Source organism: Halorhodospira sp. M38 (assembly GCF_022227985.1).
Lineage (GTDB): Bacteria > Pseudomonadota > Gammaproteobacteria > Nitrococcales > Halorhodospiraceae > Halorhodospira > Halorhodospira halophila_A.
This window is the reverse complement of sequence record NZ_JAJNQP010000008.1, coordinates 1-108,753: the sequence shown is the minus strand read 5'-3', so window position 1 is coordinate 108,753 and position 108,753 is coordinate 1. Positions and strand designations below refer to the sequence as shown.

Sequence of the window (108,753 nt, the reverse complement as noted above, 5' to 3'; positions counted from 1 at the left end):
TATCCTCAGGCGGGCTCTTGGCGGGGTTCGCGGGAGGCGGCGTCGATGGCCTGCAGCAGATAGATGCCCAGTTCCACCTCGAGCCGGTCCAGCGACGTGGTGATGCCCAGGTCACGCAGCCGCGTCGTGGGCAGACCGGCATGGCCGCAGGGGTTGATGCGCTGGAAGGGGTTTAGGTCGTTGCTGACGTTCAGCGACAGCCCGTGATAGCTGCAGCCCCGGCGGACCCGGATCCCCAGCGCGGCTACCTTAGCCCCCTCCACGTAGACCCCCGGGGCGTCCTCACGGCGGCCTGAGGGGACCCCGTAGGCGGCGAGCAGCGAGATGACCGCCTGCTCCAGGGCGTGGACCAGGGTGCGTACCCCCAGGTTCCAGCGCCGCAGGTCGAGTAGGGGGTAGGCAACCAGTTGCCCCGGACCGTGCCAGGTGACCTGGCCGCCGCGGTCGGTGCGCACCACCGGCGTCTCGCCGGCATCGAGGATGTGCTCCGCGCGGCCCGCCTGGCCCAGGGTGTAGACCGGCGGGTGCTGGAGCAGCCAGAGCTCATCGGCCGTCGCGGCGCTGCGCTCGTCGGTGAAGGTGCGCATGGCGGACCAGGTGGCCTCGTAAGGCTGCTCACCCAGGTAGCGGGTATGGATGTGTTCGAGGGCGCAGGGCAAAAGGGCGGCCTCCTAGAGGGTCACCATGATGGCGTCATCGGCATTGAGCTCGCGGTAGAGCCCCTCGAGCTGGTCGCGGCTGTGGGCCTCGATGGTCACCGTTACCGACACATAGCGGCCGGTGCGGCTGCCGGTGGTGCGCACCTCGAGGATCGTAGCGTGGCCGGCGGCGATGCGCTCGACGCGCGTGGCCAGGTCGGCGCCCGCGTGTCCCATGGCCTTGACCCCGATCCGGCAGGGGAACTCCAGGGGCGTATTGTCGGCGTTGAATTCGCTCATGGCTGCCTCCCGCGGGCGGTTGCCTCACGCAGTCGGGTGAACCAGCCCCGCATGGCCGCGAACACCGGCCCGGGGCTGCCGTTGCCCACCGGGTCTCCGTCGATGCGCAGCACCGGGGCGACCTCCTTGGTGGCGCTCGACAGCCAGACTTCGTCCGCCGACCGCAGTTCGTCCAGGCCGATCGGGCGACACCGAAAGGGTAGCCCGTGCTGCTCGGCCAGCTCGAGGATTACTTCCCGCGTGATCCCGGGGAGCAGGCCGGGGTGAAGCGCCGGTGTCGCCAGCTCGCCGTCGCGGACGAGGAAGACCGTGCTCGCCGCACCCTCGGTGATCTGTCCATCGCGGTGCAGGATGGCCTCGTCGGCGCCGGCGGCGATGGCCTCCTGGCGCAGCAGCACATTGGGCAGTAGGGCTACCGCCTTGATGTCGCAGCGGGCCCAGCGCAGGTCCTCGCGCAGGGTGGCGTGCAGCCCGTCGGCAAAGGCACCGGCCGCCGGCAGCGGTGAGCTCATGACAAAGACGGTCGGCTCGCTGCGCCCGGGGAACTCGTGGGTGCGCCGCTCGGGGCAGCCCCGGGTGACCTGGAGGTAGAGCGACTGATCGCCGCCGCCGTTAGCCCGGCAGACGTGCTCGAAGACCTCCGTCCAGCCCCTTGGGGAGAGCGGATCGGCCAAGTCGATGGCCGCCAGTGAGTTGGCCAGCCGCCGCAGGTGCGCATCGAGCCGGAAGGGCACGCCACCGTAGCAGGGGATCACCTCGTAGACCCCGTCGCCGAAAAGAAAGCCGCGATCCAGGGGCGAGATCCGCGCCGAGGCGAGCGCCATCAGCTCGCCGTTGAGGTAGCAGGTCGCCGGATTGCCCATCGGCTACTCGAACTGCAGCCAGACCTGGTCGATCATGCGGCGCCAGAGGCCCCCCTCTTCGACGTCCTCCATGGCGATCAGCGGCTCCTCGTGGATCACGCTGCCGGCAAGCTCGATCTTCAGCGTGCCAATCTCCGTGCCAGCCGCCACCGGGGCGCGGATCTGGCCGTCGACGCTTACCGAGGCGGTGAGGTTGTCGTACTCTTGGCGGGGGATGGTCACGTAGAGATCGTCCGGGATGCCCAGGGCCACGGAGTCGACCTCGCCCATCCAGGCGCGCGCCTCGGTCAGCTGCTCGCCGGCGCTGTAGAGGCGGTGGGTCTCGAAGAAGCGGAAGCCGTAGTTGAGTAGCTGCAGGCTCTGCTGGGCCCGCGCATCCTCGCTTTCGGTACCGAGGACCACGGAGATCAGGCGCATGCCCCCGCGCTCGGCGGAGGTGACCAGGTTGTAGCCGGCGGAGCTGGTGTAGCCGGTCTTCAGCCCGTCGACGGTCTCGTCGCGCCAGAGCAGGCGGTTGCGGTTGTGCTGGTTGATCCCCGCGTACTCGAAGGAGCGCTGCGAGTACCAGTCGTAGAACTCGGGGAAGTCGTCGATCATGGCCCGGGCCAGGCGCGCCGTGTCCCTGGCCGTGGTGCGCATCTGCTCATGGGGCATGCCCGTGGCGTTGGTGTAACGGGTGTTCTCCATGCCCAGGCGGCTGGCGTACTGGTTCATGACCTGGGCGAAGGTGTCCTCGTCCCCGGCCACGTGCTCGGCCAGCGCCACGGCGGCGTCGTTGCCGGATTGCACGATCAGCCCCTGCAGCAGCTCGGCCACGGTGACTTCGTTGCCGACCTCCAGGAACATCCGCGATCCGCTGGAGCGCCAGGCGTTCTCGCTGACGGTAACCTTGTCCTCGAGTCCGATGTGCCCGTCAGCGAGCTCCTCGAAGACCACGTAGGCGGTCATGATCTTGGCCAGACTGGCCGGCTCCCAGCTCTCCTCGGGGTCGCGGTGGGCGAGGATGTAGCCGCTGTGCATGTCGACGAGCAGGTGGCTCGGTGCGCCGATGCTCGGCGGCGATGGCGTGGGGACCGATTCGACGATGGGCGTACCCCAGCGGTCGTCGGCGGTGGCAATGGGAAGGAGCCCGGCGGTCAGCAGGGCGGGGACGAGCAGTCGTAGGAGGGTTCGTCTCATCATCGGAATGGCGGCGGTCTCGACGGATGGCACAACGAGCTCTCATTGTAACGCGTTTGCGGGTGGGGGCGGGGGGGTTACGGGGTGATGCGGTAGTGATCGATCCCCGCCTCCTCCAGGGTCCGTTCTAGGCGGTCCACGTCGGCGAGGTTCTCCAGCGGCCCCAGGCGAACGCGGTGCAGCGGCCCCTCGGCCCCATCGATCTCCTCGACGGCCACTTCGGCTTCCGGGTCCAGTTCGCGAATCCGGGTCCGCATTCGCTCGGCGTTCTCGCGCTGGCCGAACACGCCGGTCTGCAGATGGATGGCGATCGGCTGGATCGCCCCGGCCTCGTCCAGCAGGCGGTCGGCGGTGCGCACCTGGACCGTTGCCGGGATGCCGGCGGAGGCGGGCGTGTCGCCGGAGTCGTTTTCGTCCTCGCGCTCCTCCCGTGCAGTGATCAGCTCCTCGATGGGATCGGGCTCGCGTTCATCGTCGACGCCGAAGGTCTCCACCGCCGGCGCATCGCCGACCTCGGCATCCGTGTTGTCGGCCTTGTCCCGCGGCGGATCGTCCGGGGTCACCACGCGGATCTTCACCGGGGCCGTGCCTTGATCGGCCACGTCCAGGCGCACCGCGGCGGCATAAGACAGATCCAGGATGCGCTCGTCGGGGTCGACGAAGGGGCCCCGGTCGTTGACCTTGACCACCGCCCGGCGGTCGTTTTCCAGGTTGGTGACCTCCACCCAAGTGGGCAGCGGAAGCTCGCGGTGGGCGGCGGTCATGGCGTACATGTCGTAGGGGGTGCCGCTGGAGGTGCGCCGGCCGTGGAACTTGGTCCCGTACCAGGAGGCGCGCCCGCGCTGGGTGAAGCCCTCGGCCTCTTCCCGGCTCATGGTGTGGTAGGTCTCGCCGAAGACCTCGTACTGGTCGGGATTGCCGTAGCGGCTCGGCGGCACGTCCTGCGGTACGGCGTCGGGCAGGCGGGCGAGTTCCTCGGGGTCGCGATCCGAGGGCCCGTCGGTGGCAACCCGTTCGGCCGGGTCCTCATCCGGACGGGGCGGTGGCAGGTCGCGCTCCGGGGCGGCGCAGCCGGCGATCAGTGCTACGCCGCTGGCCGTAGTGAGCAGCACCGTGGCAAGCGGCCTCACTCGGGTTGCCCCCCGGCAATGGCCTCGGCCAGCTGGTAGACGGCCATGGCGTAGAGGGCGCTGTGGTTGTAACGGGTCAGGACGTAGAAGTTCTGCAGCGTCAGCCACAGCTGCGGGCCGCTTTCGCCCTCGAGTTCGATGAGCGCCGCCGGGGTGTCGCCGTCGAGCGACTCCGGCACCTCGACCCCCAGCGCCTCCAGCTCGGCGACGGTCTTTCGGGCGGGCACGGGGCGGTTGGTGTCGGCCAGCGCCTGCTGCCAGTCTGCGCCCTCGGCCTCCACCCGGCGGGCTACCGGCGCGCCGGGCTCCCAGCCGTGCCGGGCCAGGTAGTGGGCGGCGCTGCCGGCGGCATCCGCCGGGTTGTCGATCAGGTCGCGGCGCCCGTCGCCGTCCTGATCCACGGCGTAGGCGCGGTAGCTCGACGGGATGAACTGCGCCTTACCCAGGGCGCCGGCGTAGGAGCCGGTGGGCTCCGTGGGGTCCCACTCGTTCTCGTGGCTGAGCAGTAGGTAGGCCTCCAGCTCGTCCCGGAAGAAGCCGGCACGCGGGTGGTCGGAGAAGCCCAGCGTGCTCAGGGCGTCGAGGACCCGGTGGTCGCCGCGGCGTTGGCCGTAGTAGCTCTCCACGCCGAGGATGGCCAGGATCACCGGCTCGGGCACGCCGTGCTCGTCGCTGACCTCGGCAAGCATTCGGCGGTGCTCGGATCCGTAGTCGCGGCCGGCAGCAATGCGCTCTTCGGTGAGGAAGATCCCGCGGTACTCGTGCCAGGGGAGTCCTTCGGCCGGGGCGGCGATGCGCTCGAGCACCCGCTCATCGTGCTCGGCGGCGGCGAGCACCGCGCGCAGGTGCTCGGCGTCCAGGTCGTGGCGCTCGGCCACTTGATCGGCGAAACGCTCGCGCTCGGTGGTGGTGGCGGTGGCAGTGCCGAGCAGCGCACTGGCGCACAGCAGTGCCACGGTGGCGTGACGGAGGCGTTGGTTCATGACCGGCTGCAGGCCCTCACGACCAGAGACGACGGTGGGTGTGAATGGCCATGAGAATACCGAAAGCCGCCATGATGGTCACCAGTGACGAGCCGCCGTAGCTGACCAGCGGCAACGGCAGACCGACCACAGGCAGCAGCCCCGAGACCATCCCGGCGTTGACCAGTACGTAGATAAAGAACGTCAGCGAGATGCTGCCGGCGAGCAGGCGGCTGAAGTTGTCCTGAGCGCGGGCGGCGATGTAGAGGCCGCGGCCGACGATGATCAGATAGACGGCGAGCAGCTGCGCCACGCCCATCAGGCCGAACTCCTCGGCCACCACCGCCAGCACGAAGTCGGTGTGGCGTTCAGGAATGAACTCCAGGTGCGCCTGGGAGCCGTTGAGCCAGCCCTTGCCGAACAGCCCGCCGGAGCCGATGGCGATCTTCGACTGGATGATGTGGTAGCCCGCGCCGAGGGGGTCGTTCTCGGGGTTGAGGAAGGTCAGTACCCGGGCGCGCTGGTAGTCGTGCATGACGAAGAACCACAGCAGCGGTGCCGCGGCGCCGGCTCCGGCGACGCCGCCCAGGATCCACCGCCACCCCAGGCCGGCCAGGAAGAGGATGAAGAAGCCTGAGGCCGCCACCAGCACGGCGGTGCCCAGGTCCGGCTGGACGGCGATCATCCCGACCGGCGCGGCGATCAGCACCAGCGCCAGCATCACGCGCCGCGGGCGGGGCGGGATGTCGTGATCGGCCAGCAGCCAGGCGAGCATCAGCGGCAGGGCCAGTTTCATCAGCTCGGCCGGCTGGAAGCGCATGAAGCCGAGGTCGATCCAGCGCTGCGCCCCCTGACCGATGACGCCCATGACCATCACCGCGGCCAGCAGCGCCATGCCCACGCCGAAGACCCAAGGTGCCCAGCGGCGCAGGGTGCGCGGCGGAATCTGCGCGCAGGCGAATAGCGCCAGGAAGCCGAAGGAGACGCGGATGACCTGGTTCCGGGTCTGGTCCCAGTCCTCGCCGAAGGCGCTGTATAGGACTGCCACGCCGAAGGCGGCGACAGCGGCCAACGCGGTCAGCAGCACCCCGTCGAGGTGTAGTCGCGACTGCAGGAACGAGAGCCGGACACCGACCCCCTGGCTGCCGGGCAGGGCGCTTGTGCTCATGGCATCAGCTCCATCGGGGCCTCTTCCTCGTCCTCGACCTCGCTCTCGTCGATGCGGCCGGCCTCCAGGTCCTCGAGGAAGGCGTAATCTTCGGTCAGCCAGACATCGGTAACGGCGCGGGCCACCGGGGCCGCTGCGGCACCGCCGCCGCCCTCGGCGTTCTCGACCACCACGACCACGGCGATCTCCGGATCCTCCGCTGGCGCGAAACCGATGAACAGGGCGTGACTGCGCAGATGCTCGGGGATCTCCTCCTCGTCGTCGTCCTCGCGGCTCTCGGTGACCTGCGCGGTACCGGTCTTGCCGGCCAGGCTGTAGTCCAGATCGTCGCCGATCAGCCGCGCCGTGCCGCGGGGGTGCTCGACGGCGGCTCGCATGGCCTCGGTAGTGAGCTCCCAGTGCTCCGGGTCGTTCAGCTCGATGCGTTCCTGGGGGGTGCTGGCGGCGGTTCGCGACTCGTGTCCCGCTTCGCCATCGCGGATCGTCTGGACCAGGCGCGGTTCGACGATGCGTCCCTGGTTCGCCAGGATGGCGGTGGCCCGGGCCAGCTGCATGGGCGTGGTGCTGAAGTAGCCCAGGCCGATGCCGGTAATCACGGTCTCGCCGTGGTACCAGCCGCCGCCCAGGGCACGGCGCTTCCAGTCGCGGTTGGGGAGGATCCCGCTGCGTTCGCCGGAGGTGTCCACCCGGGTCGGCGTGCCGAAGCCGAACGGCTCGAGGAACGCGGACATCCGATCGATCCCGAGGCGGAAGGCGGTGTCGTAGAAGAAGACGTTGCACGACTCGGCCACCGCCCGGACAAAGTCGGTATCCCCGTGCCCCCAGTCCCGCCAGCAGCGGAACGGTTCGTCGCGGCCCTCCACGTGATAGCTGCCGTCGCAGTGGATCTCGGTATCCGGGCGGATGACGTCATGTTCCAGGGCGGCCAGGCCGACGAAGGGCTTGATGGTGGAGGCCGGCGGATAGAGCCCGCGGATCGGGCGGTTGATCAGCGGTTGCCAGCCAGTGTCCTCCAGCTCCTGGAAGCGCTCCCGGCTCATGCCGCGGACGAACTTGTTGGGGTCGTAGTGCGGACGGCTGGCCATGGCCAGGATGTCGCCGCTGTCCGGGTCCAGGGCCACCACCGCCCCGCGCTGATCGCCCAGGGCGCGCTCTGCGGCGTCCTGCAGATCGATGTCTAGGGTCAGGATGAGGTCGTCGCCGGATCGCGGCGGGTGGCGGTCGAGGGTGCGTAGCACGCGGCCGGCGGCGTTGGTCTCCACACGCTCGACGCCCACCTCACCGTGGAGGACCTGTTCGTAGGCGTGCTCGATCCCGCTCTTACCGATGTGATTGGTCCCGCGGTAGGCAGTGCGGTCGATGCGGCGCAGGTCCCGGGCGGTGATGCGCCCGACGTAGCCCACGGCGTGACTCCCGGTCTGGCCCTGCGGGTAGTGGCGTACCAGCCGGGCATCCACCTCCAGGCCGGGGAAGCGGTGGCGGTGGACGGCGAGCTTGGCCACTTCCTCCTCGTCCAGTCGGGTGCGCAGCGGCAGGGCCTCGAAGTGACGGGAGTTGTTCAGGCGGTTGAGGAAGCGCTCGCGCTGGGCCTCAGTGATCTCGATGATCTCGCCGACCTCGTCGAGCATGGTGTCGATGTCCGGGACGCGCTCCGGGGTCGCCACCAGCTGGTAAGAGGGGCGGTTTTCCGCAAGGATGGCGCCATTGCGATCGAGGATCTGGCCGCGACTCGGCGGGATCGCGTTGACCTTGATGCGGTTCTCCTGGGAGAGGGTGGCGTAGTGATGGTGATCGACCACCTGCAGGCGCACCATCTGGGTCATCAGCCCGGCGACCACGAGGATGCACAACACGCCGGCCACCACGATCCGTCGCCGGATCCTGGAGGCGTCCTGTTGCTGATCGCGAATGGAAAGGCTCACCAGCTACCTCATTGCCCGCCGTTCCCGCCGGTGTCACTGCACCTGGAAGCGGCGCCGCACCCCCCTCATGATGTGAAAGACCATCGGCCAGATGGCAGCGCCAACCAGGATCGCAGCCCACGCCTGCCAGTCCGGTGCCGGCCGTCCGATGATGCCGTTGATCCAGAGGATCACCAACTGCGCCACCAGCAGCAGCCCGAGCACGACCAGCGCCTGCTGCCAGACCGGCACCAGGCGCAGGTGCTGGTGCAGCCGCAGCGCCAGGAAGGCGATCAGGGCGAAGGCCAGGGCGTGCTGCCCGAGCAGGGTCCCGAGCAGGGCGTCCTGGAACAGCCCGGCCAGCCACCCGACGCCGACGCCCACGCGCTCGGGCAACGCCAGGCTCCAGTAGAGCAGGATCAGCGCCGTCCACTCCGGGCGGAACTCCTGCGCCCAGCCCGGCATGGGTACGATGGTCAGCATCAGGGCGATGATGAAGCTGAGCAGGATCACCCCGCCCCCATTGCGTGGCCGATGACCCGTCAAGACTCGTCCTCGCTCTTGTCGTCGGCGGCCCCGGCGTCGTCCTCGGCGCCGGGCGTATCCGGGTCGTCGGCCACGGAGACCAGCAGCAGCTTGCGGCTGCGGTCGAGTTCCGCGGCCGGCCGGGCGGTCACCCGCGCGAAGGGCTCGCCGGCCTCCACCTCCACCGAGGTGACCTCGGCGACCGGGTAGCCGCGTGGGAAGGCGCCGCCAAGCCCGGAGGCGGTGAGCAGATCACCCTCGCGGATGTCGGCGTTGCCCGGCACGTTGGCCAGCTCCAGTCGCTGCGGGTCGCCGCTGCCCAGAGCCACGGTGCGCAGCCCGTTGCGATGGTTCTCCACCGGGATGGCGTGGCTTGGGTCGGAGATCAGCCGCACGCTGGCCGAGCGGGGTCCGACCCGGTCCACCTGGCCCATGACCCCGTTGGCATCCAGGACCGGCTGGCCGACGAACACCCCCTGACTGGCACCGCGGTCGATCTCGACCAGGTGGGTGTGGGGGTCGAGCTCGACGCGCATCAGCTCGGCGATGGCCACCTCGGTCTCGAGCCGTTCCGAGGAGCCGAGCAGCTCGCGCAGGCGCTCGTTCTCCCGCTCCAGGGCCTGCATGCGCTGGAGCCGCTCCTGGTACGCCAGGTGCCGGTCGCGCAGCTGGCGGTTTTCCTCCATGATCTGATGGCGTGTGGCCAGCCGCTCGGAGACCCGTTCCGCGATGGAGAAGGGGGCGTCGACGACGAACCGCAGCGGATACACCACCCCGGAGACGGTCTCGCGGACCGGCTCGACGAGGTGCTCGCGGTGGTCCAGGCTCATGAGCAGGATCGAGACCGTGGCCAGCAGCACCAGGCGCACGGTGGCCGACGGACCCTGTGTGAATAACGGCTTAATGGTTCACCGAGCCTCGCAGCGTCAGCTTGCGGAGCCTGCCAGTCTAACGCAGGCCCCACCCGGGTTTGCAGCTGCGGTGGTTCGTCTATTCGCTGACGAACAGATCGGCGCCCCGTTCGTCCATGAGCTCCAGGGCCCGGCCACCGCCACGGGCGACACAGGTCAGCGGCTCGTCGGCGACGACCACCGGCAGCCCGGTCTCCTCCATGATCAGCCGGTCGAGGTTGCGCAGCAGCGCACCGCCGCCAGTGATCACGATACCGCGCTCGGCCACGTCGGCGCCGAGTTCCGGCGGCGTCTGTTCCAGAGCGGTCTTGAGCGCCGAGACGATCCCGGACAGCGGCTCCTGGAGCGCCTCGAGGATCTCATTGGAGTTCAGGGTGAAGCTGCGCGGCACGCCCTGCGCCAGGTTGCGGCCGCGGACCTCGATCTCGTTGACCTCGGTATCGGGGAAAGCGGTACCGATCTCCTGTTTGATGCGCTCGGCGGTGGCTTCTCCGATGAGGATCCCGTAGTTGCGACGGACGTAGTTGACGATGGCTTCGTCGAAGCGATCGCCGCCGAGGCGGACCGAGGCGGAGTAGACGATGCCGTTGAGCGAGAGCACCGCGACCTCCGAGGTGCCTCCGCCGACATCGAGCACCATCGAGCCGCTGGCCTCGTCGACGGGCATATTGGCGCCGATGGCCGCCGCCATCGGTTCCTCGATCAGGTGCACCTCGCGGGCCCCGGCGCCGGCCGCCGACTCGCGGATGGCGCGCCGCTCGACCTGGGTCGAGCCGCACGGCACGCAGACGAGCACCCGCGGGCTGGGCTTGAAGAAGCGGGCCTCATGCACTTTCTTGATAAAGTGCTGGAGCATCTTCTCGGTCACCGTGAAGTCGGCGATGACGCCGTCCTTCAGGGGGCGGATGGCGCGGATCGTCCCCGGGGTGCGGCCGAGCATGCGCTTGGCCTCGGCGCCCACTGCGGCGATGCGCTTGCTGCCGCCGTCGCGATCCTGCTGGATGGCGACCACCGACGGCTCGCTCAGGACGATGCCCTGACCGCGCAGGTAGATCAGCGTGTTGGCCGTGCCAAGATCGATGGATAGATCGTTGGAGAAGAGTCCGCGGATACCCTTAAACATGCCCAGCGTTCCTAAGGTCGAAGGTGGCTCAATCTAGCAGTGCCCCGGGGTTTGGGCAAGCTCGGGGCTATGGTAGGTTTTACGGTTGCTATCGCGCCAGTTATGGGGAGAAAGGCTCTATGGCCATCGAGGCAGATGAGGTGCAGCAGATCGCGCACCTGGCCCGCATCCGGATCGACGACGGGGCGGTTTCCGGGTACGCCCGCGACCTGACGGGGATCCTGGAGTTCGTCGAGCAGATGGCAAGCGTCGATACCGAGGGCGTCGAGCCTATGGCCCACCCTTGGGATGCCACGCAGCGCCTGCGCCCGGACGAGGTCACCGAGCCCAACCTGCGCGATCACTATCAGTCCGGGGCGCCAGCCGTCGAGGCCGGCCTGTACCTCGTCCCCCGCGTCGTCGAGTAACGGAAGCCGAACACCCATGCACCAGAAGACCGTTGCCGAGATCTCCGCGGCGTTGCACGCCGGAGAAGTCTCCAGCCGTGAACTCACCGATGCCCTGCTCAAGCGCATCGAGACGTACGACCCCGGGCTCAACAGCCTGATCACCGTCACCGCCGAGCAGGCCCGAGCTGCCGCGGACGCCGCCGACGCCCGGCTGCGCGCCGGCGAGGCCGGGCCACTGACCGGCGTGCCGCTGGTCCACAAGGACATCTTCTGTACCGACGGGGTGGCGACCACCTGCGGCTCGCGCATGCTTGAGCCGTTTCGTGCGCCGTACGACGCCACCGTGGTGCGGCGTCTGGCCGAGGCCGGCGTGGTCATGCTCGGCAAAGCCAACATGGACGAGTTCGCCATGGGGTCGTCCAACGAGACCAGCTACTTCGGTCCGGTGCGCAACCCCTGGGACCTGGACGCGGTCCCCGGCGGCTCCTCCGGCGGCTCGGCCGCCGCTGTGGCGGCGCGCCTGGCCCCGGCTGCCACGGGGACCGACACCGGCGGCTCGATCCGGCAGCCGGCGGCACTCTCCGGGATCTGCGGACTCAAGCCCACCTACGGCCGCGTTTCGCGCTACGGCATGGTGGCCTTCGCCTCCAGCCTCGATCAGGCCGGGCCGTTCGCACGCACTGCCGAGGACCTGGCGCTGCTGCTTGGTCCGATGGCCGGCCTGGACGAGCGCGACTCGACCAGCGTCGACCATGTGGTGCCCGACTACAGCGAGTCGCTCAACCGCTCAATCAAGGGGCTGCGCATCGGCGTACCGCGGGAGTTCTTCGGCGAGGGGCTCGATCCCGACGTCCGCTCCCGGGTCGAGGCCTCCCTGCAGGTGCTTGAGGGCGAGGGCGCCGAACTCGTCGAGGTGCAGCTGCCCAACATGGAGCTGGCCCTGCCGGCCTACTACGTCATCGCGCCGGCCGAGGCCTCGTCCAACCTGGCGCGCTTTGACGGCGTGCGTTTCGGCCACCGTTGCGCTGACCCGCAGGATCTGGAGGATCTCTACAAGCGCAGCCGTGCCGAGGGCTTCGGCGATGAGGTCCAGCGCCGCATTCTGGTTGGCACCTACGCGCTGTCCGCCGGCTATTACGACGCCTATTACCGCAAGGCGCAGCAGATCCGCCGCCTGGTGGCGGACGACTTCCGCCAGGCGCTGGAGCAGGTCGACGTGCTGGCCGGCCCCACCTCGCCGACCCCGGCCTTCGATCTGGGCGAGCGCGCCGATGACCCGGTGCAGATGTATCTCTCCGACATCTACACCCTCGGGGTGAACCTCGCCGGCCTGCCCGGCCTGTCGGTCCCCGCCGGCTTCTCGCGCGGCCGGCCCGTGGGGCTGCAGCTGATCGGCGGCTACTTCGACGAAGCCCGGCTGCTGAACGTCGGGCACAAGTACCAACAGGTTACGGACTGGCACAAGCAGGTCCCTGAAGGGTTCGAGTAGATGCGGGGCGACCCCGGATACCCTGGAACCAACGCCCGCGTCCGCTCGACGCGCCCAAAGCCTACGGAGCGACCGCACCCATGAAGTGGGAAACCGTCATCGGTCTCGAGATCCACGCGCAGCTCGCGACCCGCACCAAGATCTTCTCCGGCGCGCCGACCGCCTACGGCGCCGAGCCGAACACCCAGGCCTGTCCGGTGGACCTCGGCATGCCCGGGGTGCTGCCAGTGCTCAACCGCGAGGTGGTGCGCATGGCCATCAAGTTCGGCCTGGCCGTCGGGGCGCGCATCGCGCCGCGGTCGGTCTTTGCGCGCAAGAACTACTTCTACCCCGATCTGCCCAAGGGTTATCAGATCTCGCAGTACGACCTGCCCATCGTCGAGGGTGGTCAGCTGGACATCGAACTCGAGGACGGCGTCGGCAAGCGCATCGGCATCACCCGTGCCCACCTCGAGGAGGATGCCGGCAAGTCCCTGCATGAGGATTTCCACGGCATGACCGGGGTGGATCTCAACCGCGCGGGGACGCCGCTGATGGAGATCGTCTCGGAACCGGATCTGCGCTCGCCGGCCGAGGCCGCCGCCTACATGAAGAAGCTCCACGCCCTGGTGCGCTACCTGGAGATCTGCGACGGCAACATGCAGGAAGGTTCCTTCCGCTGCGACGCCAACGTCTCGGTGCGTCCGGCCGGGCAGCAAGCCTTCGGCACCCGCGCCGAACTCAAGAACCTCAACTCCTTCCGCTTCGTCGAGCGGGCCCTCGAGTACGAAGTCGAGCGGCAGATCGATCTGCTCGAGTCCGGCGGTGAAGTCGTCCAGGAAACCCGCCTCTACGACGTCGACAAGGGCGTCACCCGCTCCATGCGCACCAAGGAGGAGGCCAACGACTACCGCTACTTCCCGGAGCCGGACCTGCTCCCCGTGGAGGTGGACTCGGCGCTGGTCGAAGAGGTGCGCGAGACCCTGCCCGAACTGCCGGACGAGAAGCGCCGGCGCTTCGAGGAGGAGTACGGCCTGCCGGCCTACGACGCCGGCGTGCTGACCGCCACCCGGGACATGGCCGATTACTTCGAGCACGCGGTCAGCGAGTCCGGCGGCTTCGCCAAGCGCACTGCCAACCTGCTGATGAGCGAGCTGCTCGCCTACCTCAACAAGGATGGTCGGGAGATCGGCGACTCGCCGGTCACCCCGGAGATGCTCGGCAAGCTGGTGGCCCGGGTCGAGGACGAGACCCTCTCGAGCCGTGGCGCCAAGGATGTCTTCGAGGCCATGTGGGCCGGCGAGGGCGAGCCGGACGAGGTGATCGAGAGTAAGGGCCTCAAGCAGGTCACCGACACCTCGGCCATCGAGGCCCTAGTCGACGAGGCCATCGCCAACAACCCGAAGCAGCTCGAGCAGTACCGTGCGGGCAAGGAGAAGCTCTTCGGCTTCTTCGTCGGGCAGGTCATGAAGGCCTCCGGCGGTAAGGCCAACCCGCAGCAGGTCAACGAGCTACTCAAGAGAAAGCTGGACGGATCGTGAGCGACGCCAGTCAACGCTTCATCTTCGAGAACGCGGACGTACGCGGCGAGATCGTGCAGCTGGATCAGGTGTTCGCCGCCGTTCGTGAGCACCACGACTACCCGCCGGCGGTGGCGCGTCTACTCGGCGAAGCCATGGCTGCGGCGGCGCTGATGTGTGCCACCATCCGCTCCGACGGTGTGCTCAGCCTCCAGGTCGAGGGGGGCGAGGGCGCGGCGGTGTCCATGCTGCTGGCCCAGGTGGACGCCTCCGACGGGACCCTCCGCGGAACCGCCCGTTACGAGGGCGAACCCGCCCGCGGCGGCCTCGCCGAGCTGTGCGCCGGCGGCCGCCTGGCCATCACCATCGAGCCGGAGGAGGGACAGCGCTATCAGGGCGTAGTCGGCATCGATGACGGCGGTCTGGCGGCCACGCTGGAAGCCTACTTCCGGGATTCCGAGCAGCTGCCCACCCGCTTGCACCTGGCCTGCGATGGCCGGCGGGCCGGTGGGCTGCTGCTCCAGCGGCTGCCCGCCAGTGGCGGCACGCAGCCCACCGAGGCGGATCCCGACGCCTGGGATCGCATCGGCTACCTGGCCGAGACGCTGACCGATCGCGAGCTGCTCGAGCGGCCGGCGCACGATGTCCTGCACCGGCTTTTCCATCAGGAGACCGTGCGCGTCTTCGAGCCGCGCACGCTCGCCTTCCGGTGTCGCTGCTCGGCCGGCCGCATCGCCTCCATCCTCCGCGGTCTCGGCCGCGAGGAGGTCGAGCAGGTGCTCGCCGAGGAGGGTGTGGTCGAGGTGCGCTGCCAGTTCTGCGGCGCCACCTACAGCTACGACCGGGTCGATGTGGCGCAGGTGCTCAGCGACGCCAACGCTGCCCCGGGCAGCGATAGCTACCACTGACTGGGGTCTACGCCGCGTCGGCGCAGACCGGGCAGTGGGGGTCGGCGTTCACGGTCAGTGTGCGCAGGCGCATGCGCAGGGCGTCGATCAGCAGCAGGCGGCCGAAGAGGGGGTCGCCGGCGCCGGAGAGGATCTTGATCGCCTCCACCGCCTCGAGGGTCCCTGCCACGCCGGGCAGGGGGCCGAGCACCCCGCTTTCGCTGCAGGTCAGCTGCGGCTCATCCCCTTCGGCGTAGATGCAGCGGTAGCAGGGACGTCCGCCGGGGCGGAAGGCGGCGACCTGCAACTCCCAACGGATGACCGCGGCACTGACCAGCGGCCGCTGTGCCGCCACGCAGGCGGCGTTGAGGGCGAAGCGGGTGGCGAAGTTGTCGGTGGCGTCGATGATCACGTCGGCAGCGGCCACCTCAGCGCTCAGGCGCCCGCCCTCGAGGTGCTCCTGCAGCGGCGAGAGGGTGATCTCCGGGTTGCGAGCGGCGACGGCCCGCGCCGCTGAGGTCGCTTTGGGCTGACCGATGGCGTCGTGGCGGTGGGCGATCTGGCGCTGCAGGTTGGAAAGGTCCACGGTGTCGTCATCGGCGATGCGCAGTTCGCCCACCCCGGCGGCCCCGAGGTAGAGGGCCAGCGGCGAGCCCAGCCCGCCGGCGCCCACGATCAGCGCCCGGCTGCCGGCCAGGCGCTGCTGCCCGGCAATATCGAGCTCCGGCAGCATGATCTGCCGGCTGTAGCGCAGCAGCTGCTCGTCGTTCACGGTCGTCTCCCCAGCGTCAGTCGCTCGAGTCCGGCCAGGTCGCGCTCGGTGCGCACCTGTTCCAGCCCGGCGGCGGCGAACAGCCCGCGCACGGCCTCGCCCTGGGCAGCGCCGTGCTCGAGCATCAGCCAGCCGCCCCGGGCCAGCTCTCCGGCAGCCGGTGCAAGCAGGCTGCGGATAGCTGCCAGCCCGTCGCAGCCGGCGGCCAGCGCCTCGCGCGGCTCGTGCCCGAGGCCGCCGTTGGTCCACTCCGGAGCGGTGGTCTCGACGTAAGGTGGGTTGCTGGCGATGACCTGGAAGGGGCCGGCCGGCACCCCCTCGTCCCAGTCACCGGCGATCAGCTCCACGCTCGTCAGTCCTAGGCGTTGCCGGTTCTCCCGCGCCACGGCCAGGGCAGCCTCGCTGCGCTCGGTGGCGGTGATCCGGGCGTCGGGGCGTTCGCTGGCCACCGCCAGGGCGACGGCGCCGCTGCCGGTGCCCAGTTCGAGCAGGCTGCCCCCGGCGGGCAGGCAAGCCAGGGCCTGCTCGACCAGGTGTTCGGTCTCGGGGCGGGGCACAAGGACTGCCGGGGTCACCGTCAGCGACAGGTCGCGGAACTCGCAGCGGCGCAGCAGGTAGGCCGCGGGCTCACCGGCGGCCCGACGGGTGAGCAGGTTACGGTAGGCGTCGATGGTCGCGGTGGGGACCGGGCGCTCGGGGAAGGCGAACAGGTGGCTGCGGCCGACACCGAGGACCTCGGCGAGAAGCAGCTCGGCATCAAGCCGCGCCGACGCGCTCGACGCCCGCAGCGCATCGATGCCCTCGCGCAGCGCCTGGCCGATGCTCCGCCCTGCCTCGCTCACCGGCCCTCCCGCAGGGGTCTCGCCGCTCAGCCGCGCCCGGCGGTGGCGCCCGGGATGCTGCGCTCTTCGAGCATCACCGGGATGCCGTCATCCACCCGGTAGATACGGCTGCCGTTGTCGGTGATCAGGCCCTCGTCCAGTGGCGCGTCCACCACCGTGTCGTCCAGGTAGCGGGCCTGCCCCTCGGCGATGTGGCGATTGAGCGCCTCCAGCTCCTGCGCCGAGAGCGGCTGCAGGGGGCGCTTGGTGATCGGGCAGCAGAGGATGTCGAGTAGTTTGCGATCCATGGACGGGAGTATACCACTCTCAAGGTTCCTGCTGGCCTGCCGTTGGAACAGGGTGAGGCCTATGGCAAACGAGCAGCGGGGAGAGTGCAATGCCGGGATGGTGTGGCGATGTGTCCGGTGCCTGGCTCGAGGCCCCCGAGAGCATCCCGGGTGTGCCAGAGGAGACCGAGCGGCGCTGTTCCTTCTGCGGGCACGATGAGCAGGTCGCCGGGCCGCTGATCGGCGGCGAGGCGGCGTTTATCTGCGAGCACTGCATCGCCAGCTGCAACGAAGCGCTGGAGGCCGATCGCGAGCGCCGGCAGCAGCGGATCCTCGCCTCCCTGCCGGTGCCCCGGTCGCTGCGCCGCTATCTGGATCACTACGTCGTCGGTCAGGAGCAGGCCAAGAAGGTCCTCTCGGTCGCCGTCTACAACCACTACAAACGCCTGGTCGCTGCCGCCCGCGGCGAGTCGGTGCAGCTGGGCAAGAGCAACATCCTGCTTGTCGGCCCCAGCGGCACCGGCAAGAGCCACCTGGCCGAGTGCCTGGCGCGCTGCGTCGAGGTCCCCTTCGTGAGCGTTGACGCTACCACGCTGACCGCCTCCGGCTACGCCGGCGAGGATGTCGAAGCGGTGATCGGGCGGCTGCTCGCGGCCTGTGACGCCGATCCGGAGCGGGCTGCGCGGGGCATTGTCTACATCGACGAGATCGACAAGCTCGCCGCCCGGGGTGGGGTCGAAGGCGGACCCGATTTGGCCGGCGAGGGGGCGCAGCAGGCGTTGCTCAAGCTGCTCGAAGGGCGCCGGGTGACGGTCTCCAGCGCCGGGTGCCAGGGCAGCCCGGTTACCGTCGATACCGGCCAGATCCTGTTCATCTGCGGCGGCGCCTTCGAGGGCCTGGAGGCCCTCGCCGCCGAGCGCCCGGGTGCGGGTTTCACCGCTGCCGCCACTGGCCCGGCGGCGCCCATGGCCCATCGCGCCGCTGCGCTGCAGCGTTTCGGCCTGGTCCCCGAGCTGGTTGGTCGCCTGCCGGTGGTCGAGTGCCTGCAGCCGCTATCCACCGAGCACTTAATCCGTATCCTGACCGAGCCGCGCAACGCCCTAATCCGTCAATACCAGCTCCTGTTCGCCCGCGACGGCTGTGAGCTCGAGATCACCGCCGACGGCCTTGAGGCGGTGGCGCGGCGGGCGCAGGCGCGGGGCACCGGGGCCCGCGCCCTGCGTGCAGTGCTCGAGGAGGTGCTCCTCGAGCCGATGTTCTCCGTCCCCGCTGCCGGCGGCGAGGTGGTGCGGCTGGTCATCGACGCCGCCGCCGTGCACGGCGGTTCGCCCGGCTACTACTGGCGGGCCGCGGTGCGGCACGCGGTCTAAAGCTCCTTGATGGTCTGAGTCAAGCGCGATTACTATTGATCGGCTAGCCATTCACCACCCGCCGGCGGGCGGGGCGACTCGAGACCGACATGCAAGAGAGCGATAACGTCAACGACGTCAACGTAGCCAACGGTGAGCGTCTTCCGACTCCGGCTGAGATCAAGGCCGAGGTCCCGCTGACGGATGCCGCCCGGCAGACCGTGCTGGAGGGGCGTCAGGCCCTGCGGGATATCCTCGATGGCAAGGATCAGCGCGTGTTCGCCGTGGTCGGGCCGTGCTCCATCCACGACCCCGAGGCGGCGCTCGACTATGCGCGGCGGCTCAAGGCGCTGCACGATGAGCTCAGCGACCACATCTACGTGGTCATGCGGGTGTATTTCGAGAAGCCGCGTACCACCACGGGCTGGAAGGGCCTGATCAACGATCCGGATATGGACGACTCGTTCCGGATTGACAAGGGTCTGCGCATGGGGCGCGAGCTGCTGCGCGAGATCGCCGCCATGGGGTTGCCCACGGCCACCGAGGCCCTCGACCCCTACGCGCCGCAGTATTACGGCGATCTGGTCTCTTGGACCGCCATCGGCGCCCGCACCACGGAGTCCCAGACCCACCGCGAGCTGGCCAGCGGCCTCTCCACTCCGGTGGGGTTCAAGAACGCCACCGACGGCAGCCAGACGGTGGCGATCAACGCCCTGCAATCGGCAGCGTCGCCCCACAGCTTCCTGGGCATCGATCAGGAGGGGCGCATCACGGTCATCCGGACGCGCGGCAACCAGTACGGCCATGTCGTGCTGCGCGGCGGCTCGCAGCCGAACTACGACTCGGTGAGCATCCGCCTTTGCGAGCAGGCTCTGGAGAAGGCCGGCATGCCGCAGCGCGTGGTGGTCGACTGCAGCCACTCCAATTCCAACAAGGACCCGGCGCTGCAGTCGATGGTCCTCGAGGATGTCATCCGTCAGATCCGCGAGGGCAACCGCTCCATCGTCGGGGTGATGCTCGAGAGCAATATCGGATGGGGCAGCCAGAAGCTCGGTGCCGACCCGGGCACGCTGGACTACGGGGTGTCCATCACCGATGCTTGCATCGACTGGGAGACCACCGAACAGGTCCTCCGGGAGGCCGCAGGGCAGCTGCGCGGCAGCCTGCGCGAGCGCGCACTGCTGTAGTTGACTCTGCGCAAATGCTGATGTATTTCTCTCGGGCTAGTGCTCTGGCGAGCACAGCCCGAGCGCTTCGCTGAGGGCGGCGAGGGCCGCAAAGGGAGGAGGACGCGGTATGGCTCCGACGAGACACGCGATGCCGGTCAAGGGCTTTGAGCCGTATCAGGCCGGCGAGACCGAAGAGTACATGAGCGACGAGCAGCTGGAGCACTTCCGACAGCTGCTTCTGGCGTGGAAGCGCGAACTCCAGGAGGAGGTGGAGCGCACCGTTCACCACATGCGCGACGACGCCAACAACCACGCCGACCCGTCGGACCGGGCGACCCAGGAGGAAGAGTTTGCCCTGGAGCTGCGGGCCCGGGACCGGGAGCGCAAGCTGATCCGCAAGATCGATCAGGCGCTGGAGAGCATCCGCACGGGCGACTACGGCTACTGCGAGCAGTGCGGGGTCGAGATCGGCCTGCGTCGGCTTGAGGCGCGCCCGACAGCGACCATGTGCATCGACTGCAAGTCGCTGGAGGAGATCCGCGAGCGCCAGCGCGTGGCCTAGATCACGCGCTGCGCCGCGGTTTCATCAGCCGGAGTCCTCGGCGATCTCGGCGAGGGCTTCGGCCTGGTGCTCCTGGATCAGTCCATCCAGGAGTTCATCCATCCCCCCTTCCATGATCTGCTCGATCTTGTAGAGCGTCAGCCCGATGCGGTGGTCCGTCACCCGGCCCTGCGGGAAATTGTAGGTCCGGATCCGCTCTGAGCGATCCCCCGACCCCACCGCCAGGCGGCGCTGTTCGCTGCGCTCCGACTGCTGCCGGGCCCGCTCCTGCTCGTTGAGGCGCGCCTGGAGCAGCGCCATCGCCTTGGCGCGGTTCTTGTTTTGCGAACGCTCGTCCTGGCACTCCACCACCAGCCCGGTGGGCAGGTGGGTGATGCGTACGGCCGAGTCGGTGGTGTTGACGTGCTGGCCGCCGGCGCCCGACGAGCGGAAGGTATCCACCCGCAGGTCGGCGGTGTTGATCTCGATGCCGCTGACCTCGTCAAGTTCGGGCAGGATGGCCACCGTGCACGCCGAGGTGTGGATCCGCCCCTGGGACTCGGTGGCTGGTACCCGCTGGACGCGGTGGGCGCCGGACTCGAACTTGAGGCGGGCGTAGACGCTTCGCCCGCTGACCCGGGCAATGACCTCGCGGTAGCCGCCATGCTCGCCCTCGCGGGCGGAGAGGATCTCGGTCTTCCAGCCCTGGCGCTCGGCGTAGCGCAGGTACATGCGCAGCAGGTCGCCGGCGAACAGCGCGGCTTCGTCGCCGCCGGTACCGGCGCGCACCTCGAGGAAGACGTTGCGCTGGTCGTCGGGGTCGGTGGGCACCAGATGCCGTTGTAGCCGGCCCTCGAGTTCCTCGAGCCGATGGCGCGCCTCGTCGGCCTCCTCCTCGGCCATGGCGCGGATCTCGGCGTCGCTGTCGTCGAGCATCGCCTCCGCGTTGGCGACCGCATCGGCCGCCTCGCGGTAGGCGTTCAGGTCCTGGACGACGGGTTCCAGCCGGGCGTATTCGCGGGAAAGTTCGGCAAATTTCGACGGGTCGCCGACGACATCAGGATCCGCCAGCTGCGCGCCGATCTCCTCGTGCCGTTCCGCCATCCGCTCCAGCTTGTTGCGAATCGTCGCCTTCACTAGACCTCTCTACCAGCTGTTGGTCGATGGCCAGGGTCTCCAGTGCGTGCTGGATCCGCGTGCGGTCGCCGCTGGCGGCGGCGGCCCGCAGGCCAACGGTGGGGGCGTGGACCAGCCGCCGGGTGAGCGTGTGGGTCAACCACTCGATCACCTCAAAGGGGTCCTCGCCGCGGGAGAGCTGCCGCGCCGCCTGCGCTCGGGTGGCGCGGGCGTAGCTCTCGGCCCGGTTGCGGAACGAACGGATCGCCTCGCCGGCGTCGCGGGCGCGGCGCCACTCGAGATAGTGCCGGACCTGTTGCTCGACGATGGCCTCGGCCTGGGTCGCGGCGTCCTGGCGCGAGCGCATGTTCTCGGCCACTACCCCGCGCAGGTCGTCCACCGTGTAGAGGTAGACGTCGTCCATTTCGCCGGCCTCGGGCTCGATGTCCCGCGGTACCGCCAGGTCGAGCATGAACATCGGCTTGTGCCGGCGCGCGCGTACCGCCCGCTCGACCGTGCCCTTGCCGAGGATGGGTAATGAGCTGCCTGTCGAGGATACCACCACGTCGGCCTCGGGGAGACGGCGCGGCAGGTCGTTGAGGCTCATGGCCTCGCCGTCGTGGGCTTCGGCCAGTCGTTTGGCGCGCTCGACGTTGCGGTTGGCGACGAGCACCTGGCCAATCCCCTGCTGTGCCAGGTGGCGGGCGACCAGCTCGATGGTCTCGCCGGCGCCGACCAGCACCGCGGTGCGCTTGGGGAAGTCGTCGAAGATCTGCTTGGCCATGGTCACGGCGGCGAAGGCCACCGAGATCGGGTTGGAGCCGATGTCGGTGTCGGTGCGCACCTGCTTCGCCACCGAGAAGGCGTGCTGGAACAGGCGCTCGAGCACCGCGCCGAGGCAGCCGGCGCTGGCCGCCTTGTGGTAGGCGTCCTTGACCTGGCCGAGGATCTGCGGCTCGCCGAGGACGAGGGAGTCGAGCCCCGCCGAGACCCGCATCAGGTGGCGCATGGCCTCGGTACTGCGGCGAACGTAAAGGTGGGGCCGGACCTTGCGCAGATCCACCCGCTGGTGGCGGGTCAGCCAGCCAATGACCACCTCGGGGTCCGTATGCGGCAGCCGGATGTAGATCTCGGTGCGATTGCAGGTGGAGAGGATTGCCACCTCGTCGGCACCGGTCTCGCTGCGGGCGCTCTGCAGGGCGTCCCCGAGGGCCTCGGCGTTGAACGCCAGGCTCTCACGGACTGCTACTGGCGCACTATCGTGATTGAGTCCAATTGCAAATAATGGCATGAGACTGGCGTCATTAGGCTTCGTTAGGGCACCATCAGGCGTCAACCCGGATTATTACGAAATGCGGACGCTTCGGTAAAGCGTCTCGCCCACGGAAAAAATGCCCGATCCGACCGAATTCTCCAGGGGCGGCCGCTGTCCGGCGTTTCGCCGCCTGCGGCCTGGTGTCGCGCTGGCCGTCTGCGCCCTGGTCGTCGGGTGTGCCGGCCCCCAGCCCGATACCGATCCCCCCGCTGAAGCGCCGACGGCTGCCCTGGCCCCTGAGGCCGAGCCGTGGGAGCCCTCGCCACGGGATGAGGCCATCCGCCATGTGCTAGCTGCAGAGATCGCGGTGCGCCGGGATCGGCTGGACCAGGCCCTGAGCCACTACGCCCGGGCCATGGCAGTCAGCCGCGACGAGCGCGTGGCCGAACGAGCGGTGCAGCTGAGCTTTGTCCTCGAAGAGGAGGGCGTGGCCCGCGAGGCCGCCGAGCGCTGGCGGGAGCTTGCCCCGGAGCGGGTCGAGGCCCATCAGCTGCTCGGCCTGCTGGCCCTGCGCAGGGGTGACGAGACTGCCGCGCGCGAAGAGCTGGAGAAGACCATCGAGCGCTGGCCGGGGACAGCGGGACAGGCCTTCCTGCAGCTCGGCATGCTCCTCGGGCATGGGGCCGACGCCGAAGCGGCTGCACGCGTGCTGGCCGAGCTGGCCGAGGTCCACGCCGACGTGCCAGAGGCGCACCGGGTTCTGGCCGCGGCGGCGGAGCGGGCCGGCGATGACGACAAGGCGGTGGCGGCGGCCGCGCGGGCCTTCGAGCTCGCGCCAGCGGATCGCGAGGCCGGGGCGACCCTGCTGCGGGTTGCCTTCCAGGCCGGGCACGCCGGCGCCCTGGAGACCGACGACGCGCTGGCGCACCTGGAGCGGGTGCGCGAGACGCAGCCGGCGCTGACGTCGCGCACGGCGCTGCTGGAGGGGCACCTGCTGCGCGAGGCCGGACGACCGGAGGCAGCGCTGGGCGCGTACCAGCGCGGGCTGGAGGCGGACGGCGACGATCAGGACCTCTTATACGGGCGCGGGTTGGTGCGTGCGGAGACCGGGGATGTGGACGGCGCCGTGGAGGATCTGCGTCGGGTCCTCGAGGCAGATCCGGGCGACGCCCACGCCCAGAACGCCCTGGGCTACACCCTGGTCGATGCCGAGCGCGATCTGGCCGAGGCCCGCGAGCTGATCGAGCGCGCGCTGGAGCAGGAGCCGGACAACGCCGCCTTCCTCGACAGCAAGGGCTGGCTGCTCTACCGAGAGGGAGATCCGGAGGCCGCGCTGGACTATCTGCGCCGCGCCTTCGAGAAGGAGCCCCACGGCGAGATCGGTGCCCACCTGGGCGAGGTGCTCTGGGAGCTCGGCGAGCGAGAGCAGGCGCGCCAGGTTTGGCGCCGGGCGCTGGACGCCGAACGCGGCCGACGGGTTCTGGAGCGGACGTTGGAGGATTACGAGGTGGATCTGGATGACGAGTAGATGGGGGGCGTGGCTGCTTGCCGGGCTGCTGGCGGTCGGAGTGCTTTCGGGCTGCGCGCTGCTCGTCCCCGAGGACGAGCGGCAGGCGCATTACGAGGCGTTCCTGGAGGAGCGCGCCGAGCTGCGCGACTGGTCGGTGAGGGGGCGCGCCGCCCTGCGCGCCGACGGCGAGGCGGTCAGCCTCTCCCTGCGCTGGCAGCAGCGGGGCGAGTCCTACACCATCAACCTCTCCGGGCCCTTCGGGGCCGGTGCCGTGCGCATCGAAGGCCAGCCGGGTCAGGTGACCCTGCGCGACGGCGCCGGGCAGAGTGCCACGGCGCAGAGCCCGGAGGATCTGCTGGCCGCGCAGACCGGCCACCGGCTGCCGGTGACTGCACTGCGCGACTGGATCGTTGGCCGTCCGGCCGCGGATCTGGGGGTGGACGAGCTGAGTCTGGATCGCGCCGGTCGGCCGGACCGGCTGGAGCAGGCCGGCTGGGAGGTGGACTTCCAGGGCTGGACCGAAGTGGACGGTATGGACCTGCCCAGTCGCGTGGATCTACATAGTGGCTCGACGCAGATGCGGGTGGCGCTGTCGGGGTGGAGTCGCGGGGATGGCTGAGTGGAGCGTGTGGCCGGCGCCGGCCAAGATCAACCTCTTCCTTCACGTCCTCGGTCGGCGCGCCGACGGTTACCACGAGCTGCAGACGGCTTTCCAGCTGCTCGACTATGGCGACCGCATCTGGTTGCGCCCGCGCTCCGACGGGTACATCGTGCGTTGCAGCGATCTGCCCGGGGTCGCCCCGGAGGACGACCTGACCGTGCGCGCCGCTCACGCGCTGCAGGTGGCCACCGACTGCGGGTACGGCGCGGATATCCATGTGGACAAACGCCTGCCGGCCGGGGGCGGGGTTGGCGGCGGCTCCTCGGACGCCGCCACGGTGCTCGTAGCCCTCAACCACCTGTGGCGGGCCGGGCTGGGCGAGGAGGCGCTCGCGGGCCTGGGTCTGGCCCTCGGCGCCGATGTGCCGGTGTTCGTCCGTGGGCGCAGTGCCTGGGGGGAAGGCGTGGGCGAGCACCTGCGACCGATGCCCGCCGAGCCGGGGGGCAACCGCTGGTACCTGGTGGTCGATCCGGGGGCGAGCATCTCCACCGCCGAAGTCTTTGGCGCACCGGAATTGACACGCGATACGTCTCCGATCACAATAGCCGACCTTCGCGCCGGCGCCGTTCGCAACGACTGCGAGCCGGTGGTCCGGGGCCGCTGGGCGGCGGTGGCTGAAGCCCTCGAGTGGCTCGCCCGGCACGGCGACGCGCGAATGAGTGGCACCGGCAGCTGCTGTTTCGTCGGCTTCCAGGCCGAAGAGCCAGCGCAAGCTGCCCTAGAGCGCCTGCCCGGGAGGTGGTCCGGGTTCGTCGCTCGGGCCGTGGAACGGTCTCCGCTGCACACTGCGCTGGCGGCGGCGGCTCACCCCGGCTGACCTGTCAACAACTGGGGCGTAGCCAAGCGGTAAGGCACCGGTTTTTGGTACCGGGATTCGCAGGTTCGAATCCTGCCGCCCCAGCCATATCCGCTACACACCGAGTTGTAAGGTGGACGTCTAGCCGTGCAAGTAAACGGACCCATGATGGTCTTTGCGGGGAACTCCAACCCGCAACTGACGGAGGCCATTGCTGCCCATCTGAAGATCCGCCTCGGGCACGCGGTGGTCGGCCGTTTCAGCGACGACGAGATCATGGTGGAGGTCAACGAGCACGTCCGCGGCAAGGACGTCTTCGTCGTGCAGTCCACCTGTCAGCCGGCCAACGACAACCTCATGGAGTTGCTGGCGATCGTTGACGCGCTGCGCCGTTCCTCGGCCGCGCGCGTCACCGCGGTGATTCCGTACTTCGGCTACGCCCGGCAGGACCGGCGCCCGCGCTCTCAGCGCGTGCCCATCTCGGCCAAGCTGGTCGCGGACATGATGCAGGCTGCCGGCTACGACCGGGTGGTGACCGTGGATCTGCACGCCGATCAGATTCAGGGGTTCTTCAACATCCCCGTGGACAATGTCTACGCCTCGCCGATCCTGCTCGGTGACATCTGGCGTCAGCTCTACCCGCGCAAGGTGGTGGTCTCGCCGGATGTTGGCGGCGTGGTCCGGGCGCGGGCGGTGGCCAAGCGGCTCGACGATGCCGAGCTGGCCATCATCGACAAGCGCCGTCCACGGCCCAACGAGTCCTCGATCATGAACATCATCGGCGATGTGCAGGACAAGACCTGCATCATCGTCGACGACATCGTGGATACCGCCGGCACCCTTTGCCAGGCTGCCGGCGCCCTCAAGGAGCGGGGCGCACGCAAGGTGGTCGCGTACATCACCCACCCGGTGCTCTCGGGCAGCGCAGTGGATAAGATCGCGGCCTCCGAGCTCGACGAGCTGGTGGTCAGCGACAGCATCCCGCTCGGCGAGCAAGCGGCCGCGTGCCCGAAGATTCGACAACTGAGTATCGCGGAGATCCTCGCCGAGACGATGCGTCGGGTCAGCAACGACGAGTCGGTGAGCGAGCTCTTCGTGGAGTGATTCCCAACCAGGAGTGGAACCAATCATGACGGTGGAAATGAGGCTCGACGCGCATCCGCGCACGGAGACCGGCCGCGGCGCCATGCGCCGTCTGCGTCGTGCCCGGCGCGTCCCGGGTGTCGTCTACGGTGCCGGCAGAGAGCCGCAACCGGTGGCGCTCGAGAACGATCAGCTCTACCGGCTGCTCGAGGAGGAGTCCTTCTTCTCCACGATCCTGCAGGTCCAGATGGGCTCTGAGACCGAGCAGGCCATCGTCAAGGATCTGCAGCGCCATCCGTTCAAACCGCTGGTTCAGCACATCGACCTGCAGCGCGTTCGCGATGACCAGCCGATCACCGTGCATGTGCCGCTGCACATCCACGGCGAGGAGCAGTCCCCGGGCGTGAAGAAGGGCGGCGTGCTCCACCACGACCTGCTCGATCTCGAGGTGGTCTGCCTGCCCAAGGATCTGCCGCCGCATATCGATATCGACGTTTCCAGCCTCAAGGTTGGCCAGGCGGTCCACATCAGTGAGCTGACGCTGCCCGAGGGGGTCCAGTCGGCGGCGCTGCAACAGGGCGAGGGGCACGATGCGCCTGTGGTCTCGGTTCAGGCAACTCGTAAGACGCGAGGCGCCAGCAGCGGCGACGAGGCCGAGTCCTCCGAGTCCGAGTAACGCCGAAGTGGCCGGCCGGGAAGGCAATTTCCGGCTCATCGCTGGCCTCGGCAACCCTGGCAGCAAGTACGCTGGAACCCGGCACAATGCCGGGTTCTGGCTTGTTGATGAGCTGGTCCGTCGCTACGGGGGCGAGCTGCGGGAAGAGTCCAAGTTCCGCGGCGATTGTGCCCGTGTGCTCATCGACGGCTACGACTGCCGGCTGGTCAAACCGATGACCTATATGAACCACAGCGGTCAGGCCGTCGGTGCGCTCGCGAACTTCTTCAAGATCCCGCCCGAGGCGATCCTGGTCGCCCACGACGAGATCGACCTGCCACCGGGCAGCGTCCGGCTCAAGCGGGGCGGCGGGCACGGCGGGCACAACGGTCTGCGCCACATCCAGTCGACCCTCGGTACCGCCGAATTCGCCCGGCTGCGCATCGGCGTCGGTCACCCGGGGCACAAGGACCAGGTGGTCCCGCACGTCCTCTCCCGTCCGGCCCCCGACGAGCTGCGCCTGCTCGAACGGGCCATCGACGACGCCGCCGACGAGATACCGCGTCTGCTGGCCGGGGAGTGGGACCGCGCCTGCCAGCAGCTCCACGCCTAGGGGAGACGGGCCGGCCCGCCGGCCTGCACGCGCCCTCCAAGTCACCCAACCGCTTTCAGGATCGCGCCATGGGATTTAACTGCGGCATCGTCGGGCTTCCCAACGTCGGCAAATCGACGCTGTTCAACGCCCTGACCCAGAACGACATCCCGGCAGAGAACTACCCATTCTGCACCATCGACCCGAATGTCGGCATCGTCGCCGTCCCCGATCCGCGGCTCTACCGGCTGGCGGAGCTGGTGCGCCCCGAGCGCACCATCCCCACCACCATGGAGTTCGTGGACATCGCCGGTCTGGTCTCCGGCGCCTCCCGCGGAGAGGGGCTGGGCAACCAGTTTCTCGCCCATATCCGCGAGACCGACGCCGTAGCCATGGTCCTGCGCTGCTTTGAGAGCGAGGACGTCCACCACGTCGAGGGGCGCGTCGACCCGCGGGCCGACGCCGAGACCATCCACACCGAGCTGGCGCTGGCCGATCTGGACACCGTCTCGCGGGCGCTGCAGCGCCAGGAGCGGGCCGCCAAGAGTGGTGACAAGGAGGCGGTGCGCCTGCGCGATCTACTCGAGCGGGCCCGCCAGGCCCTCGACGAGGGGCAGCCGCTGCGGACCCAGGCATTCAGCGAAGAGGAGCGCCGGCAGCTGCAAGGCTACCACCTGATCACCCTCAAGCCGCTGATGTACATCGCCAACGTGGCTGAGGACGGCTTTAGCGACAATCCGCTGCTGGCCGACGTCCAGGCCCTGGCCGAGAGCGAGGGTGCCCGGGTGGTGCCGGTCTGCGCCGCCATCGAGGCCGAGCTGGCCGTGCTCGATGACGCGGAGCGCGACGAGTTCCTGGCCGAGTACGGGCTCGAGGAGCCGGGGCTCAACCGCGTGATCCGGGCCGGTTACGACCTACTCGGTCTGCAGACCTTCTTTACCGCTGGCGAGAAGGAGGTCCGGGCATGGACCGTGCGCCGCGGCGCCACCGCCCCCGAGGCGGCCGGCCGCATCCACACCGACATGCAGCGCGGCTTCATACGGGCCGAGGTGGTCGCCTACGACGACTACATTGCTTACAACGGCGAGCAGGGTGCCAAGGATGCCGGGCGTTGGCGGCTGGAGGGGAAGGAGTACGTCCTCAACGAGGGAGACGTGGTGCATTTCCGTTTCAACGTCTGACACTGCCCGCCTCGGGGCGGCAAAGCGGGCGCGGCGCAGCTGCCGCCGCCGCGCCCGAAAGCCTTACTCCGGCCGTTCCGCGTTCCGGTCGGCCTTGCGCTGCTTGTCGGCGAGCTTGCCCAGGCGGCCCTCAAGTACCCGCTCAAGCCTCTTGGCCGCGCCGCGGGCGGCGTCGTAGGCATCATCGGCGGTGTTCTCCGCCAGCACTGGATCCAGCCCACGGGGGCGGGCCTCGATGCGGCAATGCTTGTTGACCCCGCCCTTGGGGCCGTTGATGTCCTGGAAGTGCACCTCGATGCGGGTCAACTGCTCCCCGAAGCGCCGGTCGACTGCGCCCAGTGCCTCACGGATGCTCTCTTCCAGCGCGTCTGAGACGTGCACGCCGGCGCCAGGATTGATCTGAATCTGCATGGATGCGGAATCTCCTCCAGGTCGTTCGTGGTGGATCGTCGTTGGCGCACAGCACGGACCTGCCGCGTCCGGGCGCCCCGGCACTTATTCTGACGGAACCGGCCCAGCGTACCAAGGGCCCCGGCACACGGCGGCCGCAGCCTTGACACGATCAGCGCGGGCTCGGAGAATACGCGGTGCCACGTGGCTATGTAGCTCAGCTGGTTAGAGCGTCGCACTCATAATGCGAAGGTCGGTGGTTCGACTCCACCCATAGCCACCAGATACCTTACCTGAGTCCTCCCCGTTTTATCCCCAAGTAATGGCCCGAGCGGCAAATGGCCAAAACCGCGGGGACGGCGGTGAGGCGTGCGAAGATCAGGGCCATCTGCGCTTTCCACCGCTGAATCTCCCTGTCTGGAATGGGGCGCCAACGGCTACCAGGCTCCGTAGTATGATCCTGGTATACACGCGTCCGTGAGCCTGGTATGTCCCCACACCCCGCCCCATCCGACGAACGCCGCGGTCCCGCCGGGACCGCGCTCGGCTATCTGGACTGGCTATTCAACCCCTTTCAGCGCCGCGATGCCCAGGCCGTTTACGACCTGCTCGGCACCGGTGCGATCACCGCCGAGGGACTCTATCTGAACCTGGGGTACTGGGCCGAGGAGGACGACCTGGATGCGGCCAGCGCCGCGCTGGCGCGGCTGGTGGCCGATACCGCCGGCTTCGGTCCGGAGGACACCGTCCTCGATGTCGGTTTCGGGTTCGCCGATCAGGACCTGCTCTGGGTGCGTAGTCACGAGCCGGCCCGGATCATCGGGCTGAACATCACCGCCTCCCAGGTGGCCGTGGCCCGGCAGCGGGTGGTCGAGGCCGGCCTAGAGGAACGCATCGAGCTCTGCGAGGGCTCGGCCACGGCCATGCCGCTGGCCGATGCGTCGGTGGACTGTGTGGTGGCCCTGGAGTCGGCCTTCCACTTCCAGACCCGGGCGGATTTCTTTGCCGAGGCGTATCGGGTCCTGCGCCCCGGCGGACGTCTGGTGACCGCCGACATCATCCCGCTGCCGCCGGCCAAGCGTGCCGTGGATCGGCTGCGTCAGCGCCTGTCCTGGTGGCTGGTGGCGAGCCGTTTCGCCATCCCCGAGGCCAACCGCTACACACGGCTCGCTTATCCCGGGTATCTGACCGCGGCCGGCTTCGTGGACGTGCACGTGCGCTCGATTCGCGAGCAGGTGTACGCGCCGCTGCACGCGTGGCTGCGGGCGCACCCGGAGACTCTCGAGCGGATTCATCCGGTGGCCCGTCTGCCGGCGCGCTGGGCGCGCCGGATGGATGCGGACCGGCTTTACGCCGGGTTGGACTACATCCTGGCCAGCGCCGTCCGGCCCTAGTGGGTGGGGGGCGAGGCACTTCGACGCCGACCCTGGTCCAGGCCACGCCTGAATCGGCTATCATGCCCCGATGACCATGGGAACGCACGACGAGGACAAGGTATTGCTGTCGGCCATCGATGATCCGGAGGATCTGCGGCGCCTGCCGCTGGAGCGATTGCCGGCCGTGGCCCAGGAGATGCGCGACTATCTGGTCGAGAGCGTCTCGCAGAGCGGGGGGCACCTCGCTGCCGGGCTCGGGGCCGTGGAGCTGACCCTCGCGCTTCACTACGCCCTGGATACCCCCCGCGACCGACTGGTCTGGGACGTGGGCCACCAGTGCTACGCCCACAAGGTGCTCACCGGCCGGCGCAGCCAGTTGCCCCGCATCCGCCAGGCCGGCGGTCCCGCCGGATTCCCCGTCCGCGAAGAGAGCCCCTACGACGCCTTCGGGGTGGGCCACTCCTCGACGAGCATCAGCGCTGCCCTCGGCATGGCGCTGGCCGAGCGTGCTGGCGGCGAGCACCGGCGTTGCGCCGCGATCATCGGCGATGGTGGCCTCAGTGCCGGCGAGGCGCTCGAGGCGCTTAACCACGCCGGCGACGTGAAGGCCGATTTGCTGGTCGTGCTCAACGACAACGAGATGTCGATCTCGGAGAACGTCGGCGCCCTGTCCAACTACCTCACGCGGCTGCTCTCCGAGCCGCTGGCCGGGCAGTTGCGCCGGGGTGCGCGGGACATGCTCCGCTACCTTCCGCCAATCCACGAGCTGGCGCGGCGCACCGAGGGTCACGTCAAGGGGCTGCTGGCGCCGGCTACGCTCTTCGAGGAACTGGGCTTCCACTACTTCGGTCCGGTGGACGGGCACAACGTCGAGGGGCTGGTCCGCGTGCTGCGCAACCTGCGCGATCAGCCCGGACCGCGGCTGCTGCACGTGGTCACCCGCAAGGGCAAGGGCTACGCCCCGGCCGAAGAGGACCCCATCTCCTACCACGGCGTGAGCTGCTTCGACCCGGCCCGCGGGCTGACCAAGGGGGCGGCGAGCAAGCTCAATTACACCGATGTGTTCAGCCGTTGGGTCTGTCGCGCCGCCTGCACCGACGAGCGCGTGGTGGCGATCACCCCGGCGATGCGCGAGGGCTCCGGTCTGGTCGAGTACGCGCGGCGTTTCCCTGAACGCTACTTCGACGTTGGCATCGCCGAGCAGCACGCCGTCACCCTGGCCGCCGGATTGGCTTGCGAGGGCGCGCGGCCGGTGGTGGCCATCTATTCCACTTTCCTGCAGCGCGCCTACGATCAGGTCATCCATGACGTCGCCCTGCAGCGTCTGCCGGTGCTCTTTGCCGTGGATCGGGCCGGGATCGTCGGTGCCGACGGCGCCACCCACCAGGGCACCTACGACCTCAGCTACCTGCGCTGCATCCCGGATCTCACCGTCATGGCGCCGGCCGATGAGGCCGAGTGTTGGCGGATGCTGGCCACCGGGCTGACCCTCGACGGGGCCGCGGCGGTGCGCTACCCGCGCGGCACCGGCCCCGGCGTGGCACTGCCCGACGACATGGAACCAGTGCCGGTGGGCCGGGCCGAGGTGCGCCGCGAGGGGGGCAGCGGTGTCGCCCTGCTCGCTTTCGGCGCCCTGCTGCCGGTGGCCGAGGCGGTGGGCGAGGAGCTCGACGTCACGGTGGTGAACATGCGCTTCGTCAAGCCGCTGGACGAGGCGCTGCTGCGCCGGCTCGCCGGCGAACATCGGCACCTGGTGACGCTGGAGGAGAACGTCATCGCCGGCGGGGCCGGCAGTGGCGTGGCCGAGTGCCTGTCGAGTGCCGGCGTGCACACCCCGGTCACCCACCTGGGGCTGCCGGACGCTCCCGTGCATCATGGGGCGCGCGGTGACATCCTGGCCGAGCACGGTCTGGATCGCGACGGTGTCCGCAGGACGGTGCAGGGGCTACTCCAGCAATCGTAGCAAGGAGGCGCCATGCCCGAGGCTTCGCTGGTCGACCAGGCGCTGACGCGCAACAAGGCCCGGCATGAGCACTACGCCGGAATGGACTACATCCGCCTGACCGACGGCTTCTCCGGCTGGCCGCGGGGCACCGTGTTCCTCGGCGATCGTGCCGTACCCGGCTACCCCTCCATCGGTCGGGTGCTGAACCTCGAGCAGGGACTGGCGCAGCACTTCCGGGCCCCGTTTCACGCCGAGGAGAAGATCGATGGCTTCAACGTTCGCCTGATCCGTTACCGGGGCCAGGAGCTGGCCTTCTCCCGGGGTGGCTTCGTCTGCCCGTTCACCACCGACCGTCTGCCCGATCTGATCGACTCCGCCGTCTTCGACGCCGAGCCGGATCTGGTCATCTGCGCCGAGGTGGCCGGGCCGGGCAACCCCTACCTGGAGGGGCACCCCCCGGAGATCGACGAGGACGTGGCGCTGCTGGTCTTCGACCTGATGCGCTGGGACCGCGTCGAGTTCATGGAGGTCGAGGAGCGCCGCGAGCTGCTCCGCGCGCATGGGTTGCCGGCGGTGCCGTATCACGGCCGCTTCACCGCCGATCAGGCCGGCGAGCTGCGCGAGGTGATCGCGGGGCTCGATGCCCGCGGGGTCGAGGGCGTGGTGCTCAAGGAGGAGGGCGACCGGCGCAAACGGGCCAAATACGTCACCCCGGCCTCGGTGGTGCAGGATCTCAGCGCCATGGGGGATGCGCTGCTCGACCTGCCCCCCGAGTACTTTACCAACCGGTTGATGCGCCTGGTTCTGATCCTTGAGGAGTCCCCGGAACTCGACCGTGAGACCCTGCGCACCGAACTCGGCGGGGCGCTGGTCGACCCGCTGCTCGATGCCGCCCGCGAACACCGTGAGACCCACAAGGTGGCCCACCACTTCTGCAGCCGGTTTCGCCACCGCGCCAACGCCGAGCGCTTCGCCGAGCACTTGCGCCGGGTGCCGCAGAGCCAGATCCACGCCACCGTGCGCAGCCTGGAGCAGGCCGCCGACGGCTACTGGGAGCTGCGCTTCGACCGGGTTTTCCCGCGCATCAGCGGGCTGCTGGGCAACTTCCTCAGCGGCGGGCAGGTCTACGACTAGGCGTACTCGTCCACCTGATGGTCGCTATCGCCGCTGCTGGACCGTCGCGCGCGGGCACGCTGGCCGCGGCGCAGCCGCTCATCCACCGCGTCCGGCCGCCCGGTCTCGTCGCCGGAGTGGCCGATCGGCTCGATACGCGGGTACGGGGCCACCGGCTGGATCTCAGCGATCCCCTCCAGTTGTCGGAGGCGGATATCGCGCTGCGTATCCCGGATCGGGGGGACATGGAACACGGCACCCTCCTTCGGCCTGGGGCCGGGCTGGTTACTTCCTAACCAGTGTAGCGGCGCCTGCGTCTGTTGACTTGAGTCACACCGGTGGCGAGCGGTCACGGCGTCCGCTACCAGTCCTCCTCTTCGTCCCAGTCCTCGTCATCCCAGTCGCCGTTTTCCCAGTCGTCATCGTCCCAGTCACCCCAGTCGTCTTCGCCGAGGCGCTCGCGACGGTTCTGCAGGTACGACTCGCGCATGAAGATGTAGGAGTCGGTGCCGGTCTCGGCCATGAGTTCGTCCAGCGAGAGCAGGGCTACCCGGGTATCGATGCCGGCGATGATCGGCACGGTGTAACGCTCCGGAGAGGGAATGTCCGCCCAATGTGTGGGGCTGTGGTATTCACGACTGAAATACTGGGCCGCCAGGCCGCTGCTGTCGCGTGCCGTGCTCGGGCCGAGCAGCGGCAGGACCAGGTAGGGGCCCTCGGGGGCGCCCCAATGGCCCAGGGTCAGCCCAAGGTCGCTGCGCTCCCGCTCCAGGCCGGCGGCGCCAGCCACGTCGAATAGGCCCAGCACGCCGATGGTTGAATTGATGGCGAAGCGGGTGACGCTGCGTGTCCCGGCGCTGGCACGGCCTTGCAGCAGCTGGTTGCCGGCGTGAAACGGCTCGCGCAGGTTGTTGAGGAAATTGCTGATCGGGCGGCGCACTCCGCTGGGCACAGTATCACGGTAGGCAACGGCCACCGGGCGGATGGCGTAGCGGTCGGCGACCTCATTGAAGGCGTGCACCCGGCGATTGAAACCCTCCAGCGGATCCCAGGTGCCCTGATCCCAGTCGTCGTAGGCGCCCCAATCGTCGTCATCCCAGGCCTCATCCTCGGTGGCCCACTCGTCCTCTCCGTTGGGATTGCCCGAATCCCCGGAGCTGGCGCAGGCGCCCAACAGCGGTAGCAGGGCCAGCAGCAGGGCCCCGTGCAGCAAGCCTCGTCTCATGAAGGGTCTCCGCAATCCGGTGGGGCCGGCGCTTGGGCCGCCGCGGCCCCCTTGCCCGGGTTGAGCAGGTTGTCGGGATCCAGGGCGCCCTTGATCCGCTGCATCAACTCCAGGCCCAGGGGGTCGGCGCAGCGGGCGACCTCGTCGCGCTTCGCCTGGCCGACGCCGTGCTCGGCGGCGACCGAGCCGCCATGGCGGCAGACCACATCGTGCACCGCCCGATGGAAGGCTTCGGCGCGTGCGCGGAAAGCCTCGGGCTTGGCGTCCGGCGGCTGGCTGAGGTTGAAGTGCAGGTTGCCGTCGCCCACGTGGCCGAAGATGCAAGGGCGGACGCCGGGGTCCAGCTCGGTCACGGCGGCCAGGGCCTCGGGAACGAACGCGGCGAGAGTGCCGGGGCGCACCGAGATGTCGTGCTTGATGCTCGCCCCGGCGCGTTTCTGACCATCAGGGATGGCCGTGCGCAGCCGCCACAGCCGTGCGGCGGCGGCCTCGGTGGGGGCGAGCAGGGCGTCGTCCAGGTCGCCGGCGGTCTCGGCCGGTTCCAGAGCTGCTGCCAGCGCCTCGTCCAGGTCCGCCCGCGGGTCGGCCGTGGCGAGTTCCAGCAGCAGGTACCAGGGGGAACCGGGCAGTGGGTTCTCCGGGGTATCGTCGAGCAGCTGGCCCATCCCCAGGGCCTCGGCGCTCATCAACTCGGCGCCGACCACCGCCTCGCCGCTCTCGGACTGGGCGGCCCGCACCAGGGGCAGGGCCGGCTCCAGCCGCGGCAGGGCGAGCAGCGCCACGCGGCGGCTGCGCGGCGGCGGGAGCAGGCGCAGGGCCGCGGCGGTGATGATGCCCAGCGTCCCCTCGGAGCCGATGAACAGATCGCGCAGGTCGTAGCCGCTGTTGTCCTTGCGCAGCCCGCGCAGATCGCTCCAGATGCGGCCGTCGGCCAGCACGACCTCCAGGCCCAGGGCCAGGTTGCGGGCGTTGCCGTAGCGCAGCACGTTCAGCCCGCCGGCGTTGGTCGCCAGGTTGCCGCCGATTCGGCACTGCGCCTCGGAGGCGAGGCTCAGCGGGAAGAAGCGCTGCGCGTCGGCGGCGGCCTCCTGCAGGTGGGCCAGGGTGCAGCCGGCCTCGGCGACCAACAGTCCGTCGTCGGCGTCCAGGCTGCGGATGCGCTGCAGCCGCTCCAGGCTCACCACCACCTCGGTCTCGTGCCGGGGAGAGCCGCCGCCGACGGTGCCGGTGTTGCCCGACTGCGCCACCACCGCGGCGCCGTGCGCTCGGCACAGGGTGACGGCGGCGGCCACGGACTCGGCGTCGGAGGGGCGGACCACCAGTCGCCCGCGGCCTGGAAACTGGCCGCGCTGCTCGGCCATGTAGGGGGCTGTGCGCGTGGGCTCGCTGAGGACGGCATCGGGGCCCAGGCGTGCGCGCAGTGCCTCGGCCAGCGGGTGTTCTGCGGTCTCGACCATGACCGGCATTATGCCGCTAGAGATAGGGGGACGCGAGCCAGCAGGCGGCGTCGCGGACCCGCTCCAGGGGCGGGCGCTGGCGCAGCTCCTCCTCGCTGATGCGGCGCGAGCGGGCTCGGATGCGTTGGCAGTCGGCGGCCATCTCGCCGGCGATGGTGCGGTCGTAGAACTCGGCGTTGAGCTCGAAGTTCAGCCGCAGGCTGCGCGGATCCATGTTCGAAGATCCGACCTGGGCGTAGCGCCGGTCCACGATGAACAGCTTGGTGTGGGCGAACGGCGGTGGCTGGTAGTAGATGTTCACCCCCCAGTGGATCAACTCGCCGAGCATGTGCCGTGTGGCCCAGTGGACGAAGGGCAGATTGTTCTGCTCGGGCAGCAGGACGTTGACCTCCACGCCGCGCAGTGCCGCCGCCTCCAGGGCGGTCATCAGTGAGCGCATGGGCAGGAAGTAGGGCGTGACCACCCAGATCTCCTCGCGGGCCGCCGACAGGGCGCCGATCAGCGTCATGACTAGCCGGTCCAGGTCCTCGTTGGGTCCGTCGGTGATGATCCGGCTCAGGGCGCCGTCCACGTGGGGTCTGCCGCGGTGTGTGGTCCCTCGCTCCTCGCCGGTGGTGAACGCCCAGTCCTCCAGAAAGACCTGCTCCATCTGGCTGACCACGGGGCCGTCGACTAAGAAGTGGATGTCCGCTACGCGGTGCTCGCGGTCGGACTGCAGCAGGTGGCGGTCGCCCAGGTTCATGCCGCCGGTAAAGCCGGTCTGGCTGTCGACCACCAGAATCTTGCGGTGGTTGCGCAGGTTGATCGACAGTTGCGGCGGCAGCAGCCGCGGGGGCAGGAAGCGGGCCACCGGCACCCCGGTGCGACGGAGCAGCCGGCTGGCGCGGGGCCAGGAATAGAGTTCGCCGACACCGTCGATGAGCACCCGCACGTCGACCCCACGGCGGTGCGCAGCGGTGAGGGCACGGATGAACTGCCGCCCGCTGGTGTTGCTCTCGAAGATGTAGGTGCTCAGGAAGATCGTCCGCTGCGCCGCGTCGATCGCCTCGAGCATGGTCGGATAGGCCTGCTCACCGTTGCGCAGGGCCTGGACCCGGTTGCCGTACTCCAGCGGCCGCCCGGTGACGGCATCGGAGATGCGGATCTGCTCGGCGTACTCAGGGCCCAACGAGGGGCTGTGGGTCTCCATGGACGGCCCGGGGCTGGGCGGGATGCGCTCCTCAGCCACCAGCTTGCGCGCCCGGGTCTCGACGCGATTGATGCCGAAGACGTAGTAGAAGAATGCGCCGCCGAGGGGGAAGATGATGCACACGGCCATCCATGACGCGGCCACCTGGGGCTCGCGTTTGGTCAGCAGGGCGTGCACGGCGGCGACGGGACCTGCCACCGCGGCGATTACGCTGGCGGCGGCGACTATCCAGGCTGCGGCGTCCATGGGCGCCTAGTCTCGACGTTTTCGTCGCAGTTGGGAAGACGGCGGGCAGCTTGAGCCGGTCACCGAATTTGGATTAGACTAATTCTGTGTTTTTGCGCACTGGCGCCCGCTGACAAGGAACCGACATGACCGAAACCCGAGACAATCCGATCCTCAGCGAGGAGCAGGGTGCCGGCTATCTGCGTTCGGTGGGGCTGCGCCCGACCCAGCAGCGGCTGGCTCTGGCCGGTCTGCTGTTCGCTGGCGAGGACCGCCACGTGACCGCCGAGTCCCTCTACGAAGAGGCCACGGCCCAGGGTGTCAAGGTCTCGCTGGCCACCGTGTACAACACCCTGAACCAGTTCAAGGACGCCGGCCTCCTGCGCGAGGTCATCGTTCACTCTGGCAAGTCGTACTTCGACACCAAGACCGAGGCCCACCATCACCTCTACGACGAGGACAGCGGCGAGATCGAGGACGTCCACCTGCAGGTGGATGAGCAGGAGGTCCGGCGTAAGGTCCAGGTCCCCGAGGGCAAGCAGATCTCTGGCGTGGATATCGTCGTGCGCCTGCGTACGGACCGCGGTTAGCCCGGCCGCCGTTGCCGTTGTGGCCTGCCGGGCCCGTGCCGCCGGGCTCAGCGCGCCAAGAGTTCCGCCAGGCGCTCGGCCTGGAGGCGCTGCTGGCGTCGGCAGGTCAGCCGCTGCGCCTCGACCAGCGTGCGTAGCTCCCCCAGCGCCTGGCCGAAGGTGTCGTTGATCACCAGGTAGTCGTACTCGGCGTAGTGGGCGATCTCATCCACCGCCTCGGACAGGCGGCGCTCGATCACTTCTGCACTGTCCTGGCCGCGTTCGCTCAGCCGGCGGCGCAGCTCCGTCCGGGAAGGCGGCAGGATGAACACCGACACTGCCTCGGGCAGCACCGCGCGCACTTGCTGCGCCCCCTGCCAGTCGATCTCCAGAATCACATCCGCGCCGGCGTCCAGGCGCGCCTCGACGGCGTCCTGCGACGTGCCGTAGAGGTTTTCGAAGACCCGCGCGTACTCTAGGAATCGGCCCGCCTCGACCCGCTCCAAGAACTGCGCCTCGTCGAGGAAGTGGTAGTCCACGCCGTCGCGCTCGCCCGGGCGCGGTGCGCGCGTGGTGCTGGAGACTGATAGCTCCAGACCGGGAACCTGCTCGAGCAGGGCCCGGACCAGGCTGGTCTTCCCGGCGCCGGAAGGCGCCGAGACGATGAACAGGTTGCCGCGTGGGGGCGTGGGCTTACTCGACATTCTGCACCTGCTCACGCATCTGTTCGATCAGGACCTTAAGGTCCAGGGCGGCGCTGCTGCTGGCCACATGGCCCGATTTCGAGGCGATGGTGTTGGCCTCGCGGTTGAGTTCCTGCATCAGGAAGTCGAGACGCCGGCCCACCGGCTCGGCGGCCTCCAGCAGGCGCAGGACCTCCTGGAGGTGCGTGCCGAGGCGCTCCAGCTCCTCGTCGATATCCTGTCGCTGGGCGATGTAGGCCAGCTCCTGCTCCAGGCGGCCCGGGTCCGCGGGCGCCGGGAGTTCGTCCAGGCGCGCGGTGAGCCGCTCGCGGATGCGCTGGTTGATCGTGCCGCGCTGCTCGGCCAGTTCCGCGACGATGTCGCGAGCGCTCTCAGCGCGGGCGCGGATGTGCTCGGCCAGCTGCTCCCCTTCGCGTCGCCGGGTGTCGCGCAGCCCTTCCAGGGCGTCGTCAAGCAGGGCGACAGCGGCCTCGCGCACCGGCTCCAGGTCCACCGCCGGCTCGCCGAGCACGCCCGGAAAGCGCAGGATCTCCGCGGTGGACGCCGGCTGGGCCGAGTTCCCGAAACGCCGGCCGATCTCCGCGGCGATCCGTGATAGCTCGTCCACCCGCTGCCAGTCCACGTCCAGCCCGCCCTGGCCGGTGGCCTCGAGGCTGAAGCGCAGGGTGCACTCCAGCTTGCCGCGGCCGAGCCGCTGGCGTGCACGCTCACGCACCTGCGGCTCGATGGCGCGCAGCTCATCCGGCAGGCGCGGGTGGAGCTCCAGATACCGGTGGTTGACCGAGCGCAGCTCCCAGGTCAGGCGGCCGGAGCGCCCCCCCCAGTCCCCCTGCGCCTCGCGTCGTTCGAAGGCGGTCATGCTGTGGATCAACGGTGCGACCTCCGGCCGGCGGGTAGGACGCAAATGCTAATCGCTTCGGTGGTGTCCATGCCAGGGCACGGCCGCGGTGTTACTGCTGATCCGCGAAACGGTGCACGAGCCGCGCGGCGTGGTCGATCTCGCCGGTGAGGATCTCCATCCGCTCGCCGGCGCGGTCGGTGCACTGCTGTACCTGCTGCGCCAGCTGGTCGATGTTGCTGATGTTGCGGTTGACCTCCTCGGCCGTGGCGCTCTGCTCTTCGGTGGCACTGGCGATCTGCATGCTCATCTCCTGCATGGAAGAGACCGCCTGATTGATCGCCTCCAGCGCTCCGCGGGCTTCGTCGGAGAGGGCCAGGGTGTGCTCGGCGCGCTCGCTGCTCTCGTTCATCGCGGCCACGGCCCGCCCGGTGCCCTCCTGCAGGGAGTCGATGATGCCCTTGATCTCCTGGGTCGAGGACGAGGTGCGGTCGGCCAGGACCCGCACTTCCTCGGCGACCACCGAGAAGCCGCGGCCGACCTCGCCGGCCCGCGCCGCCTCGATGGCGGCGTTGAGCGCCAGTAGGTTGGTCTGCTCGGTGATCTGCTGGATCAGGTCCAGGGCGGTGCCGATGCGATCGGTCTCCTGGGCCAGTTGATGGGTGATCTCCGAGGAGCCGCGCACCCGCTCGACCAGCTCGCGGACCGCATCGGCGCTCTGCTGCACCGTCTGCATGCCGTGGTGGGTCTGGCTCTGCGCCTGCTCGCTGGTCTCCGCCCCCATGGAGGCGTTACGGGCCACCTCTTGGACGCTCTGCGACATCTCCTCCATGGCCGTGGCCACCTGCTGGGTCTCTGCCGTCTGCCGCTGGGCCTGGCTGCGTGCCTCGCCGATGGCCTCGCCGGCCTCGTTGCGCACCGTCTGCAGGTGATCGGTCACGCTGGCCAGGCGCCTGGGCACGGCGGTCATCTCGGTCTGCAGCTGGAGCATGGCCAGCCGCAGGCGACCAACCTCATCCCGGCGATTGGTGTAGAGTCGCTCGGCCAGCGGATCGTCGACCAGGTGCCGGGCTGCCTCGACCGCCTGGTTCAATGGCCGCCAGAGGTAGGCGGCGCCGCCGGCGGCCAGGGCCGTAGCGGTCAGCGTGACCGCGGCCAGGGCGGCGGTGCCCAGGCCGGCCGCGCTGGCCGCCACGGCGGCTGCGGGGGCCGGCAGGAGCAGGGCGAGTAGCCGCTCGCGGAGTCCGAAACGACGCGCCGGCCGCGGCACCGGGGCAACCTCGCCCTTGTCCGGTTCGGCGGCGCGAACCTGCGCATAGACGGCGGTGGCCCGCTCCACCGCCGCCTCGGAGGGTGGGGCGGTGCGCACCGACTGGATCTCGACGATCTCCCCCCGGGCATCGAGCACCGGGGTCGCATAGGCGTGGACCCAGTAGTGATCCCCGTTCTTGCAGCGGTTCTTGACCAGCCCCATCCATGAGCGCCCGGATTGCAGCGTCGCCCACATCTCGTAGAATGCCGTGCGCGGCATGTCCGGGTGGCGGATCATGTTGTGCGGCTGGCCGATCAGTTCATCGCGGCGGTAGCCGCTGATCTGCTCGAATGTCTCGTTGACGTAGGTGATCCGCCCCTTCGGGTCGGTGGTCGAGAGGATGGTGGCGCCTCGGGGGATGGCCACCCTGCGCTGCGTGACGGGCTCGTTGATGCGCATGGACGCTCCTTGGGAACAGGTGCAGGCGCGCGCCTCCGCCGGCTCTCTTGCGCCGGTGCGGTGCGCCGCCCTGGCACCGGGAGCGCAGCGCCGTAGAAACCCCAGCCCGTATAATCCATTACCCGGGCAACCACGTCCATACTCTCCACCTGGGGCTGCGACCACGCTGCCCCCCATCAGCAGGAGGCACTATGCGCCCAAGCGGTCGACGGGCCGACGAGCTTCGCCCGATCTCCATCCAGCGACAGTTCACCAAGCACGCCGAGGGGTCGGTGCTCATCGGTTTCGGGGACACACGTGTACTGTGCACGGCCAGCGTCGAGGCGCGTGTGCCGCCCTGGCTGCGCGGGCAGGGGCGCGGCTGGGTCACCGCCGAGTACGGCATGCTGCCGCGCTCGACCCACACCCGCTCGGATCGTGAGGCCGCCCGGGGCAAGCAGCAGGGACGGACCGTCGAGATCCAGCGCTTGATCGGCCGCTCGCTGCGGGCCGCTGTTGATCTGCAGGGGCTGGGCGAACGCAGTGTGGTGGTCGACTGCGACGTGCTGCAGGCCGATGGTGGCACGCGGACGGCGGCGATCACGGGCGCCTTCGTGGCCCTGACCGACGCCCTCGACGGGTTGGTTCGCCAGCGCGCCCTTTCGGCTTCTCCGCTCCACGGGCAGGTGGCGTCGGTCTCGGTGGGGGTCTATCGCGGCGAGCCGGTGCTCGATCTGGACTACGCCGAGGACGGTGAGGCCGAGACGGACATGAACGTGGTGATGAACGATGCCGGCGCTTTCATCGAGCTGCAGGGCACCGCCGAGGGGCACGCCTTCCGGCGTGACGAACTCGAGCGCATGCTCACCCTGGCCGAGAAGGGCGTCGGCGAGCTGTTGCAGCATCAGCAGGAGGCACTGGCGACATGAAGATCGTGCTGGCCACCGGCAATGCCGGCAAGATTGCCGAGATGACCCGCATGCTCCAGGGCTACGACGCCGAGGTGGTCAGCCAGGGGCACCTGGGTATCGACTCCCCGGCCGAGACCGGGCTGACCTTCGTCGAGAATGCATTGATCAAGGCGCGCCACTGCGCCGAGCGCAGCGGCCTGCCCGCGGTCGCCGACGACTCCGGGCTCGCCGTTCCGTCCCTCGGTGGCGAGCCCGGCATCTATTCGGCGCGCTACGCCGGCAGCGATGCCGGTGACGCCGCCAACATCGAGCGGCTGCTCGCCGAGCTGCGTGAGCGCGGCGATGGCAGCCGGCGTGGTACCTTCCACTGCGTCATGGTCTATCTGCGCCACGCCGCCGACCCCGCGCCGCTGGTCGCTCACGGCAGCTGGACGGGGCGGATCGTCGAGACCCCGCGCGGTCAGCACGGTTTCGGTTACGACCCGGTCTTCGAGGATCCGGAGCTCGGCCGGACCGCCGCCGAGCTGGATGCCCCCGAGAAGGACGCCCGTAGCCACCGCGGCCAGGCGCTGCGCGGGCTGATCCAGGGCATCGCTGCGGAGGTGGCCGGGTGAACTGGTCACGGCCATGACCACCGGCGCCGGGGTGCGGCTGCCGCCGCTGGCGGTCTACATCCACCTGCCCTGGTGCCTGCAGCGCTGCGGCTACTGCGATTTCAATGCCCACGCCCTGCGCGGTGAACTCCCGGCCGGCGCCTATCGGGCCGCTCTGGGCCGGGAGCTGCGCCGCCAGGCGCCGGCGGCGCTCGGCCGCCGGGTGGCCAGTGTGTTCATCGGCGGGGGCACGCCGAGCCTCTTCCCGCCGGCGGTGATCAGCGAACTGCTGGGCGACCTCGATGCGCTCCTCGGCTTCGAGCCGGGGGCCGAGATCACCCTGGAGGCAAACCCCGGCGCCAACGAGACGGCCCGGCTGCGGGGCTTCCGCCAGGCCGGCGTGACCCGCCTGTCGCTCGGGGTGCAGACCCTGGATGACACGCTGCTGGCCCGTCTGGGGCGGATCCACGACGCCGCCGCCGCGCGCGAGGCAGTGGCCGAGGCGCGCAGCGCCGGTTTTAACGGCGTCAACGTCGATCTCATGTACGGCCTGCCCGGGCAGGAAGTCGCCGGGGCCGAGGCCGACGTGGCCGCGGCCATCGAGCTGGGGGTGGATCACCTCAGTCATTACCAGCTGACCATCGAGCCGGATACGCCCTTCGGGTGCCGCCCACCGCCGGGGCTGCCCGGGGAGGACACGTTGCTGGCGATGGAGGTGGCGTGCCGCCGGCGGCTGGCGGAGGCGGGGCTGGAGCGCTACGAGGTTTCGGCCTTCGCCCGTTCGGGTCAGCGTAGTGTCCACAACCTCGGTTACTGGACGTTCGGCGACTACCTGGGGGTGGGGGCCGGGGCGGCCGGCAAGCTCACCGACCCTGACGGCCGCGTGCGGCGCACGCGCCAGCGCCACTCGCCGCGGGCCTGGATGGCCGCCGCCGGCAGCGAGCGGGCCGATGCCGAGTGCATCGAGCTGACGCCGTCGGAACAGGCCTTCGAGGTCCTGCTCAACGGTCTACGCCTGCGGCAGGGGCTCCCAGAGCGTTTGGCCGTGGCGCGCAGTGGCTGCACCCGCGCGGCACTGCGCGCCTGGCTGGCGCCGCTATGCAGCCGCGGCTGGCTGACGTGGAGCGAGGGCCGGATCCGCGCCAGCGAAACCGGCTACGAGATGCTCGATACCCTGCTTTTGGAACTGCTGCCCGGCCCGCCGGATGCGCACCGCGCCAGCGAGAGACCTTCCTCGCAGGGCGGCAACGCGCTAAAATAACATGTCAATCTGCTGAATTGTGTCTGGAGGAGCGCGATGGCTCGCGTCACCGTAGAGGATTGCCTGGACAACGTGGACAACCGCTTCGAGCTCGTGCTCGCCGGCGCCAAGCGGGCCCGGCAGCTGGCCAAGGGCATCGAGCCGTTGGTCGACTGGGAGAACGACAAGCCGACAGTGGTGGCGCTGCGCGAGATCGCCGCCGGCCACGTCACCTCCGAGATCCTGACCGGCGCCGAGGATAACGCGGCGGAGAGCCTGAGCCTGGGTGGCTTCAGCGCCGCCGACGTCGAGGCCGAGGTCGGCGGCGGCCCCGTGCAGCCGGATCCGGGCGCCAGCCAAGAGCGCTCCTTCGACGAGTCGACGGAGGACGCCGGGACGGGGTCCGGTGATTCCGATCCGACCACCTGAGAGACCGGTCCGGGAAATGTATGGCGCGCGCCGCGAGTGTCATCAACGCCGGTGAATCGGCGTCGGCTTCCGACCCGGAGCGGCGCATCCAGGAAGTCTGTGCCCTGCTCGAGCGCTACCTCGAGCCCCACCAGATCGAACAGGTCCGCGAGGCCTACCGGTTCAGCGCCGCCGCCCACGAGGGGCAGCGGCGCCGCTCCGGCGAGCCCTACATCACGCACCCGATCGCCGTCGCCCGCATCCTCGCCGAGATGCGCCTCGATGCCGAGGCGGTCGTGGCCGCACTGCTCCACGACGTCATCGAGGACACCCCCACCGCTAAGGAGGGGATCGCCGAGCGCTTTGGCGAACAGGTGGCCGAGCTCGTCGACGGGGTCTCCAAGCTAGGCGCCATCGACTTCCAGAGCAAGGAGGAGGCGCAGGCGGAGAGCTTTCGCAAGATGATCCTGGCCATGGCCCAGGACATCCGCGTCATCCTGATCAAGCTTGCCGACCGCCTCCACAACATGCGCACGATCTGGATCATGCGTCCGGAGAAGCGCCGCCGCATCGCCCGCGAGACCCTCGACATCTACGCCCCCATCGCCCAGCGCCTGGGTATCAACAGCCTGCGCACCGAGCTCGAGGACCTGGGCTTTGCCGCCCACTACCCGCTGCGCTACCGGGCGCTCAAGGAGAAGCTCGCCCGGCAGCGCGGGCGGCGCGGCGTGATCCTCGACACCGTTTGCGATCAAGTGCGTACGCGCCTAGAGCAGGCCGGGATCCACGCCGACGTGGCCGGCCGCGAGAAGCACCTGTGGTCTATCTACTGCAAGATGGTCCACAAGCAGCTCAACTTCCGCGACGTCTTCGACGTCTACGGCTTCCGGGTGGTCGTCGACACCGTCGACGAGTGTTATCGCGTGCTCGGCATCCTCCACGGGCTCTACAAACCTCGGCCGGGTCGGATCAAGGACTACATCGCTATCCCCAAGGCCAACGGCTACCAGTCGCTGCACACCACCCTGGTCGGCCCGCACCGCATCCGCCTCGAGGCGCAGATCCGCACCCGCGACATGCACGCCGTGGCCGAGTCGGGCATCGCCGCGCACTGGTTCTACAAGGACGCTGGCGAGAGCGGCAACACGGCCCAGGTGCGGGCCCGGCAGTGGGTCAAGGACCTGCTCGAGATGCAGCGCAGCGTCGGGACCTCCGAGGAGTTCATCGAGAGCGTCAAGATCGACCTGGTCCCCGACGAGATCTACGTCTTCACCCCCAAGGGCGACATCCTCGAACTGCCGAGCAACGCCACGCCCGTGGACCTGGCCTACGCGATCCACTCCGACGTGGGCAACTCCTGCATCGCCGCCAAGGTCGACCACCGCCTTACGCCGCTGCGCACTCCGCTGCAGAGCGGGCAGATGGTCGAGATCATCACCGCCCCGGTGGGGCGCCCCAATCCGGTGTGGCTCGATTTCGTGGTCACCGCCAAAGCGCGCACCGCCATCCGCCACGCGCTCAAGCGGCTGCGCGATGACGAGGCCATCGAACTCGGCCGGCGCATGGTCGAGCGCGCCCTCTCGGCGCTGTCGGTGGACCTCGACGCCCTCGATCCTGGGCGTGTCGACGAGGCCCTGGCCGGCACCGGCTTGGCCAGCCTCGACGACCTATTCCGCGATGTCGGCCTGGGCAACCGGGTCCCGTGGCTGGTGGCGCAGCAGCTCAGCGGCCTGGAGCAGGGCGAGGTCGAGCTCGAAGAGCGCCCCGATGAGCCCGAGCCCCACGGCACCCTGACCATCCGCGGCAACGAGGGCACCGTGGTCTCCTTCGCGCGCTGCTGCCGGCCGATCCCCGGCGACCCGATCGTCGGCTTCGTCAGCACCGGCCGGGGCGTGGTCATCCACCACCGCGACTGCAAGAACGTGGCCAGCCAGCGCAAACGTTCGGAGAGCTGGGTGGATGTGGACTGGGAGGCTGATGTCGACGCCGAGTTCCCCACCCTGATCGGCATCGACGTGGTCAACGAGCGCGGCGCGCTGGCCCAGCTCGCCCACGGCATCTCGGAGCAGGGGGCGAGCATCGAGAACGTCACCATCGAGGAGCGCGACGGTATGATCGCCACCGTCCGCTTCCTGATCCTGGTGCGTGACCGCCGCCACCTGGCGGCCGTGGTGCGCCATCTGCGGGCCATGCCGCCGGTGCAGCGCATCGTGCGCAAGAAAGACGGTTAAGGAGAGAGAGCGCCCATGTCCCGAGAAACCATCCACACCGAGGCCGCGCCGGCCGCCATCGGCCCCTACAGCCAGGCGGTGCGGGCCGGGGATTTCGTCTATATCTCCGGGCAGATCCCGCTGGATCCGCAGACCGGTGAGCTCGTCGGCGCCGACATGCACAGCCAGGTGGCCCGCGTCTTCGAGAACCTCGGTGCCGTCGCCGAGGCCGCCGGCGGCACTCTGGCCGACGCCGTGCGCATCGCCATCTACCTCACCGACCTGAGCCACTTCGCCCTGGTCAACGAGGTGATGACCCAATACCTCTCCGAGCCCTACCCGTCGCGGGCCGCCCTCGGCGTGGCCGCCCTGCCCAAGGGGGCGGCGGTGGAGATGGACGCCGTGCTCTACCTGCCCCGGGAGGGCTGAAGCCCGGCCGTGGAAGGGGCACAGCGGCGGCTGACCAGCCTGCCGGGTGTCGGCCCGCGACTGGCCGAACGCCTGGCACGGCTGGGGCTGCACACGGTGGGCGATCTGCTGCTGCACCGCCCCATCCGCTACGAGGACCGCACCCGCTTGCGCCCCATCGGTGGCCTGCAGCCCGGCGAGCGGGTGCTGATCGAGGGGCGGGTGGAGTGGTCCGAGGTGGCCCGGGGGCGGCGCAAGCGCCTGCTGTGCCGGCTCAGTGACGGCACCGGGCAGCTCGATCTGGTTTTCTTCCATTTCCATCCGCGCCAGGCCGAGCGCCTGACCCGCGGCGTACTCCTGCGCTGCTTCGGTGAGGTGCGGGCCGGTTACGGCGGCCTGCAGATGGCCCATCCGGAGCACCAGCGGGTGGCCCCCGGCGATGCCGACGGTCCCGGTGAGGACGCCCTCACCCCGGTCTATGCCAGCACCGACGGCCTGCATCAGGGGCAGCTGCGCAAGCTGGTCGACGCCGCTCTGGGGCTGCTCCCCGAGGCTGCCCCGGAGTGCTTGCCCGAGGCCGCGTGGGTGGACGGGCAGTGGCCGACCCTCGCCGAGGCCCTGCGCACCATTCACCGCCCGCCGCCGGAGACCGACACCGAGGCGCTGCTCGCCGGCACCCATCCGGCGGTGCGCCGGGTGGCCTGCGAGGAGCTGCTCGCCCACCACCTCACCCTGCGTCGCCGGCGCCAGGCGCTGCGCTCGGAGGCCGGCGCCCCGCCGCTGGACCAGGGCGAGGCGCTGGCCGGGCAGCTGCAGGCGAGCCTGCCTTTCCCGCTGACCGGCGCGCAGCAGCGGGTGGACGCCGAGCTGGCCGCGGACATGGCGGATACGGTGCCGATGCTGCGCCTGCTGCAGGGGGATGTCGGCTCGGGCAAGACCGTCGTCGCCGCCCTGGCTTGCGCCCGGGCCGTGGGCAGTGGCTACCAGGCGGCGCTGATGGCGCCCACCGAGCTGCTCGCCGAGCAGCACTGCCGCGGTCTGCAGGGCTGGTTCCAGCCGCTGGGTGTGGAAGTGGCCTGGCTATCCGGCGGCGCGTCGGCGAGCGAGCGTCGTGCGGCGCGCCAGCGCCTGGCCGAGGGCCGTGCCGGCATCGCCGTGGGGACCCATGCGCTGTTCCAGGAGGAGGTGCAGTTCCGCCGTCTGGGGTTGGTCGTGGTGGACGAGCAGCACCGCTTCGGTGTGCACCAGCGCCTGGCGCTTAAAGACAAGGGCGGTGGCGCCGAGCCCCACCAGCTGACCATGACCGCCACCCCGATCCCCCGGACCCTGGCCATGACCGCCTACGCCGATCTCGACGTCTCTTCGCTGGACGAGCGCCCGCCGGGACGCACGCCGGTGCAGACGGTGGTGGTCGCCGAGCGGCGTCGCGGAGAAGTCATCGAGCGCATCCGCGCTGCCCTCGACGCGGGGCGCCAGGCGTATTGGGTCTGCACCCTCATCGAGGCCTCGGACGAACTGGAGGCGCAGGCCGCTGAGGACACCGCTGCCGAACTCGAGCGGGCCGTGGGCGATGCCCACCGCGTGGCGCTGGTCCACGGCCGCATGACCCCGACCGAGAAGGAACGCACCATGGGGGCGTTCGCCCGGGGCGAGGTGGCGCTGCTGGTGGCCACGACGGTGATCGAGGTCGGGGTCGACGTGCCCAACGCCAGCCTGATGGTCATCGACAACGCCGAGCGGCTTGGCCTGGCGCAGCTCCATCAGTTGCGTGGACGGGTCGGGCGCGGCCGCGCGGCGTCGACTTGTGTGCTCATGTATCATGGTCCGCTGTCTGAGAGCGCCCGGCAGCGGCTCGCCGTGTTGCGGGAGACCGATGACGGATTCGCCATCGCCCGGCGGGATCTGGACATCCGCGGCCCCGGAGAGTTGCTGGGTACCCGGCAGACCGGTGCGCTGAGCCTGCGCGTGGCCGACCTGCGCCGTGACGCGGATCTGCTCGAGGCCGTCCAGCAGGTGGGGGCCGAGCTCCTGGAGCGGGCTCCCGGGACCGCCGAGCAGCTCATCCGCCGTTGGGTCGGCGAAGCCGAGCGCTACGGGCAGGTGTGATCGGCTCCGCAATGACGGGTGGTGGATTCGCAGTGGCAAACGGGGTGAGGGAACGCGCTGTCTGGCATCCCCGGGTGGCAGCCTGGCGGCCGGGGGTGGCCGCGGTCCCGGGGCGGCCGAAACCGGCAGTGCACCGGCTGCTCACCGAGCGCGGCTCCCTGACGGCGCAGCTCGAGCGCTTCGGTCCGGTTCACGTCCACGTTCTGCGCCAGGCCTGGCAGCGGCCGGCCCCGGATGAGGGCGTCGCCCTCGGGTTGCCGGTGGGACGACACGCCTGGTTGCGCGAGGTCGTGCTCGATTGCGAGGGTGGCCCGACCATCTACGCCCGAAGTATCGTGCCGGATCGTTTGCTCGGGCCGCTGGCGAGGCTGCCGCGCTTGGGCGAGCGCCCCCTGGGCCGACTGCTCTTCTCGGCGGCCGATGTGCAGCGCGGTCCGCTGGCGGTGGCCCGGCTGCGTGGACGCGAGCCGCTGGCCGACTGGCTGCGCGCTCACGGTCTGCCGTCGCCGGCCGGGGGCTGGGCGCGACGCTCGACGCTGTCCGTTGCCGGCCGGCGTCTGTTGGTAACCGAGGTCTTTTTCCCGGAGGGTGTTGAGGGTGAGCGGCGAGGTGCATAGCGGGGAGCCATCCGGCCCAGGGGGCGTGAACGCGCGCCTGCGGACCTATGCGCAGCTGACGCGGCTCGATCGGCCCATCGGCAACTTCCTGCTGCTCTGGCCGGTGCTCTGGGCGCTTTGGATCGCGGCTGCCGGGGTGCCGGATCTCGATCTGCTGGTCATCTTCACCCTCGGTGTAGTGATCATGCGGGCCGCCGGGTGCGTCATCAACGACTTCGCCGATCGCCACATCGACGGGCACGTCAAGCGGACCCGGCAGCGGCCCTTCGCCACCGGGCGCGTCTCCGAGCGCGAGGCGCTGGCCCTGTTTGTCGTGCTCTGCCTGCTCGCCTTCGGGCTGGTGCTGCTGACCAATCCGCTGACCATCCTGATGTCGCTGGTAGCGGTGGTGCTGGCGGCGACCTACCCCTTCACCAAGCGCTACACCCACCTGCCCCAGATCCATCTGGGGCTGGCCTTCGGGTGGGCCGTGCCCATGGTCTTCGCCGCGCAGACCGGGGCGGTGCCCGTGGTGGCCTGGCTGCTGCTGATCGCCACCGTGCTCTGGGCCACCGTCTACGACACCATGTACGCCATGGTCGACCGGGATGACGATGTGAAGATCGGCGTCAAGTCCACGGCCATCCTCTTCGGCGACCTGGACCGACTGATGATTGCCATCCTGCAGGCGCTGATGCTGCTGGCGCTGCTGCAGGTCGGCCTGCACCTGGAGGCCGGCGTGGCCTATTACCTGGGGCTGGCCGGGGCGGCCGGGCTGTTCGCCTATCAGCAGTACCTGATCCGCCGGCGTGAGCGCCAGGACTGCTTTCGCGCCTTCCTCAACAACGCCTGGCTCGGCGGCGTAGTCTTTGCCGGCCTGGTGGCCGACCTGCACCTCTAGCCCCTGCACCGGGCGCGATGCCTACGGCGTCCGCGCCAGCGCCCACAGATCGACCCGCTGCACTCCAGCGGCGCGCAGGGTGCGCGCCGCCTCGGCGGCCGTCGCCCCGGTGGTGACCACATCGTCGAGCAGGGCCACGTGTCCCGGCACCCGCCCGGGGCGGGCACTGAACGCGCCGCGGATGGCGCTGCGCCGTGCCCGGGCGCTGCGGGTGGCCTGGCGGGCATCGCCGTCGCGCCGGCGCAGTGCCCGGCACAGGGGCAGGGGAGGGAGCCGGCGGCGCACCGCCCGGGCCAGTTCCGCCGTCTGATCGAAGCCACGCTGGCGCAGCCGCCGGGCGTGGAGCGGGACCGGGACGACGGCCGCGGGCAGTGGCGCCGCGTCCCGGCGGACGGCGTCGGCGAGCAGCGCGCCGAGCAGCTGCCCGTCGGCCAGCCGGCCGTGGAACTTGAAGGCGGTGATCAGGCGCTCGGCCGGTCCCTCGTAGCGCAGCGGCACCACCGCTGCCCGGAAGGGCAGCGGGCTCTGCCGGCAAGGGCACGGCAGGGCGCCGTCCCCCGGCAGGGCGCAGTGCGGGCAGCAGGGGGTGTTCCACGGCAGGTCGGCCCGGCAGCCGCGGCACAGGTCGAGGCCGTCGACGCCCGGGTCATCGCACAACCGGCAGCGCGGTGGGTAGAGGGCTGGCGGGATAATATCCAGCCACTTGTTGACTGATCGTGCAAGCCTGTAGTTGACCATGGCGGCCTCCTTGCTACCATGAGCGCTTCCTGCGCGGCACGGCCCGCGGCCAATCAGCAGTGAGCCGATCATGACCGAGACCGACGCCCTGAGCTGGGATCCGTCGCAGATCCATACCCTGTTCGAGCTGCCCCTCCCGGAGTTGCTCTTCCGTGCCCAGGAGGTGCACCGCCGCCACTTTAACCCGGGCCAGGTCCAAGCCTGCACCCTGGTCTCGATCAAGACCGGGGCCTGCGCCGAGGATTGCACCTACTGCTCGCAGAGCGCCCGCTACGACACCGGCCTGGAGCGCGAGGGGCTGATCGACGTCGAGGCTGTCCGCGAGGCAGCCCGCCGAGCCCGCGCCAGCGGTGCCACCCGGCTGTGCATGGGCGCAGCCTGGCGTGGTCCCAGGGACCGCGACCTGGGGACCCTGGAAGCCATGATCCGGGCGGTGAAGGAAGAGGGGCTGGAGAGCTGCCTCTCCGCCGGCCTGCTCGCCGAGGGGCAGGCTGAGCGGCTGGCCGAGGCCGGGCTCGACTACTTCAACCACAACCTCGACACCTCCGCTTCGTACTACGATCAGGTGGTTACCACCCGTAGTTACGAGCAGCGACTGGAGACGCTCGAGCGCATCCGCGCCGCCGGGATGCGCGTCTGCTGCGGTGGCATCGTGGGCCTGGGCGAGTCGCGCGCCGACCGCGTCGAGATGCTGGCCACCCTGGCCAACCTACCGGTGCAGCCGCAGAGCGTGCCGGTCAACCGACTGATCCCCATTCCCGGTACCCCGCTGGAGGAGACCGAGGCGGTGGACCCGTTCGAGGTCGTGCGCACCATCGCAGCGGCGCGCATCGCCATGCCCGGCTCCTACGTCCGTCTGGCCGCCGGGCGCGAGCAGATGAGCGACGAGCTCCAGGCGTTGTGCCTGAGCGCCGGGGCCAATAGCCTCTTCCTTGGCGAGCGGCTGCTGACCACCGGCAACCCGGAGACGGACGCAGACCGGCAGCTGCTCCATCGCCTGGGGATGACGCTCGAGCCGCACCCCCACCGTTGCGCCGAGCTGGAGCCGTGAGCGATCCGGCGGCCCGGCTCGATGCGCGGCTGGCGCCGCGGCTCGCCGAGCGCCGCGAGGCGGGGCTGTACCGCCACGCCGAGGTCCTCGAAGGCTACGATGGGGCCACCGCCGTCCGGCGCGATGGCCGGCGGTGCACCGTCTTCTGCGGCAATGATTACCTCGGCCTGGCTGCCGACCCGCGCCCGGCCCGGGTTCTCGCCGAGCACGCGCAGCGCTCGGGCAGCGGCGCCGGGGCTGCGCACCTGGTCACCGGCCACCGCCCCGAGCACGAGGCGCTCGAGGCGGAGCTGGCGGCGTTCACCGGCCGGGAGGCCGCGCTTCTCTTCTCCACCGGCTACATGGCCAATCTGGGCGTGATCACCGCTCTGGTCCGGCGGGGGCAGGCGGTGGCCGAGGACCGTTTGAATCACGCCTCGCTGATCGATGCCGTACGCCTTGCTGGGGCGCGCCCGCGGCGCTACCGCCACGCCGACCCCGCGCATCTGGCGGAGCAGGTGGGCGAGCGCGCTGCGCTGGTGGTCACCGACGGTGTCTTCAGCATGGACGGCGACGTTGCCCCGCTGCCTGAGCTGGCCGCCGTCGCCGAGGCCGCCGGTGCGGTGCTGGTGGTCGACGACGCCCACGGCCTCGGGGTGATCGGGCCCGGGGGGCAGGGCAGCGTGCCGGCCACCGGCTGCGCGCCGGAGCGGGTCCCGGTGCTGGTGGGTACCCTGGGCAAGGCGTTCGGTACCTTCGGTGCCTTTGTCGCCGGCAGCCGGACCCTGATTGACGCCCTGCGCCAGTGGGCCCGCCCGTACATCTACACCACGGCACCGCCGGCGGCGCAGGCGGCGGCTGCCCTGGAGGCGGTGCGCATCGCCCGTGCCGAGCAGTGGCGGCGTGAGCGGCTGCAGGCGCTGATCAGCCGCTTCCGCGCCGGCGCCCGGGAGCTGGGCCTGCCGGTGGCGCAACCGCCGGGGCCGCAGACGCCGATCCTCCCGGTGCTCGTCGGCCAAAGCGCCACTGCCAGCGCCTGGAGTGCCGAGCTCGATCGCCGCGGCCTGCGCGTCGCGGCGATCCGGCCGCCGACCGTGCCGGCGGGAACCGCCCGACTGCGCGTCAGCCTGACCGCCTGCCACGGCGAGGCGGACATCGACCGGCTGCTTGAGGCCCTGGATGCGGCCGCTCGTCGCCACCCCGCCACCCCGGAGGCGGTGTCGTGACAGCGCCGCTGCTCCTGGTCCCGGGCTGGTCCTTCGATGCGCGCGTCTTCGCCCCCTTGCGGGCCGCTCTGGAGGTGCCGGCTGACGTGCTTGAGCTGCCGGGCCATGGCGGCTGCGCCGACCCCGGCACGGTGGAACTCGCCGGGGTGGCTGCGCCGGTCATCGATGCCGCGCCGGACGATGCGGTTTGGGTGGGCTGGTCGCTGGGCGGCACCGTTGCCCTGGAGGCCCTGCGCCGAGGCAAGCCCTTGCGCGGTGTGGTCCTGATTGCTGCCACGCCCCGGTTTACCATGGAGGCCGACTGGCCGTGCGCGACTCCGGCGGCAGAGCTGACTGCCATGCAGGCTGGCCTCGGGCGGAGCCCGGCGGCGACCGTGCGGCGTTTTCGCCGGCAGCTCGGGCGGGTCTCGGCGGACGATGCCGCTGCCGTCGCCGACCCCAGTCAGGCCTCCAACGACGGGCTGGCGGCCGGGCTGGCGGCCCTCGCCGAGGCTGACCTGCGCGGGGCGCTTGCCGGGGCGGTGCAGCCGCCGCCGACGCTATGGCTCGGGGGGGGGCGTGATCCTCTGGTGCCCACGGCGGCGCTGCAGCGGGGCGCCGCGGCCTGTGGCGGCCGGGTGGAGATCCTCGATGACGCTGGCCATCTGCCCCACTGCACCCACGCCACCGAAGTGGCACAGGCCATCCACTGCTTCCTCGAGGAGGTCCGATCGTGAACCCAGGCGATGCCCAGCGGATCGATCGCCGTCGCGTGCGACGCAGTTTCGACGACTCGGCGGAGCGCTACGACGAGGTCGCCGTACTCCAGCGCGAGGTCGCCGACCGCCTGCTTGAGCGGCTCGATCCGGTCCGGGTGGCCCCGCGCCGTGTCCTCGACCTCGGTGCCGGGACCGGCTACGCGACACGTGCGCTGATCCGGCGCTACCGCAAAGCCGAGGTCCACGCCCTGGACATCGCTCCGGCCATGCTGCAGCGGGCCCGGCGGCGGGCGCCGTGGCTGCGACGTCCGCGCTGCGTCTGCGCCGATCTCCACGCCCTGCCGTACCCGGACGACACCTTTGAACTGGTCTTCTCCAGCCTGGCCCTGCAGTGGGCGGAGGACCTGCCGGCGGCCCTGCGCGAGCTGCAGCGGGTGACCGCCCCGGAGGGGGCGGTGATGTTCGCCACCTTCGGCCCGGATACACTGCACGAGCTGCGCGGGGCTTGGGCCGAGGTGGACGATCACGCCCGCGTGCACCGCTTTCCCGACAAGCACGACGTCGGCGACCGGATGCTCGAGGCGGGGTTCGTCGACCCGGTGCTCGATGGCGAGCCCTTTAATCTCACCTATGCCCACCCGCGTGCCGTTATGCGCGACCTCAAGGCCCTGGGTGCCTCCAACGCCGCCCCCGGTCGCCCCCGCGGTCTGCTCTCACCCCACCGCCTGGCCCGGGTGGAGGCCGCCTATAGCCTCGCCTGGCGTCAGCCCGACGGCCGCGTGCCGGCCACCTACGAGGTGGTCTACGGCCACGCCTGGGGTATGGCCGGAACCCCGCAGCGCGCCGACGAGACCGGCGAGGTCCGGCTCGATGTCCACGGTATCCGGCGGAGGCGGCGGTGAGCGCGCACCGGGACGGTCTCTCCGGGGTGTTCATCACCGGCACCGACACCGGAGTCGGCAAGACGGTCTACGCCGGGGGGCTGATCCGTCTCCTGCAGCGCAGCGGGGTCCCGGTGGCGGCCATGAAGCCAGTGGCCGCCGGTTGCCGACGCACCGCCGCCGGACTGCGCAACGACGACGCCGAGCAGCTGCAGGCCCTGTTCGATCCGGCTCCGCCCTACGCCACCGTCAATCCGTGCGCCCTGGAGGCGGCGGCCGCCCCGCACCTGGTGGCCGCGGAGGAGGGGCGATCCATCGATGTTGCGGGGTTGGTCGCGGCGGCCCGGGCGCTGGCGCAGGAGCGGTTCACCGTCGTCGAGGGGGCCGGCGGCTGGCGGGTGCCCCTGGGGCCGACGCAGGACGTGGCCGGTCTGGCCCGGCAGATCGGCCTGCCCGTGGTGCTGGTCGTCGGCGTCCGCCTGGGCTGTCTGAACCACGCCCTGCTCAGCGCCGAGGCGATCCGTGCCGACGGCCTCACTCTGGCCGGCTGGGTGGCCAGCGAGCTGGAGGCCGACGACCCGCGCCGCGAGGCGCAGATCGCCAGCCTCGATGCCCGCCTGCCGGCGCCGCGGCTCGGGCGCATCCCCCCGCTGGCCACGCCCGACCCGCAGCGGGTGGCCGACCACCTGGTGCTGCCGCGTTAGCTACGAGGCGCCGCCACGCGGGGCGTAGGGCGGCCGGCTCTGTACGTGGTGGTGCCAGTCGCCGCTGTCGATCAAGCGGGCGTAAGGCGGGACCCGGTTGATCCAGTAGATCTGGCAGGTCAGCGGCGCCTCCGGGGCCGAGGCGGGGTGCGCGGCGACCTGTTCCCGGCGGTACAGCCCGGCCCGCGGTCGCTGCGGATCGCAGTCCTCGTAGGGGTCGAGGACGCGGAAGACCCGGCGAGGATCGAGCACCGAGAGGAGTACCCCGCGCACCCAGGTCTCGCGGGAATCCTGTGGCAGGCGGGGGACCGCGCCCGGGAAGGGGCCCAGGTCGTAAAGGCGCCCACGGATCCAGCCTTCGTCGATGCGTTCGGTGTAGCGCTGGATGGCTGCCTGCACTTGCGGATCGTCGGCCCCCGCGAGGATGGTCCCGTACGCGAACAGTCGCTGTTGCATCGTCACGCTGCGCCTGCCGGCTTTACAATCCCCACGAGGGTAACCCAAACAGCAGGAGGGGCAAGCTATGCGCCTGACGAGTCAGAGCCTGACCGACGGTCGACCGGTCCCGGAGCCGTACGCCTTCGGGATCCCGGATGCCGAAAACCACATGGCCCTGGGCCGGAATCTCAGCCCCCACTTCGCCTGGTCGGATCTGCCGGCGGGCACGCGCTCGCTGGTCCTGGTCTGCCACGACCCGGACGCGCCGAGCCACGCCGGCGACGTGAATCGCGAGGACCGGGAGATCCCCTCGGACCTGCCGCGGGTGGACTTCTACCACTGGTTGCTGGTCGACCTTGATCCGGGGCTGGGCGAGGTGGCCGAGGGCGCCTTCGCCGAGGGCGTGGTGCCCGGGGGCAAGGATGCACCCGAGGGGCCCCACGGCACCCGGCAGGGGGTCAACGACTACACCGACTTCCTCGCCGGCAGTGACGAGATGCGCGGTACCTACTACGGCTACGACGGGCCGTGCCCGCCGTGGAACGACTCCATCCCGCACCGCTATATCTTCACCCTCTACGCCCTCGACGTGGAGCGTGCGCCGGTGGCGGCGGGTTTCCGCGGGCCCGACCTGCTCGAGGCCATTCGCCCGCACATCCTCGATCAGGCCAGCATGACCACCACCTACAGCCTCAACCCCCGCGTCCCGGCGTAAGCGCGGGGCGTCTCTCCCCCGGTGGCCGTCGTGCCCCCGGGGGGGGGGAGCGTCAGTCCTGCCCGTAGGGGTTGTTCATGACGTCGAACCAGCGCCGATGGTGCTCGGCCGCCTGCTCGCGCCAGCGCCGGACCTCCTCGCGGGAGTGCTTCTCGCGGATGCGGTGATCGGATAGCGAACGCGGGTCGTCGTCCTGGGGGTGCTTGTCGGCGTCGGCGCTCATGGCTGTCCTCCTGTCTCGTCCTCGTCGTCCGCCCCGGCCAGCAGGCCGAGGTCGTGGAGCAGGGTCTCAATGGCGTGTCGGGTCCGCTCGTCCGGGTTGGCGAGGCGGAACCCGGTGGCCGTATAGGCCGGGTTCACGTCCGGTGCCGACCAGCGCGCCTCGGCGGTGACGTCGATGCGTACATCGCCAGCGATCTCGCTACCCGGTTCACCACGGATCTGCAGCTGCAGGCGCTGCCCGGGGGTGAAAGCGCGGTCCCCGATGAGCAGCAGCCCGTCCGGCGAGAGATCGCCGAGGACACCGAGCCGCGTCCCGTCGTTGCCGTCGTGTACCGGTAGATAGTAGAGCAGGTGCGAGCGCTTTTCGCCTCGCCGCAGACGCTGGATTTGCGGCCGGTAGCCGGTCTTGCCGCCGCGCTGGTTCATGGCGATCTCTCCTTGGCTTCAGGGGCGATGGGGCTCGGCCAGGTACTCGTGGCTCTGCATCTCGTGGAGCCGGCTGGCGGTGCGCTGGAACTCAAAGGCCAGCCGCCGGCCGGCGTAGAGGGCCTCCGGCGCTGCGGCCGCCGAGCAGATCAGGTTGACCCGCCGCTCGTAGAGTTCGTCGACGAGCGCCATCCACCGGCGTGCCTCGTCCTCACGGTTGGCCTCGAAGCGGGGCACGTCGGCGACCAGTACGGTGTGGAACAGTCGTGCCAGCTCGATGTAATCGGAGGCGCTGCGCGGCCCGCTGCACAGCTCGGTGAAATCGAACCAAGCGACGCCATCGGCCCAGCGGCGCGCGCGGATCGGCCGGTCCTCGATGTCCAGGGTGCCGTCGCTCTGCCCGGGCTCCGGCGCGAGCTGCACGAACCGCTCCTGCAGTCGCGCGTCGTGTTCGCCGGCCGCGCCGATCAGGTAGACCGGCGCCTGCTCTAGGCGCTCGAGCCGGTAATCCCGCTCACCGTCCAGGTTCACCACGCGGCAGTGGCGCTTGAGCGCATCGATGGCCGGCAAGAAGCGGGCCCGCTGCAGGCCGTCGCGGTAGAGATCGTCCGGGTGCACGTTGGAGGTGGCCACCAGAGTAACCCCCTCGCCGATGAGCTGCTCGAGCAAGCGGCCAAGGATCATGGCGTCGGCGATGTCGCTGACGTGGAACTCGTCGAAGCAGAGCACCCGATGCTCGGCGGCGAAGTCGCGGGCCAGGTGGCCGAGCGGATCGCGGTGATCGCGCAGCCGGTGCAGCGCGTCGTGGGTACGCCGCATAAAGTGGTGGAAGTGCAGGCGCTGCTTGGCCGCGAAGGGCAGGGCATCGAAGAAGGCGTCCACCAGATAGGTCTTGCCGCGCCCGACCGGGCCGTGGAGGTAGAGTCCGGGGGCGGCGGTGCCCGGGCGCCGGCGCAGCCAGCCCAGCCACCCGGCGCCGGCCGGCTGCGCGAGCAGGTCGTCGTGGAGTGTCTGCAGGGCCTGCACGGCGCGCTGCTGGGCTGGATCGGGTTGGATAACGCCCCGGGCCAGATCGTCCTGGTAGCGAGTCTGAACCGGCATGGGGGGCTTAGATGGTCAGATCCAGGCGGCCGCCGCGGCCGAGGACATCGGGCTGCGACATGGCCTGAACCTCGACCAGTTGCCGCAGCCCCCGGGGCAGATCCTCGGTATCCGGCCGGAGGCCGTGGCTGCCGGCTCCGCCGCTGCGCGGCCCGCCCTCCGGCGTCAGGCTGCGATCCTGGCCCTCGTAGCGGGCGGCGATGAGCTCCGGCGGCCGGAACCCCCCGGCGTCGCCGAGTCGGGGGGTTGGCGGCTGGCCCACGCCGCCACTGGCCAACCCCTCGGCGGCCAGCGGTGTGGGGCGCACGGGTGAGGCGGGGCGAGCGGCCTCCGCGTGGCGGGCAAAGTCGGTCCGCCCGGCAGCCTGGGGCTGCTGGGTGCGTTGGTCCCCGCGCACGCGCTCGGCGGGGTTGAGGTAAGGGCTCCGGTTCGCCTCCACGTGCATGGCCTTTAGCCTACATCATCAGTGCCTCGAGGTGGGCCGCGGCGCAGCGGCCGACCACGGAGGTGTTGTAGCCACCCTCGAGCACCGACACCACGCGCCCCTGGCAGTGGCGCTTGGCCACGCCCACCAACTCCCGGGTGGCCCAGGCGAAGTCGGTCTCGTCCAGCTGCAGGGTGGCCAGCGGGTCCGAGCGGTGGGCGTCGAAGCCTGCCGAAATCAGGATCAGTTCCGGCTGCAGCGCGTCGAGGGCGGGGAGGATGGTCTGCGTAAAGGCCTCGCGAAACGCCTCAGAGCCATCGCCGTCAGCCAGGGTGACGTTGACGATGTTCGCCGGGTTGTCGCTGCCCGGTGTGCCGGTGCCCGGGAACAGGGGGTGCTGGTGGGTCGAGAAGTAGTGGAACCCCTGCCGGCCGCGGCTGATCTCCTCGGTGCCGTTGCCGTGGTGAACATCGAAATCGACCATCGCCACCCGCTGCAGGCCGAAGTTGGCCACTGCGTGGCCGGCGCCGACGGCGATGTTGTTGAAGAAGCAGAACCCCATGGCTCGATCGGACTCGGCGTGGTGGCCCGGCGGGCGGACCGCACAGAAGACGCGCTGCGCCTTCCCGGAGAGCACGCCGTCGACCCCGTGGCAGACGGCTCCGGCGGCCCGCCGCGCGGCCTCGCCGGTGGCCGGGCAGAGGCGGGTGTCCGGGTCGATGTGCCGGGCCCCCTCCGCGGGGACGCTGTCGAGCAGCGAGCGCACGTAGGTCGGGTCGTGGGCCAGCTCGAGCTGCGCGGTGGTGGCCAGCGGCGCCTCCTCGCGCAGGACGTACTCGAAGGTGGCGTGCTGGAGCGCCTGAAGGATGGCCTGCAGCCGCGCGGCGCTCTCCGGGTGGCCGGTGCCGGCGTCATGCTCCAGGCACTGGGGGTGGGTGATCAGCCAGGTTGTCACGATGCCTCCCGCGGGGCGCGCGCCCAGGCAAAGACCCAGGGTACGTCAAAGGACGGTACCTCGGCCTCCCAGTCGCCCCAGTCGCCCCAGTCGGCGAAGGTGTGGGCCAGTCCGGCGCGGATCTCCTCGCGCAGGCCGGGTTCGTCGGCGCCGCAGCACTGCATGGCCATAACCCCGCCGGGGTTCAGTCGGTCCGAGACCTTGGCGAGGATCTCGCGGATATACTCGGTTCGCGGCTGGTCTTCTCGGACCGGATCCATGGTCAGGTCATAGATGATGCCGTCCCAGCGCTCCTCGGCGTCGAGGTAGGCGAAGGCGTCGCCAACCACCACCTCGGCGCCGGGCCGGTCGAAGGCGTCGCCGCAGAGATCCGGCAGGTATTGGCGTGAGAGCTCGATGACGTCGCCGTCGATATCCACCAGCACCGCCCGGCGCGCGCCGGCATCGAGCAGCGCGCGCAGGACGCCGCCGTCGCCGCCGCCGAGGATGAGCACATCGCCCAGTGCGTTGGCCTCGCGCAGCGGCCGGGTGATTGCCTGGTTGTAGGGCTCGTCGGCGTTGGCGATCTGCAGGTCGTCATCGAGGTAGAGCAGGTGCCCCACCGCCGGATCGTGGGCGATGACGATGTCCTGGTAGGCGGAGCGCCGCCGCTCGACGATGGTCTGGTTGTACCGCACGTACTCGGGCTGCATAGACTTTCCGGTTTCCTGCCAGGTGAGATCGCGGGCGGCACCCCGGAGCGGCGACCGCCCGTCCTTGACCGGATTCTACAGGGAGTCGCTGCCGCGTACGAAACGGTAGATGGCCACCTCGCCGAGCAGGTTCGGGGCCAGGTCGATGAACGGTGTCGAGCGGTGGGCGCGGTCGAGCAGGCGCCGCTCGCGGATTTGCACGCCCATGGTGGCGCACAGGCGCTCGAAGTCGCGCACCGTGCACAGGTGGATGTTCGGCGAGTTGTACCAAGCGTTGGGTAGGGCCGGGCTGCGTGGCATGCGCCCCTTGAGCAGCAACTGCATGCGCAGCCGCCAGTAGCCGATGTTGGGGAAGGTGACGATGCCGTGGCGGCCCACACGCAGCATGTCCTCAAGGAGTTTGTCCGGGTAGCGCACCGCCTGGACGGTCTGGCTCATGATGACGTGGTCGAAGCTGTCGCGATGGAAGTCGTCCAGCCCCTCGTCTAGATCGGCACGGACCACATTGACGCCCCGGTCCATGCACCGGGTGACCTTGCGCGGGTCGATCTCCAGGCCGTAGGCGGTTACGCCCTTACGCTGGACCAGGTAGTGGAGCAGTGTGCCGTCGCCGCAGCCCAGGTCCAGAACCCGGGAGCCTGGCTCGATCCAGTCGGCGACGATCTCCAGTTCGCGGCGCAGCGGATTCACGCCCCCACCTCCCGGGCGACGTTGCCCATGTAGGCGGAGAAGGCCTCCAGGTAGCGCTGGATGGGCATCAGGAAGGCGTCGTGGCCCTGGGTGGCCTCGATCTCCATGTAGCTGACCGGCTTGTTGTGTTCCAGCAGCGCGCGGAGGATTTCGCGCGAGCGTGCCGGGGCGAAGCGCCAGTCGCTGGAGAAGGAGAGCAGCAGGGTCGAGCACTGGATGTGCTCGAGCGCCGCGGAGAAGTCGTCGTCGTGGTCGGCGGCCGGATCGAAGTAGTCGAGCGCCTTGGTCATCAGCAGGTAGGTGTTGGCGTCGAAGTCCTGCACGAAGCGCTGTCCCTGGTAGCGCAGGTAGCTCTCGACCTCGAAGTCCACCTGCTCGAAGTCGAAGCTCATGTCGCCGCGCAGATCGCGCCCGAACTTCGCGCGCATGGCGTCGTCCGAGAGGTAGGTGATGTGTCCGAGCATGCGCGCCACCGCCAGCCCACGACGGGGCGAGACGCCGTAATCGTAGTAACGCCCGCCGTGGAACTCGGGGTCGCTCATGATCGCCTGGCGGGCGACCTCGTTGAAGCCAATGTTCTGTGCCGACAGCCGCGGCGCGGCGGCGATGACAATGGCGTGGCGCAGGCGGTCGGGGTAGTCGATGGCCCACTGCATCGCCTGCATGCCGCCCAGGCTGCCGCCGGCCACCGCCGCCCACTGGCGGATGCCCAGCTCATCGGCCAGGCGTGCCTGGCTCCGTACCCAGTCGCGCACCGTGACGATGGGGAACTGGTCGCCGTAGGGCTTACCCGTCTCCGGGTTGATGCTGGCCGGCCCGGTGGAGCCGTGGCAGCCACCCAGGTTGTTGCTGCAGACAACGAAGAAGCGGTTGGTGTCCAGCGGTTTGCCCGGACCGATGCACGTCTCCCACCAGCCCGGCTTGCGGTCGTGCTCGGAGTGGTAGCCGGCGGCATGGTGATTGCCGGAGAGCGCGTGGCAGACCAGGATGGCGTTGGTGCCCTCGCGGTTGAGCTCGCCGTAGGTCTCGTAGACCAGCTCGTACCGGGGCAGCTCCCGACCGCAGACGAGCGGCAGGGGCTCCTCGAAGGTTGCCTTGTGCTGGGTCACCAGTCCGACGGAGTCGGTCGGCGGGCTTCTCACCATGACACTTCCGCTCGCTGAGCAATAGCCGTGCAGTCTAGCGAGCCGGCTATGGCCGGGACAAGCCGCCTCAGGTTGGCGGGGGGGCTTCCGGGCGCGGCAGCCCCTCCGGCCACTGCTTGGGAGCCGTGATGCGCAGGGTCTTGTCCCGGCTGCGCTCACCGCGCAGCAGCGTCACGGCCGACTTGGCCACGCCGAACTGCCGGGCCAGCAGCTTGCACAGGGCGGCGTTGGCCTTGCCCTCAACCGGTGGGGTGTTCAGGCGCACGCGCAGTCGCTCGCCCTGCACGTCCAGCGCCTCCCGCTTGGCCCGTGGGGTGACGCGGACGTGCACCAGCCAGGCGTCGTGTTCCGGGTCCGGGGTGATCCAGGGCATGGCGTCGGTAACCGTAGCGGTCGATGGGGGTGCGGGACGGATCACGGCGCCGCCGGACACCCCGGCGACGCCGCGGGGCCGCGGCGGCTACACGGGCAGTGGTACCTGGCCACGCAGCGGGTAGACGGTGAGCATCCGCACCACGTGGATCAGCACCAAGGCGACCAGCGGCGAGAGGTCCAATCCGCCCATATCCGGCATGAAGGAGCGGATCGGGCGCAGGATCGGGTTGACCAGCTGCTGGAGCAGGTGCAGCCCCGGGTGGCTAGCGGTGGGGTTGACCCAGCTGATGATCACGCCGATCAGGATCAGCACCGTATAGAGGTTCAGTACCAGGCCCAGCAGGCGTCCCACCGCCTCGATCGCCAGCGGCCCGAGCGGCGGCTGCTGCCCGTAGGCGAGCAGGAAGATGATGTAGAGCGCCGCCAGTTGCAGGACGAACATCAGTACGATCGCCGCCAGATCGATGCCGCCGACCCCGGGGATGACCCGGCGCAGGGGGTTGAGCACCGGTGAGGTGGCGCGCACCAGGAACTGCGAGATCGGGTTGAAGAAGTCGGCACGCACCGTCTGCAGCAAGAAGCGCAGCAGGACCGCCAGGATGTAGAGCGAGAAGGCGGTGGCGATCAGGAAGATCAGGGCGTCGGCGAAGTGGTTGGATTCCATTACTGCTCCCCTAGCAGGTTGCCAAGCTCATCGGCGCGGGTCGCGGCGGCTTCGGCCGCCCGCTGCAAGGCACCGCGCAGATCGGACGCTTCCAGGACTTCGAGGGCGCGCTCGGTGGTGCCCCCCGGTGAGGTCACCCGCTGGCGCAGCTGCGCCGGCGGATCGTCGGATTCCAGGGCCATGCGGGCCGCCCCGGTGGCCGTCTCCAGGGTCAGCAGACGGGCCGTTTCGCGGTCCAGGCCGAGCTCCACGCCAGCCTCCTCCAACGCCTCCATGACCAGGAAGAAGTACGCCGGACCGCTGCCGGAGATGGCGGTCACTGCGTCCATCTGCTGCTCGTTCTCCAGCCACCGGGTCTGCCCCACGGCGCGCAGCAGGGTCTCAGCCAGCTCGCGCTGCGCTTCACTGGCCTGCTCGTTGGCATAGAGCGCCGTAGCACCGCTCTGTACCAGCGAGGGGGTGTTGGGCATGGTGCGCACGATGGCCGTTCCGGCGCCGAGCCAGCGCTGCAGATCGCCCAGGCGGATGCCGGCGGCGATGGAGATCGCCACCGCGCCGCGCCGGGCGATGATCGGCCCGAGCGCCTCGGCCACGCCGCGCATGACCTGCGGTTTGACGGCCAGGATGACGGCATCTGCGGCCTCCGCCGCCGCCGCGTTGTCGGCGCAGGTCTCGATGCCCAGTTCGCCGGCCAGGCGTTCGCGGCGCTCGGTCTCGGGCTCGCTGGCGACGATGTGCGTGGCCGGGTAGCCGTCGGCGATCAGCCCGCCGATAAGCGAGCGGGCCATGTTGCCGCCTCCGATGAAGGCGATGCGCGCGTGCTGGGCCATAGTGATTCCTCCTCTACATCCGCGGCCCGAAGATCGCGGTACCGATCCGTATGATGGTGGCGCCCTCGGCGATGGCCGCCTCGAGGTCCGCCGACATCCCCATCGACAGCGTGTCCAGCTCGCGGTGGCCGCGCTCGTGGAGCTCCTCGCGCAGCTTGCGCAGCCGGGCCAGCGGCTGGCGCTGCTCGGCGAACGCCTCGGCCGGTGCCGGCAGGGCCATCAGCCCGCGCAGGCGCAGCCTCGGCAGGCCGTCCACGGCGGCGGCGAGCTCGAAGACGTCGTCCGGCGGGCAGCCGGCCTTCTGCGGCTCCTCGCTGATGTTCACCTGCAGGCAGACGTTAAGCGCTTCTCGATCGCTCGGGCGCTGCTCACTGAGCCGGCGGGCGATCTTGGCCCGGTCGACGGTGTGAATCCAGTCAAAGCGCTCGGCCACCTCGCGGGTTTTGTTCGACTGTACCCCGCCGATAAAGTGCCACTGGATGTCCAGATCGGCCAGTTCCGCCTGCTTCTCGGCGGCCTCCTGCAAGTAGTTCTCGCCGAAGGCGGGCTGCCCGGCGGCGTGGGCGGCACGGATGGCGGCCCCCGGGTGGCGTTTGCTGACCGCCAGGATCTGCACGCTGCCGGCCGGGCGGCCGTGGCTGGCCTCGGCGGCGCGGACGCGCTCCTGCACCGCGGCCAGGCGGCTGGCGATTTCGCTCATGATCTCTCGGATCCCGTCTAGGCTATTGGGAAGAACCGACCCCGGAATGATACGGGGCGCTGCGTGCCGCGTCGAACCGCGCCAGGGGCGAGGCCGTCGGCCGCCTGATACCCGTGTTAAAGTGAGGAAATTGGCAGGGCTTCATGCAAGGGGGTGCGTCATGCGCATGCACGCCAACTGGCTCATCGGCGGCTGTGGTCTGGTGTTCGCCTCGCTCGGGGCGTATCACCTGCACCACTCGCCGTGGGCGGCCGAGCGGGGTGCGGTTGGCGCCGACTGCTCCGAACAGCTCGAGCGCCTGCGCGCCTCGGCCGGGATGCCCGAGGTGTCCCGGGCGGTGGTCGAGACCATCGTCGAGGACCGGCAGGCCGAGCGCGACCAGCCGGTGGGCTCCAACCGGGCGATCCCGCGCGAGCACCTTGACGAGCTGATCGACGAGGCGGCTGAGGTCACCGGCCTGAGCGCCGATCTGATCCGTGCCGTGGTGCGCACCGAGAGCGACTACCGCCCGGGGGTGGTGAGCAGTGCCGGGGCGGTGGGCCTGATGCAGGTCCGCCCGATGGCAGCGGTGGACGTTGGCGAGCGCGTACCGGAGTGGCTCGAACGCTTCGGCGAGCGCGAGGGCCTGGAGATCGAGGCCGAGGATCTGGCCGACCCGCGGCTGAACATCCTCCTCGGCAGCCATTACTTGGCCCACCTCCACGAGCGCTACGCCAGCTACGGCGAGCCGATGGCCACATGGCTGGCCCTGGCCGCCTACAACTGGGGGCCGGGCAACGTCTACCGCAACTTGCTCTCCAACCCGAACCTGCAGAACCTCGAGGATCTGCGCTGGTTGCTCCACCGCCGGGCCCCGTACGAGACCCGGGCGTTCATCGACCGCGTGCTCGAGCGCAGCGGCAAGCGGGCCGAGGAGGCCGGCGAGGCCATCTGACACCGGCCCGCCGGCCGCACGCCTCCACGCCCCCGCTCAGTGCAGCAGCTGGAACAGCCGCTGGCGGTAGCGGCGCGCCTCCGGGTGCTCGGGGCCGAGCATGCCGAGGACCTGGAGCGCCACCTGGTGGGCCTCGTCACGACGCTCCGGGTCGCGCTGGACGAGGTGGAGCAGGTGGTCCAGGGCCTCCAGCTCGCCGCCGGCTACCACCAGGCGCAAGGCCAGTTCCAGGCGGGCCTGGCCGTCGCCGGCGTCGGCCTCCACACGCTGCTCCAGCGCCTCGAGCGCGGGCAGGTCGCGCACCCGTTCGGCGAACTCCTTGCGCGCGAGGATCCCCTGCGCCCGCGGGTCCTGCTGATCGTTGGCCGACAGCCCCTCAACCAGCGTGAAGGCCTCGTCGGCGTCACCGCTTTGCAGCAGCGCGCGGGCCAGGTCGATGGTGACCCCGGCCTCATCGGGACGCTGTTCCCGGGCAGCGCGCAGGTACGGGACCGCCTCGGTGGAGCGGCCTTCGCTCATCAGCTCCCGGGCCTGTTCATAGGGGTCCGCCTCGGGGGCCTCCACGTACTGGCCCAGCCACTGGCGCAGCTCCCCCTCGGGGACGGCGCCCATGAACTGGTCCACCGGTTGTCCTTCCTTGACCAGCAGGGCGGTGGGTAGGCTCTGCACCCCCACCTGCGTGGCCAGCTGCTGTTGCTGGTCGCAGTCCACCTTGGCCAGGCGGAAGCCGCCCTGATACTCATCGGCCAGCTTTTCCAGCAGCGGGCTGAGGGTCTTGCAGGGCTCACACCACTGCGCCCAGAAGTAGATCAGCACAGGCTGCTGCATCGAGGCATCGATGGCCTGTTCCTTGAAATTCTCGATGGTGACATCGACGACGTTGGGCGAAGCGCTCACGGTTGCCTCCGAATCGGTTCGGTTCACGGGGTGCGGGGATAGACGATGCGCCCGGCGACCAGGGTGGCGGTGGCGCGGCCGGCCAGCTCCTGGCCCAGGACCAGGGAGTTGCGGCCGCGGCTGTGCAGGCTCTCGGGGGTCACCCGCCAGGTCTGTCGCGGATCGACGACCGCCACATCGGCGGCGGCGCCGGGCGTCAGGGTGCCGGCCTCCAGGCCGAGCGCCCGGGCCGGGCCCAGGGTGACCCGGTCGACCGCCTCGGCGATCGACAGCAGCCCCTCGTCGACCAGGCGCAGGGTCAGCCCGAGCAGGGTGTCGACGCCGCTGACACCGGGTTCGCTGTCGGCGAAGGGGCAGATCTTGGCGTCAGGGTCGTGGGGCTGGTGGTCCGAGCAGATGGCGGTGATCGCCCCCTCGGCCACCGCCCGGCGCAGCCCGTCGCGGTCCTGCGCGGTGCGCAGCGGCGGGCGGACGTGGGCGGCGGTGTTGTAGGCGTCGCAGTCCTGTTCGGTGAACAGCAGCTGGTGGATGGCCACGTCGGCGGTCACCGGCAGCTGTGCCCGGCGCGCCTCGGCGACCATGGCGGCGGCGCGCGCCGTGGACAGCCGGCCCAGGTGGACCGGGTTGCCGCTCTCCTCGACGAGGGCCAGGATCCGCCCGACGGCGGCGGTCTCGGTCGCCGCCGGCTGCCCGGGCAGCCCCAGCCGGGTGGCGGTCTCGCCCTCGTGGACGCGGCCGCTGTCGGCCAGGCTCGGATCCTCCGGGGTGAGGACGACCGGCAGCGAGAAGGTGGCTGCATAGTCCAGTGCGCGCCGCAACACCAGGGTGTTGGCGACGGGGCGGCCGCCGTCGCAGACCGCCGGGCAGCCGGCGTCGCGCAGGGCGGCCATCTCGGCCAGGTACTCGCCATCGAGCTCGCGGGTCAGCGCCCCGAGCGGCCGCACGCGGGCGGCATCGGCCACCTGCGCGCGGCTGTGCACCAGCTCCACCACCGACGGCGTGTCCATGGCTGGCCGGGTGTCCGGGGGCAGGAGCAGGGTGGTGATCCCGCCGGCCGCCGCCGCCCGGCTCTCCGGGACGATGCCGCCCTTGCGCGTGGCGCCGGGCTCGCGCAGCCGCGCGGCCAGGTCCACCAGGCCGGGGAGGACCAGCTGCCCGGTGGCGTCGATGGCCCGGTCGACGGCGAACCCGTCCGGCGCCGTGCCCACGGCGAGGATCCGCCCGTCGGCGATGAATACATCGCGCGGCTCGTCCAGGCCGCTGGCCGGGTCGATGACGTGCCCGCCGTGGATGTGGATGCGGCTCAACTCGACGCCTCCTCGATCGGTTCGGTGGGGATCTCGCCCTGCCCGCCGAGGACCATGGACATGACCGCCATGCGCACCGCGATGCCGTTTGTGACCTGGCGCAGGATCACCGAGCGCGGCCCGTCGGCCACCTGGGGGTCGAGCTCGACGCCGCGGTTGACCGGGCCGGGGTGCATGACGATGGCCTCCGGGTGGGTGCGCTCCAGGCGTCGCTCGGTCAGCCCGTAGCGGGCGAAGAACTCGCTCTCGCTCGGCAGCAGGGCGCCACGCATCCGCTCGCGCTGCAGGCGCAGCATCATCACCACGTCGGCGCCGTCGAGCCCGGCATCCATGTCCTCGTGGACCCGCACCCCCAGCCGCCCGATATCCCGCGGGAGCAGCGTGCGCGGCCCGATCACCCGCACCTCGCCAGCGCCGAGGCCGAGCAGGGCGTGGATCTGCGAGCGGGCCACCCGCGAGTGGAGGATATCGCCGACGATGGCGATGGTCAGCGGCTCCAGCGGGCCCTTTTCGCGGCGGATGGTGAAAGCGTCGAGCAGGGCCTGGGTAGGGTGGGCGTGACGCCCGTCGCCGGCGTTGATCACCGCCACACCGGGGGCCACATGGCGCGCGATGAACTCGGCGGCGCCGCTGTCGGCGTGGCGGACCACAAAGGCGTCGCACTGCATCGCCTCGAGGTTGCGCAGCATATCCAGCAGGCTCTCGCCCTTGCTGGTGGAGGAGGTGGCCACGTCGATGTTGAGCACATCGGCCGAGAGCCGCTGGGCAGCCAGCTCGAAGGTCGTGCGGGTGCGGGTGCTCGGCTCGAAGAAGAGGTTGATGATGGTCCGCCCGCGCAACAGCGGAACCTTCTTGACCGACTTGCCGAGAACCCCGGAGAACGACTCGGCGGTATCCAGAATGCGGGTGAGCAGCTCGCGGGGCAGCCCCTCGGTGGTGACCAGGTGGCGCAGCTGCCCCTGCGGGTCGAGTTGCACGCTCACGGCGTCTCTCCTTCCAGCATGAAGCGCAGCGGCTCGGGGCCGCGCAGCTTGAGCCGCTGCTCGGCGGGCAGCTGCAGCCGGGTGCCGGTGACATCCGGCTGGACGGGCAGCTCGCGGCCGCCGCGGTCAACCAGCACGGCCAGCAGCACCTGCTGCGGGCGGCCGTAATCGAACAGTGCGTTGAGCGCCGCCCGCGTGGTGCGGCCGGTGTGGATCACGTCATCGACCAGCAGCACAGCACGTCCGTCCAGGGTCACTGGAACCTCGGAGGTCTGCACCGCCGCCTTGAGCCCGGAGGTGGCGTAGTCATCGCGGTGGAAGGCGACCTCCAGAGTGCCCACCGGCGGGCGGGCGAGGAGCCGGTCGTGCAGCCCGCGGGCCACCCACACGCCGCCGGTGTGGATGCCCACCAGGATCGGCGAGCGGATGCCGCGGCGCTCCAGCTCGGTGTTGATCTCCGCGGCGACGGTGTCGAGCAACTGCGGGACGTCGATCTCGGCGTCAGTCATGCCACCCCTTGCTGGGCAAAGAAGGTCTCGAGGATGACCGCGGCAGCCTCGGCGTGCACGGCCTGCGGGTCGCGCTGGCGCTGCCGCGGGTCGAGCCGCTCCTCCGCGGCACGCGAGGAGAGGCGCTCGTCGATGGTGTGCACCGGTAGCCCGAAGCGCCCGTGCAGGCGGCCGGCCAGGCGCCGGGCCAGGGCGGTGCTGTCGGCATCGCTGCCGTCGGCGTGGCTGGGCAGCCCCACCACCAGCGCCGCCGGCGCCCAGTGCTCAAGCAGCCCGGCGACTGCCGCCCAGTCCGGCTGTCCGTGGCGTGCGCTGAGGGTGGTCACGCCGCGGGCGGTGCCCAACAGGGCCTCGCCGACGGCCACGCCGATGTGCCGCTCACCGGGGTCGAAGCCCATCAGCATGCCGCCGGGCGGCTCAGGCATGCCCGCTTTCCGAGGAGAGCAGGGCGATGTCCACACCCAGGTGCGCGGCCGCGGCGCGCCAGCGCTGGCTGGTATCGGTGTCGAAGATGACCCGGGCATCGGCGGGGCCGGAGAGCCAGGCGTTCTGGGCCAGCTCCTCCTCCAGTTGGCCGGCGCCCCAGCCGGCGTAACCCAGCGCCACCAGGAAGCGCTCCGGGCCCTCGCCCCGCGCCAGGGCGGCGAGGATGTCCCGCGACGTGGTCAGGGCCACGCCCTCGCAGACCGGCGCGGTGGCGTTCCACTCCTGTCCGGCCGGGTGGAGCACGAAGCCGCGCTCGCGCTGCACGGGTCCACCGGCGTAGACGACCTGATCCTGCGGGCAGCCGTCGCTGATCTCCAGCTCCAGGTGGCGGAACAGATCGCCGAGGGTGACTTCGGTGGGTCGGTTCACCACGATGCCCATCGCCCCGTCCTCGCTGTGCTCGCAGAGCAGCGTCACGGTCTGTGCGAAGTTCGGGTCGTCCAGGGCCGGCATAGCGATCAGGAACTGACTGCCCAGCTGGTCCCCGCCTTGTCCGGTTTGCTCGCTCATGCGCTCCAGTATCGGCCACCGCGCGCAGCCGGGACAAGGGTGGCAAGGCAGTTATTGAGCGCGCACGCGCCGGCCCTCGATGAATGCCCAGGTCCGGGTGATCACCAGGCGGTCCTGCCCCTCGAGGACCTCCTCGGGTACATCCGGGTACGGGGCACCGAGCCGGACGATGCGCACCGCCGCCTCGTCGAGCAGCCGGTGGCGCGACGGCTGGATGATGCGCACGTCCTCTAGCGACCCGTCCGGCATCAGCGTTACCTCGAGGATCAGTTGCCCGGATAGCCCCCGCTCGCGGGCTTCGCTCGGGTAGTTGAGATTACCCACGGCCTCCACCTTGCGCGTCCAAGCCTCCATGTAGGCGGCGGCCTCGTGGGAGCGCGTGCGGGCGTTGAGAAAGCGCTTGGTCGGCTCCCGGGGCTGGCTCAGCCGCTGCTGCAGCGCCGCCGCCTCGGCGGCGGCCGCCTGGCGCCGGCTGTCGAGCAGATCCTGGAGCGAAGGCCGCTCCTCGGCCCAGGGTTGCTCATCGGCGGGCGGTGTTGGCGTCTCGGCCTGCTCGCTGTCGATCAGGGACTCGGCCCGCGCCTCAGGGGCGGCCGCCGGTTCGCCCGGCTCGGGGGCTTCCACGGCGGGGATCGGTTCGCCGGCCACCGGTGAGGGGATCTGCGCCTGCTCAGCCACGCCCCCGCCGTCCTGGTCCAGATCGGCCAGGTAGTCGGCGTCCTCCGGGGGGGTCTCGGCCTCGTCGTAGGCCAGTGTGACCTCCATCATCGAGGCATCCTGGGGACGCTCGTCGCCCTCCCAGGTCAGCCCCACGCCCAGGATCACCAGGGCGTGGGCCACCACGGCGAGGAACAGCGCCATGCCCAGACGGTCATCCGGTTGCACCGCGGGGTCGTTCACGGCTGGTGCCTCGCTCACTCGACGTGGACCGTCTCCGGTTCGCCCCGCAACTCAACCCGCTCGGCCATGGCCTCGCTCATCCGGACCACGCCCTCGCGGTCGATGAGCAGCGCATAGCGGATCTCCAGCGCCTCGGCCAGGGCCCGCCAGTCCTCGGGGCCGGCGATGAACAGCGCCGTGGCCGCGGCGTCGGCGTGGACCGGGTCTTCGTGGATCACCGTCATCGAGCGGCTGCCCATGGCCGGGTAACCGGTGGTCGGGTCGAGGATATGGTGGTAGCGGCGGTCCTCGTGGGTGAAGGTGCGCTCGTAGTCGCCGGAGGTGAACACGCTCTCATCGGCGTGCGCCTCGACGGCGGCGAGCACCGTGCCGGCCCGGGGGTCGCGGACGCCCATCCGCCAAGGCCGATCCGCCGGCGCCCCCAGGGCGATCAGATCGCCGCCGAGGCTGATCAGCGCCGTGCGCACCCCTTGCTCGCGCAGGGCGGCCATGGCGCGCTCGCCGGCAAACCCCTTACCGATACCGCCGAGGTCGATGCGCACCGCGTCGTTGCTGCTGGTCACGTAGCGATCGGCATCCCAGCTCAGGTCGGCGATGCGCGGCGCCTGCTCCACCCAGGCCTCGATCTCCTCGGCCGGTGGCGGCTCGGCCAGCGGGCCGTCCTGGGCGGAAAAGCCCCACAGCTCGGTGAGTCCGCCGATGGCCGGGCTGAAGCGCCCGCCGGTGCGCTCCTCCATCTCGCGGGCGCGCTCGAGGATGGCGATCAGCTCCTTGCTGACGGTCATGCCCTCGCCGGCAGCGAGCCGCTCGTTGAGCGGCCCGAGCTCCGAGCCGCGAGTCGGTTCCCAGGCCTCGCTGATGGCGTCGATCTCCGCCCGGGCCGCCTTGGCGGCCGCCTCGGCGTCGCTGTCGCCGGCATCGAGGATATGGATCTCCACCTCCGTGCCCAGGGAGATGAACTGCAGTCGGGTCGAATCCGGCTCATCGGCGCAGCCGGCCAGCCCCATGGCGGCGGCCAGGGTCGCCAGCGCCAGGGCGCGGCCCGCGGAAACCAGGCGTGTCATGCCGAGCCCTCCAGGTGATCGAAGAAGGCGCCGGCGGTGTTGACGCCGCACAGGGCGTCGATCTCGCGAAAGCAGGTGGGGCTGGTGACGTTGATCTCGGTCAGCCGCTCGCCGATGAAGTCCAGCCCCACCAGCTCCAGGCCGCGTTCGCGCAGGGTGGGGGCCAGCTCGGCGCAGACGGCGCGCTCGCGCTCGGTGACCGGTGCTGCCTCGCCGCGGCCGCCGGCGGCCAGGTTGCCCCGCGTCTCGCCCCGCGCCGGGATCCGCGCCAGGGCATGGGGGAAGGGCTCGCCGCCAAAGACCAGTACCCGTTTATCGCCCTCCTCGATGCGGGGCAGGTACTCCTGGGCCAGGGCGTAGCGCCGGCCGCCGTCGGTGAGGGTCTCCAGGACTACGCTGGTGTTCGGATCGCCCGCCTCGAGGACGAAGATCGAGGCCCCCCCCATGGCGTCCAGTGGCTTGAGCACCGCCTTGCCCTGCTCGGCGATGAAGCCGCGCAGCTGCTCCGGATCGGCAGCTACCCGCGTGGCCGGGCAGAGGTGCGGCCAGTGCAGGGCAAAGAGCTTCTCGTTGGCATCGCGCAGCGCCGCCGGTCGATTCACCACCCGCACCCCCTGTGCCTCGGCCAGTGACAGCAGCTGCGTGGCGCTGATATAGCCGGCGTCCACCGGCGGATCCTCGCGCATGAGGATGGTGTCGAGTTCGGCCAGGGGCATCGGCCGCGGTTCGCCCAGCGTGTACCAGTCCTGCTCGTCGTCGCGGACCTTTGCCGGCCGGCCGCGCCCGCAGGCGGCTCCGCCGTCGGCGTAGAGGTCCGTGGCCAGGAAGTACCAGAGCTCGTAGCCGCGGCGCTGGGCCTCGAGCATCAGGGCGAGGGTGGAGTCCTTGCGGGGGTGGATGGCGGCGATGGGGTCCATCACGACGCCGAGTCGAGCGCTCATGGGCAGATTCACGGCAGCTGAGTGGTTTGTGGCATTGTAACCAACCCATGGATGAGCGACGAACCAAGGCCCTCGGCGTCGACCCCCGGCGCGAGCTGACCCGGCTGCTGCCCGAGCTGCGCGACAGCGTCAGCGCCGCGGCCGTGCGTCTGCAGGAAGTCGGCGACGAGCCCGGCGCGCTGACCGCGCTCCACGGTGAGCTCCAGCGCCTGCATGGCGGATTTTTGTTCGTCGGCGTGCGCGAGCTTGAACACCTCAGCGCCGAGCTGCGTGCCGCCGCCGGCGATCTTGAGCGGGCCTACCAGGCGCCGGAGACGGCCGCGGTGGAGGTCCAACCGCTGCGCGCCGCGCTGATGGACGCCGTCCTGCGGCTGCCGCGGGCCATCGAACGCATCGCCGTCCGCGCCGAAGATCCGGTTGCGGAACTGGCCAGCCTCATCGACGGCCTGCGCCGCGCCCGCGGCGGGCCGCGCTACGACAGCCTGGCGCTGTTGCGCCAGTGCCTCGATCCGGGCGCACCCGAGGCCTCGGGCGGGGCCGGCGGGGAGGCCGTCCGCACCAGTCGCCTGGCCTACCAGCGCGGGCTCCTGGAGCTGATCCGCGGTGATGAGCGCCAGGCGCTGGGGCAGCTGCGTGGTGTCCTTGAGCCGCTGGAGGCCACCCTGGGCGACAGCGCCGCCGGCAGTGTCTGCTGGAGCGCGCTGGCCGTGCTCGATCTGCTCGACCAGGGCGACACCCTGGACCCGGTGCAGAAGCGGGCTATCGCCGCCTACGACCGCGAGCTGCGTCGTTTGGTCGAGCAGGGCGCCGATGGTGGGCTGCCAGAGCCGAGCATGGCCGAGGCGTTGCTTCAGCCGCTGACCGAGGTTCCGGGCAGCGGCCGGGTCGCGCAGGTCCAGGCCGCCGCCCGGCGTCTGCCCGGGGCCACCCTGGCCATGCCGGCACCCGTCGAGGACGAGGCGGGGTCGGCCGCGCGGGCACTGGTGCGCAGCGACGTCGATCTGCAGGCGCTGTTTTACGCCGAGGTGGGGCCGGCGCTGTCACAGATCGGCGCCGCCCTGCAGCGCTGGCGTGCTGGCGACCCCGAGGCCGGGCTGGCCATCCAGCGCATCCTGCACACCCTCAAGGGGGGCGCGCGCTTCGCCGGGCTTACCGAATTCTTCACCCGCTGCCACGATCTCGAGGGCGAGGTGGCCACCGCGCTGGCCGACGGCACCACGGCAGAGACCGGCGAGCGTCTGCGCCATGGCCTGGAGCAGCTTGCCGACAGCGTCGGCGTGCTGCGCCGCGAGGTGCTGGGTGCCGACAACGGGCCGCGGGCCGGCGCCGACGCCTACGACTACGAGACGCTGTGGGCCGAGGAGGAGACGCCGGACGACGCCGATGCCTGGGAACTGCAGAGCGGCCCCGGAGCCGAGGTGCTAGGAGACGCCCTGGCCGCGGAGCTGGCGGAACCCGCAGCGGAGGATGCCGAGCCCGAGCCGCCGGCGGGCCCCGAGCCGATCCCCGAGGCCGAGCCGGCCGCGGACGCCGGGGCGGGCCCCGCGCCGCCCCCCGAACTCGCCACCCTGGAGTCGCACATCGACGCCCTCGACCGCCTGATGCACGCCACGGCCGGAGAGTGCGGGCGGCGCGTCGAGCTGGTCGTCGAGGGGGCGTCGCGCCCCCTTCCAGCCGCCCACCTGCCGGCCCTGGAGCCGGCGCTGGAGCACCTGCTGCGCAATGCCGTGCGCCACGGCATCGAGCCCCCCGAGGCACGCGCCGCCGCCGGCAAGCCCGAGGTCGGCCGGGTCGCCCTGAGCCTGCACCACGGCCAGGACGAGGCGCTGCTGGTGGTCAGCGACGACGGCGCCGGCCTGGATACCGAGGCGCTGCAGCGCCAGGTCTCCGACTACGACCCCAACGAACCCACGGCGGCGCTCAGTGACGACGAGGCGCTGAGCCTGATCTGTCTGCCGGGCGTCTCCACCCTCGGACCCGAGGGCGATCCGGGCGCCGGCATGGGCATGGACGAGGTGGCCGGCGCGGTGCATGAGCTCGGCGGTACGCTGGAGATGCACAGCGCGCCGGGCGCCGGCACCCGTTTCACCCTGCGCCTGCCGATGCCCGGTGCGTCGGCGCCGGAGAAGCCCGCCGGTGAGGCCCCGGAGCGGACGCGGATCCTGGTCCTGGACGACTCCCGCACCATGCGCCGGATCACCGGGCACCGGCTGGCCCGCCAGGGCTTCGACCCCGAGGGGGCCGCCGGGTTCGAGGAGGCCCGCCGCGCGGTGGCGGCGCGCGCGCCGCAGGCGGTGGTGATCGATCTGGAGATGGAGATGCTTCAGCAATCCGAGGGTCTGGGCGTGTTGCAGCGTCTGGTGGCGGAGGCCGGCATCGCCCCCGGGGCGGTGGTGGCCGTGAGCACCCGGGCGGTGGATCAGGAACGGCTTGCCGCGGCCGGGCTGGGCGGCGCCAGGGTCCTGCTCAAGCCCTACGACGAGGGGCAGCTGGCCGATGCCCTGGCCCAGGCGTGCGCCGCCCCGGCCGGCGCCGGCTAGAGTTCGCCGAGGGCCAGGCCCACTGCGGCGAGGGCGACCACCGCGGCGGTCTCCGTGCGCAGCACCCGCGGACCCGCCCGCCCGCGCCGGAACCCGTGGGCCTCGGCCGCCTCGAGTTCCGCCGGGCTCAGTCCACCCTCGGGGCCGATGAGCAGCGAGGTGGCTGCCGCGCCGGTCAGCTCGCTCAGGCGCGGCTCCGCCAGCGGATCCAGGGTCAGGCGCAGGGGGTAACCGTCGCACTGCGCCCAGGCTCGGCTCAGCGGGACCGGTTCGGCCACCTGCGGCGGGGTGTTGCGGCCACACTGCTCGCAGGCCGCGCGCGCCACCGCCTCCCAGTGACGCCGGCGCTTGGACGCCCGCTGCGGATCGTTCAGGCGCACCACGGTGCGCTCGGTCATGACCGGCACGATGGTGCTCACGCCCAGTTCGGTCGCCTTCTCCACTGCGGTGTCCATGCGCTCGCCCTTGCCCACGGCCTGTAGCAGCTGTACCGGCGCCGGCAGCTCGCGCTCGGTGGCCTGGTGGGGGCCAACGCGCACCGTCACTCGGCGGCGCTCCACCGTGACCACCTCGCTGGGGTGCTCGCCGCCGTCGCCGTTGAACAGGGTCACGGCATCGCCGGGGCGCAGACGCAGCGCCCGGGCGTGGGCGGCGGCGTCGGCGGTTAGCTCGATGGCGGTGTCGGCCGCCAGGGGCTGGGCGATGTAGAGGCGCGGCATGACGGGGGCTCCGTGCTTGGGTCTGACCGGTGACGGCTGCCGACGGCTAGTCGCCGGTCGCCCGGTCGATGGCCTCGGCGGCCACCTCGCCGAGCAGTGCGATCTCGTCGGGCTCGATCACGTAGGGCGGCATCCAGTAGAGGACGTTGCCGATCGGGCGCATCAGCACGCCGCGCTCCAGGGTATGGCGGTAGGCGATCAGGCCCCGGCGCTCCTGCCACGGGAAGGGCGTCTTCAAGGCCGGGTCGCGGACCATCTCCATCGCCAGGATCATACCGTGCTGGCGCACCTCCCCGACGCGCGGGTGCTCGGCCAGCGGCGCGGCGGCCTCGGCCATCAGCTGTGCCGTCTCGCGGTTGCGGGCGAGGACATCGTCGCTGTCAAAGATCCCCAGCGTGGCCAGGGCCGCGGCGCAGGCCAGCGGGTTGCCGGTGTAGCTGTGCGAGTGCAGGAAGCCGGTGAGCCGGGTGAAGTCGTCGAAGAACGCCTGGTAGACCGGTTCGGTGAGCAGGACCGCGGCCAGGGGCAGGTACCCCCCGGTGATGCCCTTGGAGACGCACATGAAATCCGGCGCGATGCCCGCCTGCTCGCAGGCGAACAGGGTCCCGGTGCGGCCGAAGCCGGTGGCGATCTCGTCGGCGATCAGGTGCACCCCATGGCGGTCGCACGCCTCGCGCAGCCGCTGCAGATAGACCGGGTCGTACATGCGCATGCCACCGGCCCCCTGGACCAGGGGCTCGAGGATCACCGCCGCCGTCTCGTGGCCGTGCTCCTGGAGGGCTGCCTCCATGTGGACGAACATCTGCTCGGAGTGTTCCGCCCAGCTGGTGCCGGGCTCGCGGTGGAAACAATCCGGTGACGGCACCGTGATCGGCTCCATGAGCAGCGGCTCGTACGCGTCCTTGAACACGCCCACGTCGCCGACGCTCAGCGCGCCGATGGTGTCGCCGTGGTAGCTGTTGGAGAGGTTGATGTAGCGCGTCTTCTCCGGATGGCCGGTGTTGCGCCAGTAGTGGTGGCTCATCTTCAGCGCCACCTCGATGCTCGAGGAGCCGTTGTCGGTGAAGAAGACCCGCTCGAGCCCCTCGGGGCTGAGCGCTACCAGCCGCTCGGCCAGCTGCACCGCCGGTTCGTGGGAGCAGCCGGCCAGGATCACGTGCTCAAGCCGCTCGAGTTGGCCGCGGACGGCCTCGTTGATGCGTGGATTGCAGTGCCCGAACAGGTTCACCCACCAGGAGCTGATCGCATCCAGGTACCACTTGCCGTTGCGGTCCTTGAGCCACGCCCCGCGGCCCTCCTCCACCGGAATCAGGGGCAGGCCGTCGTGGTGGTCCTTCATCTGCGTGGTCGGGTGGAACAGGACGTTCAGGTCGCGGCGGATCAGTTCGCTGTTGCGGTCGCTCATGGCGGGGGCTCCGGGCGTTATTCATCACGGCTTGCCGGGCGAGAGTCTGCCTCTTGTCGGGAGGCGGGTCCACCGCCCAGGGAGAATCCATACTTTTTGTCCTGTTGACGGCGCGCGGGCGGTGGGTGTTCCGTAAAGCTTGCAACCAGGGATGGGATAGCATAGGAGTACGTTCGTCATGGACGATGAACCGGTCCTTGGCCCCGCCAGTGTGGGGCTGTACGCCGCCAGCGCCGTCTGCTGGGCGGAGGTCCTGACCGCCGACCGCCACGGCCGGGCCACCCGGGTGGCCGTCGACACCCCCGAGGGGATCAGCGAGTGGCCGGTGGCCGGCCACGCCCGCGAGATCGCGGCGCTGCGCCCCGGTGACCGCGTGGTGGCGCTGCTCGATCCGTCGGATCAGGGCCTCTACCTGGTCCACGCCCTCGCCGACGCCGACGAACCACCCCGTGCCGGGCTCGAGCGCCGCCCCGACGGCAGCTACTTGCTGCGCGCCGAATACGGCGGCGTCCGCCTGGAGGTGGCCGGTGCCGAGCTGGAACTCGGCGCCGACGGCACCGTCCGCATCGACGCCGAGGCGGTGGAGACCCGGGCCCGCGGCGAGCAGCGCATCCGCGGGGCACGCGTCGCCATCAACTGAGGCCTGCGCCGATGCTGTCCGTTTCGGTGCAGGGGCCGCTGGACGCGCGCGCCTGGGCGGACCTCGACGCCGCTGGGCGCCCGGGGATCGTGGTGGCGGTCAAGGCCGGCTTCTTCCGCGGTGGGGCGGCCGGCGCGCTGCACCTCGACGATGCACCACCGGCGCTGGAGCCCGCCGAGCGCTACGCCGGGGATCCCGCCGACAGTGCGCCGGTGGCTGCCTCCGAGTGCGTCCCCTTCAAGCAGGGTTGCGACTGCCTGCTCCACGGTGCCGTGCAGCCGCCGCCGGGCCAGGACTGCGCGACGGCCTGCCTGAGCGTCGAGGACGCCGGCGGCCGGCCCTGCCTGGCGCCCAAGCGAGTCTGGGCCGTCGGCGAGCGGGCGCCGCGCGGGTCCAGCCCGCCCCGGCCCCTGGAGCTCCCGGTGCCGCTCACCTACGAGTTGGCCTACGGCGGGCCACCGGGTGGGCCCCGGCATCGGCGCTATGCCCGCAATCCGGTCGGGCGGGGGCACCGGACCGTGTGGCTGGGTGCCGCCGCCGGGCCGCAGCCCCGGTTGCTGTGGGATGGTCAGCGCGCGACCCGGCGCGGGGCCCCCGCTGGTTTCGGCCCGCTGGCCGCCGCCTGGGCCCCCCGGGCCCGGCGCTTCGGCCAGCTGGACGCCGAGGCCTACCGGCAGGGCCGGCTGCGCTACCGGCGCCTACCGCATCCCGATGCCTGGAACGCCGCCCCTGCGGATCAGCGCATCGCTGCCCCACTGCAGGGCGGTGAGCGCATCCGTCTGCAGGGGGTGATCCCGGATGCGGAGCCGGAGCGCACCGTCACCTGGCGGCTGCCCGGCGGTGGCCCGCAGGTCACCCTTTGCCGGCCCGGGCGTGGGCGGCGGGTACCGGTGCACGCCGACACCCTGGGCATCGACGCCGATGCTGCCCGGGTGTGGGTCGTCTGGCGGGGCTGGCTGGCGGAGCCATCGCCGGGGCCGGGCTGGGCGCTGCGCGTGGACACTGGTGGCCTGGAAAGGGGTGAGCGATGAGCCGTACCACGCCCGCTGCCGTGTTCGTCCAGCCGCTGGCTGTCCAGCACGCCGCCGGCGCCGATCCCGCCACCCTGGCCTGCGCGGTGGTTGATGGCCACCGCATCGCGCAGCCCGAGGTCCTCGGCGAGGCGCCGCAGGAGCCAATCCCGGTGTTCAGCGATCCGGCCCGGGAGGGCGATGGCTACGCGGCACGGATGGAGCGCCTGCTCGGCGACAGCGCGGCCCGGCTCCGCGAAAGGCTGGCGACAGCGGAGCCCGCGGCGGCAGTGCTCCTGCCGCCGGGCCCGCACCGGCCCGGGGCGTGCTGGGCACGGCGTGACCGGTTGGTCGGGGAGCTGGTAGAGCGGGTGCCGGCCCTGCGGCGAGTCCGCTGGTGGCGGCCGCAGGGGGCGATGGCGCCCCTGCAGCTGCTTCACCGCGCCGTTCAGGCGGTGGTCGAGCGCCGCCTGACAAGCATCCTGATCGGTGGCTTGGATGCCTGTGCCGCCCCGGCCGCCTGCGCCGACCCAAGGGTCCGTCGCCAGTGTCTCCCTGCCGTCGACGGGCCGGCGGCCGCGGATGGTGCCGCCTTCCTGCTACTGCACGGTGACCGCGGGGGCGGGGCGGCAGATGTGCGGCTCCGGCGTTTTGCCCTGGGCGGTCCGCCGGAGCAGCCGGGAGCCTGGCAACGGGTGCTCCAGACGGTGGTGCCGGAGGCGGAGGAGGGCGGCGACCGGGCCGAGCTCCACGGATTCGGCCGGACCCCGGCCGAGCGCCACGCCTGGGCGAACGCGCGCCGCCTGGTGCCCGCTCTGCGCCGGGAGCCCCTCGCGGCGCGCCACCTCGTCTGGCGGGCCCTGGGCTTCGCCGGGGCCGCCACGCTGCCCCTGCAGCTGGTGGCGGCGGCCGGTCTGTTGCGCGTCGCGTCAGGCCCGCAGCGTGTTCTCCTCACGGCCGTGGGCGGCGGAGTTGCCGGCGCCCTGGAACTGCGACAACCCGGCGAAGGTGGGGGAGAGGCTGGCGGGTCGCGCGGGGAGGCATCCGCATGAGCCGGCCCACGGTCACCGCCAATGGCCGCACCCTGGTGCACGCCGGCTCGGGTGGCGAGTTGCTGACCACCGACGTCTGCCGCACTACGGTGGGCAGCTCGACGGTGTCGATCCCCTATCTCAACGTCGCCGAGTCTCGCGACGCCGCGGCCACCGCCGGCACGGTCTTCGTCGAGGGGCACCCGGTTTGTACCGAGGGCTCGCAGTTCGCGCGCTCCCGCGGTGACGAGGGCGGCGATAAAGGGGGCACCGTCTCCGGGACGATCACCGGGCCGGCCACCTTCCTCCCCGGTAGCGGCTCGCCGGATGTCTTCGTCGAAGGTATGCCGGTGGCCCGGGCCCTCGACCCGATGGTAGCCAATCACGAGAACACCCCGCCGGCCCCGCTGCTTCAGGAGCAGCTGCCGCCGAGCACCCTGGCCGGCGGCGACCCGCCCCCGGCCTCCCACCCCCGGCCGCAGACGCGCGTCGACATCCGCGGCGGACCCGATGCCCCTCTGCCCGGGGAGGTGGTGGCCGAGCCCGAGCAGGACGACTGGTTCCGCAGTCGGGCCCTGCGCTGGAGCGTCCACGACGGCGAGGGGTGGGTGGCGCGGATCGAGGAGCTCCCGGAGGGCCCCGGTGCGCTGAGGCTGAGACTGATCGACGCCGACCGGCACCACGGGTTCTGCAAGATCCCCCTCACCCGTGGGGCCGAGCAGCCGGTCTGGCTCCCGGAGGACGAGGCGGAGGCCGCCGCCTCGCCGCCTACGGTCCTGATGCCCACCCTGGTGCGCTTTGCCCGCAACGCCGAGCTGCGCCACCGGGACGCCGGTTTCGGCTTCGGCGGCTGGCTCTACCTGTTCCGCCGGGAGGGCGGCCGGCGGTACCTGTGGCGCGAGTGCTACGTCCATCCCCGCGGGCGCCTCCACGAGGTCAACCTGGCCTACGAGCGCGGCGACGTGCGGCGCCCGGGCGGCGAGGGGCGGCCGGTGCTGCTGCTGCCGATGCGCGTCGGGGGCGCACCGGTGAGTCTGGAGGGGCTGTTCTCGGCCGTGCAGCTGCCCTGGGCGCGGGTAGCGGCCGCCGGTGGGCTTGCCCCTGATGACCCCCGTGCCGGTGCCCACGACGCAGCGCCGCCGGATGCCGAGCCGCCCGCCGAGGACCGCTTCTTCCCGATCGATCCTGCCGACAGGGCCGACACCGGGCCCGGCGATTCGGGGCGGATCGGTGCGAGCGGCGCCTTCTGCGACGCCGAGGCCGAGGAGGGGGAGTCCGAACCGGTGCGCGAGGACCTCAGCCCCTACGCCGACGACGGCCTGGCGGTGCTCTACCTCGACGATCCCCTGGGTGAGGCGCGTCGGCTGGCCCGCGAGCAGGCGGCGCTGGCGGATCATCTCGAGGCCCTGGTCGTCGGGCTGCAGACCGGCACCGACCCGGAGCGTCTGGCCGCCGGGGCGACGCCCGAGGTGGATGAGCAGCAGCTGGCGGCGGCCGAGTCGCTCCACGCGGTGGCGGCGGGGACCTTCCGGCTGGCCTTCGAAGAGGAGCGCCTGGGTCCCGGCGAGCGGTCGCCGGACCGCGAGTTTCTCGAACGGTTGCTCGGCGTGGCCGAGCGCAGCGAGCTCCGCGCCGCCCTCCGCCGGGTACGTCGCCAGCGGTTAGCGTTGCTCGGCAGTCAGCGTTACGCCGACGCCCTGGCGGACTACGTCGACAACAGCCCGCGGCGGATCCTAGAGGGCCTGGCCGCCCTGGGGGTGCACTTCCATGAGCTGGCGGTGCCGGCAGACGCAGCCGACGGCCACATCGGCGATACCCCGGAGGCCGAGGGCGAGGCGGACACCGCCGACCTGGAGCAGGCCCGTGCCCTGTTGCGCACCGTCCTCGCTGCCGAGGGCGAGCCGGCTGGGCTGGCCCGGGTGGCGGCGCGCCTGCTGCCGGCGGAGCCCCTGGCCTTGGGCGCCGGGGCACGGGGGTCGGGTTTGCCGCGCCCGACCCGGGATCTGGAAATCCAGCTCGCACGGGCTCCGCGGCGGCTCCAGGCGGGGGAGCGTTGCTGCGACCTGGCCGAGCAGCGCCGCAGCGTGAGCGCCGAGGATGCGGCCGAGGTCCTCCACGTCCTGCTGAGTACCTTTGCCGAGCCGGTGACCTACCAGGCAGACGCCCTCGAGCACGTCCTGCGCATCACCCATCGTTTCCGCGAGCTGCCCGGCCTGTCCATGCTGGCCAGCCTGGAGGTCACCACGATCAGCTACCCGGCGCCGGAGTTCGACGGTGTCCCGCTGGCCGAACTCCAGCGCCGCGCCGGTGCGCCGGCGCCCGACGAGACCCGCACCCTGCGCATTGAGCAGCAGGGGCACCAGCGGCGTTTCCGCATCCTCGCCTCGGGAAACCCGGAGTACCACGCTGCAGCCGCCGAGACCGGCCGTGCCCCGATCCAGATCCTGGGCAGTCCGCATGTCGCCGAGCTGCGCATCGAGGATGAGATCCGCGTCCGTGAGCTGCGCTCTACCCGCCTGCCGGAGGGCCGCCTGGCGGACCTGGCCGAGCGCCTTTCCACCAGCTCCGGCGGTCATGCCCTGCGCAGCGTCCTCGGCACCCTGGAGCTGATCAACCTCGGCGAGGCCGTGCGCCAGACCCGCACCGAGGACTGGTACCACATCGCCGGCGCCGTGGCCTCTTCTCTGACCCTGGCCGAGCTGCTGGCACAATCCCGGTTGGCCTATCTGAAGCCACGAATCCCGTTGGGGGATCCGCGGCATGCGCGGTTGGACCGACTCGTGTCCCAGACCCATTGGCTCGGAAGAACGGCAGCCTTTGCGAGTGCTGCGCACGCTTGGGGTATGGCTGTAGGGCGGTATAACCGGCGTGACCAAGTAGCGGGTCGCATATGGATTGTCACCGGGATTACTTACAGCGCGGCCGGTGTCCTTTGGTTCTCCGGTGGTGGCTTACTGGCTGCCGGCTTGCTTTTATCCGGTATTGCGCTGTCGGGCATGGCATCGTTCCTGACGGATACTCGATTCGCGGACTTCTGCCGCAATGGCCCCTTCACGGCGTCGGCACGTCAGCGGCTGGGTATGTCCTCCGGTGATCCGGGGTGGCTCTGGGTGGCCCGGGCGGTGGAGGGCGGCCCGCAGGCCCGGCGATCGCCCGAGTCCGGGAGCTGGGACGACTGGCGGTCGGTTGTTGCCTGGTGGCGGCGCCACCTGCAGCGGCCGCCGCTGCGGGTGGCGGCCGAGTACAGCCAGCAACTGGGGGCGCGCGGCGCCCTGCGCCAGGTCCGCCTGACCCTGGAGGGGGTGGTCTGGCGGCGGGACCGTCTGGAGTGCCGGGTCCTGCGCTGCCCCGAGGAGGGTGCCGGCGAGGAGCTGACCCCGCTGCCGCCGGCCCTCATTGAGGTGGAGCCCGCGGAGGATGGGGGTGCCGGGGCCGTGACACTCGCCTGGGACCCGGTGCCGGTTCCCGCCGGTTGGCGCGGCGAAGTCTGGTTTCTGATCCGCCAGCGGGCGGCCGTCGGCGGGGGCGGTGACGCCCTGCCGGAGCCCGAGGCCGACGGCACGCCCCGCTACTGGGTCGCCCGGGTCCCGGTACCCGCCTGGCAGGGTCGGGCCGAGGCCGCAGTGGTCGCCCGTGCCCTCACCGTGGAGGAGGTGTTCATCCGGGCGGAGGACGATCAGGGGGCGTGACCATGACAGGGAGGGTTCGATGGCACTGACCTTCTACCGACCGCCATTCATCAGCCGTTGGTTGGCGCGCCGTTCTGCGGCCAAGCCGTGGATGACTCCACAGTCGGATCGTTTGCCACCTTGGCCTATTCTTGACCGGGCGTCACGCGAGACGCCGAGTGTCGTTAGCGCCGATGATGGTTGCGTCGAAGTGCGGTCTAAGTCTGACACCGCAGAGGTGGTTTTATCCCCGCTTGTCGCGGGCGGTATGTATTCGCTGTCTTTTCTGGCGGGGTTCGTAATAGCCGCGTGGGCGACTCTGCTGGAGTATCCATCGGGTTTCAGTATGTTAACCGGCGTCCTGGCAGTTTTATCACTGTTGCTCGCGTTCTTGCCGGGGTACGCCCTGGTCATCGCCCTGCGCCAGCTTCGCAGCTACCTTCGCATGCGTCGGGGCAAGCGGCCCCCGCACACGGTGACCTTCGATCGTCGCAACCAGACCGTCTCCCTCCCGCCGGTTGGTGAAGGCGAATACATCGAGGTGCCCTGGCAGGAGCTACAGGTCATCCCCGAGTACAGTCCGGGGTCCTACGGCGGTCATTTCGGCGGGTTCAGCGCCCTCCGCCCGGACAATCACCTCAGTGTGCCGTTGGGGCGGCTGCAGGAGGAGTGGGACTTCTACTGCTGGTACATGGACCCGCGCAAGCCGCTGCCGCCGGGGCGGGTGTTCGATCCGTACCGCAAGCGGGACGACGAGCGGCGCGCCCGGGAGTACGGCCCCGAGGTGCTGCGCCGTTACCCGAGCGCCTTCACGGACGGCAGCCTGGAGCCGGTCGGGCGTCGTCGACAGGGCGGGTATTCCAGCTAGGTGTCGTCAGCCCGCCGGCCAGCCGGGCCGCGCCCACGGCAGCCTCAGCCTCCTCGGCAGCGCTGACGGGCACGCCCAAGTAGCGGCTGCGGATCCGCGTCCAGGCCGGGTTGGCGGCGCCGCCGCCCACCGTGATCACGCGCTCCAGCGCCGGTGCGCCTAGCTCCTGCAGTCGGCGATAACCCTCGGTTTCCACGGCGGCGACGCCCTCCATCAGCCCTTGGAGGAAGCGGACCGGGTCTTCGGGACGGGGTTCCAGTCGCGGTTGCAGCTGCGGGTCGGCGTAGGGGAAGCGCTCGCCGACGGCTGGCAACGGGTAGTAGTCCAGGCCGGTGTCGTGGTCCGGGTCAAGCCGGGCGCTCAGGGCCTCTAGCTCCGCTTCGCTGAAGTAGCGAGTCAGGATGCCAGCGCCGCAGTTCGAGGCACCACCGGCGAGGAACTGATCGCCCAGGCGGTGGCTGTAGACCCCGTGTTCCGGGGCGAAGACCGGCTGGCGGCTCACCTGTTTCAGGGCCAGCGTCGTGCCCAGCGAAGTGACAGCCTCTCCGCCGACGCGGGCACCGGTGGCCAGGAAACCGGCGATGGAGTCGGTGGTGCCGGCGACGATCTGGCAATCGTCGCGCAGGTACGTGGCCCGGGCCACCTCGGCGCGGATCGTGCCGATGGCGGTGCCCGGTTCGAAAGCGGCGGGCAAGCAGTCGTCGGGCAGGGGTACCCTCTGTAGCCAGTCCGGCCAGCACCGGCTGACCGGATCGTAACCCAGCTTCAGGGCGTTGTTCTCGTCGGTGCAGTCGAAACGCCCGCACAGCCGCCCGGCGATCCAGTCGGTCTGGGTCAGCAGCTGGCACGGGCCGCGCAACCCGTAGAGCGCGGCCAGGTGCAGGGCGCGGGCCAGGCCGGAGCTGCTGCCGTGGGCGCCGCTCGTCGCCGGCGCCTGGTGGGCGACCACCGCCGCCCAGGTGCCGGCGGCAGGCTCGTTGTAGCGCATAGCGCGGGTCAGTGGCGTGCCATCGGTGGCGGTCCAGACAACGGTGCCGGACGTGCCGTCCACGGCCACCCGGCCGACCGGTCGCCGCGTCTCGGCCACGGCCCGGGCCAGGGCCGAGCGGGCGACCACCCACCAGGTCTCCGGATCGGCGGGCATGACGCCGTCCGGCCACTCGGCCCGGGCGCGGCTGAGTACCCCGCCCTGGTGGTCGACCACCGCCGCCCGGCACCCGGAGGTGCCGACGTCGAGTCCGGCACTGGCGTATCTGCGGTTCGATGCCACGGCTTGAGCTGCGCTATGGTGTGAGCTTGGCGACCAGTATCACGCAATCCGATAGCCACACGCGAGAGGAGGCCCATGTCCCAGTCCAGCAAGCCGTGGACCCAGTCCATGCCCGAAGAGCAGTTCCAGCGCATGCGCGACGTCCTCGCCGCGCCCAGCCCCGTTGGCCTCGAAGGGGCCATGACCTACGGGGTGCTCAAGCCGTACTTCGACTCGTTCGCGCCTGCCGACTGGCGCGTGCACCAGTTCCAGGGGCACGCCGGGATCGTCCTCGATACCCACCCGGGGCGGGACGACCTGTTCAAGGTGATGGTGGTCGGCCACGCCGACAAGATCCGCATGCAGGTGCGTAGCATCGGCGACGACGGCAAGGTCTGGATCGACAGCGACTCCTTCCTGCCCGGCACGCTGATCGGCCACGAGGTCACCCTGTTCAGCGAGGCCCCGGAGAACCCCGGTGCTTACCGGCGCATCGAGGGCGGCACGATCGAGGCCCTAGGGGCCATCCACTTCGCCGACGAGGAGACCCGCACCGGGCGTAAGGGCGTCAAGAAGGAGCAGCTCTACCTGGAGCTGCAGGTCCACGGCGAGAACAAGAAGAAGCAGGTCGAGGGGCTGGGCGTCCGCCCCGGTGACCCGATCCTCCTCAACCGGCCTATCCGCCGTGGGTTCAGCCCGGACACCTTCTACGGGGCCTACCTGGACAACGGCCTGGGGTGCTTCACCACTGCCGAGGCTGCGCACCAGATCGCCCAGGCCGGCGGCGCTCGCAACGTGCGCATGCTCTTCGCCATCGCCAGTTACGAGGAGATCGGCCGCTTCGGCAGCCGCGTACTGGCCAGCGAGCTGCGCCCGGATGCACTGATCGCCGTGGACGTGGACCAGGACTACGTTGCCGCCCCTGGGGTTTCGGACAAGCGCTTCCAGCCGCTGACCATGGGGGCCGGGGTGACCTACACCGTCGGTGCCGTGGCCAGCGAGCAGCTCAACGCCGTGATCCAGCGCGTGGCCAGCGAGCAGGAGATCCCTGTCCAGCGCGACGTCAGCGGTCGCGATACCGGCACCGACGGCATGGCCGGGGTGCTCGGCAACGTCGATTGCACCGCCGCCTCGCTGGGGATCCCGGTGCGCAACATGCACACTATTTCGGAGAGCGGCCACACCGGCGATGTGCTGGCGGCCATCCACTTGGTCACCGGGACCCTGCAGGCCCTCGATGCTCAGGACGACGGCAGCGGCCGACTGCGCGACACCTTCCGCCAGGGTCATCCGCGGTTGGATCAGGCGGCAGGGCTGGCGCACCCGGGGCCCACCGCCAAGGGTGCCAAGGACGCCTAGTGGTCAGCGCCAGGGTAGTGGGGATCAAAAAAAGGGGGGTGCCGCCGCGGCGACACCCCCCTTTCACCCGGTCTGCGGGTGCCGGTTGCCGGCGTCAGGCGGCGCGCCCGGGACGCCCGCCCTGACCGCGGCGCGGGTTGCCGCGCCCGGGGTTGCCGCCGCCGCGGCGGGCCGGCTCGAAGCCCTGGGCGATCTGCGCCGGGATCTCGCGCTTGACCAGCCGCTGGATGGCCTTGAATTGGCCGCGCTCCTCGCCGCCGACCAGCGACCAGGCCTCCCCGCTGTCCCCGCCGCGACCAGTGCGGCCGATGCGGTGGATGTAGTCCTCGGGGTTGTTGGGCAGATCGTAGTTGACCACGTGGGGCAGGCCGGCGATGTCCAGCCCGCGGGCGGCCACATCGGTGGCGACCAGGGCGCGGACCGACTTGCGCTTGAACGCGGCCAGGGCCCGGCCGCGCTGCCCCTGGCTCTTGTCGCCGTGGATCGACTGCGAGCGGATGCCCTCGCGCTCCAGCTGCTCGGCCAGGCGGTCGGCGCCGCGCTTGGTGCGGGTGAAGACCAGCACCTGGCGCCAGTCGCCGTCATTGATCAGCTGGGTGAGCAGCTCGCGCTTGCGCCCGGCATCCACAAAGTAGGCGCCCTGTTCCACCGCCTCGGCGGCGGCATTGGCGGTGCCGGTCTCGATGACCGTCGGATCGTTGAGGAAACGGCGCGCCAGGCCGCCCACGGCGCCGGAGAACGTCGCCGAGAAGAGCAGAGTCTGCCGGTGGTTCGGCACCGACTTAAGGATCCGCTCGATGGCCGGCTTGAAGCCCATATCGAGCATGCGGTCGGCCTCGTCAAGGATCAGCATGTCGACCTGACGCAGGTCCACGTTGCCCCGGTCCAGGTGGTCGATCAGCCGGCCCGGCGTCGCAACCACGATGTCCACCCCACGGCGCAGCGCGGCAGTCTGCTTGCCCATCGGTGCGCCGCCGTAGATCTCCGTGGAGCGCAGCGGCAGGTGGCGGCCGTAGGTGTCCACGCTGGCGCTGACCTGCGCCGCCAGCTCGCGGGTGGGGGTCAGCACCAGGGCGCGGATGCGGCGCTGGCCCTGCTGCGGAGCGGTGTCGGTCAGGCGCTGGAGCAGCGGCAGGGTGAACGCGGCGGTCTTGCCGGTGCCGGTCTGGGCGCTGGCCATGACATCGCCGCCGCCGAGTACCGCCGGGATGGCCTGAGCCTGGATGGCGGTCGGTTGATCGTAGCCCTGCTGGGCGACGGCGCGGAGCAGTTCTTGGGAGAGGCCGAGGTTATCAAAGGTCATAGAGACACTCCTGAATCAGGACACGCCAAGGCGCCGACGCAAGCGCCGGTAGTGAAAGGAACATCGAGGAAAGGCCTTGGCGGATCGATCCACGACCGGTTCGAGGGTACCGGGCCGGGATCACGCAGGAGCGTCGGGCGGTAACCTGGGGCGCCAATTTCGGGGGCGCCTCTGCAAACACGGGTGGACTGTACCACAGTGGAATCGGGAAGGGGAGGAGAATCGTCCATGAAGATTGCGGTGTTTGGTGGGACCCGTGGCGTCGGGGCCGAGGCGGTGCGCCAGGCCCTGGCGCGCGGATGGCGGTGTCGGGTGCTGGCGCGCAGCGCGGACCGGGTACCGGAACTCCCTGGGGTCGAGGTGGTGGTTGGCGACGTGCTCGACCCGGAGGCCGTGGGGCGGACGCTCTACGACTGCGACGGCGCGGTTATCGCCCTGGGGCAGACCCGGCGCAACCCGCCGCGGTTGTGTAGCGAGGGCACCCGGGTGATCGTCGATGCGATGCAACAGCAGGGTGTCCCCCGGGTGGTGGCGATCTCGGCCATGGGGGTCGGTGACAGCTACGCCCAGGTCTCGGTGGTCTTCCGGCTGCTGATTCGTACCCTGATGAAGGAGCTGATGATGGACAAGGAGCGTCTCGAGCGGATCCTGCGCGACAGCGACCGCGACTGGGTGGTGGTTCGCCCGGGGCGGCTGACCCACCGTCCGGCCCGCGGGCAGTGGCGCGCCGGAACCGACCGGGAGACCGGCGCCGGCTCGGTGAGCCGAGCCGATGTGGCCACCTTCCTGCTCGATCAGCTGAGCGAGGATCGCTACCTGCGCCAGACCCCCTACATCACCGGCTGAGCCCCGCGGGCGGCAGGGGCGGCCGACGGCCCCGGCCCGCCGCGGCGGCGTGGCGGTGCCGGGGAGGGGTGGCTACCATAGACGGTGCTACAGGTACATCGAGCCGGATCAGGGAGGTCAGCCATGGGGCAGTCCGACGGGAAACGCCTGGACGCCATCGTCGCCCGGGCCCAGCAGGAGCGCGCCGAGCGCGAGCGCGGCTACCGGGAGAAGGCGCTGAAGCTCTTCCCCTGGGTGTGCGGCCGTTGCGGGCGCGAGTTCGACCGGCGCAACGTGCGCGAGCTTACCGTCCACCACATCGACCACAACCACGACCACAACCCGGAGGACGGCAGCAACTGGGAGCTGCTGTGCCTCTATTGCCACGACCACGAGCATCAGCGCGAGATCGGTCCGGCCACCGGCCCGGAAGCACCGCGCAAGAAGGGGCGCGGCGCCGCTCCCCAGGCGACGCACACGCCCTTCGCCGGGCTCGGTGATCTGCTTGGGCGCGATCCGGAGCAGGGCAGCGACTGATCCCGCCCGTGCCCTGCCGCTGGGTCAGCCGCCAAGAGAGACGGTCGCAAGGAGTCGAATCATGCCGACGATCCTCGCCGTCGGGATCGCCACCCTCGACATCATCAATACCACCGAACGTTATCCGGCCGAGGACGACGAGGTGCGGGCCATCGCCCAGCGCGTGGCCCGCGGCGGCAACGCCGCCAATACCCTGGATGTGCTCGCCCAACTCGGTCACCACGGCCGCTGGCTCGGCGTCCTGGCCGACGATGCCGACGCCGCACGGATCGCTGCAGCACTGACCGAGCGCGGCATCGACTATCGCCATGCGCCGGTGTGCGCCGGCGCGCGCTCCCCGGTCTCCTACATCACGGTCAGCCGTGCCACCGGCTCGCGGACCATTGTCCACCACCGCGATCTCCCTGAGCTTGCCGCCGCGGACTTCGCTGCGCTGCCCCTGGACGGTGTCGACTGGCTTCACTTCGAGGGGCGCAATGTTGCGGCCACCCGGGCCATGATTCGGGATGCCCGGGCGCGGGCGCCGCAGCTGCCGATCTCGGTGGAACTCGAGAAGCCCCGCCCGGAGATCCACGCCCTGGCCGCGGCGGCCGACGTGGCGATCTACGCCCGCGCCTACGCGCAGGCCACGGGCCACGCCGATCCAGAGGGTTTCCTGGCCGGGATGCCCTGCGGTGGGCTGGCCTTCTGCGCCTGGGGCGCCGACGGCGGCTGGCTGCGCCGCGGCGACGGCACTCTCCACCACGAGCCGGCCTGGCCGCCGGCGCAGGTGGTGGATACGGTGGGCGCCGGCGACTGCTTCAATGCCGGGCTGATCGACGCCCTGAGCCGCGGCCAGGCGCCGGAGCGGGCGCTGCGCCGGGCCAATCAGGTGGCCGGGGCCAAGTGCGGTCAGGAGGGTTTCGCCGGACTCGCCCGGTTGCTGGGGGGCGCCTAGGAACTACGCGGGGCCCAAGGGGGTGGTGCTGCCGCTGCCCTCCTGCGGGTCCGCTGAACGCGCCCCGCCTGACGGCGGGGTCCCCTGCGCTGCTCACCCCGGCGGGGCCGCTCACAATGCGCGGCTTCGCCGCGCTGACGCTCGCTGATCAGCGCGAACCGGTAAAGGTTCGCGCTGAACCCCCGCCGGGGCTGCGCTGCTCGGCGCGTCCAGAAAGGACCCGCAGGAGGGCAACGGCAGCACCACCGCGCCAGGCCCGATGCGCCCCTACCAGGGGATGGGCTGCCCGTCCCAGGCGAAGAACCCGCCGCTGTCCGAGGCATCGAGGCCATCGATCACCGCCAGCAGCTGGCGCACCGTGCGCTGTGGCGGGAACAGCTGATCGGCCGGCACCCAGGCTTGGAACGGCGCCGAGAGATCCGTATCCGTCGTCCCCGGGTGTAGCGACACACAGGTGACTGCCGGCGCCCGGCGCTCCAGCTCCACCGCCAGGGTGCGGATGAACTGGTTCAGCGCCGCCTTCGAGCCCCGGTAGGCGTACCAGCCCCCCTTGCGGTTGTCACCGATCGAGCCCACCCGCGCCGAGATCGCCGCGAAGACCGCCGGATCGCCGTGCTCAAGCCGGGGCAGGAAGTGACGCGCGACCAGCAGCGGGCCGGCGGCGTTGACCTGAAACAGCGCAGAGAGCGCCTCTGGCGTGACCGCCTCCAGCCGCTTCTCCGGCCGGATCCGCCGGGCCCGGTCGTGCAGCAGCCCGGCGGCGTTGACCACCAGATGCAGCCGGCCTTGCGCCGCCGCCACCTCCGCCGCCGCGTCCTGGATGGTCGACTCCTCGGTCACGTCTAGGGTCAGCAGCCGCAGCCGTTGCGGATGGGCCTCGGCCAGCGCCTGCAATGCCTGCGCCCGCGCCGGATCCCGGCAGGAGGCCCAGACCCGTGCGATCCGATCCTGCGCCAGGCACTGCTCGACAAATTGCAGCCCGATGCCGCGGCTGGCCCCCTGGATCAGGACCTCACCGCCTTGCGGGATCCAGTTCAGTGCCATGGGTGTCCTCCTCGGGGCGTTCGTCGCCGCGGTTAGAGCCCGGCCTCGGCGGCCAGGGCCTGGGCGCGGTCGGTGCGCTCCCAGGTGAAGGCCTCGCCGTCGCGGCCAAAGTGCCCGTGGGCGGCGGTCATCTGATAGACCGGGCGCAGCAGCCCGAGGTCGCGGATGATGGCGTAGGGGCGTAGATCGAAGTGGCGGCGGACCAGTTCGGTCAGCCGGGCCCGCGGCAGCACCCCGGTCCCGAAGGTCTCCACCGAGATCGAGACCGGCTCCGCGACCCCGATGGCGTAGGCGACCTGCACCTCGCAGCGGCGGGCGAGACCGGCGGCGACCAGGTTCTTGGCCACGTACCGGCAGGCGTAGGCCGCCGAGCGGTCGACCTTGGACGGATCCTTGCCCGAGAAGCAGCCGCCACCGACGCGGGCGATGCCGCCGTAGGTGTCCACTACCACCTTGCGCCCAGTGAGCCCGGCATCGCCCAGCGGCCCGCCGACGACGAAGCGGCCGGTGGGGTTGATGTAGAAGCGGGTCCGCTCATCCAGCCAGCTCGCTGGCAGGGTGGGGCGCAGGATCTCCTCGATGACCGCCTCGCGCACCGTTTCCAGCTTCGCCGCCTCGCTGTGCTGGGTGGAGAGCACCACCGCGTCGATGGCCACCGGCTCGCCGTCGGCGTAGCGGCAGGTGACCTGACACTTGGCGTCGGGGCGTAGCCACGGCAGGCTGCCGGCGCGGCGGAGCCGGGCGTGACGCTCCATGAGCCGGTGGGCGTGATGGATGGGGGCGGGCATCAGGGCCGGGGTCTCGTCGCAGGCGTAGCCGAACATCAGCCCCTGATCACCGGCTCCCTGGCTCTGCGGGTCGTCGCGGTCGACCCCCCGGGCGATGTCCGGCGACTGCTGGCCCAGGGCGTGGAGAACCGCGCAGGTGTCGGCATCGAAGCCGAGCTGCGAGCCGCTGTAGCCGAGGTCGCGGACGGTCTCGCGAACGACCCGTTCGAAGTCGATGGACGCCGAGGTGGTGAGCTCGCCGAAGAGCAGCACCATGCCGGTCTTGATCGCCGTCTCGCAGGCCACCCGGGCGTGGGGGTCGGTGGCGAGGGCGGCGTCGACCACGGCGTCGGAGATTCGGTCGGCCATCTTGTCCGGATGGGCCTCCGAGACCGACTCCGAGGTGAAGAGGTAGTGATCATCCATGGCAAGCCCCTGACAAATCAGCTATCGCGCCAGCTAATTACCGGCATCCTCAATCTTGATGGCCTGTATCCCCGCAGCGCGGATGGATCGGTTACACTGCCGCGGTCGCCGTTTCGACGCAACGGACGCGGTGCAGGACGGCGGGGGCGCCGGCGAGTACCGCAGCAGATTCAAGATGAAGCGTAATTGAGGGAGGAGGATCCATGACCATCAACGTAGCGATCAACGGTTACGGGCGTATCGGCCGCAATGTCCTGCGCGCGCTCTACGAGAGCGGCCGCACCGACGAGATCCGCATCGTCGCCATCAACGACCTCGGCGACGCCGAGACCAACGCCCATCTGACCCGCTACGACACGGCCCACGGCCGCTTCCCCGGCGATGTGCAGGTGGAAGGCGGTGACCTGGTGGTCAACGGCGACCGCATCAAGGTCTGCGCCGAGCGCAACCCCGCCGACCTGCCGTGGAAGGATCTCGGGGTCGATGTCGTCATGGAGTGCACCGGGCTGTTCACCACCAAGGAGGCTGCCGGTGCCCACATCCAGGCTGGTGCCAAGAAGGTGGTGATCTCTGCTCCCGGCGGCAAGGACGTGGACGGCACCTTCGTCTACGGCGTCAACCATCAGCAGATGACCCCGGAGCTCGAGGTGGTCTCCAACGCCTCCTGCACCACCAACTGCCTGGCGCCCATGGTCAAGGCCATCCAGGACAAGATCGGGGTCGAGGCCGGCCTGATGACCACGGTTCACGCCTACACCAACGACCAGGTGCTGACCGACGTCTTCCACAAGGATCTGCGCCGCGCCCGCAGCGCCACCCATTCGCAGATCCCGACCAAGACCGGTGCCGCCGCGGCGGTGGGTCTGGTGTTGCCCGAGCTCAACGGCAAGCTCGACGGCTTCGCCATCCGCGTGCCGACGATCAACGTCTCGCTGGTGGATCTGACCTTCACCGCCTCCCGCGACACCAGCGTCGAGGAGGTCAATCAGGTGGTGAAGGCGGCCTCCCAGGGTGAGCTCGCCGGCGTGCTCGCCTACAACGAAGACCCGCTGGTCTCCATCGACTTCAACCACAACCCGTCGTCGAGCATCTTCGATGCCACCCTCACCCGCGCCATGGGCGGTCGCCTGATCAAGGCCTGCGCCTGGTACGACAACGAGTGGGGCTTCTCCAACCGCATGCTCGACACCACGGTGGCGCTGATGCGCGCCTGACCAGCTGCGGCATTCGCTGTAGCCACCGCCCCATCCGGCCTCGCCGGGTGGGGCGGTTTTGGTTTTGCGATTCAGAAGCGGTTTTGGCGGCGGGCGCCGGGCGGGGGTGGCCCGCCGGGGGTGGCCCGCCGGGTGGCTAGGTGCTGCGGGCGCTTTCCACGAGCTGGTGGAGTTCGTCGGCGTCGAGCAGGCGCACGTGGCCGCCACGCTCCTCGAAGACCCGCTCGCGCTTCCAGCGCGCCATCACCCGGCTGACCGTCTCTACCCGCAGGCCGAGCAGGTCGCCTAGCTCGCTGCGCGACAGCGGCAGCGGCAGCCACTCGGCCTGGCAGCCGTGCTTGGTCTGCCAATGGAGCAGGAACGAGGCCACGCGCTCCTCGGCCTTGCGCGCACCCAGATCCAGGGCCAAGGTCTCGACCTCGTTGAGGGCGCGTCGCCACCGGTTGAGCAGGGCGTTGGTGAAGGTCGGATCGGCGGTGCGCAGCTGCTCCAGCAGGGTGTTGGGCAGCCGGCACAGGGAGACCGGGGTGAGCGCGATGGCGCTGTGGTGGTGGGCGTCGCCGAACAGCCCCTCGGCACCGAAGAAGTCGCCGCCGACCAGCAGGCGCACGATCTGCTCGCGCCCGCCGGGCTGGTTGCGCACCAGCTTGATGATGCCCTCGCGCAGGGTAAAGGCCGAGTCGGCGCTGCCGCCTTCCTGGTAGAGCACCGTCCCCGCCGGTTCGCGGAACTCCTGGGCCTGATCCTGAAGCTGCGCGACAGTCTGCGGGTCGATCTCGCCGAACAGCGCGACGGAGCGGATGGCGCAGTTCTCGCAGTCGCTTGGCTCCATGGGGATCCACTCCGCGGGGTTGATGCCCTGACGGGGGGACTCTACCACATTCGCGACGTCTGTATTGTGCATGATCAATTCTGCCCCGTGGGTCGGTCCATGGCCGCGGCTCCGCGGACGGCGCCTAGCGGGTGAGCAGGCGCTCGGCCTCGCGGTACTTATCCGCGGTTCTGCGGATCACGTCGTCGCTCAGGTGGGGCGCCGGCGGGCGCTTGTCCCAGCCCAGCGCCTCGAGGTGATCGCGGATGTACTGCTTGTCGAAGGCCGGGGGCGCAGTGCCGGGTTGCCAGGCGTCGGCCGGCCAGAAGCGCGACGAGTCCGGGGTCAGCAGCTCGTCGATGATCACCGGCTCGCCCTCCGGTGTGACGCCGAACTCCAGCTTGGTATCGGCGATGATCAGCCCGCGGGCTTCCGCGTGCTCGGTGGCCAACGCGAAGATCTCCAGGGCGATGGTGCGGATCCGTTCGGCCAGATCGGCGCCGATGAGCTCGACGGTCTGAGCGAACGAGATCGGCTCGTCGTGGTCGCCGACAGCGGCCTTGGTGGTCGGCGTGAAGATTGGTTCGGGCAGTCGGTCCGACTGGCGCAGGCCGCCGGGCAGGGCGACCCCGGAGACGGTGCCGTCCTGCTGGTAGGACTGCCACCCGGAGCCAGCCAGGTAGCCGCGGACGATGGCCTCCACGGGCAGTGCCTGCAGGCGGCGGACCACCACGCCGCGCTCGCGGACCTGATCGGCCTCTTCCGGGGCCACCACCGACTCCGGTGGGGTATCGAGCAGGTGGTTGGCGGCCAAGTGCCCAGTCTTGCGGAACCAGAAGTTCGAGACCCGGGTCAGCACCGCCCCCTTGTCGGGGATCGGGTCCGGAAGGATGACATCGAAGGCCGAGAGCCGATCGGTGGCCACGATCAGCAGCCGTTGGTCGTCCACGGCGTAGATGTCACGGACCTTGCCGCTGTGCAGCAGCGGCAAGCTCTGGATGCGGGTCTGGGAAACGGGCGTACTTGTTGTCATGCACCCTACCCTACCCGAGGGCCTGGAATGCTGCCAGCGCCTCCTTGCGGCTGGTGGCCAGATCGACCAGCGGCTCGGGGTAGTTGTGCCCGAGGCGCAGGCCGCAGCGCGCCCGGGCGTCGGCGGGCGCCGCCCAGGGTTGGTGGATATGGCTCTTGGGCAGGCCGGCGACCTCGGGGACCCACTGCCGGACATACTCGCCATCCGGGTCGAAGCGCTCGCCCTGGCGGACCGGGTTGAAGACGCGGAAATAGGGGGCGGCGTCGGCACCGCAGCCGCTGACCCACTGCCAGCCCATGCTGTTGCTGGCCAGATCCCAGTCCACCAGCGTATCGCGGAAGTGCGCCTCGCCGTGCTGCCAGGGCAGGCGCAGGTTCTTGACCAGGAAGGAGCCGACCACCATGCGCACCCGGTTATGCATCCAGCCGGTGGCCCAGAGCTCGCGCATGCCGGCATCCACCAGGGGTACGCCGGTCGCACCCCGGCGCCAGGCGTCGAGCAGGGCGCCGTCCGGATCCTCGCGCCAGGCGAAGCGGCCGAACCGCTTGTCGATGGGTGTGTCGTGCAGCTGCGGCTGCTGCCAGAGGAGGTGGTAGGCGAACTCCCGCCAGCCCAGTTCGGCAAGGAAGGTGTCCAGGGCCTCGGCCGCCGCCGGCTGCGCCTGCCGCGCGTCGTGTACGGCGTGCCAGAGCGTGCGGATGCTGACCTCGCCGAAGTGCAGGTGCGGCGACAGCCGCGAGGTCCCTGGTCGCGCCGGGTAGTCGCGCTGCTCGGCGTAAGCGGTTGCTGCCGTTTCCAGGAACCGCTCCAGGCGCTGCGTGGCGCCGACGGTACCGGGCTGCCAGGAGGCAGCCAGCTTTTCGTCCCAGCGGATGCGCGGCAGCAGCCCCAGTGCCTCCAGCGGCTGTGGTTCCGGGATGGCCTCCGGCAAACCGGGCAGTGCCGGGGGCGAAGTCGGACGTGGTGGATCCAGCTGCGCGCGGACACTGCGCCAGAAGGGGGTGAAGGCTCGGTACGGGGTGCCGCTGCGGTTGCGCACAGCGCTCGGGTCGGTGAGCAGGCCGTCGGGGAGGACCTCCAGGCGGGCCCCGATCTCGGCCAGCGCCTCGGCGACGGCAGCCTCCTGCTGTCGGGCCCACGGCTCGGCGATGGCCGTGCAGTAGACCACCGTGGCGTCGCTGATCTGCGCCCAGTGGCACAGCCGCTCGGCGCTCGATCCGCTGTCCAGGCAAAGCCGGCTGCCGGCGGCGGCCAGCTCGGCGTCCAGGGCGGCGAGGCTGTGGTGCAGCCACCACAGGCTGGCTGCGCCGGCGGCGGGTCGGGCTTCCTCCGGGGCGTGGATGTAGACCGGGGCGATGCGCTCCGCAGCCTGTGCGGCGCGGGCCAGGGCCGGCTGATCGGCCAGGCGCAGGTCCCGGCGCAGCCAGACAAGGGCGGTGCTCACGGCTCAGTCTCCCTGTTGCGGTGGGTGGCAGAGGCGGTCGATGACCTGGTGGGGCTCGCCGGCCAGGGCCCGCACCCCGGCCGGCAGGCCATCGGGCTGCTCAGCGGCCGGGCCGGTGACCGCCGTCTGGCCCGGCCAGCCGCCGGCCAGGTTGGCTACTGCCTCGTCCCAGGCTGCCGCCGGATGGGCGCCGCCGTAGAGCAGCAGGTGGTCCGCCGCAGCGCGGCGGGCCCCGGCATCGATGGCCGCTGCCGGCACCGCCTCGCCGAGCAGTACCGGGTGGTGGCCCCGGTTCAGGGCGGTCAGCGCCAGGATGCACAGGGCCACGCCGGTGACGCCGGTGGCGGGTCCCGGCTGCGCCGGTGCGGCCAGCAGCAGGCGCTGCCCCTGGCCCTGCGCCGGCGCCCGATTGGCCAGGTGCCCCAGGCGCCCGCGCAGGTAAGCGGCCAGCAGGTGCCCCTCGGCCACCGCCTCGGCATCGCCGGCCAGGCGCTCGCTGAGCACCGGCAGCAGAACGTGGCTCGCCGCCCGGTCCACCGGGTAGAGGCTGAGCAGCTCGCTCAGGGCGCCGTCCAGAGCGGCGGGCTCGAAACGCGCCAGGGCCCGGGCCAGGTGGCTGCGCCAGGCCGGCCAAGGCTCCTCACCGGCGGCGATCTCCTCGCCGCTCTCCTCGGCGGCGAGCGCTTCGCGGGCCCGGCTGATCAGCACCCCGCGGTCGAGGAGCTGGAGGATCCGCCGGATCCGCGCGATATCGCCCTCCGAGTAGAGGCGGTGGCCCTTGGCGGTGCGGTGTGGACGGATGAGTCCGTAGCGACGCTCCCACGCCCGCAGGGTGACCGGGTTGACGCCGGTGAACTCCGCGACGGTGCGGATCGGATAGACCGGCGTCTCGTCAGGCATGCGGGCGCCGGACCAGGAAACGCTGCAGATCGATGCGCCCGCAACGGAAGCCGCCCTCGCAGTAGCCGAGGTAATAGCGCCACATGCGCCGGAAGCGCTCGTCAAAGCCCTGTGCCCGGACCTGGTCGCTACAGGCGAGGAAACGCTCATGCCACGCCAGCAGCGTGTCGGCGTAATCACCGGCGTGGCTGGTCACCCGCTCGCAGTGCAGCCCGGCGGCGCCGAGGCCCTCGCGGACGTGGTGCTCGGTGGGCAGCATGCCGCCGGGGAAGATGTAGCGCTGGATGAAGTCCGGGCCACCGGTGTAGACCGGCCAGGATGCCTCGTCGATGGTAATGATCTGCAGCAGAGCCCGCCCGCCGGGGCGCAGGCAGCGGTAGACGGTGTCGAAGAAGGCGGGCCAGTGCTCCTGGCCGACGGCCTCGAACATCTCGATGGAGACGATGTGGTCGAACTGCCCGGAGACCTCGCGGTAGTCCTGCAGGCGCAGATCGGCCCGGTCGTTCAGGTTCGCCTCGGCCAGCGCCGACTGCGCCCAGGCCAGCTGCTCGCGGGAGAGCGTCAGCCCGGTCACCGCCAACCCGGCACCGGCTGCCTCCCGGGCGAAACCGCCCCAGCCGCAGCCGATCTCCAGCACCCGCTCACCGGGCTGCGCGCCCAGCTCATCGAGGGTGCGCCGGTACTTGTTGCGCTGTGCGTCGGCCAGTGGCTGTTCGGGCTCGGCGAAGAGTGCCGAGGAGTAGGTCATGGTCTCGTCCAGCCACAGGCGGTAGAAGTCGTTGCCCAGGTCGTAGTGGTAGGCGATGTTGCGCCGGCTGCCGCGCAGGGTGTTGGCGCGCAGTCGGTGCAGCAGCCCGAGCAGGGCGCGGGTGTACCAGCGCCCTGCCGGCGTGGCGTTGTAGGCGTGTTCATTGCTGGCCATCACCTGGATCAGCGGCGCCAGCGCCGGGGTGTCCCACTCGCCGGCCATGAAGCTCTCGGCGAAGCCGATGTCGCCGCGGTGCAGGACGCGCGCGACCAGTCGGGCCGGCCGGTGCAGGGTCATCTCGGCAGCTGGGCCATCGATCTCGCCGCCGAACATCAGCGAGCGGCCGTCGGGCAGGTACAGGCGCAGGGTGCCGGTGCGAAAGCGCGCCAGCCAACGGATCAGCGGCCGCGCTGCCAGCGGCACACCGGGTTGTGTGCGGGCAGATCCGGTTTGGCTGATCTGCGTCATCCAACGAGCTCCTTGGGTGATTCGGGTTTGCTGTGGAATCGGCCACCGCGCAGGTAGATCTTCAGCGCCTGCCAGTGGATGCCGACCAGGGCGCGGATCCCCGGCGGCGGCAGCCGGCCGAGGATGCGCAGCAGCTGACCGTCGGTCAGCGAACGGCGCTCACCGGTCTGCACCGCCGACAGGCGGCGCCCCTCCTCGCCATGGTAGCCGATGGCCACCGCCAGCGACTCGGTCAGCGCCGAGAAGCGGAAGCGGTACTCGCCGTCGACGGGCAGGAACGGCGAGACGTGAAAGACCTTGGTGGCCTGGCTGCGAATGGGGAAAGGCATGGGCGCCCCGTCCTGGTGGAGCAGGTAGCCGTAGACCTCGCCGAAGGTGTTGTGCACCTCGCAGAGCACGGCGCGCGGGCGCTCGTCCCGGTCGAGGCAGAACCACACCGACAGCGGATTGAAGGCGTGGTTGAGCACTCGGGGCACGGTCAGCAGCAGGACGCGGCCGTCCGCCGTGTCCAGGCCGCGCTCGGCCAGCACCGAATCGATCCACGGGCGCAGCGGCGTACCGTCCCGCGGGCCGTAGTCCCGATCGTGAAGGCTGATCGGCCCGCTGCGGTTGTAGGCGAATAGCCGGCACCGCGCATCCAGCGCCGGGAGGTCGTCAACGTCGAAGAGGAACGCGGCGTAGCGGTAGCGGAAATGGTACTGCGGCGCGATGCTGCGCCGGTGGGTGACCCCACCGACGTAGAGCGCAGGGGCTTCGATCATGCCGCCTCCCCCACCGGCTGTCCGGCGGCCGCGGTGGCGCTGGCCGGGGCGGCCTGCGCCTCGCCGCCCCACGGCGGCGGGCAGCCGAGCTGCTCGGCGACGCGCACCGCCGAGCGCAGACCGTCCTCGTGGAAGCCGAAGCCGGTCCACGCGCCGCAGAACCACAGCCGGTCGCGGCCCTGGATCGCCGGCAGCGCGTCCTGGGCGGCGGCGGCGTCCCCGTCGAGGACCGGGTGCGTGAAGGCCAGCCGCCGCTGCACGTAGGCGTCGTCGATGGCGTCCACTGGGTTGAGGCTGACGAAGATGTTCTGCTCGCTGGGCACCTGCTGCAGGCGGTTCAGCCAGTAGGTGACCGAGACCGGGCGCCGGGATTGCTCGTCGGCGGCGCTGATGTGGTTCCAGCTGGCCCAGATGCGGCGGCGTTGCGGCATGGCCGAGGGGTCGGTGTGCAGCAGCGCCAGGTTGTCCTGGAAGCGGCATTGGCCGAGCAGCCGGGCCTCCTCGTCGGTGGGGGCGTCGAGCATGGCCAGCGTCTGGTCGGCGTGGGCGGCCAGGACCACCTCGTCGAACTCGCCCAGTTCGCCGTCGTCACCGCTCAGCCGCACGCCTCCTGCGTCTAGGCGCTGGACCCGACGCACCGGCGTGCTGGTGTGCACCGCGTGGAGGGCCGGCAGTAGCTGGTCGATATAGCGCCGCGCGCCACCGGGGACGGTGTGCCACTGCGGGCGGTCGGCCAGATCGAGCAGGCCGTGGTTGCGGAAGAAGGCCAGGAAGCGCCGGGCCGGGAAGGCGCGCAGGGTGCTCGGCGAGGCGGACCAGATCGCCGCGGCCATGGGCATCAGGTAGTGGCGGCGGAACCCGGAGCCGTACCCGCCGGCGTCCAAGTACTCGCCCAGTGGCAGGTGGTCGTCCAGGCTGCCGGCCAGATCGCGCTTGGCGCGGCGATTGAAGCGCAGGATGTCGTAGACCATGCGCAGGAAGCCCGGGCGGACCAGGTTGCGCCGTTGGGCGAAAAGCCCGCGCAGGCTCTCGCCGTTATACTCCAGGTCGTCGTCGCGGTCGGCGCAGGCAAAGGACATGTCCGAGGCTTGGGCCTCAATGCCCAGGTGGTCGAACAGGGCGCACAGGTGCGGGTAGTTGCGCGGGTTGAAGACCATGAACCCGGTGTCCACCGGGTGGTGGCCGTCGCTCAGGCGGGCGTCGATGGTGCAGGTGTGGCCACCGACGTAGTCCTCGGCCTCGAAGAGCGTGACCCGATGCCGGCCCGCCAGCAGCCAGGCGGCTCCGGCGCCGGCGATCCCTCCGCCGACGACTGCGACATGCTTGTCCGGCACGATGATTCCCCTTCTTGTTGGCAGCGTCCGTGTCCCCTAAGGGTCACCCGATCGACGAGCATTGTAAAACGCGGCCGGGGATGCAAGCGGGCTGCCCTCGACGCAGCCGCTCGGGTATCCTTGGCCCGCGCTGGAAGGTGAGGTGGATGCAGCAGCCGTACCGCATAGTTCGCCGCTGGTCGGGGCGGATCCTCGCCACCCTCGGCGGCTGGCTCATCGCCGGCTGGAGCGGGGCGGTGGCGGGCTTGGCCGTGGGGGCCCTGATCGATCTGTGGGTGCGCCTGACCCAGGTCGTGGGGCTGGTCTGGAGCGGCTGCGGCCTGGGCCGCACGCAGCGTCTTTTCCTCGGCGCTACGGCCCTGACCATGGGTCATCTGGCCAAGAGCGACGGCCGCGTCAGCGAGCAGGAGATCGCCGCCGCCCGCCGGGTGCTGGGAGAGCTGCCGCTGGACGAGCGTGGCCGCCGGCGGGCGATCACCATCTTCAACCGCGGCAAGGCGCCCGACGCCCCGCTGCGTCCGGTGCTTGGCCTGCTGCGGGTGGTTGGCCGCAACCGTCCCCAGGAGCTGGCCCGCTTTCTGGAGTTCCAGCTGCGCGTGGCGCTGGCTGATGGCGCCCTGGATGCGCCGCGGGAAAGACTGCTGCGCCGCATCTGGCACCAGGTGGGGGTGTCCCGGGCCGACCTCGACGCCCGACTGGCCGAGCTGCGCCGCGGCACGGTCCGCCGCGGCGTGCGCCCGACCCTGGACCACGCCTACCGGCTGCTTGGGCTCAGTCGCGGGGCGAGTAGTGACGAGGTGCGCAGGGCCTACCGGCGCGCGATCAGTCAGAGCCACCCCGACCGACTGATTGCCCGGGGCGTCTCGGAGGAGGAGCTGGAGGCCGCCGGCGAGCGGACCCGCCAGATCCGGGCCGCCTACGAGGCCATCCGTGAGGCCCGCGGCGGCTCCTGACTGCTACCTTCCCGGAAGAGGCCTTGTCACGTTGCCCCGGTGGCCAGCCGGTTGCCGGGCGCCGTTGTCAGGAGGGAGGATGCAGGCACGATTCGCGGATCTCATTGTAGAGACGCGGGTGGGGGACATTGCCGCCCAGGATGATTGCGATGCCGTGGTCAATGCCGCCAATGCCCAGCTGATGCCCGGCGGCGGGGTCGCCGGCGCGTTGCATCGCGCCGCCGGCCCGGAGCTGGCCGAAGCGTGCCGGCCGCTGGCGCCCATCCAGCCGGGGCAGGCGGTGATCACCTCCGGCTTCGCCCTGCCGAACCGGCACGTCATCCACTGCCTCGGGCCGGTCTACGGCGTCGACGAGCCCGGCGAGCAGCTGCTCGCCGCCTGCTACCGCAACGCGCTGCGCCGCGCCGAGGAGCACTGGCTGACCAGCCTGGCCATGCCGGCGTTGTCCACTGGTGCCTTCGGGTTTCCCATGGAGCGCGCCGCCCGCGTCGCCGTGGGTACCCTGCGCAGCACGGCGGCGCAGCTCCGGCACGTACGGCGCGCCTGCTTCGTCCTCGCCGACGAGTCAGCGCGCAGCATCCACGACCAAGTGATTCAAGAGCTGGCGGAGGAACAAGGTGGCTAACGTCCTGGAAACGCAGCGGGTGATCGATACCTGGAACCGGGAGGCCCTGCCGGCCCTGGAGCAGTTCGTGCGCATCCCGGCCCGATCGCCGCACTTCGACCCGGAGTGGGCGGCCAACGGCCACTTGGACCGGGCGCTGGAGCTGGCGGAGGCCTTCTGTCAGCGCCACCTGCCCGGTGCAGAGGTGGGCATCGAGCGGCTCGAGGGGCGGACCCCGCTGCTGTTCGTCGATCTGCCCGGAAGCGACGATTCGGCGGGCACTGCGTTGCTTTACGGTCACCTGGACAAACAGCCGGAGAATACGGGCTGGTCTGATGGCCTCGGTCCCTGGGAGCCGGTGGTGCGCGAGGGCCGGCTCTACGGGCGCGGTGCGGTGGACGACGGCTACGCCGTCTTCTCGGCGGTGGTGGCCATCGCCGAGTTGCAGGCGGCGGGGCTGCGCCATCCCCGCTGCGTGCTGGTCATCGAGGCGTGCGAGGAGAGCGGCAGTTTCGACCTGCCGGCCTACCTCGATGCCCTGGCACCGCGCATCGGCCAGCCGGATCTCATCGTCTGCCCCGACGCCGGGTGCGGGACCTACGACCGACTGTGGAATACCACCTCGCTGCGCGGCATGATCACCGGTACCCTGCGCGTGGATGTGCTCCGTGAGGGGGTGCACTCCGGCGACGCCGGCGGCGTGGTGCCGTCGAGTTTCCGCATCCTGCGCCAGCTCCTCAGCCGCCTTGAGGATCCCGAGACCGGCCGCGTACTGCCGCAGCTCTGCGGCGTCACCATCCCCGGTCTGCGCCGGCAGCAGGCCGAGCACGCCGGCGCCGTGCTCGGCGACCTGACTCGCGACCGCTACCCCTTCCTGCGCGGGGTCGAGGCGCAGTCCGAAGACCCCGCCGAGCGCATCCTCGATCGCACCTGGCGCGCCGCGCTGGAGGTGGTCGGTGCCGAGGGGCTGCCCCCGGTGGAGGCCGCCGGCAACGTGCTGCGCCCGTTCACCGCCACCAAGCTGGCGCTCCGCCTGCCCCCCACCGTCGATGCGGAGGCCGTGGCCGAGGGGCTGGAGACGCTGTTCTGCGAGGATCCGCCGGCCCGGGCGCGGGTGCGCTTCGAGCCCGATGCGGTGGCTTCCGGCTGGGCCGCGCCGGAGCCTGAGCCATGGCTCTCCGGCGCCCTGGAGGAGGCCTCGCAGGGCCACTTCGGAGCGGCACCGGTGCACATGGGCGAGGGCGGGACCATCCCGCTGCTCAACTGGCTGGAGCGGCGTTTCCCCGCGGCGCAGTACCTGGTCACCGGCGTGGCCGGGCCCGGCTCCAACGCCCACGGCCCGGACGAGTTCCTGCACCTCGACGCGGCTCGCCGGCTGACTGCCTGCCTGGGCGAGGTGCTGCATGCCCTCGCCGGTCGGCCGCGCTGAAGCTCAGATCGTCCGCGTAAAGGCGAGGATGGCCAGGATCAGCAGCACCGCCGCGAGGATGAACGCGGTGTTGCTGATCACCTCGGTGCGCTCGCGCACGGCGATGCCGGCGACGATCAGCACCGCCATCCCGAGCAGCATCAAAAGGCCGGGCATGATCAGCCCAGCCCCTGGCGTTCCAGCAGATCGGGCTGCACCACCTCGATCCAGTAGCCGTCCGGATCGCGAATGAAGGCGATGCCCTGCATCCGGCCCTCCTGAGGGCGCTTGACGAAGTCTACCTGCAGCGCCTCGAAGCGCTCGCAGGCGCTGTAGACGTCGGGGACGGTGATGGCGATATGGCCGAAGCCCTTGGGCTCGGTGTTGCCGTCGTGGAAGGCCACCTCCGGGTCGCTCTCGTCGCCCCAGTTGTGGGTCAGCTCCAGCACCCCCTCGCGGCCGAAGTTCCAGGTGGTGCGCGGACCATCTTCGCTGGGGACCTCGGCAGCCTGGCGGTCGTCCAGGAAGGCGAGGAAGTAGAGCGTAAAGCGCATCTCCTCGAAGTCCAGGCGGCGCACCAGGCGCATACCCAGTACCCGGGTGTAGAAGTCCAGGGAGCGCTGCGGATCCTTGATGCGCAGCATGGTGTGGTTGAGCTTGAAACCGTCGGTCTCCGGCTCTGGCTGCTCGCATAGGCCGGCGGCGGCGTCGAAGTGGCGGCTCATCGTCGGCTACTCCCAGAGGGTTCGGGTGTCACGTCAACTATACAACCCGCGGCGGTAGTCGCGCAGCTGCCGCGTGACGCCCACGGCCAGCGTGATCAGCGTCAGGGGCACCACGAAACCGAGCATCACGGCGCTGAAGGGGCCCAGGGCCTGGTGCTGCGCCGCGGCCAGGAACAGGAAGGCGCAGTAGGCGGCGTAATACCCAAGGAACAGCGCCCCCTCCCAGCGGGCGACGGTGTGCCCGGTGAAGAAAACGGGCAGGCAGGCGAAGGCGACGGCGAGCATCACCGGCAGGTCGAAGGCGAGGGCGGCGGCGTTCACCGTCACCCCGCCAGGCGCGGCCAGAGCGGCCAGGCCGAGGACGGCCAGGAGGTTGAAGATATTGCTGCCGACCAGGTTGCCGACCGCCATCTGGCGGTCGCCGAGCCGGTAGGCGCTGACCGTGGTGGCGATCTCCGGCAGTGACGTGCCCACTGCCACCAGGGTCAGGCCGATGACCAGATCGCTGATCCCCAGTGCCGCGGCCAGCGCCGCCGCCGCGTCCACCAGCAGGAAGGCGCCCACGGCCAGCAACGGGATGCCTATCACCAGTCGCAGCAGGGCCCCGGGGAGGCGTGCTGGAGCGCTCGGTTCGGCCTCGGCCGCGATTTGGCCCCGGTCCCGGGCCAGGGTCAGGGCCAGATAGCCGGCCAACCCGGTGAGCAGGATCACGCCGTCCAAACCGGCCAGCGTCCCGTCCCGGGCGAGGAGCAAGGTGAGCAGCGAGGCGGCCAGCATCACTGGCACGTGGATGCGGATCAGCCGCCGCGCGACGACGATCGGCGCGATCAGCGCCGCCAGTCCGAGCACCAGCAGGATGTTGGCGATGTTGCTGCCGACGACGTTGCCCAGTGCCAGATCGGCGGCGTGGTCGGTGAAGGCGGCCCGCAGGGTGATGGCCAGTTCCGGGGCGCTGGTGCCGAAGGCGACCACGGTCAGTCCGATGACCAGCGGAGCGAGGCCCAGCCGCCGGGCCAACTGGCTGGCGCCGCGGACGAGCAGCTCGGCACCGGCAATGACGCCGGCCAGCCCGGCGGCGAAGAGCAGTAGATCGGTCATGTCGGCCCGTTACGCAGGTGTCCCGGAGGGATCAGAGCTGGGTCGGTTCCGGCGCCAGGACTACGCCCGCCAGAACGGCTGCATAGTGACAGCTGGCGGCGGCGAGGACCATCCCGTGCCAGGCGACGTGGTGGTAGGGCAGGCGGTGCCAGAGGTAGAGCAGTACCCCGGCGCTGTACAGGACGCCGCCGAGTACCAGCAGGATTAGCCCGGCCGTGGACAGTGCCGCCACCAGCGGATCGAGGACGACCACCACCGACCAGCCCAGGGTCAGGCACAGGACCACCGAGAACGCCCGGCCCGGCGGCCGGGGCAGCAGGAGCTTGGCGCCGATGCCGATCAGCGCGACCGCCCACACGAAGGCCAGCAGCGCCCAGCCGTGGGGTGGCTCGAGGGCGTTGACGGTGAACGGGGTGTAGGTCGCGGCGATCATAAAGAAGATCGTCGCGTGATCCAGGCGGCGCAGCCGTTCGGCGCGCGTCGAGTGGTGGTCGGTGAGGTCGTGGTTGCACAGCGCCGACGCTAGAAACAGGGCGACCAGCGCCAGCCCGTAGAGGGTGACGCTGCCGATCAGGGTCGGGTCGCCACGCTGGATGGCCAGGGTGACCAGAACGGCCGCTCCGGCCAGGGCGGCGGCGATGGCCACCCAGTGCAGGATTCGGTCGGCGGCCTGTTCGGCGCGGCTGTAGGTTCGGGCGCTGAGGCTCATACCCCACAGTATAGGAAGATCGCTGCGGCGGGCTCCAAGGGTCGATCCGCTACAGTGGACGGCGCGTGGAGGCGGGGTGGGAAACGCGCGCGACCTGGCCGGTACGCCCAGCCCGATGCCCTAGTCGGCGGAGGCGCCCCCGGCTTGCCGGATCGGCGAACGCGCCCCGCCTATCGGCGGGGTT

The 108,753-nt window shown here is 70.7% G+C and carries 112 protein-coding genes and 2 tRNA genes; 50 read left to right on the top strand and 64 right to left on the bottom strand.

Annotated elements, in window-relative coordinates; all coding sequences use genetic code 11:
- Window positions 1-5: 5 nt before the first annotated feature.
- The 11 genes from lipB to LRA98_RS07055 all read right to left on the bottom strand — a co-directional run bounded on the left by lipB (window position 6) and on the right by LRA98_RS07055 (window position 10,700).
- A complete protein-coding gene (gene lipB / locus LRA98_RS07105; RefSeq protein ID WP_201169804.1) occupies window positions 6-659 on the bottom strand; it encodes a lipoyl(octanoyl) transferase LipB in 654 nt (217 codons plus the stop codon).
- Window positions 660-671: 12 nt separating this feature from the next.
- On the bottom strand, window positions 672-938 hold the full coding sequence (locus LRA98_RS07100; RefSeq protein WP_201169802.1) for a YbeD family protein: 267 nt from the start codon (window positions 936-938) through the stop codon (window positions 672-674).
- Window positions 935-1,801: a D-amino acid aminotransferase gene (locus LRA98_RS07095; RefSeq protein ID WP_238633317.1), complete on the bottom strand. Its 867-nt coding sequence runs from the start codon at window positions 1,799-1,801 to the stop codon at window positions 935-937. The genes LRA98_RS07100 and LRA98_RS07095 overlap by 4 nt, the downstream gene beginning before the upstream one ends.
- 3 nt (window positions 1,802-1,804) lie before the next feature.
- Complete coding sequence (locus LRA98_RS07090) at window positions 1,805-2,983, bottom strand: D-alanyl-D-alanine carboxypeptidase family protein (RefSeq protein WP_201242975.1); 1,179 nt, start codon at window positions 2,981-2,983, stop codon at window positions 1,805-1,807.
- Between the two features lie 74 nt (window positions 2,984-3,057).
- Window positions 3,058-4,110, bottom strand: a complete 1,053-nt coding sequence (locus LRA98_RS07085) for a septal ring lytic transglycosylase RlpA family protein (RefSeq protein ID WP_201169796.1) — start codon at window positions 4,108-4,110, stop codon at window positions 3,058-3,060.
- A complete protein-coding gene (gene mltB, locus LRA98_RS07080) occupies window positions 4,107-5,093 on the bottom strand; it encodes a lytic murein transglycosylase B (RefSeq protein ID WP_238633318.1) in 987 nt (328 codons plus the stop codon). Before mltB ends, LRA98_RS07085 begins: the two co-directional genes overlap by 4 nt.
- 16 nt (window positions 5,094-5,109) lie before the next feature.
- The gene (gene rodA / locus LRA98_RS07075) at window positions 5,110-6,240 is read right to left on the bottom strand and encodes a rod shape-determining protein RodA (protein ID WP_238633319.1); all 1,131 of its coding nucleotides are present in this window, start codon (window positions 6,238-6,240) and stop codon (window positions 5,110-5,112) included.
- A complete protein-coding gene (mrdA, locus tag LRA98_RS07070; protein WP_238633320.1) occupies window positions 6,237-8,162 on the bottom strand; it encodes a penicillin-binding protein 2 in 1,926 nt (641 codons plus the stop codon). Before mrdA ends, rodA begins: the two co-directional genes overlap by 4 nt.
- 33 nt (window positions 8,163-8,195) lie before the next feature.
- Entirely contained in the window at window positions 8,196-8,687 is a 492-nt protein-coding gene (mreD, locus tag LRA98_RS07065) for a rod shape-determining protein MreD (RefSeq protein WP_201241904.1), read from the bottom strand.
- Complete coding sequence (gene mreC, locus LRA98_RS07060; RefSeq protein ID WP_201169837.1) at window positions 8,684-9,571, bottom strand: rod shape-determining protein MreC; 888 nt, start codon at window positions 9,569-9,571, stop codon at window positions 8,684-8,686. The genes mreD and mreC overlap by 4 nt, the downstream gene beginning before the upstream one ends.
- A gap of 85 nt (window positions 9,572-9,656) precedes the next feature.
- Window positions 9,657-10,700, bottom strand: coding sequence for a rod shape-determining protein (locus LRA98_RS07055; RefSeq protein WP_201169784.1), 1,044 nt, complete (start codon window positions 10,698-10,700; stop codon window positions 9,657-9,659).
- A gap of 119 nt (window positions 10,701-10,819) precedes the next feature.
- On the opposite strand from LRA98_RS07055, the gene gatC reads away from it, so the two are divergent.
- From gatC to hslO, 4 genes are all read left to right on the top strand, one after another.
- Entirely contained in the window at window positions 10,820-11,107 is a 288-nt protein-coding gene (gatC, locus tag LRA98_RS07050) for an Asp-tRNA(Asn)/Glu-tRNA(Gln) amidotransferase subunit GatC (protein WP_201169782.1), read from the top strand.
- Between the two features lie 16 nt (window positions 11,108-11,123).
- A complete protein-coding gene (gene gatA / locus LRA98_RS07045; RefSeq protein ID WP_201169780.1) occupies window positions 11,124-12,578 on the top strand; it encodes an Asp-tRNA(Asn)/Glu-tRNA(Gln) amidotransferase subunit GatA in 1,455 nt (484 codons plus the stop codon).
- An 80-nt stretch (window positions 12,579-12,658) separates the two neighbouring features.
- Window positions 12,659-14,098: an Asp-tRNA(Asn)/Glu-tRNA(Gln) amidotransferase subunit GatB gene (gene gatB, locus LRA98_RS07040; RefSeq protein WP_201169779.1), complete on the top strand. Its 1,440-nt coding sequence runs from the start codon at window positions 12,659-12,661 to the stop codon at window positions 14,096-14,098.
- Window positions 14,095-14,985, top strand: coding sequence for an Hsp33 family molecular chaperone HslO (gene hslO / locus LRA98_RS07035; protein WP_201241903.1), 891 nt, complete (start codon window positions 14,095-14,097; stop codon window positions 14,983-14,985). Before gatB ends, hslO begins: the two co-directional genes overlap by 4 nt.
- A 7-nt stretch (window positions 14,986-14,992) precedes the next feature.
- Here the strand turns inward: hslO and LRA98_RS07030 are convergent, their stop codons facing one another.
- From LRA98_RS07030 to LRA98_RS07020, 3 genes are read right to left on the bottom strand one after another with little or no spacing between them, the layout of a single operon-like run.
- Complete coding sequence (locus tag LRA98_RS07030) at window positions 14,993-15,736, bottom strand: HesA/MoeB/ThiF family protein (protein WP_238633322.1); 744 nt, start codon at window positions 15,734-15,736, stop codon at window positions 14,993-14,995.
- Complete coding sequence (prmC, locus tag LRA98_RS07025; RefSeq protein WP_201169775.1) at window positions 15,733-16,578, bottom strand: peptide chain release factor N(5)-glutamine methyltransferase; 846 nt, start codon at window positions 16,576-16,578, stop codon at window positions 15,733-15,735. The genes LRA98_RS07030 and prmC overlap by 4 nt, the downstream gene beginning before the upstream one ends.
- A gap of 26 nt (window positions 16,579-16,604) precedes the next feature.
- The gene (locus LRA98_RS07020) at window positions 16,605-16,865 is read right to left on the bottom strand and encodes a Trm112 family protein (protein ID WP_201169773.1); all 261 of its coding nucleotides are present in this window, start codon (window positions 16,863-16,865) and stop codon (window positions 16,605-16,607) included.
- 89 nt (window positions 16,866-16,954) lie between these two features.
- Here LRA98_RS07020 and clpX point away from each other — a divergent pair, with 89 nt between their 5' ends.
- From clpX to dksA, 3 genes are all read left to right on the top strand, one after another.
- On the top strand, window positions 16,955-18,214 hold the full coding sequence (clpX, locus tag LRA98_RS07015; protein ID WP_201169771.1) for an ATP-dependent Clp protease ATP-binding subunit ClpX: 1,260 nt from the start codon (window positions 16,955-16,957) through the stop codon (window positions 18,212-18,214).
- 89 nt (window positions 18,215-18,303) lie between these two features.
- The gene (locus LRA98_RS07010) at window positions 18,304-19,380 is read left to right on the top strand and encodes a 3-deoxy-7-phosphoheptulonate synthase (protein WP_201169768.1); all 1,077 of its coding nucleotides are present in this window, start codon (window positions 18,304-18,306) and stop codon (window positions 19,378-19,380) included.
- A gap of 109 nt (window positions 19,381-19,489) precedes the next feature.
- Complete coding sequence (gene dksA / locus LRA98_RS07005) at window positions 19,490-19,924, top strand: RNA polymerase-binding protein DksA (protein WP_201169766.1); 435 nt, start codon at window positions 19,490-19,492, stop codon at window positions 19,922-19,924.
- Window positions 19,925-19,948: 24 nt separating this feature from the next.
- Here the strand turns inward: dksA and prfA are convergent, their stop codons facing one another.
- Window positions 19,949-21,040 (bottom strand): peptide chain release factor 1, encoded by a 1,092-nt coding sequence (prfA, locus tag LRA98_RS07000; RefSeq protein ID WP_201169764.1) that lies wholly within the window; start codon window positions 21,038-21,040, stop codon window positions 19,949-19,951.
- Complete coding sequence (hemA, locus tag LRA98_RS06995) at window positions 20,961-22,310, bottom strand: glutamyl-tRNA reductase (protein WP_201169763.1); 1,350 nt, start codon at window positions 22,308-22,310, stop codon at window positions 20,961-20,963. The genes prfA and hemA overlap by 80 nt, the downstream gene beginning before the upstream one ends.
- Window positions 22,311-22,410: 100 nt before the next feature.
- Here hemA and LRA98_RS06990 point away from each other — a divergent pair, with 100 nt between their 5' ends.
- The 8 genes from LRA98_RS06990 (at window position 22,411) to ychF (ending at window position 28,752) form a co-directional block, all read left to right on the top strand.
- Window positions 22,411-23,802 carry a tetratricopeptide repeat protein gene (locus tag LRA98_RS06990; RefSeq protein WP_201169762.1) on the top strand — a complete coding sequence of 464 codons (1,392 nt, stop codon included), beginning with the start codon at window positions 22,411-22,413 and terminating at the stop codon, window positions 23,800-23,802.
- Entirely contained in the window at window positions 23,792-24,403 is a 612-nt protein-coding gene (lolB, locus tag LRA98_RS06985) for a lipoprotein insertase outer membrane protein LolB (protein WP_238633323.1), read from the top strand. Before LRA98_RS06990 ends, lolB begins: the two co-directional genes overlap by 11 nt.
- Window positions 24,396-25,262 (top strand): 4-(cytidine 5'-diphospho)-2-C-methyl-D-erythritol kinase, encoded by an 867-nt coding sequence (ispE, locus tag LRA98_RS06980; protein WP_201169760.1) that lies wholly within the window; start codon window positions 24,396-24,398, stop codon window positions 25,260-25,262. The genes lolB and ispE overlap by 8 nt, the downstream gene beginning before the upstream one ends.
- 12 nt (window positions 25,263-25,274) lie before the next feature.
- Window positions 25,275-25,349: transfer RNA gene (locus LRA98_RS06975), tRNA-Gln, on the top strand.
- Window positions 25,350-25,406: 57 nt separating this feature from the next.
- Window positions 25,407-26,345 (top strand): ribose-phosphate diphosphokinase, encoded by a 939-nt coding sequence (locus tag LRA98_RS06970; protein ID WP_201169835.1) that lies wholly within the window; start codon window positions 25,407-25,409, stop codon window positions 26,343-26,345.
- 25 nt (window positions 26,346-26,370) lie between these two features.
- A complete protein-coding gene (locus LRA98_RS06965) occupies window positions 26,371-27,000 on the top strand; it encodes a 50S ribosomal protein L25/general stress protein Ctc (RefSeq protein WP_201169758.1) in 630 nt (209 codons plus the stop codon).
- Window positions 27,001-27,007: 7 nt separating this feature from the next.
- Window positions 27,008-27,592 (top strand): aminoacyl-tRNA hydrolase, encoded by a 585-nt coding sequence (pth, locus tag LRA98_RS06960; RefSeq protein WP_201169756.1) that lies wholly within the window; start codon window positions 27,008-27,010, stop codon window positions 27,590-27,592.
- Between the two features lie 68 nt (window positions 27,593-27,660).
- Window positions 27,661-28,752 carry a redox-regulated ATPase YchF gene (gene ychF / locus LRA98_RS06955; protein ID WP_201169754.1) on the top strand — a complete coding sequence of 364 codons (1,092 nt, stop codon included), beginning with the start codon at window positions 27,661-27,663 and terminating at the stop codon, window positions 28,750-28,752.
- Window positions 28,753-28,815: 63 nt separating this feature from the next.
- Here the strand turns inward: ychF and LRA98_RS06950 are convergent, their stop codons facing one another.
- Window positions 28,816-29,163, bottom strand: coding sequence for an HPF/RaiA family ribosome-associated protein (locus LRA98_RS06950; RefSeq protein ID WP_201169752.1), 348 nt, complete (start codon window positions 29,161-29,163; stop codon window positions 28,816-28,818).
- A 185-nt stretch (window positions 29,164-29,348) separates the two neighbouring features.
- Between LRA98_RS06950 and LRA98_RS06945 the strand changes: the two genes are divergently transcribed.
- The 4 genes from LRA98_RS06945 to LRA98_RS06930 all read left to right on the top strand — a co-directional run bounded on the left by LRA98_RS06945 (window position 29,349) and on the right by LRA98_RS06930 (window position 33,597).
- Window positions 29,349-29,425 (top strand) — tRNA-Met (locus LRA98_RS06945).
- Window positions 29,426-29,630: 205 nt separating this feature from the next.
- Window positions 29,631-30,536: a class I SAM-dependent methyltransferase gene (locus LRA98_RS06940; RefSeq protein ID WP_201241893.1), complete on the top strand. Its 906-nt coding sequence runs from the start codon at window positions 29,631-29,633 to the stop codon at window positions 30,534-30,536.
- A 76-nt stretch (window positions 30,537-30,612) separates the two neighbouring features.
- A complete protein-coding gene (gene dxs, locus LRA98_RS06935; RefSeq protein ID WP_443134942.1) occupies window positions 30,613-32,481 on the top strand; it encodes a 1-deoxy-D-xylulose-5-phosphate synthase in 1,869 nt (622 codons plus the stop codon).
- Window positions 32,482-32,493: 12 nt separating this feature from the next.
- Complete coding sequence (locus LRA98_RS06930; protein WP_238633325.1) at window positions 32,494-33,597, top strand: RNA ligase; 1,104 nt, start codon at window positions 32,494-32,496, stop codon at window positions 33,595-33,597.
- Here LRA98_RS06930 and LRA98_RS06925 read toward each other — a convergent pair.
- From LRA98_RS06925 to LRA98_RS06910, 4 genes are all read right to left on the bottom strand, one after another.
- Window positions 33,594-33,830, bottom strand: coding sequence for a hypothetical protein (locus tag LRA98_RS06925; RefSeq protein WP_201241890.1), 237 nt, complete (start codon window positions 33,828-33,830; stop codon window positions 33,594-33,596). The genes LRA98_RS06930 and LRA98_RS06925 overlap by 4 nt on opposite strands.
- Before the next feature lie 107 nt (window positions 33,831-33,937).
- Window positions 33,938-34,801 (bottom strand): MlaA family lipoprotein, encoded by an 864-nt coding sequence (locus tag LRA98_RS06920; protein WP_238633326.1) that lies wholly within the window; start codon window positions 34,799-34,801, stop codon window positions 33,938-33,940.
- The gene (locus tag LRA98_RS06915; protein WP_238633327.1) at window positions 34,798-36,258 is read right to left on the bottom strand and encodes an FAD-binding oxidoreductase; all 1,461 of its coding nucleotides are present in this window, start codon (window positions 36,256-36,258) and stop codon (window positions 34,798-34,800) included. The genes LRA98_RS06920 and LRA98_RS06915 overlap by 4 nt, the downstream gene beginning before the upstream one ends.
- A gap of 16 nt (window positions 36,259-36,274) precedes the next feature.
- Entirely contained in the window at window positions 36,275-37,693 is a 1,419-nt protein-coding gene (locus LRA98_RS06910; protein WP_238633328.1) for a phospholipase D-like domain-containing protein, read from the bottom strand.
- A gap of 125 nt (window positions 37,694-37,818) precedes the next feature.
- Here LRA98_RS06910 and irrA point away from each other — a divergent pair, with 125 nt between their 5' ends.
- Window positions 37,819-38,262 (top strand): iron response transcriptional regulator IrrA, encoded by a 444-nt coding sequence (gene irrA, locus LRA98_RS06905; RefSeq protein ID WP_238633329.1) that lies wholly within the window; start codon window positions 37,819-37,821, stop codon window positions 38,260-38,262.
- Window positions 38,263-38,309: 47 nt separating this feature from the next.
- Here irrA and gmk read toward each other — a convergent pair whose 3' ends face one another.
- From gmk to LRA98_RS06890, 3 genes are all read right to left on the bottom strand, one after another.
- Window positions 38,310-38,945, bottom strand: coding sequence for a guanylate kinase (gene gmk, locus LRA98_RS06900; RefSeq protein WP_238633330.1), 636 nt, complete (start codon window positions 38,943-38,945; stop codon window positions 38,310-38,312).
- Window positions 38,935-39,816 (bottom strand): YicC/YloC family endoribonuclease, encoded by an 882-nt coding sequence (locus LRA98_RS06895; protein ID WP_201169619.1) that lies wholly within the window; start codon window positions 39,814-39,816, stop codon window positions 38,935-38,937. Before LRA98_RS06895 ends, gmk begins: the two co-directional genes overlap by 11 nt.
- Before the next feature lie 79 nt (window positions 39,817-39,895).
- A complete protein-coding gene (locus LRA98_RS06890; protein ID WP_238633331.1) occupies window positions 39,896-41,494 on the bottom strand; it encodes a methyl-accepting chemotaxis protein in 1,599 nt (532 codons plus the stop codon).
- 191 nt (window positions 41,495-41,685) lie between these two features.
- Between LRA98_RS06890 and rph the strand changes: the two genes are divergently transcribed.
- From rph to ubiA, 9 genes are read left to right on the top strand one after another with little or no spacing between them, the layout of a single operon-like run.
- Entirely contained in the window at window positions 41,686-42,402 is a 717-nt protein-coding gene (gene rph, locus LRA98_RS06885) for a ribonuclease PH (RefSeq protein ID WP_201169615.1), read from the top strand.
- On the top strand, window positions 42,399-42,998 hold the full coding sequence (gene rdgB / locus LRA98_RS06880; protein WP_201169612.1) for an RdgB/HAM1 family non-canonical purine NTP pyrophosphatase: 600 nt from the start codon (window positions 42,399-42,401) through the stop codon (window positions 42,996-42,998). The genes rph and rdgB overlap by 4 nt, the downstream gene beginning before the upstream one ends.
- A gap of 13 nt (window positions 42,999-43,011) precedes the next feature.
- Window positions 43,012-44,238: a radical SAM family heme chaperone HemW gene (gene hemW, locus LRA98_RS06875; protein WP_238633332.1), complete on the top strand. Its 1,227-nt coding sequence runs from the start codon at window positions 43,012-43,014 to the stop codon at window positions 44,236-44,238.
- Between the two features lie 36 nt (window positions 44,239-44,274).
- Window positions 44,275-44,646, top strand: coding sequence for a DNA-directed RNA polymerase subunit omega (gene rpoZ / locus LRA98_RS06870; RefSeq protein ID WP_201241884.1), 372 nt, complete (start codon window positions 44,275-44,277; stop codon window positions 44,644-44,646).
- Between the two features lie 20 nt (window positions 44,647-44,666).
- Window positions 44,667-46,856, top strand: a complete 2,190-nt coding sequence (gene spoT, locus LRA98_RS06865) for a bifunctional GTP diphosphokinase/guanosine-3',5'-bis pyrophosphate 3'-pyrophosphohydrolase (protein WP_201169609.1) — start codon at window positions 44,667-44,669, stop codon at window positions 46,854-46,856.
- Window positions 46,857-46,871: 15 nt separating this feature from the next.
- Window positions 46,872-47,264, top strand: a complete 393-nt coding sequence (locus tag LRA98_RS06860; protein WP_201169608.1) for a RidA family protein — start codon at window positions 46,872-46,874, stop codon at window positions 47,262-47,264.
- A 9-nt stretch (window positions 47,265-47,273) separates the two neighbouring features.
- Window positions 47,274-49,349, top strand: a complete 2,076-nt coding sequence (recG, locus tag LRA98_RS06855) for an ATP-dependent DNA helicase RecG (RefSeq protein ID WP_238633333.1) — start codon at window positions 47,274-47,276, stop codon at window positions 49,347-49,349.
- Between the two features lie 44 nt (window positions 49,350-49,393).
- Window positions 49,394-49,966 carry a chorismate lyase gene (locus tag LRA98_RS06850; RefSeq protein ID WP_201241881.1) on the top strand — a complete coding sequence of 191 codons (573 nt, stop codon included), beginning with the start codon at window positions 49,394-49,396 and terminating at the stop codon, window positions 49,964-49,966.
- A gap of 25 nt (window positions 49,967-49,991) precedes the next feature.
- Complete coding sequence (gene ubiA / locus LRA98_RS06845) at window positions 49,992-50,846, top strand: 4-hydroxybenzoate octaprenyltransferase (RefSeq protein ID WP_201169601.1); 855 nt, start codon at window positions 49,992-49,994, stop codon at window positions 50,844-50,846.
- Between the two features lie 21 nt (window positions 50,847-50,867).
- Here ubiA and LRA98_RS06840 read toward each other — a convergent pair whose 3' ends face one another.
- On the bottom strand, window positions 50,868-51,584 hold the full coding sequence (locus LRA98_RS06840; RefSeq protein WP_238633334.1) for a ComF family protein: 717 nt from the start codon (window positions 51,582-51,584) through the stop codon (window positions 50,868-50,870).
- A 70-nt stretch (window positions 51,585-51,654) separates the two neighbouring features.
- Between LRA98_RS06840 and bioB the strand changes: the two genes are divergently transcribed.
- The 5 genes from bioB to bioD are packed head-to-tail and all read left to right on the top strand — an operon-like array spanning window position 51,655 to window position 56,123.
- A complete protein-coding gene (gene bioB / locus LRA98_RS06835) occupies window positions 51,655-52,635 on the top strand; it encodes a biotin synthase BioB (RefSeq protein ID WP_238633335.1) in 981 nt (326 codons plus the stop codon).
- Complete coding sequence (gene bioF / locus LRA98_RS06830; RefSeq protein WP_238633336.1) at window positions 52,632-53,840, top strand: 8-amino-7-oxononanoate synthase; 1,209 nt, start codon at window positions 52,632-52,634, stop codon at window positions 53,838-53,840. The genes bioB and bioF overlap by 4 nt, the downstream gene beginning before the upstream one ends.
- Entirely contained in the window at window positions 53,837-54,556 is a 720-nt protein-coding gene (locus LRA98_RS06825) for an alpha/beta fold hydrolase (RefSeq protein WP_238633337.1), read from the top strand. Before bioF ends, LRA98_RS06825 begins: the two co-directional genes overlap by 4 nt.
- Window positions 54,553-55,440, top strand: a complete 888-nt coding sequence (gene bioC, locus LRA98_RS06820; RefSeq protein ID WP_201169592.1) for a malonyl-ACP O-methyltransferase BioC — start codon at window positions 54,553-54,555, stop codon at window positions 55,438-55,440. Before LRA98_RS06825 ends, bioC begins: the two co-directional genes overlap by 4 nt.
- Entirely contained in the window at window positions 55,437-56,123 is a 687-nt protein-coding gene (bioD, locus tag LRA98_RS06815) for a dethiobiotin synthase (RefSeq protein ID WP_201169591.1), read from the top strand. The genes bioC and bioD overlap by 4 nt, the downstream gene beginning before the upstream one ends.
- Here the strand turns inward: bioD and LRA98_RS06810 are convergent, their stop codons facing one another.
- Complete coding sequence (locus LRA98_RS06810; protein ID WP_238633338.1) at window positions 56,124-56,579, bottom strand: gamma-glutamylcyclotransferase family protein; 456 nt, start codon at window positions 56,577-56,579, stop codon at window positions 56,124-56,126.
- A 67-nt stretch (window positions 56,580-56,646) separates the two neighbouring features.
- Between LRA98_RS06810 and LRA98_RS06805 the strand changes: the two genes are divergently transcribed.
- Window positions 56,647-57,276, top strand: coding sequence for a YbhB/YbcL family Raf kinase inhibitor-like protein (locus LRA98_RS06805; protein ID WP_201169589.1), 630 nt, complete (start codon window positions 56,647-56,649; stop codon window positions 57,274-57,276).
- A gap of 52 nt (window positions 57,277-57,328) precedes the next feature.
- On the opposite strand, the gene LRA98_RS06800 is transcribed toward LRA98_RS06805, so the two are convergent.
- From LRA98_RS06800 to LRA98_RS06745, 12 genes are all read right to left on the bottom strand, one after another.
- A complete protein-coding gene (locus LRA98_RS06800) occupies window positions 57,329-57,499 on the bottom strand; it encodes a hypothetical protein (RefSeq protein ID WP_201169588.1) in 171 nt (56 codons plus the stop codon).
- A complete protein-coding gene (locus LRA98_RS06795) occupies window positions 57,496-57,924 on the bottom strand; it encodes a PilZ domain-containing protein (RefSeq protein ID WP_201169587.1) in 429 nt (142 codons plus the stop codon). Before LRA98_RS06795 ends, LRA98_RS06800 begins: the two co-directional genes overlap by 4 nt.
- A gap of 18 nt (window positions 57,925-57,942) precedes the next feature.
- Window positions 57,943-59,025, bottom strand: coding sequence for a cell division protein ZapE (zapE, locus tag LRA98_RS06790; RefSeq protein ID WP_238633339.1), 1,083 nt, complete (start codon window positions 59,023-59,025; stop codon window positions 57,943-57,945).
- 7 nt (window positions 59,026-59,032) lie between these two features.
- Window positions 59,033-59,470, bottom strand: a complete 438-nt coding sequence (locus tag LRA98_RS06785) for a hypothetical protein (RefSeq protein WP_238633340.1) — start codon at window positions 59,468-59,470, stop codon at window positions 59,033-59,035.
- Window positions 59,471-59,480: 10 nt separating this feature from the next.
- Window positions 59,481-60,407 (bottom strand): histone deacetylase family protein, encoded by a 927-nt coding sequence (locus tag LRA98_RS06780; RefSeq protein ID WP_443134943.1) that lies wholly within the window; start codon window positions 60,405-60,407, stop codon window positions 59,481-59,483.
- Entirely contained in the window at window positions 60,401-61,096 is a 696-nt protein-coding gene (locus LRA98_RS06775) for a spermidine synthase (protein WP_238633342.1), read from the bottom strand. The genes LRA98_RS06780 and LRA98_RS06775 overlap by 7 nt, the downstream gene beginning before the upstream one ends.
- Before the next feature lie 75 nt (window positions 61,097-61,171).
- Window positions 61,172-61,786: a methionine biosynthesis protein MetW gene (gene metW, locus LRA98_RS06770; RefSeq protein WP_425307179.1), complete on the bottom strand. Its 615-nt coding sequence runs from the start codon at window positions 61,784-61,786 to the stop codon at window positions 61,172-61,174.
- Window positions 61,783-62,931: a homoserine O-succinyltransferase MetX gene (gene metX / locus LRA98_RS06765; protein WP_238633343.1), complete on the bottom strand. Its 1,149-nt coding sequence runs from the start codon at window positions 62,929-62,931 to the stop codon at window positions 61,783-61,785. Before metX ends, metW begins: the two co-directional genes overlap by 4 nt.
- A gap of 67 nt (window positions 62,932-62,998) precedes the next feature.
- Window positions 62,999-63,304 (bottom strand): DUF167 domain-containing protein, encoded by a 306-nt coding sequence (locus LRA98_RS06760; RefSeq protein WP_201169575.1) that lies wholly within the window; start codon window positions 63,302-63,304, stop codon window positions 62,999-63,001.
- Window positions 63,305-63,391: 87 nt separating this feature from the next.
- Window positions 63,392-63,970 carry a YggT family protein gene (locus LRA98_RS06755; RefSeq protein ID WP_238633344.1) on the bottom strand — a complete coding sequence of 193 codons (579 nt, stop codon included), beginning with the start codon at window positions 63,968-63,970 and terminating at the stop codon, window positions 63,392-63,394.
- Window positions 63,970-64,800 (bottom strand): pyrroline-5-carboxylate reductase, encoded by an 831-nt coding sequence (proC, locus tag LRA98_RS06750; RefSeq protein ID WP_201169570.1) that lies wholly within the window; start codon window positions 64,798-64,800, stop codon window positions 63,970-63,972. Before proC ends, LRA98_RS06755 begins: the two co-directional genes overlap by 1 nt.
- A 13-nt stretch (window positions 64,801-64,813) precedes the next feature.
- Window positions 64,814-65,500: a YggS family pyridoxal phosphate-dependent enzyme gene (locus LRA98_RS06745; protein WP_201169567.1), complete on the bottom strand. Its 687-nt coding sequence runs from the start codon at window positions 65,498-65,500 to the stop codon at window positions 64,814-64,816.
- A gap of 160 nt (window positions 65,501-65,660) precedes the next feature.
- Between LRA98_RS06745 and LRA98_RS06740 the strand changes: the two genes are divergently transcribed.
- Complete coding sequence (locus tag LRA98_RS06740) at window positions 65,661-66,434, top strand: lytic transglycosylase domain-containing protein (RefSeq protein WP_238633345.1); 774 nt, start codon at window positions 65,661-65,663, stop codon at window positions 66,432-66,434.
- Between the two features lie 36 nt (window positions 66,435-66,470).
- Here the strand turns inward: LRA98_RS06740 and trxA are convergent, their stop codons facing one another.
- The 9 genes from trxA to gshB are packed head-to-tail and all read right to left on the bottom strand — an operon-like array spanning window position 66,471 to window position 74,031.
- The gene (trxA, locus tag LRA98_RS13155) at window positions 66,471-67,331 is read right to left on the bottom strand and encodes a thioredoxin (protein WP_201241869.1); all 861 of its coding nucleotides are present in this window, start codon (window positions 67,329-67,331) and stop codon (window positions 66,471-66,473) included.
- A gap of 23 nt (window positions 67,332-67,354) precedes the next feature.
- Window positions 67,355-68,638 (bottom strand): dihydroorotase, encoded by a 1,284-nt coding sequence (locus LRA98_RS06730; RefSeq protein ID WP_238633346.1) that lies wholly within the window; start codon window positions 68,636-68,638, stop codon window positions 67,355-67,357.
- Complete coding sequence (locus tag LRA98_RS06725) at window positions 68,635-69,621, bottom strand: aspartate carbamoyltransferase catalytic subunit (protein WP_201241867.1); 987 nt, start codon at window positions 69,619-69,621, stop codon at window positions 68,635-68,637. The genes LRA98_RS06730 and LRA98_RS06725 overlap by 4 nt, the downstream gene beginning before the upstream one ends.
- Window positions 69,618-70,130 carry a bifunctional pyr operon transcriptional regulator/uracil phosphoribosyltransferase PyrR gene (pyrR, locus tag LRA98_RS06720; protein ID WP_238633347.1) on the bottom strand — a complete coding sequence of 171 codons (513 nt, stop codon included), beginning with the start codon at window positions 70,128-70,130 and terminating at the stop codon, window positions 69,618-69,620. Before pyrR ends, LRA98_RS06725 begins: the two co-directional genes overlap by 4 nt.
- Window positions 70,127-70,555 (bottom strand): Holliday junction resolvase RuvX, encoded by a 429-nt coding sequence (gene ruvX / locus LRA98_RS06715; protein ID WP_201169549.1) that lies wholly within the window; start codon window positions 70,553-70,555, stop codon window positions 70,127-70,129. The genes pyrR and ruvX overlap by 4 nt, the downstream gene beginning before the upstream one ends.
- Window positions 70,548-71,126 carry a YqgE/AlgH family protein gene (locus LRA98_RS06710; RefSeq protein ID WP_201169546.1) on the bottom strand — a complete coding sequence of 193 codons (579 nt, stop codon included), beginning with the start codon at window positions 71,124-71,126 and terminating at the stop codon, window positions 70,548-70,550. Before LRA98_RS06710 ends, ruvX begins: the two co-directional genes overlap by 8 nt.
- A 51-nt stretch (window positions 71,127-71,177) precedes the next feature.
- Window positions 71,178-72,044, bottom strand: coding sequence for an energy transducer TonB (locus LRA98_RS13150; protein WP_238633348.1), 867 nt, complete (start codon window positions 72,042-72,044; stop codon window positions 71,178-71,180).
- Window positions 72,041-73,090 (bottom strand): FAD:protein FMN transferase, encoded by a 1,050-nt coding sequence (locus tag LRA98_RS06700; protein WP_238633349.1) that lies wholly within the window; start codon window positions 73,088-73,090, stop codon window positions 72,041-72,043. Before LRA98_RS06700 ends, LRA98_RS13150 begins: the two co-directional genes overlap by 4 nt.
- Window positions 73,087-74,031 (bottom strand): glutathione synthase, encoded by a 945-nt coding sequence (gene gshB / locus LRA98_RS06695; protein WP_238633350.1) that lies wholly within the window; start codon window positions 74,029-74,031, stop codon window positions 73,087-73,089. The genes LRA98_RS06700 and gshB overlap by 4 nt, the downstream gene beginning before the upstream one ends.
- A 47-nt stretch (window positions 74,032-74,078) precedes the next feature.
- On the opposite strand from gshB, the gene LRA98_RS06690 reads away from it, so the two are divergent.
- Window positions 74,079-76,571, top strand: coding sequence for an ATP-binding protein (locus LRA98_RS06690; RefSeq protein WP_238633351.1), 2,493 nt, complete (start codon window positions 74,079-74,081; stop codon window positions 76,569-76,571).
- Here the strand turns inward: LRA98_RS06690 and LRA98_RS06685 are convergent.
- A complete protein-coding gene (locus LRA98_RS06685; protein WP_238633352.1) occupies window positions 76,568-77,290 on the bottom strand; it encodes a 16S rRNA (uracil(1498)-N(3))-methyltransferase in 723 nt (240 codons plus the stop codon). The two genes, LRA98_RS06690 and LRA98_RS06685, sit on opposite strands and share 4 nt — an antisense overlap.
- Window positions 77,291-77,336: 46 nt before the next feature.
- Complete coding sequence (locus tag LRA98_RS06680; RefSeq protein WP_238633353.1) at window positions 77,337-78,695, bottom strand: adenosylmethionine--8-amino-7-oxononanoate transaminase; 1,359 nt, start codon at window positions 78,693-78,695, stop codon at window positions 77,337-77,339.
- 178 nt (window positions 78,696-78,873) lie between these two features.
- Here LRA98_RS06680 and LRA98_RS06675 point away from each other — a divergent pair, with 178 nt between their 5' ends.
- The 5 genes from LRA98_RS06675 to LRA98_RS06655 all read left to right on the top strand — a co-directional run bounded on the left by LRA98_RS06675 (window position 78,874) and on the right by LRA98_RS06655 (window position 85,912).
- Entirely contained in the window at window positions 78,874-79,335 is a 462-nt protein-coding gene (locus LRA98_RS06675) for a hypothetical protein (RefSeq protein WP_238633354.1), read from the top strand.
- A gap of 11 nt (window positions 79,336-79,346) precedes the next feature.
- The gene (locus tag LRA98_RS06670; protein ID WP_201169527.1) at window positions 79,347-80,366 is read left to right on the top strand and encodes a DUF2169 domain-containing protein; all 1,020 of its coding nucleotides are present in this window, start codon (window positions 79,347-79,349) and stop codon (window positions 80,364-80,366) included.
- Window positions 80,363-81,397, top strand: a complete 1,035-nt coding sequence (locus tag LRA98_RS06665; protein ID WP_238633355.1) for a hypothetical protein — start codon at window positions 80,363-80,365, stop codon at window positions 81,395-81,397. Before LRA98_RS06670 ends, LRA98_RS06665 begins: the two co-directional genes overlap by 4 nt.
- Window positions 81,394-85,065, top strand: coding sequence for a PAAR-like domain-containing protein (locus LRA98_RS06660; RefSeq protein WP_238633356.1), 3,672 nt, complete (start codon window positions 81,394-81,396; stop codon window positions 85,063-85,065). Before LRA98_RS06665 ends, LRA98_RS06660 begins: the two co-directional genes overlap by 4 nt.
- A 325-nt stretch (window positions 85,066-85,390) precedes the next feature.
- Window positions 85,391-85,912: a hypothetical protein gene (locus LRA98_RS06655; RefSeq protein WP_238633357.1), complete on the top strand. Its 522-nt coding sequence runs from the start codon at window positions 85,391-85,393 to the stop codon at window positions 85,910-85,912.
- Here the strand turns inward: LRA98_RS06655 and LRA98_RS06650 are convergent.
- Entirely contained in the window at window positions 85,854-87,182 is a 1,329-nt protein-coding gene (locus tag LRA98_RS06650) for an FGGY-family carbohydrate kinase (protein ID WP_238633358.1), read from the bottom strand. The two genes, LRA98_RS06655 and LRA98_RS06650, sit on opposite strands and share 59 nt — an antisense overlap.
- 75 nt (window positions 87,183-87,257) lie before the next feature.
- Here LRA98_RS06650 and LRA98_RS06645 point away from each other — a divergent pair, with 75 nt between their 5' ends.
- Entirely contained in the window at window positions 87,258-88,520 is a 1,263-nt protein-coding gene (locus LRA98_RS06645) for a M20/M25/M40 family metallo-hydrolase (protein WP_238633359.1), read from the top strand.
- 94 nt (window positions 88,521-88,614) lie between these two features.
- Here the strand turns inward: LRA98_RS06645 and LRA98_RS06640 are convergent, their stop codons facing one another.
- The gene (locus LRA98_RS06640; RefSeq protein ID WP_201169509.1) at window positions 88,615-89,823 is read right to left on the bottom strand and encodes a DEAD/DEAH box helicase; all 1,209 of its coding nucleotides are present in this window, start codon (window positions 89,821-89,823) and stop codon (window positions 88,615-88,617) included.
- Between the two features lie 228 nt (window positions 89,824-90,051).
- Here LRA98_RS06640 and LRA98_RS06635 point away from each other — a divergent pair, with 228 nt between their 5' ends.
- The 3 genes from LRA98_RS06635 (at window position 90,052) to LRA98_RS06625 (ending at window position 92,122) form a co-directional block, all read left to right on the top strand.
- Window positions 90,052-90,669 (top strand): NAD(P)-dependent oxidoreductase, encoded by a 618-nt coding sequence (locus LRA98_RS06635; protein ID WP_238633360.1) that lies wholly within the window; start codon window positions 90,052-90,054, stop codon window positions 90,667-90,669.
- Window positions 90,670-90,792: 123 nt separating this feature from the next.
- A complete protein-coding gene (locus LRA98_RS06630) occupies window positions 90,793-91,185 on the top strand; it encodes a YajD family HNH nuclease (protein WP_201169506.1) in 393 nt (130 codons plus the stop codon).
- A 61-nt stretch (window positions 91,186-91,246) separates the two neighbouring features.
- Complete coding sequence (locus LRA98_RS06625; protein WP_238633361.1) at window positions 91,247-92,122, top strand: PfkB family carbohydrate kinase; 876 nt, start codon at window positions 91,247-91,249, stop codon at window positions 92,120-92,122.
- A gap of 267 nt (window positions 92,123-92,389) precedes the next feature.
- Here LRA98_RS06625 and LRA98_RS06620 read toward each other — a convergent pair whose 3' ends face one another.
- Window positions 92,390-93,166 (bottom strand): SDR family oxidoreductase, encoded by a 777-nt coding sequence (locus tag LRA98_RS06620; protein WP_238633362.1) that lies wholly within the window; start codon window positions 93,164-93,166, stop codon window positions 92,390-92,392.
- Window positions 93,167-93,198: 32 nt separating this feature from the next.
- Window positions 93,199-94,359, bottom strand: coding sequence for a methionine adenosyltransferase (metK, locus tag LRA98_RS06615; RefSeq protein WP_238633363.1), 1,161 nt, complete (start codon window positions 94,357-94,359; stop codon window positions 93,199-93,201).
- A 203-nt stretch (window positions 94,360-94,562) separates the two neighbouring features.
- Between metK and gap the strand changes: the two genes are divergently transcribed.
- Window positions 94,563-95,573 (top strand): type I glyceraldehyde-3-phosphate dehydrogenase, encoded by a 1,011-nt coding sequence (gene gap, locus LRA98_RS06610; protein ID WP_201169501.1) that lies wholly within the window; start codon window positions 94,563-94,565, stop codon window positions 95,571-95,573.
- 136 nt (window positions 95,574-95,709) lie between these two features.
- Here the strand turns inward: gap and LRA98_RS06605 are convergent, their stop codons facing one another.
- From LRA98_RS06605 to LRA98_RS06575, 7 genes are all read right to left on the bottom strand, one after another.
- Complete coding sequence (locus tag LRA98_RS06605) at window positions 95,710-96,405, bottom strand: Crp/Fnr family transcriptional regulator (protein WP_201169498.1); 696 nt, start codon at window positions 96,403-96,405, stop codon at window positions 95,710-95,712.
- Window positions 96,406-96,529: 124 nt separating this feature from the next.
- Window positions 96,530-97,417: a phosphoribosylaminoimidazolesuccinocarboxamide synthase gene (locus tag LRA98_RS06600; RefSeq protein WP_201169495.1), complete on the bottom strand. Its 888-nt coding sequence runs from the start codon at window positions 97,415-97,417 to the stop codon at window positions 96,530-96,532.
- 10 nt (window positions 97,418-97,427) lie between these two features.
- Entirely contained in the window at window positions 97,428-98,861 is a 1,434-nt protein-coding gene (locus LRA98_RS06595) for a cryptochrome/photolyase family protein (protein WP_238633364.1), read from the bottom strand.
- Window positions 98,862-98,864: 3 nt separating this feature from the next.
- Entirely contained in the window at window positions 98,865-99,761 is an 897-nt protein-coding gene (locus tag LRA98_RS06590; RefSeq protein ID WP_201169489.1) for a MerR family transcriptional regulator, read from the bottom strand.
- Complete coding sequence (locus tag LRA98_RS06585; RefSeq protein ID WP_238633365.1) at window positions 99,754-100,977, bottom strand: SAM-dependent methyltransferase; 1,224 nt, start codon at window positions 100,975-100,977, stop codon at window positions 99,754-99,756. Before LRA98_RS06585 ends, LRA98_RS06590 begins: the two co-directional genes overlap by 8 nt.
- Entirely contained in the window at window positions 100,974-101,738 is a 765-nt protein-coding gene (locus LRA98_RS06580) for a DUF1365 domain-containing protein (protein ID WP_201169484.1), read from the bottom strand. Before LRA98_RS06580 ends, LRA98_RS06585 begins: the two co-directional genes overlap by 4 nt.
- The gene (locus tag LRA98_RS06575) at window positions 101,735-103,072 is read right to left on the bottom strand and encodes an FAD-dependent oxidoreductase (protein ID WP_201241477.1); all 1,338 of its coding nucleotides are present in this window, start codon (window positions 103,070-103,072) and stop codon (window positions 101,735-101,737) included. Before LRA98_RS06575 ends, LRA98_RS06580 begins: the two co-directional genes overlap by 4 nt.
- A gap of 146 nt (window positions 103,073-103,218) precedes the next feature.
- On the opposite strand from LRA98_RS06575, the gene djlA reads away from it, so the two are divergent.
- From djlA to LRA98_RS06560, 3 genes are all read left to right on the top strand, one after another.
- The gene (gene djlA, locus LRA98_RS06570; RefSeq protein WP_201169478.1) at window positions 103,219-104,025 is read left to right on the top strand and encodes a co-chaperone DjlA; all 807 of its coding nucleotides are present in this window, start codon (window positions 103,219-103,221) and stop codon (window positions 104,023-104,025) included.
- A 79-nt stretch (window positions 104,026-104,104) separates the two neighbouring features.
- A complete protein-coding gene (locus LRA98_RS06565; RefSeq protein ID WP_201169475.1) occupies window positions 104,105-104,650 on the top strand; it encodes a macro domain-containing protein in 546 nt (181 codons plus the stop codon).
- Window positions 104,643-106,058, top strand: coding sequence for a M20/M25/M40 family metallo-hydrolase (locus LRA98_RS06560; RefSeq protein ID WP_201241478.1), 1,416 nt, complete (start codon window positions 104,643-104,645; stop codon window positions 106,056-106,058). The genes LRA98_RS06565 and LRA98_RS06560 overlap by 8 nt, the downstream gene beginning before the upstream one ends.
- Window positions 106,059-106,061: 3 nt before the next feature.
- On the opposite strand, the gene LRA98_RS06555 is transcribed toward LRA98_RS06560, so the two are convergent.
- Genes LRA98_RS06555 through trhA form a run of 4 tightly spaced genes read right to left on the bottom strand, consistent with a single transcriptional unit; the run spans window position 106,062 to window position 108,569 of the window.
- Complete coding sequence (locus LRA98_RS06555) at window positions 106,062-106,214, bottom strand: hypothetical protein (protein ID WP_201169471.1); 153 nt, start codon at window positions 106,212-106,214, stop codon at window positions 106,062-106,064.
- 2 nt (window positions 106,215-106,216) lie between these two features.
- Window positions 106,217-106,762 carry a lactoylglutathione lyase gene (gene gloA, locus LRA98_RS06550; RefSeq protein WP_238633366.1) on the bottom strand — a complete coding sequence of 182 codons (546 nt, stop codon included), beginning with the start codon at window positions 106,760-106,762 and terminating at the stop codon, window positions 106,217-106,219.
- Between the two features lie 33 nt (window positions 106,763-106,795).
- Window positions 106,796-107,860, bottom strand: a complete 1,065-nt coding sequence (locus tag LRA98_RS06545; protein WP_201169467.1) for a calcium/sodium antiporter — start codon at window positions 107,858-107,860, stop codon at window positions 106,796-106,798.
- Window positions 107,861-107,891: 31 nt separating this feature from the next.
- Window positions 107,892-108,569, bottom strand: a complete 678-nt coding sequence (trhA, locus tag LRA98_RS06540; protein ID WP_201169466.1) for a PAQR family membrane homeostasis protein TrhA — start codon at window positions 108,567-108,569, stop codon at window positions 107,892-107,894.
- Between the last annotated feature and the right edge of the window lie 184 nt (window positions 108,570-108,753).

What these genes read in the sequence shown, in the direction of transcription:
- rodA (WP_238633319.1), bottom strand. Translation starts at nt 6,240, where the DNA reads ATGAGCACAAGCGCCCTGCCCGGCAGCCAGGGGGTCGGTGTCCGGCTC.
- LRA98_RS06965 (WP_201169758.1), top strand. Translation starts at nt 26,371, where the DNA reads ATGACGGTGGAAATGAGGCTCGACGCGCATCCGCGCACGGAGACCGGC.
- LRA98_RS06860 (WP_201169608.1), top strand. Translation starts at nt 46,872, where the DNA reads ATGTCCCGAGAAACCATCCACACCGAGGCCGCGCCGGCCGCCATCGGC.
- LRA98_RS07090 (WP_201242975.1), bottom strand. Translation starts at nt 2,983, where the DNA reads ATGATGAGACGAACCCTCCTACGACTGCTCGTCCCCGCCCTGCTGACC.
- LRA98_RS06680 (WP_238633353.1), bottom strand. Translation starts at nt 78,695, where the DNA reads ATGAGCGACCGCAACAGCGAACTGATCCGCCGCGACCTGAACGTCCTG.
- LRA98_RS06590 (WP_201169489.1), bottom strand. Translation starts at nt 99,761, where the DNA reads ATGCCTGACGAGACGCCGGTCTATCCGATCCGCACCGTCGCGGAGTTC.
- hemA (WP_201169763.1), bottom strand. Translation starts at nt 22,310, where the DNA reads ATGCCATTATTTGCAATTGGACTCAATCACGATAGTGCGCCAGTAGCA.
- irrA (WP_238633329.1), top strand. Translation starts at nt 37,819, where the DNA reads ATGACCGAAACCCGAGACAATCCGATCCTCAGCGAGGAGCAGGGTGCC.
- LRA98_RS06710 (WP_201169546.1), bottom strand. Translation starts at nt 71,126, where the DNA reads ATGAGCGAGCAAACCGGACAAGGCGGGGACCAGCTGGGCAGTCAGTTC.
- LRA98_RS06745 (WP_201169567.1), bottom strand. Translation starts at nt 65,500, where the DNA reads ATGAGCGAAATCGCCAGCCGCCTGGCCGCGGTGCAGGAGCGCGTCCGC.
- clpX (WP_201169771.1), top strand. Translation starts at nt 16,955, where the DNA reads ATGCCGGGATGGTGTGGCGATGTGTCCGGTGCCTGGCTCGAGGCCCCC.
- LRA98_RS06635 (WP_238633360.1), top strand. Translation starts at nt 90,052, where the DNA reads ATGAAGATTGCGGTGTTTGGTGGGACCCGTGGCGTCGGGGCCGAGGCG.
- LRA98_RS07095 (WP_238633317.1), bottom strand. Translation starts at nt 1,801, where the DNA reads ATGGGCAATCCGGCGACCTGCTACCTCAACGGCGAGCTGATGGCGCTC.
- LRA98_RS06890 (WP_238633331.1), bottom strand. Translation starts at nt 41,494, where the DNA reads ATGCGCATCAACGAGCCCGTCACGCAGCGCAGGGTGGCCATCCCCCGA.
- LRA98_RS06645 (WP_238633359.1), top strand. Translation starts at nt 87,258, where the DNA reads ATGTCCCAGTCCAGCAAGCCGTGGACCCAGTCCATGCCCGAAGAGCAG.
- LRA98_RS06910 (WP_238633328.1), bottom strand. Translation starts at nt 37,693, where the DNA reads ATGGACGCCGCAGCCTGGATAGTCGCCGCCGCCAGCGTAATCGCCGCG.
- ispE (WP_201169760.1), top strand. Translation starts at nt 24,396, where the DNA reads ATGGCTGAGTGGAGCGTGTGGCCGGCGCCGGCCAAGATCAACCTCTTC.
- LRA98_RS06565 (WP_201169475.1), top strand. Translation starts at nt 104,105, where the DNA reads ATGCAGGCACGATTCGCGGATCTCATTGTAGAGACGCGGGTGGGGGAC.
- LRA98_RS07100 (WP_201169802.1), bottom strand. Translation starts at nt 938, where the DNA reads ATGAGCGAATTCAACGCCGACAATACGCCCCTGGAGTTCCCCTGCCGG.
- LRA98_RS06605 (WP_201169498.1), bottom strand. Translation starts at nt 96,405, where the DNA reads ATGGAGCCAAGCGACTGCGAGAACTGCGCCATCCGCTCCGTCGCGCTG.
- LRA98_RS06660 (WP_238633356.1), top strand. Translation starts at nt 81,394, where the DNA reads ATGAGCCGGCCCACGGTCACCGCCAATGGCCGCACCCTGGTGCACGCC.
- gloA (WP_238633366.1), bottom strand. Translation starts at nt 106,762, where the DNA reads ATGAGCCGCCACTTCGACGCCGCCGCCGGCCTATGCGAGCAGCCAGAG.
- zapE (WP_238633339.1), bottom strand. Translation starts at nt 59,025, where the DNA reads ATGCCGGTTCAGACTCGCTACCAGGACGATCTGGCCCGGGGCGTTATC.
- gshB (WP_238633350.1), bottom strand. Translation starts at nt 74,031, where the DNA reads ATGAGCGCTCGACTCGGCGTCGTGATGGACCCCATCGCCGCCATCCAC.
- ychF (WP_201169754.1), top strand. Translation starts at nt 27,661, where the DNA reads ATGGGATTTAACTGCGGCATCGTCGGGCTTCCCAACGTCGGCAAATCG.
- LRA98_RS06920 (WP_238633326.1), bottom strand. Translation starts at nt 34,801, where the DNA reads ATGAGACGAGGCTTGCTGCACGGGGCCCTGCTGCTGGCCCTGCTACCG.
- trhA (WP_201169466.1), bottom strand. Translation starts at nt 108,569, where the DNA reads ATGAGCCTCAGCGCCCGAACCTACAGCCGCGCCGAACAGGCCGCCGAC.
- LRA98_RS06740 (WP_238633345.1), top strand. Translation starts at nt 65,661, where the DNA reads ATGCGCATGCACGCCAACTGGCTCATCGGCGGCTGTGGTCTGGTGTTC.
- gatC (WP_201169782.1), top strand. Translation starts at nt 10,820, where the DNA reads ATGGCCATCGAGGCAGATGAGGTGCAGCAGATCGCGCACCTGGCCCGC.
- metX (WP_238633343.1), bottom strand. Translation starts at nt 62,931, where the DNA reads ATGGTGAGAAGCCCGCCGACCGACTCCGTCGGACTGGTGACCCAGCAC.
- bioB (WP_238633335.1), top strand. Translation starts at nt 51,655, where the DNA reads ATGACCGAGACCGACGCCCTGAGCTGGGATCCGTCGCAGATCCATACC.
- LRA98_RS07055 (WP_201169784.1), bottom strand. Translation starts at nt 10,700, where the DNA reads ATGTTTAAGGGTATCCGCGGACTCTTCTCCAACGATCTATCCATCGAT.
- spoT (WP_201169609.1), top strand. Translation starts at nt 44,667, where the DNA reads ATGGCGCGCGCCGCGAGTGTCATCAACGCCGGTGAATCGGCGTCGGCT.
- LRA98_RS06970 (WP_201169835.1), top strand. Translation starts at nt 25,407, where the DNA reads ATGATGGTCTTTGCGGGGAACTCCAACCCGCAACTGACGGAGGCCATT.
- LRA98_RS06950 (WP_201169752.1), bottom strand. Translation starts at nt 29,163, where the DNA reads ATGCAGATTCAGATCAATCCTGGCGCCGGCGTGCACGTCTCAGACGCG.
- LRA98_RS07010 (WP_201169768.1), top strand. Translation starts at nt 18,304, where the DNA reads ATGCAAGAGAGCGATAACGTCAACGACGTCAACGTAGCCAACGGTGAG.
- LRA98_RS06640 (WP_201169509.1), bottom strand. Translation starts at nt 89,823, where the DNA reads ATGACCTTTGATAACCTCGGCCTCTCCCAAGAACTGCTCCGCGCCGTC.
- LRA98_RS06755 (WP_238633344.1), bottom strand. Translation starts at nt 63,970, where the DNA reads ATGGAATCCAACCACTTCGCCGACGCCCTGATCTTCCTGATCGCCACC.
- LRA98_RS06670 (WP_201169527.1), top strand. Translation starts at nt 79,347, where the DNA reads ATGCTGTCCGTTTCGGTGCAGGGGCCGCTGGACGCGCGCGCCTGGGCG.
- mltB (WP_238633318.1), bottom strand. Translation starts at nt 5,093, where the DNA reads ATGAACCAACGCCTCCGTCACGCCACCGTGGCACTGCTGTGCGCCAGT.
- pyrR (WP_238633347.1), bottom strand. Translation starts at nt 70,130, where the DNA reads ATGACTGACGCCGAGATCGACGTCCCGCAGTTGCTCGACACCGTCGCC.
- proC (WP_201169570.1), bottom strand. Translation starts at nt 64,800, where the DNA reads ATGGCCCAGCACGCGCGCATCGCCTTCATCGGAGGCGGCAACATGGCC.
- hemW (WP_238633332.1), top strand. Translation starts at nt 43,012, where the DNA reads ATGACCACCGGCGCCGGGGTGCGGCTGCCGCCGCTGGCGGTCTACATC.
- djlA (WP_201169478.1), top strand. Translation starts at nt 103,219, where the DNA reads ATGCAGCAGCCGTACCGCATAGTTCGCCGCTGGTCGGGGCGGATCCTC.
- LRA98_RS06555 (WP_201169471.1), bottom strand. Translation starts at nt 106,214, where the DNA reads ATGCCCGGCCTTTTGATGCTGCTCGGGATGGCGGTGCTGATCGTCGCC.
- lolB (WP_238633323.1), top strand. Translation starts at nt 23,792, where the DNA reads ATGACGAGTAGATGGGGGGCGTGGCTGCTTGCCGGGCTGCTGGCGGTC.
- ruvX (WP_201169549.1), bottom strand. Translation starts at nt 70,555, where the DNA reads ATGCCTGAGCCGCCCGGCGGCATGCTGATGGGCTTCGACCCCGGTGAG.
- gap (WP_201169501.1), top strand. Translation starts at nt 94,563, where the DNA reads ATGACCATCAACGTAGCGATCAACGGTTACGGGCGTATCGGCCGCAAT.
- LRA98_RS06775 (WP_238633342.1), bottom strand. Translation starts at nt 61,096, where the DNA reads ATGCAGCCCGAGTACGTGCGGTACAACCAGACCATCGTCGAGCGGCGG.
- LRA98_RS06840 (WP_238633334.1), bottom strand. Translation starts at nt 51,584, where the DNA reads ATGGTCAACTACAGGCTTGCACGATCAGTCAACAAGTGGCTGGATATT.
- rdgB (WP_201169612.1), top strand. Translation starts at nt 42,399, where the DNA reads ATGAAGATCGTGCTGGCCACCGGCAATGCCGGCAAGATTGCCGAGATG.
- LRA98_RS06600 (WP_201169495.1), bottom strand. Translation starts at nt 97,417, where the DNA reads ATGACAACAAGTACGCCCGTTTCCCAGACCCGCATCCAGAGCTTGCCG.
- metK (WP_238633363.1), bottom strand. Translation starts at nt 94,359, where the DNA reads ATGGATGATCACTACCTCTTCACCTCGGAGTCGGTCTCGGAGGCCCAT.
- gatA (WP_201169780.1), top strand. Translation starts at nt 11,124, where the DNA reads ATGCACCAGAAGACCGTTGCCGAGATCTCCGCGGCGTTGCACGCCGGA.
- LRA98_RS06655 (WP_238633357.1), top strand. Translation starts at nt 85,391, where the DNA reads ATGTTAACCGGCGTCCTGGCAGTTTTATCACTGTTGCTCGCGTTCTTG.
- dxs (WP_443134942.1), top strand. Translation starts at nt 30,613, where the DNA reads ATGGGAACGCACGACGAGGACAAGGTATTGCTGTCGGCCATCGATGAT.
- LRA98_RS06580 (WP_201169484.1), bottom strand. Translation starts at nt 101,738, where the DNA reads ATGATCGAAGCCCCTGCGCTCTACGTCGGTGGGGTCACCCACCGGCGC.
- LRA98_RS06620 (WP_238633362.1), bottom strand. Translation starts at nt 93,166, where the DNA reads ATGGCACTGAACTGGATCCCGCAAGGCGGTGAGGTCCTGATCCAGGGG.
- LRA98_RS06675 (WP_238633354.1), top strand. Translation starts at nt 78,874, where the DNA reads ATGGACGATGAACCGGTCCTTGGCCCCGCCAGTGTGGGGCTGTACGCC.
- LRA98_RS06630 (WP_201169506.1), top strand. Translation starts at nt 90,793, where the DNA reads ATGGGGCAGTCCGACGGGAAACGCCTGGACGCCATCGTCGCCCGGGCC.
- gmk (WP_238633330.1), bottom strand. Translation starts at nt 38,945, where the DNA reads ATGTCGAGTAAGCCCACGCCCCCACGCGGCAACCTGTTCATCGTCTCG.
- LRA98_RS06940 (WP_201241893.1), top strand. Translation starts at nt 29,631, where the DNA reads ATGTCCCCACACCCCGCCCCATCCGACGAACGCCGCGGTCCCGCCGGG.
- LRA98_RS06915 (WP_238633327.1), bottom strand. Translation starts at nt 36,258, where the DNA reads ATGGTCGAGACCGCAGAACACCCGCTGGCCGAGGCACTGCGCGCACGC.
- LRA98_RS06700 (WP_238633349.1), bottom strand. Translation starts at nt 73,090, where the DNA reads ATGACACGCCTGGTTTCCGCGGGCCGCGCCCTGGCGCTGGCGACCCTG.
- dksA (WP_201169766.1), top strand. Translation starts at nt 19,490, where the DNA reads ATGGCTCCGACGAGACACGCGATGCCGGTCAAGGGCTTTGAGCCGTAT.
- LRA98_RS06805 (WP_201169589.1), top strand. Translation starts at nt 56,647, where the DNA reads ATGCGCCTGACGAGTCAGAGCCTGACCGACGGTCGACCGGTCCCGGAG.
- LRA98_RS06785 (WP_238633340.1), bottom strand. Translation starts at nt 59,470, where the DNA reads ATGCACGTGGAGGCGAACCGGAGCCCTTACCTCAACCCCGCCGAGCGC.
- LRA98_RS06625 (WP_238633361.1), top strand. Translation starts at nt 91,247, where the DNA reads ATGCCGACGATCCTCGCCGTCGGGATCGCCACCCTCGACATCATCAAT.
- LRA98_RS06690 (WP_238633351.1), top strand. Translation starts at nt 74,079, where the DNA reads ATGGATGAGCGACGAACCAAGGCCCTCGGCGTCGACCCCCGGCGCGAG.
- LRA98_RS07020 (WP_201169773.1), bottom strand. Translation starts at nt 16,865, where the DNA reads ATGGATCGCAAACTACTCGACATCCTCTGCTGCCCGATCACCAAGCGC.
- LRA98_RS06990 (WP_201169762.1), top strand. Translation starts at nt 22,411, where the DNA reads ATGCCCGATCCGACCGAATTCTCCAGGGGCGGCCGCTGTCCGGCGTTT.
- LRA98_RS06930 (WP_238633325.1), top strand. Translation starts at nt 32,494, where the DNA reads ATGCCCGAGGCTTCGCTGGTCGACCAGGCGCTGACGCGCAACAAGGCC.
- LRA98_RS06585 (WP_238633365.1), bottom strand. Translation starts at nt 100,977, where the DNA reads ATGACGCAGATCAGCCAAACCGGATCTGCCCGCACACAACCCGGTGTG.
- rpoZ (WP_201241884.1), top strand. Translation starts at nt 44,275, where the DNA reads ATGGCTCGCGTCACCGTAGAGGATTGCCTGGACAACGTGGACAACCGC.
- gatB (WP_201169779.1), top strand. Translation starts at nt 12,659, where the DNA reads ATGAAGTGGGAAACCGTCATCGGTCTCGAGATCCACGCGCAGCTCGCG.
- LRA98_RS06760 (WP_201169575.1), bottom strand. Translation starts at nt 63,304, where the DNA reads ATGCCCTGGATCACCCCGGACCCGGAACACGACGCCTGGCTGGTGCAC.
- LRA98_RS06545 (WP_201169467.1), bottom strand. Translation starts at nt 107,860, where the DNA reads ATGACCGATCTACTGCTCTTCGCCGCCGGGCTGGCCGGCGTCATTGCC.
- rph (WP_201169615.1), top strand. Translation starts at nt 41,686, where the DNA reads ATGCGCCCAAGCGGTCGACGGGCCGACGAGCTTCGCCCGATCTCCATC.
- LRA98_RS06795 (WP_201169587.1), bottom strand. Translation starts at nt 57,924, where the DNA reads ATGAACCAGCGCGGCGGCAAGACCGGCTACCGGCCGCAAATCCAGCGT.
- LRA98_RS06685 (WP_238633352.1), bottom strand. Translation starts at nt 77,290, where the DNA reads ATGCCGCGCCTCTACATCGCCCAGCCCCTGGCGGCCGACACCGCCATC.
- LRA98_RS06800 (WP_201169588.1), bottom strand. Translation starts at nt 57,499, where the DNA reads ATGAGCGCCGACGCCGACAAGCACCCCCAGGACGACGACCCGCGTTCG.
- LRA98_RS06665 (WP_238633355.1), top strand. Translation starts at nt 80,363, where the DNA reads ATGAGCCGTACCACGCCCGCTGCCGTGTTCGTCCAGCCGCTGGCTGTC.
- LRA98_RS06810 (WP_238633338.1), bottom strand. Translation starts at nt 56,579, where the DNA reads ATGCAACAGCGACTGTTCGCGTACGGGACCATCCTCGCGGGGGCCGAC.